Annotated in this window: 103 protein-coding genes, 8 tRNA genes and 1 pseudogene (1 of these 112 cut by a window edge); 85 read left to right on the forward strand and 27 right to left on the reverse strand. The window is 50.4% G+C overall.

The genetic code is table 11. The features are described 5' to 3' along the window. The first annotated feature begins 9 nt into the window (after window positions 1-9). The 3 genes from J2T14_RS13185 (at window position 10) to J2T14_RS13195 (ending at window position 1,767) form a co-directional block, all read left to right on the forward strand. Window positions 10-513: a DinB family protein gene (locus J2T14_RS13185; RefSeq protein WP_307471425.1), complete on the forward strand. Its 504-nt coding sequence runs from the start codon at window positions 10-12 to the stop codon at window positions 511-513. Window positions 514-635: 122 nt separating this feature from the next. After that, on the forward strand, window positions 636-998 hold the full coding sequence (locus J2T14_RS13190) for a VOC family protein (protein WP_307471959.1): 363 nt from the start codon (window positions 636-638) through the stop codon (window positions 996-998). Window positions 999-1,227: 229 nt separating this feature from the next. Then, window positions 1,228-1,767, forward strand: a complete 540-nt coding sequence (locus tag J2T14_RS13195) for a DUF6022 family protein (RefSeq protein ID WP_307471427.1) — start codon at window positions 1,228-1,230, stop codon at window positions 1,765-1,767. A gap of 106 nt (window positions 1,768-1,873) precedes the next feature. Here the strand turns inward: J2T14_RS13195 and J2T14_RS13200 are convergent, their stop codons facing one another. Continuing rightward, the gene (locus tag J2T14_RS13200; protein ID WP_307471429.1) at window positions 1,874-2,755 is read right to left on the reverse strand and encodes an alpha/beta fold hydrolase; all 882 of its coding nucleotides are present in this window, start codon (window positions 2,753-2,755) and stop codon (window positions 1,874-1,876) included. Window positions 2,756-2,995: 240 nt separating this feature from the next. Here J2T14_RS13200 and J2T14_RS13205 point away from each other — a divergent pair, with 240 nt between their 5' ends. The 10 genes from J2T14_RS13205 (at window position 2,996) to J2T14_RS13250 (ending at window position 17,427) form a co-directional block, all read left to right on the forward strand. Further along, entirely contained in the window at window positions 2,996-3,982 is a 987-nt protein-coding gene (locus tag J2T14_RS13205) for a sigma-70 family RNA polymerase sigma factor (protein WP_307471431.1), read from the forward strand. A gap of 125 nt (window positions 3,983-4,107) precedes the next feature. Then, entirely contained in the window at window positions 4,108-4,488 is a 381-nt protein-coding gene (locus J2T14_RS13210; RefSeq protein WP_307471434.1) for a VOC family protein, read from the forward strand. A 38-nt stretch (window positions 4,489-4,526) separates the two neighbouring features. After that, on the forward strand, window positions 4,527-5,306 hold the full coding sequence (locus tag J2T14_RS13215; protein WP_307471435.1) for an alpha/beta fold hydrolase: 780 nt from the start codon (window positions 4,527-4,529) through the stop codon (window positions 5,304-5,306). Window positions 5,307-5,618: 312 nt separating this feature from the next. Then, entirely contained in the window at window positions 5,619-7,358 is a 1,740-nt protein-coding gene (locus tag J2T14_RS13220) for a sensor histidine kinase (protein WP_307471437.1), read from the forward strand. 18 nt (window positions 7,359-7,376) lie between these two features. Next, window positions 7,377-8,981 (forward strand): response regulator transcription factor, encoded by a 1,605-nt coding sequence (locus J2T14_RS13225; RefSeq protein WP_307471438.1) that lies wholly within the window; start codon window positions 7,377-7,379, stop codon window positions 8,979-8,981. A 146-nt stretch (window positions 8,982-9,127) separates the two neighbouring features. After that, window positions 9,128-10,642 (forward strand): ABC transporter substrate-binding protein, encoded by a 1,515-nt coding sequence (locus tag J2T14_RS13230; protein ID WP_307471441.1) that lies wholly within the window; start codon window positions 9,128-9,130, stop codon window positions 10,640-10,642. A gap of 102 nt (window positions 10,643-10,744) precedes the next feature. Further along, a complete protein-coding gene (locus J2T14_RS13235; RefSeq protein WP_307207108.1) occupies window positions 10,745-11,662 on the forward strand; it encodes an ABC transporter permease in 918 nt (305 codons plus the stop codon). A gap of 16 nt (window positions 11,663-11,678) precedes the next feature. Next, window positions 11,679-12,566: a carbohydrate ABC transporter permease gene (locus J2T14_RS13240; protein ID WP_307206584.1), complete on the forward strand. Its 888-nt coding sequence runs from the start codon at window positions 11,679-11,681 to the stop codon at window positions 12,564-12,566. 29 nt (window positions 12,567-12,595) lie between these two features. After that, window positions 12,596-15,112, forward strand: a complete 2,517-nt coding sequence (gene bglX / locus J2T14_RS13245; RefSeq protein WP_307471443.1) for a beta-glucosidase BglX — start codon at window positions 12,596-12,598, stop codon at window positions 15,110-15,112. 41 nt (window positions 15,113-15,153) lie between these two features. Next, window positions 15,154-17,427, forward strand: a complete 2,274-nt coding sequence (locus J2T14_RS13250) for a beta-glucosidase family protein (RefSeq protein WP_307471445.1) — start codon at window positions 15,154-15,156, stop codon at window positions 17,425-17,427. A 129-nt stretch (window positions 17,428-17,556) separates the two neighbouring features. Here J2T14_RS13250 and J2T14_RS13255 read toward each other — a convergent pair whose 3' ends face one another. From J2T14_RS13255 to J2T14_RS13265, 3 genes are read right to left on the reverse strand one after another with little or no spacing between them, the layout of a single operon-like run. Further along, window positions 17,557-18,378: a DJ-1/PfpI family protein gene (locus J2T14_RS13255; RefSeq protein WP_307471447.1), complete on the reverse strand. Its 822-nt coding sequence runs from the start codon at window positions 18,376-18,378 to the stop codon at window positions 17,557-17,559. After that, on the reverse strand, window positions 18,375-19,022 hold the full coding sequence (locus tag J2T14_RS13260) for a DUF2306 domain-containing protein (RefSeq protein WP_307471961.1): 648 nt from the start codon (window positions 19,020-19,022) through the stop codon (window positions 18,375-18,377). Before J2T14_RS13260 ends, J2T14_RS13255 begins: the two co-directional genes overlap by 4 nt. 59 nt (window positions 19,023-19,081) lie before the next feature. Continuing rightward, complete coding sequence (locus J2T14_RS13265) at window positions 19,082-20,116, reverse strand: DJ-1/PfpI family protein (RefSeq protein WP_307471449.1); 1,035 nt, start codon at window positions 20,114-20,116, stop codon at window positions 19,082-19,084. Between the two features lie 173 nt (window positions 20,117-20,289). Between J2T14_RS13265 and J2T14_RS13270 the strand changes: the two genes are divergently transcribed. From J2T14_RS13270 to J2T14_RS13315, 10 genes are all read left to right on the forward strand, one after another. Further along, entirely contained in the window at window positions 20,290-20,976 is a 687-nt protein-coding gene (locus J2T14_RS13270) for a response regulator transcription factor (protein WP_307471451.1), read from the forward strand. 1 nt (window position 20,977) lies between these two features. Then, window positions 20,978-22,318: a sensor histidine kinase gene (locus tag J2T14_RS13275; RefSeq protein WP_307471453.1), complete on the forward strand. Its 1,341-nt coding sequence runs from the start codon at window positions 20,978-20,980 to the stop codon at window positions 22,316-22,318. 338 nt (window positions 22,319-22,656) lie between these two features. Further along, complete coding sequence (locus J2T14_RS13280; RefSeq protein ID WP_307471455.1) at window positions 22,657-23,619, forward strand: ABC transporter permease; 963 nt, start codon at window positions 22,657-22,659, stop codon at window positions 23,617-23,619. Further along, window positions 23,613-24,521, forward strand: coding sequence for a carbohydrate ABC transporter permease (locus tag J2T14_RS13285; RefSeq protein ID WP_307471457.1), 909 nt, complete (start codon window positions 23,613-23,615; stop codon window positions 24,519-24,521). The genes J2T14_RS13280 and J2T14_RS13285 overlap by 7 nt, the downstream gene beginning before the upstream one ends. 75 nt (window positions 24,522-24,596) lie before the next feature. After that, window positions 24,597-26,201 (forward strand): extracellular solute-binding protein, encoded by a 1,605-nt coding sequence (locus J2T14_RS13290; RefSeq protein WP_307471459.1) that lies wholly within the window; start codon window positions 24,597-24,599, stop codon window positions 26,199-26,201. A 31-nt stretch (window positions 26,202-26,232) separates the two neighbouring features. After that, entirely contained in the window at window positions 26,233-28,578 is a 2,346-nt protein-coding gene (locus J2T14_RS13295; RefSeq protein ID WP_307471462.1) for a helix-turn-helix domain-containing protein, read from the forward strand. Window positions 28,579-28,669: 91 nt separating this feature from the next. Continuing rightward, window positions 28,670-29,740, forward strand: a complete 1,071-nt coding sequence (locus J2T14_RS13300; RefSeq protein WP_307471464.1) for a glycoside hydrolase family 88/105 protein — start codon at window positions 28,670-28,672, stop codon at window positions 29,738-29,740. Continuing rightward, window positions 29,728-31,422 carry a hypothetical protein gene (locus J2T14_RS13305; RefSeq protein ID WP_307471466.1) on the forward strand — a complete coding sequence of 565 codons (1,695 nt, stop codon included), beginning with the start codon at window positions 29,728-29,730 and terminating at the stop codon, window positions 31,420-31,422. Before J2T14_RS13300 ends, J2T14_RS13305 begins: the two co-directional genes overlap by 13 nt. 214 nt (window positions 31,423-31,636) lie before the next feature. Beyond that, complete coding sequence (locus J2T14_RS13310; protein WP_307471469.1) at window positions 31,637-32,116, forward strand: RNA polymerase sigma factor; 480 nt, start codon at window positions 31,637-31,639, stop codon at window positions 32,114-32,116. Between the two features lie 137 nt (window positions 32,117-32,253). Beyond that, the gene (locus J2T14_RS13315) at window positions 32,254-32,688 is read left to right on the forward strand and encodes a hypothetical protein (protein ID WP_307471471.1); all 435 of its coding nucleotides are present in this window, start codon (window positions 32,254-32,256) and stop codon (window positions 32,686-32,688) included. 103 nt (window positions 32,689-32,791) lie between these two features. Here the strand turns inward: J2T14_RS13315 and J2T14_RS13320 are convergent, their stop codons facing one another. Then, the gene (locus tag J2T14_RS13320; protein ID WP_307206614.1) at window positions 32,792-33,991 is read right to left on the reverse strand and encodes an MFS transporter; all 1,200 of its coding nucleotides are present in this window, start codon (window positions 33,989-33,991) and stop codon (window positions 32,792-32,794) included. 151 nt (window positions 33,992-34,142) lie between these two features. After that, window positions 34,143-34,427 carry an ArsR/SmtB family transcription factor gene (locus J2T14_RS13325; protein WP_307471473.1) on the reverse strand — a complete coding sequence of 95 codons (285 nt, stop codon included), beginning with the start codon at window positions 34,425-34,427 and terminating at the stop codon, window positions 34,143-34,145. A 170-nt stretch (window positions 34,428-34,597) separates the two neighbouring features. Here J2T14_RS13325 and J2T14_RS13330 point away from each other — a divergent pair, with 170 nt between their 5' ends. Together J2T14_RS13330 and J2T14_RS13335 are read left to right on the forward strand one after the other, a co-directional pair. Further along, window positions 34,598-35,014 (forward strand): Rrf2 family transcriptional regulator, encoded by a 417-nt coding sequence (locus tag J2T14_RS13330; RefSeq protein WP_307206618.1) that lies wholly within the window; start codon window positions 34,598-34,600, stop codon window positions 35,012-35,014. 105 nt (window positions 35,015-35,119) lie between these two features. After that, window positions 35,120-35,992: an SDR family oxidoreductase gene (locus J2T14_RS13335; protein ID WP_307471476.1), complete on the forward strand. Its 873-nt coding sequence runs from the start codon at window positions 35,120-35,122 to the stop codon at window positions 35,990-35,992. A 418-nt stretch (window positions 35,993-36,410) separates the two neighbouring features. Here the strand turns inward: J2T14_RS13335 and J2T14_RS13340 are convergent, their stop codons facing one another. Continuing rightward, window positions 36,411-37,460 carry a LacI family DNA-binding transcriptional regulator gene (locus J2T14_RS13340; RefSeq protein WP_307471478.1) on the reverse strand — a complete coding sequence of 350 codons (1,050 nt, stop codon included), beginning with the start codon at window positions 37,458-37,460 and terminating at the stop codon, window positions 36,411-36,413. A 123-nt stretch (window positions 37,461-37,583) separates the two neighbouring features. Here J2T14_RS13340 and J2T14_RS13345 point away from each other — a divergent pair, with 123 nt between their 5' ends. The 3 genes from J2T14_RS13345 (at window position 37,584) to J2T14_RS13355 (ending at window position 40,633) form a co-directional block, all read left to right on the forward strand. Further along, window positions 37,584-38,945 carry an FAD-dependent oxidoreductase gene (locus J2T14_RS13345; RefSeq protein ID WP_307471481.1) on the forward strand — a complete coding sequence of 454 codons (1,362 nt, stop codon included), beginning with the start codon at window positions 37,584-37,586 and terminating at the stop codon, window positions 38,943-38,945. Between the two features lie 159 nt (window positions 38,946-39,104). After that, a complete protein-coding gene (locus J2T14_RS13350; RefSeq protein WP_307471483.1) occupies window positions 39,105-39,299 on the forward strand; it encodes a hypothetical protein in 195 nt (64 codons plus the stop codon). Between the two features lie 173 nt (window positions 39,300-39,472). Then, complete coding sequence (locus tag J2T14_RS13355; RefSeq protein ID WP_307471486.1) at window positions 39,473-40,633, forward strand: transglutaminase domain-containing protein; 1,161 nt, start codon at window positions 39,473-39,475, stop codon at window positions 40,631-40,633. A gap of 109 nt (window positions 40,634-40,742) precedes the next feature. On the opposite strand, the gene J2T14_RS13360 is transcribed toward J2T14_RS13355, so the two are convergent. Next, window positions 40,743-41,903: a conserved virulence factor C family protein gene (locus tag J2T14_RS13360; RefSeq protein WP_307471488.1), complete on the reverse strand. Its 1,161-nt coding sequence runs from the start codon at window positions 41,901-41,903 to the stop codon at window positions 40,743-40,745. Between the two features lie 164 nt (window positions 41,904-42,067). Between J2T14_RS13360 and J2T14_RS13365 the strand changes: the two genes are divergently transcribed. The 5 genes from J2T14_RS13365 to J2T14_RS13385 all read left to right on the forward strand — a co-directional run bounded on the left by J2T14_RS13365 (window position 42,068) and on the right by J2T14_RS13385 (window position 48,305). Beyond that, window positions 42,068-43,264 carry an MBL fold metallo-hydrolase gene (locus tag J2T14_RS13365; RefSeq protein WP_307471490.1) on the forward strand — a complete coding sequence of 399 codons (1,197 nt, stop codon included), beginning with the start codon at window positions 42,068-42,070 and terminating at the stop codon, window positions 43,262-43,264. Window positions 43,265-43,363: 99 nt separating this feature from the next. Further along, window positions 43,364-44,431: a Gfo/Idh/MocA family protein gene (locus J2T14_RS13370; protein WP_307206631.1), complete on the forward strand. Its 1,068-nt coding sequence runs from the start codon at window positions 43,364-43,366 to the stop codon at window positions 44,429-44,431. Between the two features lie 135 nt (window positions 44,432-44,566). Next, entirely contained in the window at window positions 44,567-46,024 is a 1,458-nt protein-coding gene (locus tag J2T14_RS13375) for an FAD-binding oxidoreductase (protein WP_307471493.1), read from the forward strand. Then, the gene (locus tag J2T14_RS13380; RefSeq protein WP_307471495.1) at window positions 46,021-46,590 is read left to right on the forward strand and encodes an MFS transporter; all 570 of its coding nucleotides are present in this window, start codon (window positions 46,021-46,023) and stop codon (window positions 46,588-46,590) included. Before J2T14_RS13375 ends, J2T14_RS13380 begins: the two co-directional genes overlap by 4 nt. Window positions 46,591-46,682: 92 nt before the next feature. Next, window positions 46,683-48,305 (forward strand): ABC-F family ATP-binding cassette domain-containing protein, encoded by a 1,623-nt coding sequence (locus tag J2T14_RS13385; RefSeq protein WP_307206637.1) that lies wholly within the window; start codon window positions 46,683-46,685, stop codon window positions 48,303-48,305. 85 nt (window positions 48,306-48,390) lie between these two features. On the opposite strand, the gene J2T14_RS13390 is transcribed toward J2T14_RS13385, so the two are convergent. The 3 genes from J2T14_RS13390 to J2T14_RS13400 are packed head-to-tail and all read right to left on the reverse strand — an operon-like array spanning window position 48,391 to window position 51,314. After that, a complete protein-coding gene (locus J2T14_RS13390) occupies window positions 48,391-49,218 on the reverse strand; it encodes an ABC transporter ATP-binding protein (RefSeq protein ID WP_307471497.1) in 828 nt (275 codons plus the stop codon). Between the two features lie 37 nt (window positions 49,219-49,255). Further along, a complete protein-coding gene (locus J2T14_RS13395) occupies window positions 49,256-50,302 on the reverse strand; it encodes a FecCD family ABC transporter permease (RefSeq protein ID WP_307471499.1) in 1,047 nt (348 codons plus the stop codon). 1 nt (window position 50,303) lies between these two features. Next, a complete protein-coding gene (locus J2T14_RS13400; RefSeq protein WP_307206643.1) occupies window positions 50,304-51,314 on the reverse strand; it encodes a FecCD family ABC transporter permease in 1,011 nt (336 codons plus the stop codon). Between the two features lie 186 nt (window positions 51,315-51,500). On the opposite strand from J2T14_RS13400, the gene J2T14_RS13405 reads away from it, so the two are divergent. Beyond that, a complete protein-coding gene (locus tag J2T14_RS13405; protein WP_307471501.1) occupies window positions 51,501-52,499 on the forward strand; it encodes an ABC transporter substrate-binding protein in 999 nt (332 codons plus the stop codon). Between the two features lie 323 nt (window positions 52,500-52,822). Here J2T14_RS13405 and J2T14_RS13410 read toward each other — a convergent pair whose 3' ends face one another. Next, the gene (locus J2T14_RS13410; protein WP_307471503.1) at window positions 52,823-53,665 is read right to left on the reverse strand and encodes a helix-turn-helix transcriptional regulator; all 843 of its coding nucleotides are present in this window, start codon (window positions 53,663-53,665) and stop codon (window positions 52,823-52,825) included. Between the two features lie 124 nt (window positions 53,666-53,789). On the opposite strand from J2T14_RS13410, the gene fabF reads away from it, so the two are divergent. Further along, a complete protein-coding gene (fabF, locus tag J2T14_RS13415) occupies window positions 53,790-55,028 on the forward strand; it encodes a beta-ketoacyl-ACP synthase II (RefSeq protein WP_307471505.1) in 1,239 nt (412 codons plus the stop codon). 199 nt (window positions 55,029-55,227) lie between these two features. Then, window positions 55,228-56,118: a cation diffusion facilitator family transporter gene (locus J2T14_RS13420; protein ID WP_373458149.1), complete on the forward strand. Its 891-nt coding sequence runs from the start codon at window positions 55,228-55,230 to the stop codon at window positions 56,116-56,118. Window positions 56,119-56,173: 55 nt separating this feature from the next. Here J2T14_RS13420 and J2T14_RS13425 read toward each other — a convergent pair whose 3' ends face one another. The 3 genes from J2T14_RS13425 to J2T14_RS13435 all read right to left on the reverse strand — a co-directional run bounded on the left by J2T14_RS13425 (window position 56,174) and on the right by J2T14_RS13435 (window position 59,680). Continuing rightward, a complete protein-coding gene (locus tag J2T14_RS13425; protein ID WP_307471506.1) occupies window positions 56,174-56,794 on the reverse strand; it encodes a YqaA family protein in 621 nt (206 codons plus the stop codon). Window positions 56,795-57,061: 267 nt separating this feature from the next. Further along, the gene (locus tag J2T14_RS13430; RefSeq protein WP_307471508.1) at window positions 57,062-58,477 is read right to left on the reverse strand and encodes an NAD-dependent malic enzyme; all 1,416 of its coding nucleotides are present in this window, start codon (window positions 58,475-58,477) and stop codon (window positions 57,062-57,064) included. An 87-nt stretch (window positions 58,478-58,564) separates the two neighbouring features. Next, on the reverse strand, window positions 58,565-59,680 hold the full coding sequence (locus tag J2T14_RS13435; protein WP_307471510.1) for an MGDG synthase family glycosyltransferase: 1,116 nt from the start codon (window positions 59,678-59,680) through the stop codon (window positions 58,565-58,567). Between the two features lie 158 nt (window positions 59,681-59,838). Here J2T14_RS13435 and kapB point away from each other — a divergent pair, with 158 nt between their 5' ends. Further along, a complete protein-coding gene (gene kapB, locus J2T14_RS13440) occupies window positions 59,839-60,240 on the forward strand; it encodes a sporulation phosphorelay system protein KapB (RefSeq protein ID WP_307471512.1) in 402 nt (133 codons plus the stop codon). A 42-nt stretch (window positions 60,241-60,282) separates the two neighbouring features. Here kapB and J2T14_RS13445 read toward each other — a convergent pair whose 3' ends face one another. Continuing rightward, window positions 60,283-61,602: a stalk domain-containing protein gene (locus tag J2T14_RS13445; RefSeq protein WP_307471514.1), complete on the reverse strand. Its 1,320-nt coding sequence runs from the start codon at window positions 61,600-61,602 to the stop codon at window positions 60,283-60,285. Between the two features lie 488 nt (window positions 61,603-62,090). On the opposite strand from J2T14_RS13445, the gene gltB reads away from it, so the two are divergent. Both gltB and J2T14_RS13455 read left to right on the forward strand, forming a co-directional pair. Next, window positions 62,091-66,701 carry a glutamate synthase large subunit gene (gene gltB, locus J2T14_RS13450; protein ID WP_307471517.1) on the forward strand — a complete coding sequence of 1,537 codons (4,611 nt, stop codon included), beginning with the start codon at window positions 62,091-62,093 and terminating at the stop codon, window positions 66,699-66,701. Window positions 66,702-66,916: 215 nt separating this feature from the next. Next, window positions 66,917-67,051, forward strand: a complete 135-nt coding sequence (locus J2T14_RS13455; protein WP_307471519.1) for a hypothetical protein — start codon at window positions 66,917-66,919, stop codon at window positions 67,049-67,051. Here J2T14_RS13455 and J2T14_RS13460 read toward each other — a convergent pair. Further along, window positions 67,040-67,408 carry a helix-turn-helix domain-containing protein gene (locus tag J2T14_RS13460; RefSeq protein WP_307471522.1) on the reverse strand — a complete coding sequence of 123 codons (369 nt, stop codon included), beginning with the start codon at window positions 67,406-67,408 and terminating at the stop codon, window positions 67,040-67,042. The genes J2T14_RS13455 and J2T14_RS13460 overlap by 12 nt on opposite strands. A 123-nt stretch (window positions 67,409-67,531) precedes the next feature. Here J2T14_RS13460 and J2T14_RS13465 point away from each other — a divergent pair, with 123 nt between their 5' ends. From J2T14_RS13465 to J2T14_RS13485, 5 genes are all read left to right on the forward strand, one after another. Beyond that, window positions 67,532-68,005, forward strand: coding sequence for a PilZ domain-containing protein (locus J2T14_RS13465; protein WP_307471524.1), 474 nt, complete (start codon window positions 67,532-67,534; stop codon window positions 68,003-68,005). Continuing rightward, window positions 68,002-68,754: a sugar phosphate nucleotidyltransferase gene (locus J2T14_RS13470; protein WP_307471527.1), complete on the forward strand. Its 753-nt coding sequence runs from the start codon at window positions 68,002-68,004 to the stop codon at window positions 68,752-68,754. Before J2T14_RS13465 ends, J2T14_RS13470 begins: the two co-directional genes overlap by 4 nt. Before the next feature lie 11 nt (window positions 68,755-68,765). After that, the gene (locus J2T14_RS13475; RefSeq protein WP_307471529.1) at window positions 68,766-69,236 is read left to right on the forward strand and encodes a hypothetical protein; all 471 of its coding nucleotides are present in this window, start codon (window positions 68,766-68,768) and stop codon (window positions 69,234-69,236) included. A gap of 490 nt (window positions 69,237-69,726) precedes the next feature. Beyond that, the gene (locus J2T14_RS13480) at window positions 69,727-70,647 is read left to right on the forward strand and encodes an ABC transporter ATP-binding protein (protein ID WP_373458150.1); all 921 of its coding nucleotides are present in this window, start codon (window positions 69,727-69,729) and stop codon (window positions 70,645-70,647) included. Continuing rightward, the gene (locus J2T14_RS13485; protein WP_307471533.1) at window positions 70,640-71,443 is read left to right on the forward strand and encodes an ABC transporter permease; all 804 of its coding nucleotides are present in this window, start codon (window positions 70,640-70,642) and stop codon (window positions 71,441-71,443) included. The genes J2T14_RS13480 and J2T14_RS13485 overlap by 8 nt, the downstream gene beginning before the upstream one ends. 121 nt (window positions 71,444-71,564) lie before the next feature. Here the strand turns inward: J2T14_RS13485 and J2T14_RS13490 are convergent, their stop codons facing one another. The 3 genes from J2T14_RS13490 to J2T14_RS13500 form a co-directional block, all read right to left on the reverse strand. Beyond that, a complete protein-coding gene (locus tag J2T14_RS13490) occupies window positions 71,565-72,014 on the reverse strand; it encodes a bactofilin family protein (protein ID WP_307471536.1) in 450 nt (149 codons plus the stop codon). Between the two features lie 5 nt (window positions 72,015-72,019). Then, on the reverse strand, window positions 72,020-73,051 hold the full coding sequence (locus J2T14_RS13495; RefSeq protein ID WP_307471538.1) for a M23 family metallopeptidase: 1,032 nt from the start codon (window positions 73,049-73,051) through the stop codon (window positions 72,020-72,022). Window positions 73,052-73,218: 167 nt separating this feature from the next. Then, a complete protein-coding gene (locus tag J2T14_RS13500; protein WP_307471540.1) occupies window positions 73,219-75,477 on the reverse strand; it encodes an O-antigen ligase family protein in 2,259 nt (752 codons plus the stop codon). A 427-nt stretch (window positions 75,478-75,904) separates the two neighbouring features. Between J2T14_RS13500 and rfbA the strand changes: the two genes are divergently transcribed. The 23 genes and pseudogenes from rfbA to J2T14_RS13615 all read left to right on the forward strand — a co-directional run bounded on the left by rfbA (window position 75,905) and on the right by J2T14_RS13615 (window position 99,718). Then, window positions 75,905-76,777 carry a glucose-1-phosphate thymidylyltransferase RfbA gene (gene rfbA / locus J2T14_RS13505; RefSeq protein WP_307471965.1) on the forward strand — a complete coding sequence of 291 codons (873 nt, stop codon included), beginning with the start codon at window positions 75,905-75,907 and terminating at the stop codon, window positions 76,775-76,777. 642 nt (window positions 76,778-77,419) lie between these two features. After that, window positions 77,420-78,019, forward strand: a complete 600-nt coding sequence (cysC, locus tag J2T14_RS13510; protein WP_307471543.1) for an adenylyl-sulfate kinase — start codon at window positions 77,420-77,422, stop codon at window positions 78,017-78,019. A gap of 29 nt (window positions 78,020-78,048) precedes the next feature. Beyond that, window positions 78,049-79,128, forward strand: a complete 1,080-nt coding sequence (gmd, locus tag J2T14_RS13515; RefSeq protein ID WP_307471545.1) for a GDP-mannose 4,6-dehydratase — start codon at window positions 78,049-78,051, stop codon at window positions 79,126-79,128. Window positions 79,129-79,150: 22 nt separating this feature from the next. Continuing rightward, window positions 79,151-80,089: a GDP-L-fucose synthase gene (gene fcl / locus J2T14_RS13520; RefSeq protein ID WP_307206682.1), complete on the forward strand. Its 939-nt coding sequence runs from the start codon at window positions 79,151-79,153 to the stop codon at window positions 80,087-80,089. Further along, entirely contained in the window at window positions 80,086-81,162 is a 1,077-nt protein-coding gene (locus J2T14_RS13525) for a mannose-1-phosphate guanylyltransferase (protein WP_307471547.1), read from the forward strand. Before fcl ends, J2T14_RS13525 begins: the two co-directional genes overlap by 4 nt. After that, window positions 81,155-81,958: a glycosyltransferase family 2 protein gene (locus J2T14_RS13530; protein WP_307471549.1), complete on the forward strand. Its 804-nt coding sequence runs from the start codon at window positions 81,155-81,157 to the stop codon at window positions 81,956-81,958. Before J2T14_RS13525 ends, J2T14_RS13530 begins: the two co-directional genes overlap by 8 nt. A 10-nt stretch (window positions 81,959-81,968) precedes the next feature. Further along, window positions 81,969-83,144, forward strand: coding sequence for a glycosyltransferase family 4 protein (locus J2T14_RS13535; protein WP_307471550.1), 1,176 nt, complete (start codon window positions 81,969-81,971; stop codon window positions 83,142-83,144). Window position 83,145: 1 nt separating this feature from the next. Continuing rightward, the gene (locus J2T14_RS13540) at window positions 83,146-83,934 is read left to right on the forward strand and encodes an ABC transporter permease (RefSeq protein WP_307471553.1); all 789 of its coding nucleotides are present in this window, start codon (window positions 83,146-83,148) and stop codon (window positions 83,932-83,934) included. Between the two features lie 18 nt (window positions 83,935-83,952). Further along, window positions 83,953-85,323, forward strand: a complete 1,371-nt coding sequence (locus J2T14_RS13545) for an ABC transporter ATP-binding protein (protein WP_307206692.1) — start codon at window positions 83,953-83,955, stop codon at window positions 85,321-85,323. A gap of 52 nt (window positions 85,324-85,375) precedes the next feature. Further along, window positions 85,376-86,851: a hypothetical protein gene (locus J2T14_RS13550; RefSeq protein ID WP_307471555.1), complete on the forward strand. Its 1,476-nt coding sequence runs from the start codon at window positions 85,376-85,378 to the stop codon at window positions 86,849-86,851. A gap of 19 nt (window positions 86,852-86,870) precedes the next feature. After that, window positions 86,871-88,007 (forward strand): glycosyltransferase family 2 protein, encoded by a 1,137-nt coding sequence (locus J2T14_RS13555; protein WP_307471557.1) that lies wholly within the window; start codon window positions 86,871-86,873, stop codon window positions 88,005-88,007. Beyond that, complete coding sequence (locus J2T14_RS13560; RefSeq protein WP_307471559.1) at window positions 88,004-89,035, forward strand: glycosyltransferase; 1,032 nt, start codon at window positions 88,004-88,006, stop codon at window positions 89,033-89,035. Before J2T14_RS13555 ends, J2T14_RS13560 begins: the two co-directional genes overlap by 4 nt. A gap of 2 nt (window positions 89,036-89,037) precedes the next feature. Next, window positions 89,038-91,260, forward strand: coding sequence for a glycosyltransferase (locus tag J2T14_RS13565; RefSeq protein WP_307471561.1), 2,223 nt, complete (start codon window positions 89,038-89,040; stop codon window positions 91,258-91,260). An 18-nt stretch (window positions 91,261-91,278) separates the two neighbouring features. Next, a pseudogene (locus J2T14_RS13570) lies at window positions 91,279-91,815 on the forward strand (sugar phosphate nucleotidyltransferase). A gap of 15 nt (window positions 91,816-91,830) precedes the next feature. Next, a complete protein-coding gene (gene rfbC, locus J2T14_RS13575) occupies window positions 91,831-92,388 on the forward strand; it encodes a dTDP-4-dehydrorhamnose 3,5-epimerase (protein WP_307471563.1) in 558 nt (185 codons plus the stop codon). Between the two features lie 9 nt (window positions 92,389-92,397). After that, on the forward strand, window positions 92,398-93,420 hold the full coding sequence (rfbB, locus tag J2T14_RS13580; RefSeq protein WP_307471564.1) for a dTDP-glucose 4,6-dehydratase: 1,023 nt from the start codon (window positions 92,398-92,400) through the stop codon (window positions 93,418-93,420). Further along, window positions 93,417-94,277: a dTDP-4-dehydrorhamnose reductase gene (gene rfbD / locus J2T14_RS13585; RefSeq protein WP_307471566.1), complete on the forward strand. Its 861-nt coding sequence runs from the start codon at window positions 93,417-93,419 to the stop codon at window positions 94,275-94,277. Before rfbB ends, rfbD begins: the two co-directional genes overlap by 4 nt. A 7-nt stretch (window positions 94,278-94,284) precedes the next feature. Beyond that, a complete protein-coding gene (locus J2T14_RS13590; RefSeq protein WP_307471568.1) occupies window positions 94,285-95,247 on the forward strand; it encodes a glycosyltransferase family 2 protein in 963 nt (320 codons plus the stop codon). 90 nt (window positions 95,248-95,337) lie between these two features. Next, window positions 95,338-96,744, forward strand: a complete 1,407-nt coding sequence (locus tag J2T14_RS13595; RefSeq protein WP_307471571.1) for an undecaprenyl-phosphate glucose phosphotransferase — start codon at window positions 95,338-95,340, stop codon at window positions 96,742-96,744. Then, window positions 96,734-97,699 carry a glycosyltransferase family 2 protein gene (locus tag J2T14_RS13600; RefSeq protein ID WP_307471573.1) on the forward strand — a complete coding sequence of 322 codons (966 nt, stop codon included), beginning with the start codon at window positions 96,734-96,736 and terminating at the stop codon, window positions 97,697-97,699. Before J2T14_RS13595 ends, J2T14_RS13600 begins: the two co-directional genes overlap by 11 nt. A gap of 123 nt (window positions 97,700-97,822) precedes the next feature. Beyond that, the gene (gene cls / locus J2T14_RS13605) at window positions 97,823-99,265 is read left to right on the forward strand and encodes a cardiolipin synthase (RefSeq protein ID WP_307471576.1); all 1,443 of its coding nucleotides are present in this window, start codon (window positions 97,823-97,825) and stop codon (window positions 99,263-99,265) included. 76 nt (window positions 99,266-99,341) lie between these two features. Then, window positions 99,342-99,530 (forward strand): hypothetical protein, encoded by a 189-nt coding sequence (locus J2T14_RS13610; RefSeq protein ID WP_307471579.1) that lies wholly within the window; start codon window positions 99,342-99,344, stop codon window positions 99,528-99,530. A gap of 2 nt (window positions 99,531-99,532) precedes the next feature. Then, a complete protein-coding gene (locus tag J2T14_RS13615) occupies window positions 99,533-99,718 on the forward strand; it encodes an H-type small acid-soluble spore protein (RefSeq protein ID WP_307206719.1) in 186 nt (61 codons plus the stop codon). Window positions 99,719-99,800: 82 nt separating this feature from the next. Here the strand turns inward: J2T14_RS13615 and J2T14_RS13620 are convergent, their stop codons facing one another. Beyond that, complete coding sequence (locus J2T14_RS13620) at window positions 99,801-100,112, reverse strand: dehydrogenase (protein WP_307471581.1); 312 nt, start codon at window positions 100,110-100,112, stop codon at window positions 99,801-99,803. A 94-nt stretch (window positions 100,113-100,206) separates the two neighbouring features. Beyond that, window positions 100,207-100,653 (reverse strand): cupredoxin domain-containing protein, encoded by a 447-nt coding sequence (locus J2T14_RS13625; protein ID WP_307471584.1) that lies wholly within the window; start codon window positions 100,651-100,653, stop codon window positions 100,207-100,209. Between the two features lie 167 nt (window positions 100,654-100,820). On the opposite strand from J2T14_RS13625, the gene J2T14_RS13630 reads away from it, so the two are divergent. From J2T14_RS13630 to J2T14_RS13655, 6 genes are all read left to right on the forward strand, one after another. Then, window positions 100,821-101,429 carry a DedA family protein gene (locus J2T14_RS13630; protein WP_307471967.1) on the forward strand — a complete coding sequence of 203 codons (609 nt, stop codon included), beginning with the start codon at window positions 100,821-100,823 and terminating at the stop codon, window positions 101,427-101,429. Window positions 101,430-101,493: 64 nt separating this feature from the next. Continuing rightward, window positions 101,494-102,060 (forward strand): thioredoxin family protein, encoded by a 567-nt coding sequence (locus J2T14_RS13635; protein ID WP_307471586.1) that lies wholly within the window; start codon window positions 101,494-101,496, stop codon window positions 102,058-102,060. A 17-nt stretch (window positions 102,061-102,077) separates the two neighbouring features. After that, window positions 102,078-102,710 carry an MBL fold metallo-hydrolase gene (locus J2T14_RS13640; RefSeq protein WP_307471588.1) on the forward strand — a complete coding sequence of 211 codons (633 nt, stop codon included), beginning with the start codon at window positions 102,078-102,080 and terminating at the stop codon, window positions 102,708-102,710. A 94-nt stretch (window positions 102,711-102,804) separates the two neighbouring features. Then, window positions 102,805-105,033: a Tex family protein gene (locus J2T14_RS13645; RefSeq protein WP_307471969.1), complete on the forward strand. Its 2,229-nt coding sequence runs from the start codon at window positions 102,805-102,807 to the stop codon at window positions 105,031-105,033. Window positions 105,034-105,121: 88 nt separating this feature from the next. Continuing rightward, on the forward strand, window positions 105,122-105,583 hold the full coding sequence (locus J2T14_RS13650) for an Rrf2 family transcriptional regulator (RefSeq protein WP_307206728.1): 462 nt from the start codon (window positions 105,122-105,124) through the stop codon (window positions 105,581-105,583). Window positions 105,584-105,758: 175 nt separating this feature from the next. Further along, on the forward strand, window positions 105,759-106,430 hold the full coding sequence (locus J2T14_RS13655) for a nitroreductase family protein (protein ID WP_307471590.1): 672 nt from the start codon (window positions 105,759-105,761) through the stop codon (window positions 106,428-106,430). Between the two features lie 86 nt (window positions 106,431-106,516). Here J2T14_RS13655 and cmpA read toward each other — a convergent pair whose 3' ends face one another. Together cmpA and J2T14_RS13665 are read right to left on the reverse strand one after the other, a co-directional pair. Further along, entirely contained in the window at window positions 106,517-106,657 is a 141-nt protein-coding gene (gene cmpA / locus J2T14_RS13660; RefSeq protein ID WP_307206733.1) for a cortex morphogenetic protein CmpA, read from the reverse strand. A 78-nt stretch (window positions 106,658-106,735) separates the two neighbouring features. Then, the gene (locus tag J2T14_RS13665; protein WP_307206735.1) at window positions 106,736-107,098 is read right to left on the reverse strand and encodes a hydrolase/acyltransferase; all 363 of its coding nucleotides are present in this window, start codon (window positions 107,096-107,098) and stop codon (window positions 106,736-106,738) included. 93 nt (window positions 107,099-107,191) lie between these two features. Between J2T14_RS13665 and J2T14_RS13670 the strand changes: the two genes are divergently transcribed. The 6 genes from J2T14_RS13670 (at window position 107,192) to J2T14_RS13695 (ending at window position 108,331) form a co-directional block, all read left to right on the forward strand. Continuing rightward, the gene (locus J2T14_RS13670) at window positions 107,192-107,671 is read left to right on the forward strand and encodes a SprT family protein (RefSeq protein ID WP_307471592.1); all 480 of its coding nucleotides are present in this window, start codon (window positions 107,192-107,194) and stop codon (window positions 107,669-107,671) included. A gap of 27 nt (window positions 107,672-107,698) precedes the next feature. Beyond that, window positions 107,699-107,774: transfer RNA gene (locus J2T14_RS13675), tRNA-Asn, on the forward strand. Between the two features lie 5 nt (window positions 107,775-107,779). After that, a tRNA-Ser gene (locus J2T14_RS13680) sits at window positions 107,780-107,870 on the forward strand. Between the two features lie 111 nt (window positions 107,871-107,981). Then, window positions 107,982-108,056: transfer RNA gene (locus J2T14_RS13685), tRNA-Glu, on the forward strand. Between the two features lie 51 nt (window positions 108,057-108,107). Then, window positions 108,108-108,183, forward strand: a tRNA-Lys gene (locus tag J2T14_RS13690). A gap of 62 nt (window positions 108,184-108,245) precedes the next feature. Continuing rightward, window positions 108,246-108,331: transfer RNA gene (locus J2T14_RS13695), tRNA-Leu, on the forward strand. A gap of 687 nt (window positions 108,332-109,018) precedes the next feature. On the opposite strand, the gene J2T14_RS13700 is transcribed toward J2T14_RS13695, so the two are convergent. Next, complete coding sequence (locus J2T14_RS13700) at window positions 109,019-109,999, reverse strand: IS1595 family transposase (RefSeq protein ID WP_307471593.1); 981 nt, start codon at window positions 109,997-109,999, stop codon at window positions 109,019-109,021. A gap of 369 nt (window positions 110,000-110,368) precedes the next feature. On the opposite strand from J2T14_RS13700, the gene J2T14_RS13705 reads away from it, so the two are divergent. From J2T14_RS13705 to J2T14_RS13715, 3 genes are all read left to right on the forward strand, one after another. Next, window positions 110,369-110,443 (forward strand) — tRNA-Glu (locus J2T14_RS13705). A 4-nt stretch (window positions 110,444-110,447) separates the two neighbouring features. Then, window positions 110,448-110,523, forward strand: a tRNA-Lys gene (locus J2T14_RS13710). A gap of 56 nt (window positions 110,524-110,579) precedes the next feature. Beyond that, window positions 110,580-110,665, forward strand: a tRNA-Leu gene (locus tag J2T14_RS13715). 85 nt (window positions 110,666-110,750) lie between these two features. Here J2T14_RS13715 and J2T14_RS13720 read toward each other — a convergent pair. Together J2T14_RS13720 and uraA are read right to left on the reverse strand one after the other, a co-directional pair. After that, window positions 110,751-111,089, reverse strand: a complete 339-nt coding sequence (locus J2T14_RS13720) for a L,D-transpeptidase (protein WP_307206741.1) — start codon at window positions 111,087-111,089, stop codon at window positions 110,751-110,753. A 142-nt stretch (window positions 111,090-111,231) separates the two neighbouring features. Next, entirely contained in the window at window positions 111,232-112,542 is a 1,311-nt protein-coding gene (gene uraA, locus J2T14_RS13725; RefSeq protein ID WP_307471595.1) for a uracil permease, read from the reverse strand. Between the two features lie 273 nt (window positions 112,543-112,815). Between uraA and J2T14_RS13730 the strand changes: the two genes are divergently transcribed. From J2T14_RS13730 to J2T14_RS13740, 3 genes are all read left to right on the forward strand, one after another. Next, window positions 112,816-113,247 carry an NfeD family protein gene (locus J2T14_RS13730; protein ID WP_307471597.1) on the forward strand — a complete coding sequence of 144 codons (432 nt, stop codon included), beginning with the start codon at window positions 112,816-112,818 and terminating at the stop codon, window positions 113,245-113,247. Window positions 113,248-113,250: 3 nt separating this feature from the next. After that, window positions 113,251-114,177 (forward strand): SPFH domain-containing protein, encoded by a 927-nt coding sequence (locus J2T14_RS13735; RefSeq protein WP_307206746.1) that lies wholly within the window; start codon window positions 113,251-113,253, stop codon window positions 114,175-114,177. A 156-nt stretch (window positions 114,178-114,333) separates the two neighbouring features. Continuing rightward, window positions 114,334-115,343, forward strand: the 5' portion of a protein-coding gene (locus tag J2T14_RS13740; protein ID WP_307471599.1) for a GAF domain-containing sensor histidine kinase. Its footprint extends 631 nt past the window's final position; the window shows 1,010 of its 1,641 coding nt (coding positions 1-1,010); its start codon is at window positions 114,334-114,336; its stop codon lies off the right edge, out of view.

Genomic DNA, 115,343 nt, shown 5'->3' on the forward strand with positions numbered 1-115,343 from the left:
ATGTTGGATATGTTTAAACACATCAAAGATTTTGCCGCAACTTGGCAGAATGAAACGGCAGCAACATTGCGGACACTGGAGATGCTGACCGACGAGTCTCTTGGCCAACAGATAACAAGCGATCATAGAACGCTTGGACGTCTTGCATGGCACCTTGTACTGACGTTGCATGAAATGCCATCTCGGACTGGACTGTCTTTCGAAGGACCGGGCGAGGATGTGCCGGTGCCATATTCGGCAGCAGACATTGCGTCAGTCTATAAGCGGACCTCACAAGCGCTCCTTGATGCTATACAGTCCAGTTGGAAGGATGAGAATCTGCTTATCATGAGCGATATGTATGGTGATCAATGGCCAAACGGCTTAATGCTGGATATTCTCGTAAAGCATGAGATTCATCATCGTGGTCAGATGACAGTCCTGATGCGTCAGGCAGGCCTTCGTGTGCCCGATCTTTACGGCCCGACAAAAGAGCAGTGGGCCGAGTACGGAGCGCCAGCTCCAGTAATATAGAGTAAAGATTATATCCCGCTTTGGCCGTTTGGCTAGAGTGGGATTTTTAAGTATTTTTTCATAGGAGTAAAATGGATGGAGGAGTTCAATTTGGTAGAGTCGGTACTTAAAAGTGTTTATTCCTGCAAGTTCCGGTTAAAAATCTTGGGGAATCTACTGAATGGTATATGGGTAATCTGGGATTCGAGGTACATTGGAAACGACCGGACAATAAAATGACGATTCTTGCGCTTCATTCAGGGCCAACCATTTTTTTATGTGAAACGGAATTGCACCAAGGAATGATGTCTGTCGTTATCGGTTTTGAAGCAGCGGATATTCGAAAGCTACTATCCGATTTGCAGAGTAAAGGGGTGCGGATTGGTGAGATCAGAGAAAACAGAGGTGTTGTCAAAGGAGAGATTCTGGCAATGGATTTTGACTTCTTTGATCCTAGTGGAAATAAGTTAGTGGCACATGGCACTTCAGAGTTCGTTGCTGAATAAACACGAAGAAACGGCCAGCAAGATTCGTGGTTGCCGTTTCCTCATATTGGGCGGGATAGCGCATTAAGCGGTAATGAAAAACTTTTCAGTAAAAGTTTAAACAATATGATAAGGTTGTTCTTTTGTTTATAAGAACCAGCGATGTTTATTTCTTTATAACCTTAGGATTTGCATGAATGTTATAAGATAGAAGGGAAAGTGAATCTCAAGCGAAAGGGTGGGTTTTGAGATGAGGTCAACAAACTTGCTGCAAACGGTATTGGATGAGAGAGGCGAAGCTCGCATCAAGAGCATCGCCCGCTACATCGAAGAGCATATTTCTTCTAACTGGGAGACAGTGCTAGTGGACCATCGGGATAAACTGCAAAAGGCTTACGAGGAAGCTGGAGACATGGCCTACGGAACGTATTTGAACTTGTTGTTTCTTCCCGTACACCGTCAGTTTAAAGAGGCCGGTCTTAATCCGGAGCCCCGATTCCCGGGAGATTTCGACATCTCACGGGAATGGGGCAATGAACAGCAGGATAACCAGCAGCGCTGGATGTGGAGTACGATTTATGGTCCGCACCAAGAGCCGATCGGTACTATTGTCACTGTTGTCTATCATGATCACACACAGTTTCAAGTGCCTCGGCAGCCGGAAATCTTGGCATTAAAGGAAGTGGGCAAGGAAGCTGTGGTTGAATCATTGTCTGCTCTCTCTCCCGAATTTGCCCGAGCGCTTGAGTTTACAGCCGAGTATGAGCTTTATATGCAAAGTCTTGAATAATCTGCACATCGTTCAAGGCGCATAGTGATTAACTTTTTAGTTCTTGTTGAATAAGTTCAATAATACAGCGGCAGTCTAGGATTTTTTTTCAAGGCCCTTGCTGCCGCTATCGTTCCTGGTACTGCGATTGTTCTCCCGTCGCACTCTGCGCGGCAATAAACGCCTCCGGAACGGAATTTTGCATTTCATCGTCCGTCTGTTTGGTCTGATTGTCCTCAACTGTTTGTACAATCCATTGTCTTATTGCTTCATTGATTTCGTCCGCCGCTTTCGTCGGAAGCTGATGCTTCTCCGCCTTAAGGAGAACGAGCTTGGATCGACGAAGGTTCTGCTGGAGTATTTTGCGATAGCGCTTGAAGCCCCGATCCTTCTCCCCGAAAAGCAGCAGAACGGGCGCATTGATATCCGAAAGCCGATCGGTGCAATTATATTTCAAGCTGTACTTGTACAGCTCGTGAATATTCCGTTTATGTCCTCGCTTCGAATCCTCCAACAAATTACGGAAGGTGCTGGAGCTGTCCGAATTCCCCCACGCAATCCCAAGCCGAAGCAGTCGAACCGCCGGTTTCCAGCTTGACAATCCGATCGCAATTCGTATTCGGTTCCTCAGTACAAAATCGCTTGCCTCCGACATCGCGCTAATCAATATACCGCCTATAAAAATCCCGGGATAAGTCAGCATCGCCTCCAATGCAATAGACCCTCCCGTTGAATACCCGGCTACAAAAGCACTGTCGATCTTCAGGTAATTCAAGAGCTGCCTCATATCCTCGACGATCAGCTTATAGGTGATGGGCACATCCGACGGACGGCTTCTCCCATGTCCCCGGATATCGAAAGTAATGACCTGATATTCGGTCGACAGCTGCGCTTGTTGATATCTGAAGTTGGCGCTTGTAAGAAGCGGAGGATGGAGAAATACGATCGGAATCCCCGCTCCCTGCGTCTCATAATAAAGCTCGGCACCGTTAATATTTGCATATGGCATAAGTATTCGCACCTCTAGTTGATAACATTAAGTGACAACCGCCATAGTTTACCTGAGTTCAGAATGATTTATGCAGAAGCCGGAAACTTTCATCCAACCTGGGACAGAACATCCTATTTCGTAGATGCTGGAGGGATTATTTTTTGACTGTACTAGAAAGTCGTTAATAGTATATATTGAAAACGGTATTGAAGAAACAGGAATGGAAGACAATGTTAGAATAGAGCAGGGGATGATGAAATGAGCATAAATGATATGGAGTTGGCAGCAATCGAGAAGTTGCGACCGGAACTTACCGCCTATTGTTACAGAATGTTAGGGTCGATTTTCGAGGCGGACGACGCCGTTCAGGACACCCTATTTCGTGCTTGGCAGAGTTGGGACCAGTTTCGACAAGAATCCTCGCGACAATCCTGGATTTACAGAATTGCCACAAACGTATGTTTGGATAAATTAAGGACCGCGAAGCGCCGCGCGCTTTCCATGAACCTTTCGGAACCCGCCTCGTCTATCATGGAACCTCGGGACACATTGCCTCGTTCCGCGTGGATCTGGCCGGCACCCGATACTATAGCGGATCCGGCTGAATTGGTCGTTCAAAAGAATACGATTCGATTAGCGTTTATTGCTATGCTGCAAACATTACCGCCCCGTCAACGCGCGGTATTCATTCTGCGCGATGTCTTTCGGTGGTCTGCTAAGGAGATTGGCGAAGCGTTGGGGATGACTTCGACTGCTGTCAACAGTGGGTTGCAACGAGCTCGAGCAATGATAAATCGCACTAATCTGCAATCGGATTCACTGCGCGATATGGATGCCTACATAGACGGCCAGCTGCTTGACCGTTACGTTGAAGCCTTTGAAGCATACGACATCGATGCGCTCATGGCGCTGTTCCATGAAAATGGAAGTTTATCGATGCCGCCTTTTGTCATGTGGGTTCGCGATCGCGCCAATCTCGCTTCATTCTATGAAGCCACGAGATCCCATTGTTACGGATCCAGGCTCCTTCCGATCAACGTCAACGGCCAAAGCCCTGCTTATGCACAATATGTCCCTACCGGGCCCGAGGGGACTTTGAAGCCTTGGGGGATACATGTACTTGAGATTAAAGACGGAAAAATCGCTCATGTCCACACCTTTATCGAGTCTACCCTGTATTCTCGGTTTGGTCTTCCATCGCATTTGGAAGCGAGGGCAACTACCGAAAGGCAATCTGGCCAGTAAAGTATATCGGTAGGTTCGAAGTAATATTTTTTTTTAGTTACACCGATGATTTTGGAACCGCTCGTTCGTCTATATATATGTATGTATAACTAAAAGGATTTCAAAACGAATAAAGGAGAATGTTCATGTTCAAAAATAACTACGCGTATAGCAACTTCGGGGTCGACGACATCGCCAAGGCTGTCGACTTCTATAGGAATAAGCTCGGGCTTAAGGTCGAGGAGGATGGTTTTGGTTTTAAGCTGACACTTTCCGGTACCGATGCGTATGTCATGCCAATGGGACAAAATTATCAACCAGCCGCTTTTCATATATTAAACTTTGATGTCGGCAATATTGAACAAGCTGTCGCTGCCTTAAAGGAAAAAGGCATTGCCCTTGAGACCTTTGCCGGAATGGAGCAAGACGAACTTGGTATTATGCGCGGCAAGGCTGCCGGTGCGGGCCCGGATATGGCCATCTTTAAGGATCCGGCCGGCAATATGTTGGCGGTTGTCGAATTGTAAAAGTCTATGCCGGCCTGAGATTGAATTTAGGAGGTAACATGAAAACAACCCAATCAAAAGACGGCACTTCCTTAGCGTACGACGTACACGGCAGCGGACCAGCACTCATATACATTACGGGAGCGAGCTGCTATCGCTCATTTAAGCCGATATTGCAAGATGCCAAAGTATTCGCCACTGAATTTACCATTTATAGCTATGATCGCCGTGGACGCGGCGATAGCGGCAACACGCTGCCTTATTCTATGGAACGTGAAATCGAAGATATCGAAGCCATGATTGATGCGGCCGGCGGCATGGCTTATTTGTATGGACATTCTTCCGGTGCCGTGTTAGCGCTTGAGGCTGCGCTGCGACTTGGCGGCAAAGTACAAAAGGTAGTTATGTATGATCCGCCATATGTGCACGATGAAAAAGAAAAGGCCGAATATAAACAGTTAAGCCAAACCATACACCGACTTCTCGATAATGGAAAAAACGCAAAAGCAATGAGTACCTTTTTGAGTGGTATCGGCATGCCAAAAGCATTTGTTTTGTTGTTGCCGTTGTTTCCTGGCTGGCGAACGATGAAAGCACTCTCTCCAACTCTTGCTTATGATATTGCTCTAACTCAGGACATGCCGCCCGTTGAACGAGCCGCTCGAGTTTCCGTCCCAACGCAAATTATCGTAGGCGAAAAAAGCCCCGCCGCAATCCATGATGTCGGCCGCCAACTAACGAAGGCGATTCCAAGCGCTAAGTTCGCACAACTTGCGGGACAAGACCATATGGTTAATGCAAAAAGGCTGCTTCCGCTGCTTTCGGGCTTTCTTAAGTAATTTTAACGAGCGACCGCAGCGGAAACTAAGAAAACTGACGCCTGTTGCTTACAGACGTCAGTTTCTGCCTGTTTTATATCGATCATACATCTGTTAACATCGCTTGAAACCGTTCCACTTTCTCACGGTGCCAGATCGTTTCGAAAGTAGATTCCGCCTTCTCATACTCTCCGCATATCCACTTTACATGAGCACAACAGCTTCCTTTGAACGAGTCGACACAATGCCATGAAAAAGTCGACATCCTGATAGTTTCCATGGAGGATTGAGGGTATAATACTTCTTTATTGATTAAATAAAGGAGCGATCCTCATGTATGGCAATCCCGCTCAGTTCTCCTGGAACTCCATTCGTCTCAAACTGGTCATAGGCTTATTACTGATAACGCTTCCGACCGTCTCTTTCCTAATCTACAACAATAACTACGCTATCGAAGTCGTTCATAACCAAGTAGCCGAGTCCAATCGTCACTTGATCTCCATGTACATGAGCCAAATCGACAACGGATTGAACGACGTCGATAAGTATTTGACTAATCTAATCGTGAACGATAAAGATCTTCAGGAATTGGAATTCCGGCATTCCGAGCAAGATCGGATTTTGGCTAAGGTTCGACTGGACAACAAGGTGAAAGTAGATATCGCAACGTTGCCCTCGGTCGATTCTTTCTTCATTTATTCGATTCCCGGACAGGACTATATCGAGGCGTTCCAAGATTCGGAAAGCTTGTCGGAGAGGGAAGAAGTGCGAGGATATATTCAGCGCTTGCTTCTCGAAATGCAACAAACGGGCGAACTGATGAATCGGCAATGGTATGTCCAAACGATCGGACAGAACCATTATTTGTTTCGTGTGCTTCAGACAAGCGAAGCGTACGTAGGCGCTTGGGTGAATGTCGAGAAGTTGTCTATTCCTCTGAACCTCTTGAACTTAGGCGAGAAGGGGTTGTCGTTGTTCACCGACGAACATCGGAAGCCAATGACGCATGCGGAAGCCGTAAGAGAGCTCGGTGTCGATTTGACCGGCGATTTAAGACATTATTACTTGTCGGGGAGAGACGATGCATTTTTAGTCGTCGGCGAGTTGTCGTCGAAGGGCAATTTCAGCCTCGTCGCCCTTATACCGGATCGGCAAATTCTAGAGAACCTGACGTATCTCCGCAAGATCGCTTTATTGACGCCTATCGGTGCTCTTGTCCTTGTGGGGCTTAGCCTGATTCTGCTTCGTAATATGGTGTTGAAGCCTCTTAATCGGATATTGGCAGCCATGAAACGGATCGGCCAAGGGAATTTGAATGCCCGTATCGAGCCGCATCCGTCGTCCGACGAATTCCAGCTGGTGAACGAAACCTTCAATCATATGATCGATCAGGTCCGTGAACTAAGGATCGCCGTGTATGAAGAGCAGCTCAGCAAGCAGAAGGCTGAGCTTCAACACCTTCAGCTGCAGATTAATCCGCATTTCTTCATGAACTCCTTGAACATCATTTATAATCTGGCCCTGGTAAAAAACTTCGAGTTGATTCAGGAGATGGCGCTTAGTCTGGTTCAGTACTTCCGGTACATGTTCCGCAGCAATTTAACATTCGTCCCGCTCCGGGACGAGCTCCAGCATATCCGGAACTATATTCGCATCCAGCAGCTGCGATTTCCTGGAAAGCTTGAATTCGGGCTGTCTGCTCCCGATTACTTGCTTGACGTCCGTATTCCGCCCCTTTTCATCCAAACCTTCGCGGAAAATTCGATCAAGCATGCCGCTTCCTCAAACCCCGCCATCGGCCTGTCCGTTCGGATCGATTTGGATGATTCCGGCCCCGAGCCTAGGTTATCGGTTAAGATCCTCGATACGGGACCGGGCTTTGCGGAAGAAATCCTAGTGCAACTTCGCGCCGGCAAACGGATTGAGGATGAACAAGGCGAACATATCGGCATTTGGAATGTAAGGCAAAGACTCGGTCTGCTGTATGGCGGTCAGGCAATCCTATCCTTGTCCAATGCCGAGCCGACGGGAGCTGCAGTCGAAATGCTGTTGCCTCTTGCACCGCAATCGTAGAAGGGAGAAGGAGCGAATATGACGCGATTACTGCTGGTCGATGACGAAGTTCATGCCTTGGAAGGGATCAAAGCCGCCGTGAACTGGGGAAGACTTGGCGTTACCGAGGTGTTAACGGCATTCGACATTCATCAAGCCAAAGAGTTCTTTACCGAGACGGTGCCCGTAGACGTTATGTTGTGCGATATCGAGATGCCCTTGGGAAGCGGCCTCGAGCTGCTCGAATGGGTGCGCGAGCGTTCCCCGGACACGGAGTCGATCTTTCTGACTTGCCATGCGGATTTTCACTATGCCAAACAGGCGATTCAGCTCGGGAGTTTCGATTATTTGCTCAAGCCTGTTCCGATTCCCGAATTGGAAAACGTCATCGCGAAAGCTATAGACAAGAAGAAGCAAGAAAGCAAGAAGTCGGAATATAGCCAGTACGGTCAATATTGGATCCAACATCAGCCGCTGCTCGTCGAGCGGTTCTGGCTTGATATTCTAAACCGGTCGATTCCGGCCAGGCCGGAATCGATTCGTCAAGCCGCGGAGGAGAGAAACATTCCGTTTGCAGAGCAAATGATTTTTGTTCCGGTATTAATCGAGGTAAAGCGATGGCACAAGAGCTTTACCGTGCGGGACGAGAAAATATTGGAATACGCTCTCCGCAATTCCGCCGAAGAGCTGCTGCTCAGGTTGGGAAGCTATGGGCAACTTCTCCCTCTGAACAAAGGATCGTTGCTCGCCATCCTTTCCTTCGAGCAGTGGACGGAGGTGGAGGCCAGCCGGCTGCGGCAAAACAGCGATGCCTTCATTCGCTCCTGCCGCCAATATTTTTACTGTGATTTAAACGTTTATGTCGGCCTTATTACACGCGCCCATGAAATGCCGTCCGTCGTCGACCGGCTGCAAGCCTTGGATCGTAACAATGTCGCGCTGGACAATCAGGTTTTGTATTTGGACGGGAAACAGGAAGCGCGGATGATCCCTTTTAGCGAACCCGAGCTTAAGGATTGGGCCGTCTTGTTGAGAGAGGGCGATAAAGAAAAGCTCGTTTCGGAAATTACCCGTTATCTGGAAGGGCCGTCGATTGCTTCCGGTTTGGACGCCAAGCGGTTGCACCATTTCCATCAGGATATTTTGCAATTGGTATACTCCTCCTTGCAATCGAAGGGAATTCAAGCCCATCAGCTATTCAGCGACGATACATCAGTCGAGATGTCCTTGCGGGCTTCCCGTTCCGTCAGGGACATGATCGTCTGGGCCAACCACATCATTGCCCGATCGATCGAATATATGCGCGCGGTCGAACGCTCCGAGACGGTAGTCGACCGCGTGGCGGCTTATGTCGTGAGCCAAATGGACAAGAGTATAACGCGGGATGAGATCGCCAAGCACGTCTATTTGAACCCCGATTATTTGGACCGGATTTTCAAGAAGGAGACGGGGCTGTCCGTTACGGAATTCGTCTACCGAGAGAGAATGACCGTGGCTCAGCGCTTGCTTAGCAATACCAATCTGCCTGTCCATGCAATCGCGATTCAGGTCGGCTTTACGAATTTTTCGCATTTTTCCCGCATGTTCAAAAAACATACGAACTGCAATCCGCTCGAATATCGTCGCGAGGAGCAGACCAAATGAGAAGGTCGACCACGTGACATACGGAAGTCGACATTGTAGTAGTTGGCGTTTTACCGGGGAATTAAGATAAATATAGATTCGTTACGGTCCATCGCTTCTCAGGAAGTCCGTTTCGAACCAACATTTCAAAGCAACGGGGGAGTAACATGAAACGGAAATTGAATTGGATCGGTGCGATTCTCGCCATGATGCTGTTACTGGCAGCGTGCAGTTCGAACAATGGCACGAACGAAGCCGCTAGTCCCGCCGGTAACGGCTCGAACGATTCAGGCGAAGCTGAAGCGCCGTATGAATTGACGGTAGCCTACTTCACCTTCGGAAGCGTGCCGCAAGACCAGAAGCTGATCGAAGAGGAACTTAGCAAGATTACGAAAGAGAAGATCAACGCGACGGTGAAATTGCTGCCGATCAGCCTCAGCGCTTGGCAGAATCAAGTCAACCTTATGCTCACTAGCAACGAGAAGCTGGATTTGATGGTGTTGATGGGAAGCACGTACGCGAACCAAGTGGCCAAAGGTCAATTGATCGCATTGGACGAGCTGCTCGCGCAGAGCGGCACGGGGATCCTCGCAGCTCTCGGACCTGATTATGCGAACGCGACGAAAATCAACGGCCAAGCTTACGGCGTACCGACGATTCGCGACTTGGCCACGAGCTACGGCTACCTCATCCGTCAAGATCTGGTGGATAAACACGCGCTGGATCTTAGCCAAGTGAAGACACTGAACGATCTGGAGCCGATTCTCCAGACGATCAAGGATAACGAACCGAACATGATTCCGTTTGTTAACGGTACCGGTGCTTCGCCGCTCACCTATTATAGCACGCGCGATTCTCTCGGCGACGATATGGGCGTTCTGCTGGACAACGGCCAAGATTTGAAAGTCGTGAATTGGTTCGAGACGGAAGAGTATGCGGCTCAACTGAAGCAGATGAGGAAATGGTACCAGGCCGGCTACATCTCGAAAGATGCGGTCACGGTGAAGGAGTCGACCTCCGACATTCTCAAGGGAGGCAAGGGCGCCGGTAACTTGGCAACCTTGAAGCCAGGATTCGATACCCAGGAAACACGCCTGACCGGCAAGGCGATCACCTCGGTCGAGTTGCTGCCGTCTGTCGCGAAGACGAGCACGGTTACGAACATCATGTGGGGCATCGCGAAAAACTCGAAAAATCCGGAGAAAGCGATGCAATTCCTAAACCTGATGTACACGGATAAGGATGTCGTCAATCTATTCGACTGGGGAATCGAAGGCAAACATTACGTGAAAGTATCGGAAAACATCATTGACTATCCGCAAGGCGTCGACGCTGCAAGCGTCGGGTATTCGGGTATGGGCTGGTTGTTCGGCAACCAATTCCTCTCCTATATCTTCAAAGGGGACGACGAGAACCTCTGGGAGAAGATGAAAGAATTCAATAACAGCGCCATCAAATCCAAAGCGCTTGGCTTCACGTTCGATTCCACTCCGGTCAAGACCGAATTCGCCGCCGTATCTAACGTGCTCACCCAATACCGGATCGCGCTGGAGTGCGGGGCCTTGGATCCGGATAAGATGCTCCCTGAATTCATTGCGAAGCTGAAGGATGCGGGGATTGACAAAATCATCGCGGAAAAGCAAAAGCAACTCGACGCTTGGGCAGCTGCCAACGGGCAATAACATCGTATTTTTGACGCGTATGCCATCCAAACAGCTGCGCAGCTGTGCGGATGGCGCGCTTTCAAGCCTACTAAATCAGTAATAGAAAGGGTAGTGAACATCATGGGCTCCACGGCAAAACGATGGAAGCGGTTCGCTCCGCTGTTCCTGCTCATGCTCCCGGGTCTTGTCTATTTGATCATCAACAACTACCTGCCCATGTTCGGCATGATCATCGCCTTTAAGGACATTAACTACACGAGCGGGATCTTGGGCAGTGATTGGATCGGATTCAAAAATTTCGAATATTTGTTCAAAACAAGCGACGCCTACATTATTACGCGCAACACCCTTCTGTATAACGGCTTATTTATCTTCATCAATACGATCGGAGCCATTGGGCTCGCGGTCCTGCTGAACGAAATCAGGAAAAAGTTTTTCCAGCGGTTCTACCAAAGCATTATCGTGCTTCCCCATTTGATCTCGATGGTTATTGTCAGCTATCTGGTGTTCGCCATTCTCGGCAGCGACACGGGATTGATCAATAAATCGATATTGCCTTTATTCGGGTTGGATGAAGTCGCATGGTACTCCAGCAAACAATATTGGCCTTACATCTTGACCATCGTGAACATCTGGAAGGGAATCGGATTCCTGAGCGTCGTCTATTTAGCCTCGATCATCAGTATCGACACGGAATATTACGAGGCGGCCACACTGGACGGAGCGACGAGGTGGCAGCAGATTCGAACCATCACGATCCCGATTATCATGCCGGTTATCACGATGATGACACTGCTTGCCATCGGCCGCATATTCTACTCCGACTTCGGCTTGTTCTATCAAGTACCCATGGACTCAGGCGTCTTATCGGAAACGACGAATGTCATCGATACTTATGTATACCGGGCATTAATGAATTTGGGCGATATCGGGATGTCGTCGGCAGCCGGCGTATATCAGTCCATTGTCGGTTTCGTTCTCGTCATTCTATCCAATTATGCGGTTCGCAAATTCAGCAAAGAAAATGCCCTATTCTAGGGCGGAGGTGACCAACATGGCGCATGAAAGCAAGTGGGTAACATGGATCTCTCATTCCGTGCTGATGGGCTTTTCGATCGCATGCATCATTCCTTTTATATTGCTGATCGTTTCCTCGATTTCAAGCGAGAGCAGCATCATCCAGAACGGTTATTCCTTCTTCCCGCAGCAATTCAGTTTAAAAGCCTATGAGTACTTATGGGCGCACTGGAGCGAGCTCGGCCGCGCATACGGCATAACAGTATTTGTTACCGTCTTCGGAACCGCCGCCAGTCTGGCAATGACCTCCATGCTCGCCTACCCGATGTCGCGAAGCGATATCCCGCTTAAAAGTTTCTGGGCATTTCTCGTTTTCTTCACGCTATTATTCAACGGGGGACTAGTCCCAACCTATCTGATCTACACGCAGGTATTCGAGATCAAGAATACGATCTGGGCTCTTATCGTTCCCGGCTTGCTGATGAACGGTTTCAATGTGCTTCTCGTTCGGACGTTTTTCATGACATCGGTGCCGCCCGCGCTAATCGAAGCGGCTCAGATCGACGGAGCGGGAGAGATCAAAGCGTTCTACAAGATCGTGCTCCCGTTGTCGGCGCCAATCATGGCCACGATCGGGTTGTTCGAAGCGATCCTATATTGGAACGATTGGTTCAATGGGATGACGTATGTAACCGATCCGAAGCTGTTCAGTATTCAGAATATTCTGAACCGCATTATCTCGGATATACAATTTCTGTCCAACAACAGCAGCTTGGCTTCCACCGCTGGCGGGGCAATGGCGGAACTGCCGAGCACGTCCGTCCGAATGGCAATCGCCGTTATCGGGGTTCTCCCCATTCTTATTGCGTATCCTTTCTTCCAAAAACATTTCATCAAGGGGATTACGATCGGCGCAGTGAAGTAACAAATTTGATAGATAGAGGAGTGTTGGCAATGATCGGCATTTGGAATGCGAGGGTGAATCGGAACGGTTCCACGTCTAAATTCATCCTTTCAATAGAAGAAAACGAAGGGTACACCCTTACCGTCAATTCGGAACCGAACCCTTCTTTCATCCTCCCGATGGAAGCAACGGTCGAAGGTAACCGTCTGGAGGCGACCGGGCGCTCCTTCTTTTCCAGCGATCCCGTAAAGGTCACGCTGGAATTCGAGGACGACCGCTTCGCCGGTACCATGACGATGCCTTTTGTCGGGGAGCTGCAGCTTAGCGGCGGGAAAGGAAGGGGCGCTTCCTTGGCGGAAGAGCTTATTCCGATTGTCGAGCCTTACCGGAAAGCGAACGTGAGCGAGCGGTCGGACGAAGATATTCGTCAGGAAGTCGAGAAGCTGATCGCCCGGATGTCCATCGCGGACAAGATCGGTCAGATGAGCCAGATCGGGGCATCCGACTTTTCCTTCGGGGCGGACGTCGATGCGGAACCTCCCGAGCGGATGGTTGCTACGGGCAAAGCGGGTTCGATTCTGGGCGCTTTTGACAGCAAGAGGGTATTCGAATTGCAGAAGATCGCAGTCGAGCAATCTCCGCTCCGCATTCCGCTGTTGTTCAACGCGGATGTAATTCATGGGTTTCAGACCATCTTTCCCGTGCCGCTTGCTTGGTCCTGCAGCTGGGACTTGGAAGCCATCAAGCAAGCGTGCGCCATCTCGGCCAAGGAAGCATCGGCATCCGGCACGACCTACAACCATGGTCCGATGGTCGACATTACGCGGGATCCGAGATGGGGCAGGGTAGTCGAAGGAGCGGGCGAGGATCCTTACCTGGGAGCGCTTATCGCCAAAGCCCAAGTGGAAGGCTTTCAGGGCGAGAGCCTGTTCGACCGGGAGACGATCATCGCTTGCTTGAAGCATTTTATCGCATACGGGGCGGCAGAAGGCGGCCGGGATTACAACACGGTCGATATTTCCGAAGGAACGCTTCGAAATGTTTATCTTCCGCCGTTCAAAGCGGGAATTGAAGCGGGAGCCGGCTCGGTCATGAACGCCTTCAACACTTATCAGGGCGTTCCGGTTGCGGGAAACGGCTACCTGCTTAAGGATCTGCTGCGAGACGAGCTTGGATTCGACGGCATGCTGATCTCCGATTACGGGGCGATCGAGGAAATCTTCATCCATGGCGCAGCCAAGAACGGAGAGGATGCGTCCAAGCAGGCCATGGACGCGACAATGGACATCGAGATGGTCACCCGCCTTTATGCGAATCATCTGCCCAAACTTATCGATCAAGGCCTCGTGAAGGAAGAACAGCTCGACGATGCGGTAAGACGCATTCTGACCTACAAATACAAGATCGGCATCATGGACGATCCGTTCCGGTACGTGCAGCCCGAGAAGGAGATGGAATACCACTTCAGTCGTGCGCATCTGGAAGCAAGCCGCGATCTCGCCCGCAAGTCGATCGTTCTTCTTAAAAATGACGGCGTCCTGCCGCTTCGCAATGACGGAAAGAAAATTGCGCTGATCGGTCCGTTCGCGGCCAGCAAGGATTTGCTGGGGCCTTGGCAGTTCTCCCGTTACGGCATCGAGACGGTTTCATTGAAGGAAGGGATTGCGGGCAAAGGTTTCGACCACCAGCGGTTATTCGTTGCCTCGGGCTGCGGGGTCGACGGCGAGCTTGTTGGCGGCTTCGACCACGCAGTCGCTTGCGCGAGCCAAGCCGATATCGTGATATTGGCGTTAGGAGAGGACAGCAATATGTCCGGGGAAGCCGCCTCGCGGACGGATATTTCCCTTCCTATCGTCCAGCAGCGTCTCGCCGAGGAAATCGTCAAGCTGGGCAAGCCGACCGTTCTTGTACTCACGAACGGCCGTCCGCTGGTGCTAGACTGGTTCGAGCAGAACGTGGACGCGATCGTGGAGACATGGTTCTTGGGTTCGCAAGCCGGGCATGCGATCGCGGACGCGTTGTTCGGCGACTATAACCCGTCCGGCAAACTGACGATGAGCTTTCCTCGACACGCCGGTCAGGTGCCGATTTATTACAATGCCTTCAATACAGGCCGTCCGGTTACGCCATCGAACATGCATACGAAGTTCATTTCGAAATATTTGGATTGTTCGAACGACCCCTTATATCCGTTCGGCTACGGGCTCAGCTACTCATCGTTCGACTATTCGGAGCTGCGTTTAGACAAAACGGGCATAACGCGAACCGATGCGTTGACCGCAAGCGTCACGGTGACGAATACCGGCGCATATGCGGGCGAGGAAACCGTCCAATTGTATATTCAAGACCTGCACGGAAGCGTGGTGCGTCCGGTAAAGGAGCTCAAAGGTTTTCGGAAAATTCGCCTGGAGCCGGGAGAAAGTCGGATGGTCTCGTTTATGGTGACCGAAGAAGACTTGAAGTTTTACGCCTCGGATCGGAGCTTCCGGGCGGAGGCTGGCGCTTTCCGGCTATTCGTCGGCTCGAATGCGAGGGATGTGCAAGAGGCGGCTTTCGAACTCGTCTGATCTTAGATTTACGATAATAACCGAAATGGAGAGGATGCAGAATGGAACGCAATCTTAAACACCTGATTTCGCAAATGACTTTGGAGGAGAAGGCCGGCATGTGCTCCGGTCTCGACTTCTGGCGGCTCAAAGGAGTCGAACGACTCGGGATTCCGTCCATCATGGTGACCGACGGCCCGCACGGGCTGCGCAAACAAAAGGAAGGCGCCGACCATGTCGGACTGTTCAACAGCGTACCGGCGACATGCTTCCCATCGGCGGTCGGCGTGGCCAGCTCTTGGGATCGCGAGCTGATCGAGAAGATGGGTCGGGCGCTCGGCGAAGAATGCCAGGCGGAGGATGTAGCCGTACTTCTTGGACCTGGCGCGAACATCAAGCGTTCTCCGCTGTGCGGAAGAAACTTCGAATATTTTTCCGAGGATCCTTATTTGTCCTCGGAAATGGCAGCCCACCATATACGCGGCGTCCAAAGCCAAGGTGTCGGCACCTCGATTAAGCATTTCGCCGCAAATAACCAAGAGCATCGCCGGATGACGTCCGATTCCGTCGTCGACGAGCGGACGCTGCGCGAGATTTACCTGGCAAGCTTCGAAGGAGCCGTCAAGAAATCGCAGCCATGGACGGTTATGTGTTCCTACAACAAAGTCAACGGGGCATTCGCTTCCGAGAACGACTATTTGTTGACGGACATCCTGAAGGACGAATGGGGACACGAAGGCTTCGTCGTATCCGACTGGGGAGCCGTCAACGAACGCGCTGCCGGCTTGGCTGCCGGCTTGGAGCTCGAAATGCCGACCAGCGGCGGAACGGGAGACCGGAAAATCGTGGAGGCCGTCCGCGCCGGAAAGCTGTCCGAAGAGAAGCTCGACCGAGCGGTAGAAAGGCTGCTTCGCATCATTTTCAAAGCGGTAGACCATAAGATACAGGATGCGGCTTATGATGCCGAGGCGCATCATCAGCTCGCGAGAGTCGTTGCCCGCGAGAGCATGGTTCTGCTGAAGAACGAAGGCAAGCTGCTTCCGCTGGCCAAGGAAGGCAGCATTGCCGTGATCGGCGCTCTGGCTGCCGCGCCGAGATACCAGGGCGGCGGAAGTTCCCATGTCAACCCGACCAGACTGGAAGACATCCGGGAAGAAATCGTCATGGCGGTGGGTAGTGCAGCAAACGTTTTCTATGCCGGCGGCTATGAGCTGGACAACGATGCAACGAACGCGGCGTTGGTCGAAGAAGCGGTGCGGGCCGCGAGCGAGGCGAACGTAGCCGTCCTATTCGCAGGATTGCCGGATCGTTACGAATCCGAAGGGTACGACCGGACCCATCTTCGCCTGCCGGCGAATCAGATCGAGTTGATCGGAGCAGTGGCTGAAGCGCAGCCGAATCTTGTAGTCGTACTGAGTAACGGCTCGCCGGTGGAAATGCCGTGGATCGGAAGCGCGAAGGCTGTACTGGAAGCCTATCTGGGCGGTCAGGCGCTTGGAGGCGCGATCGCCGACCTGTTGTTCGGCGATGCGAACCCTTGCGGCAAGCTGGCCGAAACGTTCCCGCAACGGCTCGAGGACAACCCTTCCTACTTGTACTACTTCGGGGAAGGGGATCGGGTAGAATACAGGGAAGGCGTATTCGTCGGTTATCGCTACTATGACAAGAAGAAAGTCGAACCTTTATTTCCGTTCGGCCACGGTCTGAGCTATACGAGCTTTGCGTATTCCGAGCTTACGTTCGCGAAGCAGGCCATACGTGACGACGAGACGGTCGACGTACATGTAAAGGTAAAGAATACGGGGGATCGAGCCGGCAAGGAAATCGTTCAGCTGTATGTCCGCGAAGCGGCAAGCAAAGTCATTCGTCCGGATAAGGAGCTGAAAGGCTTCGCGAAAGTGGAGCTTCAACCGGGCGAACAGAAAACGGTGACGTTCACGCTCGGCAAGCGGTCGTTTGCCTACTATGATGTCGACCGGAAAGATTGGCGCGTGGATACCGGAGCTTTCGACATCCTGATCGGGAGGTCCTCGCAGGACATTGCCCTCTCGGCTGCCATCCGAGTGGAAGCAACGGCGAATAACCGCATGAAGGTTACGCGCAACTCGACGGTCGGGGATCTGCTCGCCGATCCGGCGACGCAGCCGGTTATCACGCAAATTTTGAAGGATCAAAACCCTTTCGGCACATTGGGCGATACCGGAGATGCCGCGGAAATGATGGAGGCCATGATGAGATACTTGCCGCTGCGCGCCTTGATTGCTTTCAGCGGGGGGGCGATGTCGGAGGGACAGCTCGAGGCAATGATTTCGCGGTTAAACGGAACGAATGCCTGAAAGAAAGCTCAGAAAAGAGGAATGCCGGAGCACTTGCTCCGGCAATTTTTATTGAAATCAGTTGTTGCTTTTCCAATAATCGATTACATCATTAAACTCATTATACTTGTCTATTCCATGTTTTCGGCATTACTTTGCGGGACTAGTGGCCGGTTGTCCTTTAGCAGATGCTGTCTGACCTGCCGCAAAGTCGATCGGCTCTATGCCTTCCGCGCGCCACACCGTACCTCTTCGCTCGTACTCGAATAGCTTTTCTACGGCATTCGCGATTCGGGGCCCTAACTCTCGCTCGACCAAATGGAACGCCACGTCTAGTCCCGATGTCACGCCTCCTCCGCTCACGAGGCGAGGACCATCTTCAACGACTCTTGCATCGATCGGAATAGCTCCGAAAGCTTTTAAGGCAGCCATGCCAATAGCATTCGTAACGGCATACCTATCTTTCAACAAACCCTGCATAGCCAGCAGCAATGAACCCCCGCATACGGTAGCTACCGTGACTTCCTTATTCTTAAAAGCTTGTCTCATCAAAGCCGTTAAGCTTGTCTCCTTGGCTTGCCTTAATAGATTCGGGACCGAATCTTCCGAATTACCCGCCGGCTTACCGGCAGCCCCAGGCACCAATATAATGCCCGAACGATTGGGGTCCAATTTGGCTTCTGCTTCGAGGGAGGGCCCATTCATACCGCTCGGTACGGAACGCTTGCCTTCTGCCGACACTAATTCCACGGTAATCGCTTCTCCCGAGTACATGCCTGCGGCAGCGAATGCTTCATAGGGCGCCAATGCGTCCAGCAGATCGAAACCATCGAATAATACAATTTGAACATGTATGCTTTTGCTCTTGTCCTTGGATGCATCATTGCTTTTAGTAGTTTTCGCGTTTGCCGATGGGGCAACTAGAATTATAACGAGCGCAAACGACATGATTAATCCCAACATTCTTTTCATTTGTATATCAATTCCTCTCTGGATTTTAAGATTGTTCTGATCATGACTTCGGGAATGATCAGAAGCAGCGCGAGGGCGCCATAGACGCCAACGGTATAGCTGTCAGCGTAATCGAAACCGAATGCCTGTCCAAAAAGAAAAGCGACAAGATGAATCAACATGTTCGTAAAACAAAAGGCGTAGCTTCGGATCATCCAGTTCCGGTGCCTGACCATTCGTTTCTTTTTGATTTGGACGAGCGCCGTGATGGTGATAATCGGCCATATCATATTTATGACGTTGAACCCCATACTGGTGATCTTTCCTCCGGTGGCGTAAGGCGCCATATAACCGGAAGTAACCACGACAAGAAGGACGGACGCGATATAAACATAGCCGTTGATGCGATGAAGCTTATGGCTTTTCTCGAATATTCGGGCAGAAAAGTTGAGCAGTCCCGACGCCATGGCCAGGCATGCAAGTGCGACGTGAACGTACATCACGTTTAACCAGACCGGAAGATCAAGCGCATGCTTAAGCCCGGTTTTATGGCTTAGAAATGCCTCGGCTCCGGGATCAATGATGTAATTTTTCGCCAAGGCGTAAAGGATGAACAGAATGCTGACGCAGGATAATATTTTGTATAATCGTTTCCGATTGATCATGTGGTCCAATATCGTACCTCCGCGGTTCCATAGTTAATACCCATATCCATCATTCCGGGTTAGGAAATTCGATTGCCTGATAATTTGGATGCCGGCAAAATACCGGCCTTGGCAATGCCGGTCATGCGGTCTCCAACCACGGAAACTTCGAATTTCAGATTTAAGCGCATAGGTTTCGTGATTCGAAGCGACCATGCAAGCTTGTTGTTCTGAAGCACGGGGTTGATCCATTCGACCGTCTCGTCGTCTTGTGTTGCCGTGCCTCGGATTCTGCCTTCGCTTGTCGATATCGAGAGCTTGACCTGCAGTTTCCCGACAGGCGTAGCGATTGTCGTATCCCAATCCCCGTTGAACAGAGACGCCTGCACGATTTGGTTATCTAGAACCCCGCCATTCGTTACCACTGTGTCTGCCGCGTTGTTGGATTCGTCGCTCCTCCGTGTTATAAGACGGTCAGGCGCCACTCCTGTTTCTCGCCAAACCGTTCCCCTTCGTTCGTATTCGAATAACTGTTCCACCGCATGCGCGATACGCGGTCCAAGCTCGCGTTCCACCAGGTACAGAGCTACATCGAGTCCGGAAGTTACGCCGCCGCCGGTAACGAGGTTGTCGTCATCCACGACGCGTGCCGGGACGGGAATCGCTCCGGTTGCTCCAAGTAAATCCATGCCCAGATGGTTCGTTACCGCCGGCCGGCCTTCCAGCAATCCGCCCATGGCCAGTACCAGAGAACCGCCGCATACCGTAGCGACTATGATGTCCTTTTGACGGAGCGCATGCTCAATCATTCCTGTTAATTGCGTGTTCATGGCGCGGCCCAGAATAGCCGGGACGGAGTCAGGGCCATCTCCTTCGACGTCGCCGGATGCACCAGGCACGAGGATGATGCCCGGCGCTGCCGGGTTCAGACTGCCGCTTGCTTCGATTTTTAACCCGTTGATGCCGCTAGTCACGTGCCTCGGCCCTTCGGCGGTGACGATTTCCACGCTTAACGCGTTGTCGGCATGCATGGCAGCGGCACTAAAAACCTCGTAAGGCGCAATGGCATCCAGAAGGTCGAAGCCATCGAAAAGCACGATTTGAACCGTCAACATGAGTAAATCCTCCTTATCCCAATCAAACTCGTTCGCAATAGAATCATAGCAACCGAAAATCTCAATCAAGGTTGTGAAACAGTCACAAAACAATAAACAAACCGTCACAAAACATAGAGCTTCGATTGTTCCGGCAAAAAAAATGATAAACTGGTTGGAAAGGTGGGATATCCATGGGCGTATTCAATACGATACTCGTCGTAGACGACGACACCAGTATCGTTGAATTATTGAGGGACTTTTTGGAAAATGACGACTTTCAAGTGATAACCGCTTGCGATACCTCTGAAGCATGGGCCTTGTTTCAGCAAAGCCCCGTGCATTGCATCGTTCTGGACATCATGATGCCGGGACAAGACGGATTCGACTTATGTCGTCGGATTCGGAAGGAGAGCAACGTTCCGATCCTTTTCTTAAGCGCCCGCAGCGATGATGTGGACAAGATTCGAGGGCTGACTCTCGGCGGCGATGACTATATCGTCAAAAGCGCGTCCCCGGGAGAGATTGTGGCCAGGGTAAAAGCGGTATTGCGGCGTTCCGTTTCCCGGCAGCGAATGGATGAAAAAACGTTGGATTATGGACGCATTAAAATAAATCTGTCCGCGAGAGAAGTGGCAGTGGAAGGGGAAACCGTAGTGCTCACACCGAAGGAATACGAGCTGCTGCGATTGTTCGCGGAGCATCCCAGACAGGTTTTTTCCTATGATCAATTGCTTGAAAGGTTCTGGGAAGGGGTGGGCGACAAGCATACGATTCGGGTTCATCTCAGCCGGCTTCGGGACAAAATCGAACCCGACCCGAACCAACCGCGGTACCTGGTCAATGTATGGGGAATCGGATATCGCTTCGAGGGAGGTTAAGATGGGGACGATTCGCATTCGCGCGTTTACTTTGCTTTGTTTCTTCTTCATCCTTACGCTGCCGTGGATGTTCTACGTTGCCGCTCATTACTTGGAAACAAACACGTTTAGCTTCGCGGAAGAGCAGTCGCATAACGAATCGTTGCAAAAACATTTGACCGAGACGATTCGCCTGATCGAATCGAACACGGACAAGTGGAAGGAGCCGAATTGGCAAAAACGATTGCGCGCCAAAGCGGGGGAAGCGAAAATGGATGTCGTGCTATTATCGGCGTCGGATCAGGAAATGTATCGGTCTAATTCGGATTCGCATCGCGCTTTTGCGTCAACGGAAAAGTTTTCTATCATAGAGGACGGTCAGTTGATTGGTAAGGTTGTCATTTATTTGCCAGAGACAAATACGATCCCGCTCGTTGCGATGTTTGCCGGTCTGTTGCTGGCAATCTTTATTTTTGCTGTTGAAATGCGGAGATACCTTGTAAAACCTCTCGAGAGGATGAGCCTTGCGGCTAGACAGATCGCGGCAGGAGATTGGGATGTGCGGTTGCCCGATTCCCGAATCACAGAGATCGCCGAAGTACGCGATGGATTTGACGTTATGGTGAAGGGACTTCAAACCTCTAACCGGAAGCAAGTGGAATTGGAGGAAGAACGCCGGTTCGTGATTGCCGCCGTCGCCCATGATTTACGAACGCCGTTGTTTGCATTACGAGGTTATTTGGATGGCCTGGAACAAGGGATTGCTCAATCGCCGGAAAAAATAGCGAAGTATTTGGCGGTATGCAAGGAAAAGTCGGCACAATTGGATCGGCTGGTAGAGGATCTGTTCACCTTTACGAAGATGGAGTATTTGGAGACGAAACTGAACAATGTGACAGTTGATCTGACATCCGTGCTTCGGAAGTCGATCGAAAGTCTGAGACCGCTGGCCCTCCAAAAAAACATCTCGATCTCCAGTCAATTTACGGACGATTGCATGATTAACGGCGACACGCATTTATTGGAACGCGCCATGAATAATCTTTTGGATAACGCCGTCAGACACACGTCTGCAGGCGGAGAAATTGTTGTCCGATGTTACATAGACGGCAGTAAGGTGAAGTTTACGATACGCGATTCAGGGCCCGGTTTCTCTTCGGAGGAGCTGCAGCGCGTGTTTGAACCTTTATACCGTGGCGAAATATCCAGGAATCGATTAACCGGAGGCAGCGGATTAGGGTTGACGATATCACAAAAAATTATGAGGCGTCACGGAGGCGAGCTTGCCGCACATAACCATTCGGAGGGCGGGGCCCTGCTGACCGGCTGGATGCCTGTGAACGATAGCGTTGCAGCCGTTTAGCTGTTTATGGATACGAAGGACGGAACAGAAACGGAAAAAAGCTTCCTTTAAGGCGCGAGCAGAATGAAATTAAAACATCGGCTTCACAAGGCGAGTCATCTCCTGTGAGGCCTTTTTTCTGTTTGCCGATCCTGATCCCGCAACATTTGCCTCCAAATCACCAAAAAAGAATAGCATCACAAAAAAAGCACATAGCGCTTTGCGCATAAAGCGTATCCCGACAAAAACTGGAGGTTTCAACGTTTGAAGGCGCTATGTTAGCTTGAACGTGCAGGGTAGACCTGAAGCAAGCAGCAGGAAGTTCAGCCAGTACCCCGACGAGGAGAAAGGAGACAAACATGAATCAACATGCAACGCTTGACGCGAAGCTGCCCGAAAGCAAGCGCGAACCAAGCCGCCGCCTATTTTGGAAACAAGTTTCTCGAAATCGCTTTCTTTATATGCTGCTGGTGCCGGTCGCCGCTTATTTGCTTCTTTTTAAATACGCGCCGATGGCGGGAGAGATTATCGCGTTCAAAAATTACCGCTTGGCCGACGGCATATGGGGAAGTCCATGGGTCGGCTTCGAGCAGTTCGGGAAGCTGTTCTCGAGCAAGGATTTTTATGCCGTGCTCAGAAATACGCTGCTGCTCAATCTGTACCACCTCATCTTCGCGTTTCCCGTACCGATCCTCCTGGCGATTCTGCTGAATGAGGTGCGAATCGAATGGTATAAGCGGACGCTGCAAAATCTGCTCTATATCCCGCACTTTCTTTCCTGGATCGTGCTCGGGAGCATCGTCATCGCGCTGCTGTCGCCTTCCACGGGCTTCGTCAGTTTTTTGATGAAGGGCCTGGGGCTGGAGCCGATCTATTTTATGGCGGATAAATTCTGGTGGCCGGTAACGTTCATTGCGTCGGGCATTTGGAAGGAAGCGGGCTTCGGCACGATTCTGTATTTGGCGGCGATGGCCTCGATCGATCCCACTTTGTTCGAAGCGGCCAAGATGGACGGGGCGAATAAGCTGAGGCAAATCTGGCATGTGACGCTGCCGGGCATCCGCAGCACGATTGCGATTCTGCTGATTCTGCAGGTCGGACGGATGATGGATGTCGGCTTCGAGCAGGTGTATGCTCTCCGCAATCCCGCCGTTACAAGCGTGGCTGAGGTCATCAGCACCTACGTCTATACGAGGGGGATCGTGAATTTGCAGTATAGCTATACGACCGCGTTAGGCCTGTTTCAGTCATTAATCGCATTGATTTTAATCGTATCGGTGAATCGGATTATTAAAGCATTGGGGGAGCGGGGCTTATGGTGACAAGCGGCAAAGCGTTGAAGAAGCCGCCCCATCGCGGAGGTTTTTCTTCCAAAGCATTTCACTGGGTAAATTATTTGGTTCTCGCGTTGTGCGCTTATGCGACGCTGTTCCCTTTCGTCAACATTATCGCGGTATCCTTCAGCAGCAGCCGGGCGATTAACGCCGCGGAGGTGTTCATGTGGCCGATCGAGTTCAATATGAACGCTTATGTCAATCTGCTGAAGGACGGCCAGCTGCTGGTCGCGATGAAAAATACGGCGTTGATCACGCTTGTAGGTACTGCGCTCAATATGCTGTTTACGATTATGGCGGCTTATCCGCTGTCTAAATCAAGGCTTAGAGGCAGAAACTTCATGCTCATGGCGATTTTGTTTACGATGCTGTTCAGCGGAGGGCTCATTCCGAATTTTTTGCTGATTAACAGTCTGGGGCTTGTGAATACGTACTGGGCTTTGTGGCTGCCGGCGCTTATCAGCGCCTACAACATGTTCGTGATGAAGTCCTTCCTGGAAGGACTGCCCGACGAGCTGGAGGAATCCGCGCAGATTGACGGGGCGGGCGACGCAACGATTTTATGGAAAATCGTCCTGCCTTTGTCGAAGCCGGTCATTGCGGCGTTAACGCTGTTCTACGCGGTCGGCTGGTGGAATTCGTACATGAACGTCCTTATTTACATCAGGAATACCGATAAGCTGTCTCTCATGGTGAAGCTTCACCAAATGATCGCGTTGGTCAGTCCGGACATGCTGCGCAGCGGCGAAGGCCTGATGCAGACGGTCATTACGCCGGAGGGAATCCGCGCCGCCGCGGTCGTCATTGCGATCACGCCGATCCTGTGCGTATATCCGTTCCTGCAGAAGCATTTCATAAAAGGCGTGCTGCTGGGATCGGTGAAGGGCTAGGAAAATAATAAGCTATCGAATGCGCATCAAAAGCGCGTTTTGATATAATAAAAACGATATTGCAGGAGGTCAAGTATGAAAACAAACACAAAAGGCAAGGGACGGCTGCTGCTCATCCTCGCGATGCTGCTGGCGCTGCTGGCAACGGCCTGCTCGAACAACGCAGGGGAAGCGGGAAGCACGAACGCGCCGAGCGGAAACGACCCTTCGGGGAATGCGCAAAACGCGGATGATCCGTACGCGGATCTGCCCAAAAAAATCAGCATCTCCACGTTTGACAGAGGGCAGGTATCAAGCGACGAGGGGACGTACGAGGATAACCGCTGGGTGAAGTGGATCCGCGAGCAATCGGGCATTGACGTTTCGATCGTGCCCGTACCGCGCAATCAGGCCCAGGATACGCTGAATGTGCTCATCGCCTCGAACCAGGCTCCGGATTTGCTTTGGGAGTTTGACCGCTCGTATATTGGAAAGCTGGTGACGCAAGGGGTCATCCAGCCGATCGGGGATTATATTGAAAAATACAGCACTTCCTACAAAAGATATTTGGAAGAAAACCCGGATTTGAAAGCCCATCTAACGTTTAACGGGGAAATGTATGCGGTGGCCAGCAAGCGCCCCGTCACGTCGATCGCGAACCATGCGATGTGGATTCGCCAGGATTGGCTGGACGAGGTCGGCATGGAGAAGCCGACGACCGTCGAGGAATTAATCAAGGTGGCGCAGGCGTTCAAGGAGCATTATCCGGACAGCACGCCGATCGTAGGCGCCAACGCGCCAGACATCTACGCCGCTCTGCACGGGTCAATGAGCTTCCTCTGGTACCTGGAGGACGGGAAAATGAAATACGGCCCGACGCTGGACAGGTACAAAGATGTCATCGGTTTGGAGAAGCAGCTTTACGAGTTGGGCCTGGTCGACAAGGAATATTTCACCGACAGCAACAACCAGCGCTCCAACCAGCTGTGGACGACAGGCCAAGCAGGCATATTGTTGGGGCAATGGGGAACCGGAGCGGTCGACATTCTGATGCGGGATTTGATCTCCAACGTGCCGGACGCCAAGCCGGTGCCGCTGGAAGCGGTCGCATCGAAGCACGGAAAGTTCGGCACCTACCAGGAGGCCTCGCCTTTCATTTACGTGGCGTTTAATAAGGATATGAAAAATCCGAAGGCGGCCGTCGAGTATTTGGACTGGATCATCGATAAGGGCTGGTTCACGCTGATGAACGGGGAAGAAGGCGTCCATTACGAGAAGTTAGGCGAAATCGCGAAGCGGATCGATGCGGATAAGTTCACGAAGGAAGTGTTATACGCCAATGAATATGCCGTTCTGCGGCAGGAAAACATCAAGCCGGAGGATCTGCCTCTACAAGCGGCCGACGACGCGCTGTCGCAGCGGATTGCCGCGCTGAATGCGGAATCTTTGCAAACGGTGTTAAAAAACCCGTTCAAGCGCGATATCCCGTATCAGCCGAATTTCGAAGAAATCAACGAAATTCGCTCCACGTTCGATACGTTCATCCGCGAAACGCGGGCAACGGCCGTCACGCAGGGCGACAAATATACGGGCGATTGGGCCATCGGCGAGATCCGCAAGGAGTGGGAGCGTTTAGGAGGAGCCGAAGCGGAGGCAATCGCGCAGAAATGGTACGAGGAGAACAAAGCAAGCTTTAACTAACGGTGCCGTAAGCGGACAAGGGAGATACGCCATGGAACGGGTTCAGAACAAACGGCTGTTTAATGCCATTGCCATTCTTTCCATGGTGTTGTTTCTCCTTGTCTTTTCTTCGATTTTTTTGACCTACATGATTTTCAACGGCCAATTGGGCAAGCAGCTGACCGCCACGAACATGGAGCTGCTGAAGCAGCAGGAGCACAAGCTGGAGCTTGTCCTGCAAAATATCGATAAGCTGACCATCCAACTGCTGAATAGCGACGAGATCGTCCGGTTTTTCGAATACGAGCTGAACGAGCAGGAGAGCCGCAACAATATGTTCCGGATCTCGAATTTCATCACGAATGTCATTAACAGCAACGATTATATATTCTCGATCGATTTGTACTCGTATACGAAGCAACGGCTCGTGTCGGGCAATACGCTGACGGAGCAGGATATGCTGCAGGACTTTCAATGGATTACGCAATTCCGGCAGTTTGACGGTTACTCGAATTGGATGCCGACCCGCAAAATCCAGTTGAACCGCTCCAATTATCCGATTTACCGTAACGTCACGACGCTTGTCCGCACGTACCCGCTCATTCATTCCCCGGCGGGCAGAAAGGGCGCGGTAGCGGTTAACATCAAGGAGGACGTGCTGCACGGGCTCATCCGGAATTCGACCGAGGAGGAAGCGGGGCAGACGTTCGTCATCGACAAGGAAGGCGTCGTCGTGCTGCATGGGGACAAAAGCAAGCTCGGCAAGGATATCAGCGAATTTCCGTATATCAGCCGGATTATCGGCGACGGGGAAGCGGACGGCCAGTTTTCCGCCGATGTCGAGCAGGTAGCGTCCTCCGTCTTCTACGTGCAAGCGGATTATTCGGGCTGGACAATCGTCCGCGTCGTTCCCGAGGTTCAATTTACGCGTCCGCTTGCCGCGATCCGAAACGGTCTGCTGGTGCTGGCCGTCGTGCTGTTCGTCGTGGCAACGGCATCGGCCGCGGCCGTAGGCCGCTGGACCTTCAAGCCGGTCAACCGCTTCATCATGGCGATGACCAAGCATCTGACCGTCCCGCAGAAAAACGGGTCCGTACGCAAATATACGGATGAATTCCAATATTTCGAATCGACCGTCCAGGATATTTTGCAGGACCGGGAACAGCTGCACCGGCAGGTGAACGAAAGCAAACCGTTCATCAAGTGGCAGCTGCTGACGGATTTGCTGTCGGGGAACCGGAAAAGCATGCCGGCGCTGCAGTCGTTCATGAACCGGGTCGGCGTCCGCCTGCATACGGGTCGTTACATCGTCATGAGCGTGGAGTTCGATAACCGGAACGACATCCCGACTCCCCGTGATTTGCAGCTGTATTCATATGCGCTTTGCAACGTGGCCGAGGAGCTGATGAATGCGGAAAGCTTAGGAATCGCGGCAGAGACGGGCAACGGAAAATGCGCGGTCATTATGAGCTTTGACAGGACGGACGATGCCGATCGCCACATGATGCGCGCCGTAGCCGTCGCGGATTTGATGAAGGGTTTCGTGCAGGAATATTTCAACCGCACCATTACGGTAGGCATCGGCGACTCGGTAGATGAGCTGAAGGACCTTCAGCTGTCCTATAAGCAATCTTTGGAGGCGCTCCGTTACAAGCTGGTTATGGGCGGGAACTCCATCATAACGCCGGAGGAAATGGCGAGCGAGCCGTCTCCGAAGTTTTACCGGCTGTATGCGATGACGGATGGCATATTGGCTTCCGTCAAGCTCCAGGATGCGGAGAAAATGCGGCAGCAGGTGCGCAAATGGTTCGAATCGTTTGCGGAGCATAACGTTCCGCCCGAGATGATCGTCCAACTCGTCGTGCAGTGCTTGATGAAGGCAGCGACGGCAGCCGCCGAGATCGGCGTCGAATCGGAGCGGATGTTCCCCGAGCAGCCGATGTACGAGAGACTTAGCCAGTATGAGCAATTGGAGCAGCTAGAGCAGTTCACGGCCTTGGCCATGGAAAACTTCATCGGGCTCATTCAGCAGAAAAGGAGCGGACGCGAACGCAATGAGGTCATTGACAAGGTGCTGCTCTATCTTCAAGAGCATTACATGCGCAATGACTTATCGCTTAATCTGCTGGCAAGCGAATTCCGAATCAGCGTCTCGCACCTTAGCAAGCTGTTCAAGGAACAAAAGGAATGCAACTTTATCGATTATTTAATGGAATTAAGGATGAACAAAGCCAAGGAGCTGTTGTCGGAAACGGAAGAGAAAATCCGCGACATCGCCGAACGGGTAGGCTATACGAACGTCAACAGCTTTGTGCGGATTTTCAAAAAAATAACCGGACTGACCCCTACGGAGTATCGGGAACGAGCTTACGAGGAAAGCGCGAAAATCGACCTATGAGGAATGACTGTAATGGGTTAAATAGCTTTACCATAATACGCGGCCCCGTTCTTTTATCTCGCGGGGCTTGCTTTGGAGGCGGCATGAAATCATGTTGATTACCGGGACGGAAGTTTATCTAGACCGTCTGTACGCGTATATGACCTCTAGCCATAAGGGCAGTTGGGGGATGGGCTTCGATCATTGGGATTGGGTACCCGGCGTGGGCCTGATCGCGATGATGGACTACGGGGTCGCGATGAAGCGGAAAGACGTTATTTCGTATGTGAAGGATTGGGTAGAACGGAATAAGCGTCTGGCAGGAACGATGAAGGTTATCAATTCGACGGCACCGTTCGCGGTGTTTCCAGAGCTGTATCGCCAAACGGGCAACGAATGGTACATGGAGCAATCCCGTCAGATCGCCCAGTGGATGCAAGAAGATGCACCCCGGACGCGAGAAGGCGCCTTCGAGCATACAGTGACTGAAAAAGTAGGATTTCCCGAACAAGTATGGGCCGATACGTTGTTCATGGCGGTCTTGTTTCTGGCAAGGTATGCCGGGTTGACCGGAGACCGGAAGGCTGCGGAAGAAGCGCTGCAGCAGACGATGCTTCATCTTCGCCTGCTTCAAGATCGCGAAACGGGCTTGCTGTTCCATGGTTGGGATTGTCGGTCGGGCCATCATATGTCCGCTGTCCGCTGGGCTCGCGCCAATGCTTGGATCGCTGTTGCCGTACCGGAAATTGTGATGGAATTACGCGGGTTAACCGCAATACCGGAGCAGCTTACCGAGCGTTATATACGACTGGCTGAGGGGCTGCGCGGTTGCCAGTCCGAAGATGGGCTCTGGCATACCGTACTGGACCGGCCGGATTTCTACAAGGAAGCATCGGGCAGCGCAGGCATCGCCGGCGGATTCATTAAGGCGGTTCGAGCCGACATGCTGGATTCTTCCTATTTAGCCGCAGCATGGCAAACGGTGCAGGGCCTGGTGCCGCTGATTTCCGCTGAAGGCGAAGTGACTTCCGTCTCGGGAGGAACGCCGGTCATGCCGTCGGCCGAGGCCTACAACGGCATCGCCCTTTTTCCAACACTGTACGGACAGGGGCTGGCAATGATGCTGCTTACGGAAGCGGCCAAGCTGGATAAGGAAGGTGGGGACGGGTCGTGGAAGCTTTAGACACTCGGCGCATGCTGCTCCGTCTCATTCAATCAAGGGAGACGCACTACAATCCGCAGGTTCGTATGCTGACATCGCCCTTCAGCAGCCCAGGTTATCATACGACGATAAAAAAAGCCGATTTCATTCATTCCACCCGCAGCTCGCTGATCTATGCCCTAGGCTTGCTGGATACGGAGCTGGAGGAATATGAACAACGCGCCTTCGACATTATCCGGCAGGTTATTTCGCTGCAGGATACGGACCGGAGCCGCAGCACCTTCGGCATTTGGCCATGGTTTTACGAGGAGCCGCTTGAGAAGATGTCTCCGCCTGATTGGAACTGGGCCGACTTCTGCGGCAAGCAGCTTGTGCTGTCTGTTTTGCGTCACGGACACCGTTTTCCGGATGAACTTCTGAATGATGTGCGGCGGGCAGTCTATAACGCATGCGATGCCATCATGATCAGAAATGTCGGACCGAACTATACGAATATCGCCATCATGGGGGCGTTCGTCACCTTAATTGCTGGCGAGCTCTACAAGCGCGAGGATTATCGGACATATGGTCTGGAACGCTTGGAGAAGCTTCGTGCTTTTACGCAGGAACGGCAAGCCTTTCAAGAGTACAACAGTCCTCCTTACACGTACATCGCCATTCTGGAACTGTCCAAAATAGCGGTGGAAACGAAGGACGACCGCGCCAAAGCGATCAGCGGAGAACTGGCCGATATGGCTTGGAGGAGTGTGGCGGAGCATTACCATGCCGGGACCGGGCAGTGGTCGGGACCGCACAGCCGCTGCTACCAAACGCTGCTTAGCGATCAAAACAAAGCGTTCCTGCAGCTGGCGACGGCGGGGAAGCTGATGTTTTTCGCATGGGAGGAACTTCCTTATGAAGAGGAGTGGTACAAAAGCCGATTCGAGTGTCCGTCAAAGTATATGAGTCTTTTTCTTACGGCAGAGAATCGGGAATTAAGGCAGTGCTACGAATCCCATCAAGGCGGCGGGCAGGGAAAATGGGCAACGACCTTCATGACCCCAAGCTTTGCGCTGGGCAGCTTCAGCCGGGAAATTCTGTGGAACCAGAGACGGGCGCTGCTCGCTTACGTCGATAACGGGGGAGAGACCACCTATCTTCATTTACGCTGCCTGCATGACGGCTACGATTATTGCTCCGCCGTTTTTTACTCGGATCAGGTTGACGCCCATGTGCTGTTTGGCGTTGGTTTTCTGACGAACGGGGGTGACACTCATCCTAGTTTGGACAAGATGAACGGGAGCATCGAGGCCTCGGATTTCAGACTGCGTTTGGAAATCGGTGGTCACCTGGACCGCATCAGCGCGCATGCGGACCGGGACGGGGCGGTGATTGGGATCCACAATACGCCGGTACGGTTGCGCAGCTGGCACATGGCATTCGGCAATGCCCATTCGGATGAAGCGGTACCGTGGAAATGGGAGATTAACCGGGAAGAGGGAGTAATGGGGATCGATCTTGTTATCTATGCCGGACAAAGAAAGACGATAGATTTTCGGAATATAAGCCGTGCAGCGTTTCTATTTTCACTCCTATTCGGAACTCGGGAGGAAGAGGACTTCGTGCCGGAGATCGAAGAGGACGCAGAACATATCAGGTTAAGAGGCACGTGGCGGGAGCGGGAGATGCGGATATCCATGCCGGCTTGTCCGGTAGAGCAGTAGCTTGCGGATCGGAGGATTGTCTGTACTTCACCCTGTAATCGCTCTTATGGTAATCTGGAGCAGTACGGAGATCAAATCTCAATATTTCACCTTTAACGAGGCTGCCGTCATATCGGCAGCCTTATTACGTTAATACTATTATCCCAAACTTTTTTTTGCTGCGTGAAAAATAACGGGCTCCTTGATTGTATTACTAGTGAAAGGGGGACATCAGGTGAACGATTCATATGAGCTCAATGAATCCGTCCGCAAAGCCGTGACCAACTATTCCGACAGCCTGGTCAAGATAGCGTTCGCCTATCTCAAAAACGTTGCCGACGCGGAGGAAGTCGCGCAGGAAGTATTCCTGGCTTATCTCCAGAAATCCCCCGTTTTTGACAGCGTCGATCATGAGAAAGCCTGGTTAATCCGAACGACGATAAATAAATGCAAGAACCTGCTCAAGACGGGCTGGTTTAAAAGTCGGAACCCGATACCGGACAACCTGTCTTACCTTCCGAAGAATGAATACATGGTCCTGCAAGCTGTATTGTCATTGGATAAAAAATACCGGGTCCCGATCCATCTGCATTATTACGAAGGCTACTCATTGGAAGAAATAGCGGAATTACTTCATGCCAAACCCGCAACGGTAGGGACATGGCTTGCTCGAGGGCGTAATCAGCTTAAAGAAATAATAGGTGGTGATTTGTGAAGATGAAGAAATCGGATTATAAATCGGCCATTTCCAAATTGAAAACGAGTGAAGACTTTGAGCAACGTACGATCGAACGCTTAAACCTGGAAAGTCGCAAACAAATGGATAACGATAAACGAAGAGGAGAGTTTCGCATGAAAACAGCAAATCAAGCAGTTAAGAAAAACAAAGCGGCGATCTGGGCAACGAGCATTGCGGCTTGCGCGGTATTGACCTTAAGCATCTATGCGGTTAACCAAAACGGAAGCAGCACCGCTCCAGCTCCGACCACGAAAGGCGGCATCGTTGAAAATAACGGTCCGGGTTCAGCCCCTTCGGCAAAGCACCGGGTCAACATCGACGGAGTCATTGAAGAGGTAAGCGCGGACGGCCAAAGCTTCCGGATAGGCGAGTTGTGGGTAAAGGTAACGGAAAACACGGCTTACGGAATAACGGGCCCGACAGCTCCCGATCCTTCCGAGCAGCTCGTTAGCAAGGAATTTAAAGTCGGCAACACGGTATCCGGCTTCACCTCGGAAGACGTCACAAGCGGGGAAGTAACGGCCGACGCGATTTACAACAATTTTTAAGATAGACTTAAGATCCTAACGGACCGTTACGGGTGCATCGATAATGAACAGCATGAAGACTGCCGATATCGGCAGTCTTCATGCTTAAAGGGATAATTCGAACTTAAGCCCCCAGATCAAGCAGTTTTTCTTCCGCCGCTTTCTTCCGGACGCCTGAGCCCGATAGACGGAAGGATGCGACAGCCGTCGCTGCCGCGATCGTCACGCCCGCCGCTCCGATCCATGTGATGGATGGAAGCGAGAGCTGCTCGACGGCTACGCCGCCCAGTCCCGCGCCGGCCGCCATAGCTAATTGCAGCATCGAGGTGTTCAAGCTAAGCATGATGCCGGAGGCTTCGGGAGCAAGGCTGATTAAATTATACTGCTGCGTCGGTCCCGACGACCATGCCGCAAACGACCACAGCATAAGCAGAGGGAAGATGACGGCCGCGGACTGCTGCCCGGCAACCGAGATTAATACGAGCGCAACCGCGTGAAGCAGCATGCCGATGACCAAAGTGCGGGGAACGCCCCACTTATCGGTGCTGAAGCCTCCGAGCTTGGAGCCGATCAGACTGGCGATGCCGAATGCGAATAGTCCAGCGCTTACGCCCTGTTCGCTAAGTCCCGACACGTTAAGAAGATACGGCGATAAATAAGTGTTCGCGATCGAATAACCGCCGATCCAGAAGAAGGTGACAAGCAGAGCGACAACGATCTTCGGCTGCTTCAGAAGGGCAAGCTGCCTGCCGATCGGCACCGGCTCCTCGCCTTCCGTTCGCGGAATAGTGAATAGAATAAGAAGGATGGCGACTAGTCCCAGTAGGCCGATTCCGGCGAAAATGAATTTCCAATCGTATGCGGCTGCAGCAACCCTTCCTAGCGGCACGCCGATAATAAGAGACGTGCTGAAGCCCATAACGAGCGTCGCGATGGCGCTGCCTTGCTTTTCGGGCGGGGCAAGCTTGGCCGCTACGGTAAGCGCCGTAACGACGAACACCCCTGTGCTGAGCGCTAGAACGACTCTCGACGCCATAAGAAATCCGAAGCCCGGCAATAAGACGGCGATTCCGTTGCCTACGGCAAATACGGCTAGGGCATAAATCAGGAGCTTCCGGCGCTCCACTCTGGCGGTTACGGCCATCAGAATCGGGGTGCCGAATGCATAGGCCAACGAGAACACGGTAATCAGCTGGCCGGCCGCGGACACCGATACTCCCGCATCCGCGGCTACTTTATCCAAAATCCCCGCGATAATAAACTCGGACGTACCGACAAGAAAACTGATGACGGCAAGCATGTAAATTTTCCAAGCGTTCGACATACGGTATTGCTCCTCTCTCCACTCCAAATAATTTTTATATTTCTAAAAGTATAGAAATAAAGATTAAAAAAATGACTACTTTTTGCAGCCGTCTTCGTCCCGTTTGGAACAAATCGTACCTGCTTGAAATATAGGCTTCAGGATCGGATCGCTATATCTCAAGCAAATACGGCGCATACTTCTCCGCGATTACGCGGTTCACGCTGTAATAAATGTAGGTGCCGTCCTTGCGGGTGCTGAGCAGTCCGCAATCCGTCAATTGCTTCAAGTGATGCGAAAGCGTCGATCCGGCGACGGATTCCAGCTTGTCCCCGATGTCGGAGCAGCATAAATTCCGCTCTTCGGTGAGCAGAAGAGCGATTTTGAGCCGTGTCGGTTCTCCGAGCGCTTTGTACACCTTGACCGCTTGCCGAATTTCCGCGTTATCCTCCACCATCGTCTTCACACCTTTACCAGTTGTCGTTATTTCTATGGATGTCGAAATAAAGATAACACAGCACTTTCGGAATGTAAAGCCCGGATGAATAGGTTGATTTTTGTTACTTAATAATATAGTTGACATGATACGAAGTAGTAACTATAATGGTTACAACGGTGGTGGTAAACTTGAAGCAAATAAGCACACGATTTTCGATGGCTGTTCATACGCTTACCTTGATTGCGGTTAGCTCGGGCGAATTCACCGGGGACTTCATAGCGGGCAGCGTAAATACAAACCCTGTAGTGATTCGAAGAATTATGGGAATGCTAAAAAAAGCGGGGTTAGTGGAGGTTCGGCCTGGTGTAGGAGGCGCTTCTCTATTGAGAGCTCCTGAGGAAATTACGCTTCTTGATATTTATCGCGCCGTTAACGTAATTGAAGATAACCAGTTATTCGGTATTCACCAAGACTCGAACATACGCTGCCTAGTCGGACGGAACATCGAGACGGCGCTCCAATCCGAATTCGAAGAAGCGCAGTCCGCGATGGAACAGAGGCTGGCGAAGACGACGTTGAGCGGGCTTATTGCAAGGTTCACCTAGATAAGAGCTCCATGAACCATGAAGCTTTTATTTTTTGAAATAGTTGTAACCATTTATGTTATAACTATGATAGTAACAACAAACTATTTTTGGAGGGAAAAGAAAATGAAACTATTAGTAACAGGCGCAACAGGGAAATTGGGATCCAAAATCGTGGAAGCCTTACTTAAATCCGTCCCGGCAAGTCAACTGGCCGTCAGTGTCCGCAATCCGGAAAGAGCGGAAGGACTGAAAGCACAAGGGATAGAGGTTCGGCATGGAGATTTCGACCATCCGGAAACATTGGAAACTGCTTTTGCCGGGATCGACCGGCTATTAATCATTTCTGCGGACGGGGACAACGACACAAGAATTCGTCAGCATACCAATGCGGTAGCAGCAGCGCAGCGCGCACAAGTTAGATTCATTGCCTACACTAGCGCTGCAAATGCAAAGGAAAGCAAGCTGTTCCTTGCCGAAGTACACCGTGTCACGGAAGAAGCCATTATCCAAACCGGTATTCCTTACTCTTTCTTAAGAAACAACTGGTATCTCGAGAATGAAATCGGCAGCATTCAAGGTGCGATTGCAGGGGCGCCGTGGGTAACCTCCGCAGGAGGCGGCAAGGTAGGCTGGGCGTTGCAACAGGATTACGCGGAAGCAGCCGCAGCCGTATTGGCGGGAACCGGACATGAGAATTCGATCTACGAGCTTTCAGGCGAATTGTTGACTCAAGAAGAGTTCGCGGCCGTTCTGGGAACCGTGTTAGGCAAAGAAGTACCCGTGCTGCAGGTCGACGATGCCAAGTATGCGGAGATTATGATCGGCGCGGGTATTCCCGACTTCGTCATCCCTATTCTTGTAGGCATTCAACAAGGCATTCGCGAAGGCGCACTGGAAATCGAAAGCAATGATTTCGAGAAGCTGCTCGGTCGTTCGCTTACGCCGATCACAGTGGGTCTAACTCAAATCGTTAACGGAATTGCCGGGACCGACTAATCCCATACACAGATCAAGAGGCTGTCTCGAAAGTGTTAAACTCAAAACAGAGATTGCTCGATTAATGCTTCAAGGAATGATTTCTTTGTTTTCCTGAGGGCGAAAGGGTTCATTCATGGCGTGGAATGTGCGAAGAGGCTATACTGGATCATTGCAGTAACTTTAAGCTGTTTCGGCCATATCGAGAGCTATATTGGATATTCGCAACATAGACCTCTGTTTTGCTCTCAAAATGCCATCAAACGCTCAAAGTTTCTGCGAAAATCCAACATAGCTCCTCACCACCACTCATGCCGCCCCAAGTTTCTGCAAAAATCCAACCTAGCAGCCAGAGGTTAGATGCATACGCACAAAGGGGATGTCCTTAAGCCAGTGGCTTATGGGATATCCCCGTTTTTCTTTACGCATCGTTCTTACGTTATTTCCTTAAATCTCGAATCGTGTTGCCCGGGGCGAAATCGCCTTGCAATCGAATATGCTCGAAAGGGAGCAAAGGATTGGCAATTCTCCAGATCATCCGGTCGCCCGCGCGGTAGCCGGTTTCCCGGATCGGAAGGACAGGTCTTGCGATGTCCGGCATACCTCCTTGCACGTTAGGCTCCAAGCATATAATCGAATAATCAAGCGGGAGCCGTTTCCCGGCCGCATTGCATGCCAGATAAGTCCGCGCCAAGGCTTCCTCCGTCGCACATACAAAGGCCGTCGGTTCATACCTCGTCACAAGGTCAAGCCAGCTTTCCTTCCACTCCTCCAACCGATCATCGGAACGGAGCATATGCTCATCCGGGCGCACCTCAATCCCGAGATCGTCCATGCTGTCGCGAAAGGCCATCCATCTCAGCTTGTATCCCCGCCTGCTCTTCACATCGCCGATATACATGATTTTCTTGTGGCCGCGATTGACCAAATAATCGACCGATTGCTGCATGGCATTGAAAACATCCCAGATGATGCTGTCGATCTTCGCGCCGAACGGCGGGAAATTCAGCATAATCCGGGGAAGCTCGAGCGAGATCAGTCTCCGTTCGATAGACGCTGGAATAAGCGGGGAAATAAAGATGCCATCCGCGTACATAATCCCATGGTGCAATAACCATGTCGAGAAATGTTCGTCGCTATTCAAGCCGTCCGGCACGAAACAGAGCTCGATCTTGTGTCCTGCCTCGGCAAGGCGGCTCGTCATGCCTTCAAGCAAAGGTTGATGGATCGTTAAGGCGACGTCTTGGCCGGAGGCGAGCAACAGAATAAAACGCCGCGGTTTGGAAGGAAAGAGCGGTATGCCGTCGAGCGACATGCTTCGCTCCTGCTCCTTCGTCCGATAGCCTAGTTCATGGGCGGCTTGCCTAACGGCTTGCCGGGTTTCCTCCGACATGCCGGGCAAGCCCCGCAGTGCCTTGGATACCGTATGGACGGTCAATTGAAGCTGATTGGCGATGTGCTGCAACGTAACTTTTTTGCGGATGGGCATCGTCTATGCTCCTTCTTGTTGGGTCGATAAATGAAACTAAAGTGAAACTAAAAATAAATGAAATGGAAGCTTATAATTACTCTACATGAACGTCATGATGTTGTATATGGGGGTTGAAGCGCAATGAATACGTACCGTTTGCAAGAGGAAGCGATTCCTGTCGGCAGGGAAATGGATGTCGTAATCGTAGGTGGAGGGGCTACAGGCATAGCTGCCGCTATTGCCGCGTCGAGGAACGGGGCGCGCACGCTGCTCATCGAGCAACGCGGGTTTCTTGGCGGAATGGGAACGGTCGCCCTCGTACCGGCCTTCTGTCCGTTTACTGATCATGTGAAGCCGGTTATTCGGGGAATCGGACTGGAATTGATGGAGCGCATGAAAAGGAATTGCAATGAGGAATACCACGAATTGTACAACGATTTGCTGGATTGGGTGCCCATCGACGCCGAAGTGCTGAAACGAGTCTATGACGATGCCGTACTTGAAAGCGGGGCCGAGCTGCTCTACCATACGTTCGTCGGTCAAATCTGCATGGATCCTGCCGGCAGCCGAATTGACGGCGTCGTTATCGTGAATAAGACGGGCAGATCGTTCGTGAAGTGCTCCTATCTGATCGATGCAACGGGCGATGCCGATATCGCAGCCATGGCGGGCGTTCCGTTCCACAAAGGCGGCGAACAGGGCGAGCTGCAACCGGGAACCATGTGTTACCTATTGACGAATGTCGATCGTAATCGCTTTAAGAAATATCTCAAGGAGAGCGGAGATACCGGTCAAATTCCGATCGCCGTTCAGAAGGCGCAGGCGAGCGGCGATCTGCCGGAAGGGCGCAAAGAGGTGTCCGGTTTCGCATGGGTATCCGATTATTTGGTGGGCATTAATTTCGGCCATATTTTCAACATCGACGGGACTAAGGCAGAGGATCTTACTCGCGGCGCGATCGAGGGCCGCAGGAAGGTGAAGGAGCAGCTCCGGTTCCTGCAAAAATACGTGCCGGGCTTCGAGAAAGCGCATCTGATCTCGACCGGAGAGCAGATTGGCATACGCGAAACAAGAAGAATCGTCGGCGATTATGTGCTGACGCAGCAGGATTTCCTGGAGATGCGGACATTCCCGGATGACATCGCGAGAAATGCGTATTTTATCGATATTCATATGGCGACTAGCAAGGATAAAATGGCAATCCATCATTTGCCTCATGGCCGATCGCATGGCGTTCCTTACCGATGCTTGCTGCCGCTCGGCATTGATAATCTGTGGGTCGCGGGACGGGCGGCTTCATCGGACCGGGTCGTTCAAGGGTCGCTGCGCGTTATGCCCAATTGCTTCGCGATGGGCCAAGCGGCTGGTACGGCAGCTTACTTAGCGGGTCTTAACGGCTTGACCTCAAGGGAGGTAGTCATTGACGAGCTTCAGCGGCTGCTTATCGAGCAGGAGGCTTGGCTTGGAGAAGAGACCCATGAGAGGTTGGCCGTAAGACAATGAAGAAGCGGGTGAATGATTGAGCTTGCATTGTAGATTAAATGTTCACAAAGTGTTCACTTATGAGGCGTTTCATACTTCTCTATAATTACAAGAAATACAAGAGAGGATGATGGAAATTGCCCCCTTTCCCTTTGCATGGTAACGGGAATGGTGCTATGCATGTCGCTATATGGTTCGGCTTCCGCTTACTTTTCTAACAACCTGGACGGAGGCTCCTTTATTGGCAACTACTTTTCTACCGTATTGAACAACTTTGTTTTTGCTTTGCCGCTCCAGCTCATCATTATCGGGCCGCTTGTACGGTATGTATTTCAATCATTCGTCAAAGGAAAGATGGCGGATGCTCTAAGCTAAGCCATCTCCCCCTGGAAAAGGATACAAGCGAGCGAGGAAGTGGCTGCCAACCGGCGGCCTCTTTGCGTATATTGGGCAACAATATGTTTAGGATTCGGTTATAGTGGTGTATTCTTTATAATATAATGGGATAATCTTTAGACTTTACCCTATGCAAAACCCGGGAGGTATGCATGCGCAAAGCAGCCAGCAAACTATTGATGCTCGTCGTAATTATAGCAGCTGCATACAGTCTTGAACTGAAGCTTGATTTATTTCCGCCATCTTCGGAACCCGGCGAGCCTGCCATGGCAGCGGAGAGGGATGAATTAGGCGAGCTTGGGGCGCAGCTTGCCGATCGTTTCCAAAGCCGCGCCGAGCATTTCTCCGTTACGTTCGAAGGAGACAAGCAGGAGCTGTCGGACCGATTGCCGGATATCGTACGCGAGGCGCTTAAGCAAGACGACTACGTCGCGTATATCCTTGATTCCTATGTGTATACGATTCGAAGCTGGGGCGGACGCTCTACGATCTCGATGGAAGCGCGGTACCGGGAGTCGGTGGAGGAGACGGCGGTTGTCGATGCGGCAGTCACCAGAGCGCTGCACGATATTATAGCACCCGATATGAACGATCACGAGAAGACGAAAGCGATTCACGATTGGATCGTCACGCATGTGGAATACGATCAGTCGTTGAAACATTATACGGCCTATAACGCAATCACCTTGGGCAATGCGGTATGTCAAGGATATTCGCTGCTCGGTTATAAAATGCTCAAGGAAGCGGGCATTCCGGTCCTTATTGCCGACGGCTCGGTCGATTCGGGCGAGCATGCGTGGAATATGGTCCAGCTTGACGGCAAATGGTATCATTTGGACCTGACATGGGATGATCCTATTATATCTGGAGAAGCCGGCGACGAATCAAAGGATTATGCAATACGCTACAATTATTACTTGAAGACGGACGAGGAGCTGCGCGCGGATCATCGGTGGACGAAGACGTATCCCGCAGCGGTCAGCAGCTATCTCGAAGCCTTGCAGCAAACAGCGCAATCCGGAAGCCAGCCCGAGTCCGGCAAGGCGGATAAGCTGAAGATCGAGCTGGGGCTGCATTGGCTAGACGAGGAAAATACAGTGACTAGCGCGGAACAGCTTCGTACCGTCATTCATTCGGCTGTACGTTCGCGCAGCGGCAGCTTGCAGTTCAGGTATGTAGACGGGGATACGTTCCCGGAGGCGCTTAAGGCAGCATTCGAAGGCATCAAAACGGCGGTTGGCTATAAGGCCAGCTATGAATCGTATCGAAACGACGGCTCCAAACTCGTTAACTTGAAGCTGGAATATGAATAAAGAAGGCTGTCCCGACGAAGCGAGCTTACGTTGCTCGATGTTTCGGCGGGACAGCCTTCTTCATTGTTGGCTATTTGCTTAAAGCTGCCCAAAGAAGAGCGCCAGCCGTTTACGCTTGTTGATCCCTAATGCGGGCCGCCGTCATCTGCTGCCACACGGATCCCGCAGCCTCCTCGCCGCGTTCGATTCGCTCCAGCGCCATCTGCGCTTGAAGCTTGATCTCGAATTCGGCGTCATCCGCCGCTTCGCGCAGCGCTTCGACTGCCGTCTCGTCACCAAGCTCGTAGAGATAACGCGCGGCGCGCCAGCGGACAAGCTTGTTCTTGTCGCGCAGAGCCTCGATCATTGGCCCGATCGCTGCGGGATCGCCAAGATCGGATAAAGTGTCTCCGGCCGTTCTTCGAACGGATGACGAGGCATCCCGCAGGGCGGCGAACAGAAGCGGCATCGCTTCCGGCGATCTTAGGTCGCCCAGATAGACGACGGCCAGACGGCGGATCGACGCGTTCTCGTCTTGAAGGGCTGCCGACAGCACGCCAATCGTTTCGACCGACGGCGTGAACCGCTCGAAGGCTGCGTAACGGATCTTCCAATCGTCGGCAGCGAATTGCTCCATCACTTGCTCCGCCGTTAACGGAGCAGGTCTGACGGGCGTTGCGACGGCTTCGCCCGCAGCATCGTTCCCTTGCTCCTTCGCGTGGGCGATGAGCGACTCAAGTCTCTCCTGCGTATAGGACGCCTCAAGCTCGCGGACGATCTCGGCGGCAATCTCTTCGGGCTCGCCGTAGCGGACGCCGAATTCCTCCAGCTTTCGCTCGCGGATCATTGCCGAACCTGCCGCTTGCTGAACGGCTTCGCCGAAGGCGGGCGGGAGCGCAGAGCGCACTTCTCCGCCTGCCATTCGAACGCGTACCTGCATCGGAATGCCGCGGTACATTTGCACGAACACCTGCGCTTCGCCGAAGCTGGCGGGAGTTTCGGGGCCGCCGGCCGTGCCGCCTTCGCCTTCGCCGTCCGCGCGCAGCAATTGACCGGCTTCCGCCAGAATCCGCGCCCAATCCGCGCCCGGCAGACGATCGAGCGCAATGAAGTCGGCCGTGCGGAACACGCTTTTGACCCCTTCGATGCGAAGCAATGGCCGGAGCTGCTCCGGCGCGTCCGCGGCCTCCTTAGCCTTGTAGGTCAGCCGCTGACCGCGAGGGAGCGACTCGTCCACGTTCAGCTTCATGGAGTTCGGACTTGGCGTCGGTTCTATAGAAATGAGTTTCATTTGAATTAACCTCCTCGAAAAAAATATTCACCCATTTGAGCACTTTATCGTACTTTTAAGTGTAACTGATTTTGAACTTCGATGCGAGAATGCCATTTGCATTTCACACCGCCGGCTTGGTATCTTTAAAGGGAAAGATTAAGACAGCGAGGAGGGATGAGCGGTTGCGGTTTAAACGATTTGCCAACATAGAACAAGTAGAGCAGCATAATTCATTGAAACAGTTCAAGAGGTGGCGTCAAGAGCGCATTCGCAAGCTGAAAATGAAAGATTATTCGTTTACCGTTCCGAACGCCCAGCCTGACATCGCTTTCCTGCAGGCGAACAGAAAGCAGCCGTCTATTACATGGGTTGGCCATTCGACCTTCCTGATTCAAATCGGAGGGCTCAATATAATAACAGACCCGGTCTGGGCCGGGCAGATGGCTTTCCAGAAAAGATTGGCGCCGCCCGGCATCCAAATTGAGGACGTGCCGCCTATCGATATCGTTCTCATCTCGCATTCCCATTATGACCACTTGAACATTAATTCGTTGCGCAGGCTCGGCGGACCGAGGCAGCTGATTGTGCCTGCGGGACTTAGCCAGAAGCTGAAGCTTAAAGGCTTCTTGCGCGTCAAAGAGCTGCATTGGTGGGAATCGATCCATATTCATGGCATCAAATTCACGTTCGTTCCGTCGCAGCATTGGACCCGCCGCAATCCGTGGGATACGAACAGCTCGCATTGGGGCGGATGGGTTATCGAACCGGTTGGTTCGCGAAGCCGACGTCTTGTCGGCTATGAAGGTGGCAAGACAAAACAGCAGTCACAGACGCCGCACGTAATCGGGGCCTCCGAGGAAGCGGCAGCCGCCGAAGCTTCGCCTGTCGCTAAATCGGCATCCGCAAGGAATGAAGCAAAGGCCCGGATATCCAGAGCAGAGGAAAAGCAAAACAGCGGCCATGCACCCGGCTTCCGCGCCGAGGACGCTTTCGCGGCGGATGCGGCGGAGCGGCCGGTCGTCTCGGATTCCCCGACGATTTATTTCGCCGGAGACAGCGGCTACTTCCAAGGATTCAAGGAAATCGGCAGACGGTTCCCGATCGATGTCGCCTTAATGCCGATCGGCGCGTATGAGCCGGAATGGTTCATGGGACCGCAGCATGTGACGCCGGAACAGGCGCTGCAGGCGTTCGAGGACACCGGAGCGAAATGGTTCGTTCCGATGCACTATGGCGCTTTCAAGCTGGCTGACGATACGCCGAGCGAAGCGATATGCCGCCTGGAAGCTGCCCGGCAGGCGAAAGGCATAGACCCGTCGCGGCTCGTCGTACTTCCTCATGGCGAATCCTGGCGTCTGGCCGGCACGAAACATAAATAACAAACGAGAACAAAATAGCGCCAAATACGGGCAATGACGGTATAGGCTGCAACGTATATACTTGAAGGTATCAAAACGATCATGAAGGGGATACAACCAATGAGTCAGTCCGTAATTCGAATCGGCATAATCGGCGCGGGAGCAATCGGCTCCGTCCATGCACAAACATTCGCTAAGGTGGAAGGTGCCGAGGTTGCGGCGATTACCGACGCGTACTTGCCGCTCGCCGAGCAGCGCGCGCAGGAGCATAACATTAAGACCGTGCATGAATCGCCGCAGAAGCTGCTCGAAGACAGCTCGATCGACGCCGTTATTATCGGCGTGCCGAACAAGTTCCACGCGGAGCTTGCGATCGAAGCATTCAAGCAAGGCAAACACGTGCTGCTTGAGAAGCCGATGGCGATCAACTCCGAGGTTGCGCGCACAATCGTCCAAGCTGCCGAGCAATCCGGCAAAGTGCTGATGATGTCTCACCAAATGCGCTGGACAGGCCTTAGCCGCGCGGTGAAGGCGCGCATCGACAGCGGCGACGTCGGCCGCATCTATAATGCAAAGACGGGATGGCTGCGCAAGAAGGGCATTCCAGGCTGGGGCTCATGGTTCACGCGCAAGGATCAATCCGGCGGCGGACCGCTGATCGATATCGGCGTTCATATGATCGACCTGTCGCTCTACTTGATGGGCAATCCGAAGCCGGTATCCGTATTCGGCACGACTTACGCTGAATTCGGTCCGAAGCGCGAGGGCATCGGTACATGGGGAACGCCGAACTGGGACGGCTATTACGATGTCGAGGATCTGGCATCCGCGCTCATCAAGCTCGACAACGGCGCGACGTTGTCGCTTGACGTCAGCTGGGCCGCCCATGCCGCCGGCTTGTCCGAGGATCCGTTCATTCATTTGATGGGGACGGAAGGCGGCGTATCGGTCGTCGGCAATAGCGGCACTTATGTTACGCATAAGGATGGCGAAGTCGCGCTTAGCGACATTGCTCCGCTTGAAGGCGAAGAAGACCGCATCCTAATGGGAGGCCATTTCGTTTCGTGCATTCGCGAAGGCAAGCAGCCGATTACGTCTGGCTTGTCCGGCTATACGTCCAACCGGATTCTTGACGCGATCTACGAATCGTCGCGCACGGGCAATGAGGTGAAGCTGAACTGGGAATAGTCGCCTCTTTATCGCGAAACCGAGTTAACGTATAATTAAACAAGCCGCCTCTAAAGTAACGACATCCGTTATTTTTTCGAGGCGGCTTTATTTTTTTGCGCATTTGGGCACGGACCGAAATCGGAAGGAGCGTTCATGAAGAAAACAATCGCACTTCTATTGCTTATTGCCTTATGCGTTTTCCAATACGTCAGAACGAGCTCTCCCGATCAAGACCCCTACTTAACGACCGACTACAGCCGTCTGCATCCGGTTAAAGTAGAGCGCGTCGTGGCGGGCAAGGAGGAAGAACAACTCGTTCGTCTGGTGAAAGACGCGAAGCGGAAGGGGCTGAAGGTTTCCATTGCCGGGCAGCGCCATAGCCAAGGCGGACATACGTATTACAAGGACGGTATTGTGGTCGATATGACAAGCTATAACAAGATCATCGAGGTTGATTCGGACGCCAAGCGGATCACACTGCAAGCCGGTGCGACTTGGGAGGATGCGCAGAAGGCGATCAACCGTTACGGCCTTTCCGTCAAAACGATGCAATCGCTCAATCCGTTTACGATCGGCGGCTCGATCAGCATCAACGCGCATGGCAGAGACATCCGCAACGGCTCGCTTATAAGCAGCGTCGATTCGTTCCGGCTTCTGACCGCCGACGGACAGATTAAGAACGTAAGCCGTACGGAGAATGCGGAGCTTTTCCCGCTGGCGCTCGGAGGTTACGGGCTGTTCGGCATCATCTTGGACGTTACGCTCGATCTGACGGAGGACGAGGTTTACCGCGAGTCGACCCTGCTGATGGACTTAAGCGATTACGTCGATTATTTCCAACGCGAGGTGCTTCCGAATCCGGCGATCAAGCTGCATATTGGCCGTATTTCCGTTGCTGACGACAGCTACTTTACCGAGGCGTTGGCCAAAAACTATACAGTCGATCCATCGCTGCCTCTGGACAAATATAATAAGCTGGAAAGCAATGAAAAGTGGGTCGCGCCGGGCAAGCTGCTGTTTAATTTGAACCGATCGACGGACTGGGGCAAGAAGCTGCAGTGGAACCTGCAAACGTACGTCTTCACCAGGCAATCGGATCACATCATAAGCCGCAACAATGCCATGCGCGCCGCTTACGAATTTATGGACTATAGCCAGCCTGGAGCAAACGATCAGCTTCAGGAATATTTCGTTCCGTTGGACCGGTTCGACAGCTTCGCACGGCGGTTGGGCGAGATTGTGAAAGAAGATAAGCTGAACTTGCTTAACGTGACGATTCGTTACGTCGGCAAGGATCGGGAAGCGATGCTCTCTTATGCCAAGGACGACATGCTCGCGCTTGTCTGCCTGTTCAACACCCCGCTGTCGGAGCAGGGGCAGAGGAAGATGAAGGACAGCGTTCAGCGGATGATCGATGAGGTTATCGCGCATGACGGTTCTTATTATTTGCCTTATATCGCCTATCCGACGCTGGAGCAATTCCAAACCATATATCCGAACTACGAAAATTTTTTCGAGCAGAAACGGATGTTTGACGAGAACGAGTTGTTCATGAACTATTTTTATGCCAATTACGGGTCGGGCCGGAGGATAGAGGAGGTCGCATCTTGAACGTCAAATGGCTAATTAGATCGCAGAGCGTTGCGACTCTAGCGGCAGGCATGATCTATCCTTATTATTTGTTGTTTCTCAAAAACTTAGGCAACAGCTACTCGAAGTACGGCTTAGCGTTCGCCGTATTCACCATAAGTTCGGCGGCGGTGTCAACCTGGCTCGGGCCGAGGCTGGACAAGCATGGCACGCGCATTATGGTCATTAGCTCGCTTGGCATGATGGCCGCCATGTTCGCGTTCCCATGGACGAGCTCCTATACGCTCGTTCTGCTTCTGCAGCTTATTATGGGCACCTGCAATGCGATGCAGCGAATGAGCGAGCGGCTGCTGCTCGCCGACAGCACGGAGTTTGTCTCCCGAGGGATAACGATAGGCTCCTATCACTTCTGGACGTCGATTGCATCCGGCTTCGCCGTTATCCTGGGCGGACTGCTGATCGACTGGCTGACGATCAACGCATTATTCTATATGAGCGCGCTGCTGTACGGCGTTAGCGCTTGGGTCGTATGGAGGGCGAGCCGCGCGAGTCTCAGCCGCAAAGCCGAGGATACGATTACTTTTTAATCCAATGCCCAATTGGACGTTCGTTTAGCCGCATACTGTGCTATAATAGTTCGAGATAAAGTGATCAAGTAGTGAAGGACGGGATTGAAGAAATGATTAGTACAAGTGGCATTACGCTTCGTTACGGGAAGCGTCCGCTTTTTGAAGATGTGAGCATCAAATTCACGCCAGGCAACTGTTACGGCTTGATCGGCGCGAACGGCGCAGGCAAATCGACGTTTCTAAAAATATTGTCCGGCGAAGTCGAGCAGTCAAGCGGAGAAGTTCATATAACACCGGGCGAGAGACTCGCCGTATTGAAGCAGAACCATTACGAATACGACGGGTTCGCCGTGCTTGAGACGGTTATTATGGGCTACAAGAAGCTGTACGAGGTAATGAAAGAGAAAGACGCGCTATATGCGAAAGCTGATTTTACGGATGAAGACGGCATGCGCGCAGGCGAGCTGGAAGCCGAATTCGCGGACATGAACGGCTGGGAAGCCGAATCCGAAGCGGCAGAGATGCTGAACGGCCTTGGCATTACGCCGGATATGCACAGCAAGATGATGAGCGAGCTTGACGGCAACGAGAAGGTTCGCGTATTGCTCGCGCAAGCGTTGTTCGGCGCTCCGAACATCCTGCTTCTCGATGAGCCTACCAACCATTTGGACATCGAATCGATTCGCTGGCTGGAAGACTTCTTGGGCGACTACAAAGGTACTGTAATCGTAGTCAGCCATGACAGGCACTTCCTGAATACGGTATGTACGCATATCGCGGACATCGACTTTGGCAAAATCCAGATGTACGTCGGCAACTACGACTTCTGGTACGAGTCCAGCCAATTGGCGCTTCAATTGCAGCGCGGCGAGAACAAGAAGAAGGAAGACAAGATCAAGGAGCTGCAAGCGTTCATTCAACGTTTCAGCGCGAACAAGTCGAAGGCGAAGCAAGCTACGTCGCGTCAGAAGCTGCTTGAGAAAATCACGCTTGACGACATTCGTCCGTCGAACCGTAAATATCCGTTCATTCTGTTCAAAGGCGAGCGCGAAGCGGGCAAGCAACTGCTGCTCGTTGACGGCTTGACTAAGACGGTCGACGGCGAGAAGCTGATCGACAACCTGACGATTACGATCAACAAAGGCGACAAGGTTGCCTTCGTCGGTCCGAACGGCTTGCCGAAGACGGTCTTCTTCCAATTGCTCGTCGGCGAGCTGGAGCCGGACGCGGGCAGCTATTCGTGGGGCGTTACGACGACTCGCGCTTACTTTCCTAAGGACAACTCGGCTTACTTCGAAGGCGTAGACATGAACCTTGTGGAATGGCTTCGCCAATATTCCAAGGATCCGGATGAGACGTTCCTTCGCGGCTTCCTTGGCCGCATGCTGTTCTCCGGCGACGACGCTATGAAGAAAGCGAGCGTATTGTCCGGCGGAGAGAAAGTACGCTGCATGCTGTCGAAAATGATGCTGGAAGGCGCGAATGTGTTCATTATGGATGAGCCGACGAACCACTTGGACCTCGAGTCCATTACGGCGCTCAACAACGGTCTGACCGATACGGACTGCACCGTTTTGTTCACTTCCCATGACCATCAGTTCGTGCAGACGATTGCGAACCGCATTATAGAGATTACGCCGGGCGGGGTGATCGACCGTATGACGACTTACGACGAGTACCTCGAGAGCGCGGAGATCAAAGCGATCCGCGAGCGTATGTACTCGGTGCAATAAATAACAAAGAGCGCCGCTCCAAGAGGATAACCTCTTAGGAGCGGCGCTTTTTTTTGTTTACCATAAACTTGCAGGTCGTTCATCCTCAAAGTGCACCGATAGGAGTTTTTCTCGTTTCAGGGGACAACCGACGTCCTTTGCCATAAGGAATGCACATGGGCGTGCCGAATATCGGATCGGTTGCCACCTGGCATTTCAGGTCGAATACCTCCTGGATAAGGCGCTCGTTCATAACCGATTCCGGCTCTCCCTGTGCATGGATAAGGCCGTCTTTGACGGCAACGATGTGATGCGCATAACGGCAGGCAAGGTTGATATCGTGAAGCACCATGACGATCGTTCGTTGTTCCCGCTCATTCAATTCGAATAGAAGATCCAAAATTTCAATTTGATGCGTCATGTCGAGGTAAGTCGTCGGCTCGTCCAGCAAAATCGTTTGCGTATTCTGGGCAAGCGTCATCGCGATCCATGCCCGCTGCCGTTGACCGCCCGAGAGCGAATCGACCGACCGAGCAGAAAATTCGTCCATATGAGTCGCTTCAAGCGCCCTACTCACCTGTTTCTCATCTTCATGCGACCATTGCTGCAGCCAGCTCTGATAAGGATAACGGCCTTGCTTCACCAGCTGATGGACCGTCAGCCCTTCGGGGGCAATCGGACCTTGAGGCAGGATGGCCAACCGGCGCGCGACCTCCTTGCTCGATAGCTTGGCGATTTCGCTGCCGTCCAGCATTATAGCGCCGCCTTGAGGCTTGAGCAGCCTGGCCAGCGAACGGAGCAGCGTCGATTTGCCGCAGCCGTTGCTGCCTATGAAGACCGTAATTTTGCCTTTCGGGATCGCGAGATCGAGCTCGGCGAAAATCGGTTTTTGGCCGTAGGCTAAGGTTAGGTTTTTGGCTTGTATGGCGGTCATGAGACTCACTTCCTTTTCCTTGACTTGAAAACGTCGATTAAGCTCTATTGCGGTGTCGGTACAATAAGTAAATGAAGAATGGCGCGCCTATGGCAGCCGTGAAGACGCCCGCAGGAATATCAAGCGGTATGAATGCCGTTCGCGCGACCAGGTCCGAGAGCAGCAGCACCAGAGAGCCGATAAGACCGGAGACGGGTATGACGCCGCCATACGCAGGTCCTACGAGCTTGCGGGCAATATGGGGCGCCATAAGCCCGATAAAGTTGATGGCGCCTCCGATAGCGACTGCCGCGCCGGCGAGCGCAACGCTGATAATAAGCAATATCGTTCTTTGGACATTCACCCGGCTGCCGACGCTCGTTGCGACTTCATCGCCAAGCTCCTGCACGTTCAGATGCCTTGCATACAGCAAAGCGACGGGGAGCAGAACGATAAGCCATGGAAGGAGCGTCCTGACGTCTCTTTCCCAAGATACGCCGTATATGCTTCCCGTCATGAAGGTAAACGCCTTAACCGCTACGGCGGTCGGCGTGAACGAAGCGGTAAGAATGAGCATGTACGTAAGCGCCGTTAACGCGGTAGCCATGCCGATGCCGATCAGAACGAGCCGCATAGGCGTAATGCCTTTGCGATAAGCGAATAGATAGATCAGAAAGGCGGTCGCGAATGCGCCGGCCATCGCACTGAGCGGCATGAACCGAACGCTAACATGCGAGAAATATAAGATGAAAACGACGGTGCCCAGCGAAGCGCCTCCCGAAATACCGATCACATCCGGCGAGGTTAGCGGATTACGCACAATACCCTGCAAGAGAGCTCCGGCTACCGCTAGCGCAGATCCGACGAGTACGGCAATGATGACTCTCGGCAATCGCAACGACAATATAATCATCGAATTCGTGCTGTCGCCGATTCCGAGTATCGTCCGGGCAACTTCGAGCGGACTGATATAGAGGCTGCCTAGCCCGGTACAGACTACGATAGCCGCAAGATTGGCGATGATTAACATGCCGATGACGAAGGCCGTCCGACGATTGATTTGATAAGACATAACACGGTTGCGAATGGTGATCCATCGGTTCATATTAAGAACGCCCCCCTTGTCTCGCGATATACACAAAGAAAGGGATACCTAGGATGGCGGTCATGACGCCGACGGGAACTTCCTTCGGAAAAGCGATATAACGCGATCCGATATCGGCAGCCAGCAGCAAAATGCCGCCGTAAATCGCGCAATAAGGGATAAGCCACCTGTAATCGATGCCTACCATGTAACGGACCAGATGCGGGATTATAATTCCGATAAAAGCGATCGGCCCTGCCATCGAGACGGAACCGCCGGCGAGCAATACGATGAGGATGCCGGCTATGAGCTTAATGTATATCGTTTTTTGCCCGAGGCCGACGGCAATATCGTCTCCCAACGCAAGCACGTTCATATGTCTGGCAAGGAAGAACGCTCCGATTAGAGCAAATAGCATGAACGGAGCTGCCGCCTCATAAATGGACATGTCGCGGCCTGCAACCGAACCGACAAACCAATAAAGAACTTGGTCGAATGTTTGGCCGCCTGTCAGCAGCACGCCCAACGACAAGGAAGAGAAGAAGGCAGTCAGGGCGGAACCCGCGAGCGTAATCTTGAGCGGAGTCAGCCCGTCGTTGCCGATCGAGCCAAGAACGTATACGAGAGTGGCAGTAAACGCCGCGCCGACGAACGCGAGCGAGGCAAAGGCCGACAAGCCGCTTACGCCGAAGAACGCTGAGCTTATCACTATGAAGAAGGCCGCCCCGGCATTGATGCCGAAGATGCTCGGCGATGCGAGCGGGTTGCGCGTAATGCCTTGCATTAAGGCGCCGGCTACGGCTAAGCTTGCGCCGACCGTGGCGGCGATTAATGCACGCGGCAGTCTTGCCGTCTGAATAATGAGATGCTGCTGAGACGACGCATCATATGTTGTGAAAGATTGAATGATCGTTTGCGGGCTAATGTTGGCGACTCCGAAAGCGATGCTGCAAATGAAGCAAACCGTTAAGACGAGCATGCCGAGCAAAAGGCCTGCTACCCTCCCGGATCGTGTTTCTAGTAACGTATTCATAATTTCCTCTTTCCTACGTTGGCTGCGAATAAGGATACTAGGTCATTTTAGGGGATCGGTATGCGGCTGTCAATGAATCTGAAAATCATTATCAATAAATCGTTGACTTTAATTGTCGACCTTGCTATCATTCGTAAAGGACAACTTGAGAATCATTTTCAAATAGGAAAGGAAGATGGGTATTTTATGTTAAGATTTTGGAAAGAAAAGTTCACTTGGACTGCCGTAACGGCATTGCTTGCGCTGGCGGTCATCGTATCGGGCTGCGGCCAATCAACTAACGGGAACGCAAACGGCTCGGAGACCGAGCAGCCCGGAGATAGCCAAAGCACCGATGTTCGGAAAGTAACGCATGCCATGGGTGATGCGGAAATAACGGGCAATCCTGTTCGCATTATCGTGCTAACGAATGAAGGTACGGAAGCATTGCTTGCGCTTGGCATCAAGCCGGTGGGCGCGGTAAAGTCTTGGACAGGCGACCCTTGGTACGATCATATTAAGGCGGAGATGGAAGGCGTAACGGTTGTCGGCGATGAGAGCCAGCCTAACTTGGAGTTGATCGCAAGCTTGAAGCCGGATCTTATTATCGGCAACAAGTTGCGCCAGGAGGAAGTGTACGAGCAACTGAAAGCAATTGCTCCAACCGTATTCTCCGAGACGCTTCGCGGCGCTTGGCAGTCAAACTTCAAGCTGTATGCCGAAGCCGTTGGCAAAGTCGAGGAGGGCGATAAAGTCATCGCCGACTACGACGCTCGCACGGCAGATTTCAAAGGAAAAGCCGGCGACAAGCTGAACCAAAAAGTGTCCGTCGTCAGATTCATGGCAGGCAAAACGCGCATTTATTTGGGAGATACGTTTACGGGGCTCGCGTTCAGCAAGCTGGGCATTACTCGTCCCGACAGCCAGAAGGGCTACAAAGATACCTTCGTCGAAGAAATTACGAAGGAACGCATTACTGAAGTAGATGCGGATATGCTGTTCTATTTCACGTATGAGACAGGCGACGGAAAAGCAACCCAAATGGAAGAAGAGATGATGAAGGATCCGCTATGGCAAAGCCTTAACGTCGTGAAAAACAACAAGGCGATCCGAGTGGACGATGCGATCTGGAACACGGCCGGCGGCGTCATTGCAGCTAACCTGATGCTGGATGAGCTATACGATATTTACGAAATCGCGAAATAAGACCATAGATAGGAAGAAACAGCCGGGCTGCAATAAGCTTCCGGCTGTTTTTTTACGCTTATAAATGTCTCACTGAAAGCATTCCGTTGCACAAATTGCAATGGATAGGTCAAATTATCCTCCGACCGCCTATGTCTATTGCACTTTGTACAACAGATTGGCTCATTCAGCTTACTTATGATTGTCTTTTATCCGATTCTGTTGCACAAAGCGCAAGGAGAGCGTCTTCTAATAGAGGTGTTATCGCTCATTCTGTTGCAGAAACTGCAATGGACTCATGCTGCCTAATGGCTATAGGAGTCGGAGGCCCAGTCCAACCGACACTAGTCCATCAACTGCTTGAGCTTGCTCTCCGTCGTGGATTCGAGTGCGGGCGTGTATACGCTGCAGCGCAGGTCGGCGCTGCCGTGCACTTGAAGCGAAGTAAGATGGAACAGCATTTTGCCGGCCTTGGCATGACGGAATTGCAGCAGTACCTCGGGTGCGGAGCTGACGCGGCTTTGCTCCCACAACGCATCGAACTTCGGGTGAACCCCGCTCATCTCCTCAAGGAATCGCTCATACCAACCGTCCTCGAAATATTGCCCGTAGTATGCACGGAAGATGGCTAGATAACCGCTGACGAAATGCTCCCAATTAACAGCTAGCCGCTGGAACTCCTTGCGGGTGAACAGGAGCCTGATCATGTTGCGTTGATCGGTCGGAATCTGCTCGAAGCCCAGGAAGACATGGGAGGCGGCCTCATTCCAGCCGACGATCTGGCAATGCCTGTCCGATATGATCGTAGGGCAATAGCGAAGCTCCTTCAGCATGTATTGCAAGGGAGCGCTTAACTCCGGCTGCGACAGCTCCCCGTGCTTGAACGGGGATGCGCCCGGTCCGGCTTCCAGCGCCAGGGCGTACAAATATTTGCGCTCATCGACCGTTAGCTGCAGTGCGGCCGCAATGGCGTCTAGCACCGAACTGGATACCTTGATGTCGCGGCCTTGTTCGAGCCATGTATACCAGGTCGAGCTGACGCCTGCAAGATGGGCGACCTCTTCCCTTCGAAGTCCCGGAGTCCTGCGGCGGCTGCCGGAGGGCAACCCAACGGCTTCGGGCTGAAGTTTCGCCCGTTGCGCCTTGAGAAATTGGGACAATACTTGCAGTCTTGTCGAATGATTCATAGCTAGCAACATCCTTCGTATCATTATCGTGGTACTGATTATACTATAATAAATGACAACTTGTAATAGGATAATATCTATGACATGATAACCTCCATAATCGTTTTACGAGGAGGAGACATGGGTGGAGAGAGTTGTAATTACGGGAATGGGTGTCGTGTCGCCGCTTGGCAATGACGTAGAGAGCTACTGGAGCAAATTGACTGAAGGCGCCTCCGGCATCACGCGAATCGATCAGTTCGATACGACGAGATTCAAGTCGAGAATAGCAGGCGTTGTGAGAGATTTCGATCCCGATGCTCTATTCGGGCGCAAGGAGGCGCGCCGGATGGATCGGTTCACGCAATATGCGCTCGCGGCGGCCGATCAAGCGCTTCATAACGCCGGACTCGCGCTGGAGGACATGGACCTCGAGAGGCTGGGCGTCTATGTCGGGTCAGGCATTGGCGGCATCCAGACGCTGATCGAGCAGGATGGCGTGCTGCGCGAGCGCGGGCCGGAGCGGGTAAGTCCAACGCTCGTGCCGATGATGATATCGAATATGGCCGCCTCAACGATCAGCATCAAGTACGGGGCCCTCGGACCGACCATGTCGCCGGTAACGGCATGCTCGATAGGCAACACGGCCATAGGCGAAGCATTTCGGCTCATTAAGGGGGGATATGCCGATGTGATGTTCGCCGGAGGCGCTGAAGCGGCCATATCCGAAATATCGCTGGCCAGCTTCGGCAACGCCACCTCGCTATCGGCGAGGAACGACGAGCCGCACCTGGCGAGCAGGCCTTTCGACGCCGGCAGAGACGGGTTCGTCATGGCAGAGGGAGCGGGCATCCTCGTGCTGGAATCCCTATCTCATGCCCTAAGGAGGAACGCTGCGATCGTAGCGGAAGTGATCGGCTATGGCGCAAGCTCCGATGCCTATCATATGGTTGCGACACATCCTGAAGGCAGAGGCGCTTATCTCGCCATGAAGGCAGCCCTTCGGGATGCGGATATTCAGCCGGAGAACGTCGATGTCATTAACGCGCATGCGACGAGCACGGAAATTGGCGATAAATCGGAAACGGCCGCGATTAAGAGGCTGTTCGGCGATTACGCCAAGCAAGTGCCGATTACGGCTGGCAAATCGATGACCGGCCATATGCTGGGGGCAGCGGGCGGAGCGGAAGCGATCTCCTTGGCGATGAGTCTAGTGACAGGCATTGTTCCGCCTACGATTAATCAGGAGCAGCCCGATCCGGCATGCGACTTGGATTACGTCCCGAACGTTGCGCGTCACGCCGCTTTAGATATCGGGATGTCCAATTCATTTGGGTTCGGCGGACATAATGCGGTTATTTTGCTGAAGAGGTATAGAAGGTAGACGCTCTGGAAAATATAAGACTTTACGCTTGGCGAGGGTCAACATACTTGCTTCGATGCATAAATGCATGCACCGGGTAAACACTGTTTCTCTAGACCCAAACCGAATTGCTCGGGTATGATACCAATATGTTCATAGATGGTGCGAGTGCGGTCTAATGGCGGCGGCGATGGCTTACGAAACCGTAGGAGGGCATGTTTTGACTGGGTATGATGATATCAAGCAAGGCGAGAAGGGAGCTTGGGTCAGCATTGGCGCTTATCTGGTGCTGTCCGCGCTTAAGCTTGGTGCTGGCTACTGGTTCGCTTCGGGCGCTCTCGTAGCGGACGGGTACAACAACTTAACCGATATCGTGGCGTCGGCAGCGGTGTTGATCGGACTTCGCATCTCGCAGAAGCCGCCGGACAAGGATCATCCGTACGGCCACTTCCGGGCGGAGACGATTGCGGCGCTGATCGCTTCCTTCATTATGGCTACCGTAGGCTTACAGGTGCTAATCGGTGCGGTTAAGTCGTTGTACGCGGCGGAGCGGGAAGCACCGAATCTGATGTCGGCATGGGTGGCGTTGTTTGCGGCAGCCTGCATGGCCGCCGTGTATATGTACAATCGAAGGCTCGCGCTCCGGATAAAAAATCAGGCGCTGCTCGCGGCGGCAAAGGATAACTTGTCCGATGCGCTAGTCAGCGTCGGTGCGGCGATAGGCATTATCGGCGCGCAATTCGGTTTGCCTTGGCTTGATCCTGTTGCGGCAATCGCGGTAGGAGCCATTATATGCAAGACGGCATGGGAAATTTTTTATAGCTCGACGCATGCACTTACGGATGGGTTCGATGCGAATGAGCTGAATACGCTGAGGTCGACGATCGCGCGGACGAAGGGCGTTAAGTCGATCAAGGACATAAAGGCCCGCGTGCATGGAAGTCATGTGTTGATCGATGTGATCGTACAGGTAGATCCTGGATTATCGTTGATCGAGAGTCATCGCATTAGCGACGAGATCGAGAAGCGCATGGGCAAGAAGCACAATATTATGAGCGTTCATGTACATGTCGAGCCGCTGGAAGCAGCGAACCATAACGGCGATAAATAAAGAAGAGCTGTCCCCTGAAGTTTAAGGGGACAGCTCTTTCTGTTGAATGGCGGCATTAGCTGCTGCTGCCGATCGTTTCTTGATTGTCCGTACTTGAAGCTTTGCCGGCTGCAGCAAGCTTCTTCATGCGATGCCTGCGAACGAGCAGGAAGATAACGATGAGCGGTACGCCGCCAATGAAAATGTACAGCGAGACGTCCTTGACCATATGTTCCGCAGCGCGCCCGTAGAAATAAAACAATGCGCCGACCACGTAAAACTTAAGTCCGCGGCCAACCGCGGCATAGCCGACTAACCGCCATAAAGGAAAGTTCAAGCAGCCTGACAGAATCGTGAACACTTTGAAAGGGATCGGAGTGAACGAGCCGATTAGAATGGCGGCTTCGCCGTTTTTCTGGAACCTGTCGGTCGCCGCGTCGATCCATTCTTTTTTGAGAAATTTGTAGAGGACTGACTTCCCCATTACTTTGCCGATGTAGTAGCCGATAGGCGTACCGATCAGGCAGGCGATATAGCCAACCGTAGCGAGCCACAGCGCGGTAGCGGGATTCATGAGACTGAGCGTTACTTGCGAGAAGAAGGCAGGTATGGGAAAGATGACTGCATCGAGAAAAGCGTGGACGGCTAATCCCCAAGGACCGAAGTCGGCCAAAAAATCGACTATGTTTTGAAACATCAACAGGCTCCTTTACCATTTAGCGGACCTGCACATAAAGCTAGCTTATCGAAAAAATAGGCTAAGACTGGAAAAAGGACTTTATATGCTTAATCTGGTTTGAGTTGGTTGGCATATTCAATTTCATTATAGCACACAACGCCTGCTACAAAGTAAATTCACCGAGGCCCATTCCGAGACGGTCTTAGCAATACGGACTAAAGCGCTGCGGGTTTCAGAAAAAAATTCGGAGCTGGTCCGTAAAGGCCGCAGCCCCGCCTATCCGCATTACTCCCTTGTCTGCCTGCGCGACACGCCGCTTAACTGGGCGGCTTGGATGACGCGGCGGCGAACCTCCTCGACGACACGTCCGTTGAATACGCTGGGCACGATGTACATGCGATTTAGTTCATCGTCGCTAATAACCGATGCGATCGCTTCCGCCGCCGCAACCTTCATCGCTTCGTTAATGACCGTAGCGCGGCTGTCGAGCGCGCCTCGGAAGATGCCGGGAAAACACAATACGTTGTTGATCTGGTTCGGGTAGTCCGAGCGGCCCGTAGCGAATACGGCAACGATATCTTCTGCCAGCTCGGGGCGAATCTCCGGCTCCGGATTAGCCATGGCGAATACGATCGGCTGCGGCGCCATCGTCTCGATATGCTCGCGCGTCAGTATGCCTCCTGCCGAAACGCCGATGAAAACATCGGCTCCTAATAGCGCCTCTGCCAGTCCGCCGCTGCGGCGCTCCGAATTCGTATTCGCCGCATACCATTGCCACATCGGGTTGTCGTAGCTTCGATCCGCCGTCAGAATGCCGTCGCGGTCAACGCCTATGATATGTCTCGCTCCACCGGCAATCAGCATCTTCGTGCAGGCCGTGCCCGCGGCGCCGATGCCGCAGACGACGATGCGCGCTTCGGCCAGGCTTCGCTCCGTCAGCTTAAGCGCGTTCAGCAGGCCGGCGTAGAGCACGACCGCCGTGCCATGCTGATCGTCATGAAACACCGGAATGTCGAGCTCCTCGCGCAGGCGCCGCTCAATCTCGAAGCAGCGAGGCGCGGATATGTCCTCAAGGTTAATGCCGCCAAAGGCCGGCGCAAGATGCCTGACCGCCGCGATAATCTGCTCGGTATCCTGCGTATCCAGGCAGATGGGAAAGGCGTCGACGTCGGCGAATTGCTTGAACAGCATCGCCTTGCCTTCCATGACGGGCATTGCCGCATAAGGCCCGATATTCCCGAGGCCCAGCACGGCGCTGCCGTCGGATACGACGGCAACGGTATTGCGCTTGATCGTCAGCGTATATGCCTTGGACGGCTCTTCATATATCGCTTGGCACACCCTTGCAACCTCCGGCGTATAGACGCGCGACAAGTCGTCGCGATTCTGGATCGGGGTTTTGGGCTGGATCGTTATTTTGCCTCCTAGATGAAGCAGGAAGGTGCGGTCGGATATATGAAGCAGCTTAATGCCGGGGAGTGACTTTAAAGCATCTGTAAGCCGCTCTGCTGCGCCTTGCTCGGCAATCTTCACCGTAAGATCGCGAATACTTTTATTTTTGTCAGTATGTATGACGTCAATTGCGATAATATCGCCCTTCGCTTGCTCGATTGCCGTAGCCGCACGGCCGAATTGAGCCGCATTCGTATCGATCTCGAGTCTTAAAATAACGGTCTTGCCGTCTGCCATCTGTGATTTCATCTGCAACAGCTCCCTTCATCAGTTATACTATGCATTTAACCACATAGTATTTATGCTTAAGCAGCGCCCGCAAAAAAAAGAAAGCCGTCACTGCATGGATTGCAGAACGGCTTTCGGACAGCTCATCGGATCGTATTGCTGGTTGCGCTTCGTTAGTAGGCTGTCACGGAATTGTCCCGACGCGTAAGGCTCGTGAATAAGCTTGAACCAGCGATCTACCGTATCGTTGGAATCAAGCATTTCGCCGAAGCCGTTGCTTATAAAGTATTCGCAATTCTCTTCTTCCTGGCCTGGTATCGGTTCATAGAACAGCATCGGAATGCCTTTGCTCATGCCTTCCGTACAAGTCATCCCTCCGGGCTTCGTGACAAGCAGGTCGGAAGCGTCCATTAGCTTGTTCACCTCGCGGGTGAACCCCATAATGCGGACGTTCGGATGCTGGAACAACGGATCGGCGAGCATCTTTTCCTTCATCTTCTCGTTCGACCCGACGCAGAAGATGAGCTGTGTCGTCTCGCGCCACTTGGTCATGTACTCCAGCGCGTTATCCTCATACATGATCCCCCAGCCGCCGCCCATGACGAGCACGGTAGGCATCGCCTTCAAATCGAACTCCTTGCGAACTTCAGCCTTGTCGTATGTATGCCAAAAGTTAGGGTGAACGGGAATGCCCGTAACCAGTATTCGATCGTTGGATACGCCTTTATCGATCAACAGCTTCTTCACCTGCGGCGAAGATACAAGGTACTTGTTGACTTCCTGATTAACCCAAGAACCGTGCGCATCGTAGTCGGTAATGACCGTAAGCAGCTTCATGTCGAGCCCAAGCCGCTTGAGACGAGCGACAACCGAGTTCGGAACGGGATGCGTGCATACGATAATGTCCGGCTTAAGCTGCGATATGACTTGCGAGGTTTGGGTGTAAAACACGCGGTGAAGAGCGAGCTGCGTAAACCGATTAAGTGACTTCTTATAGCCGCTGCGGTACATAAGGCCGACCATCTTAGGCTGCTTGCTGACCGTTTTCCGATAAGCGGACACAATCAAAGGGCCAAGCACCGGGTTCAAAAATTTACCAAGCTCAATGACGCGTGTCTGAATGCCCGGGCTGAGCTGCTTTAACCCGGTTGCAAGCGCGTAAGCTGCTTGCGTGTGGCCGGAGCCGAAACCTTCAGAGAGCAGCAGCACTCTTTTCTTACGCATACATGTCACCTTCTTTTCTATTTCCATATTACGATGCAAGTGCTGTTAACACAAGTTTTATCCAGCTCGGGTTGCTAACATTATGGAAAATAAATTATCCTTAAGGGCATACGCGAGCACGGTCAAGCGGGCGAACCCATTTAATGAGGAGGAAGTTCATGATGGAAAAGATAAATCGAAATGAGCACGACTTTCATGCCGGCGATATGGTTCGCGCGGAGGTGCGCACGGGTCAATATATTGGCGAGCTGGTGGAGCTAAACGGGCCGCGTGCGCTCGTGAAGGTGCTGGCGGTATTAAAGCATCCGGAGCAGGGGGACCTGCATAGTCCTTACAATCCCGATGTGCCGATGTTTCACGAGCGCCGCGCGCTTAGCTATACGGAGAAGACGACTGTATTGCTCCGCGACCTGAAGAGCTATAGCGGTCCGGTCCCCGATTACAAGCAATCGCTGCTTGCCGCGGCGGAAGCCGAGATAGCGGATCTTGACCGTTTGCAGCGGTGGGCTGCCAAAGGCTTGGAGCAATTGATACAGTTGAAGAAGGAATATGATAAGTAAGCAATGATACCCTAGTCGTTCTAAAGTATATCGTAAAAGAGGTTACATATTTATGAAGATTGTTTTAAGCGTATCGCGATAGACAACTTGGAAGCCAAGCCCTTCGGTCAATGCCGCAAGCGGCACGTACGTCTTGCCCGCGCCGTTCTTCTTATAAATGAAAGCGGGATCGGCATTAAGTTTAAGCGTCTTTCCGTTCACCTTGATCGTCGTCGCGCCTATCTGGATATCAACCGTGCGATCCTGGAGCTTGATCGTTGCGATCTGACCCTTGGCGTTCCAGTCGAGCTTAGCGCCGAAGCCGTCGATTATATCGCGAAGCGCAACGTAGGTTCTGCCTTTCATCAGCAACGGTTCATTCGTTGTCGAGAGCTCCGTTCCCTTCACGATGATCGATAGAGGCATGCCGGCTGCCCTTGGCTTCACTGTCCGGTAGTCGCCCCAGGTTGCATTGGTGAACGCTTTAGCGATGACGGTGTAGCCTAATCGGTTCGGGTGAATATCCCCTTTGGCAATATAGGTTAGTCCAAGCTCGTTACCCATGAATCCGTCCGCTATGCCGGCAATCTTGATTTTCAATCCTTCATTGCCTAGAAGCTCGGCCGAATCGGCCAGAATCTCCTGAATCTGCTGAGCGCCTTCAAGAAGAAGCTGACGAAGTTCTTCATCCGGGAACGGGTAAATCGTCGTATTTCCGATCTTGTATGGAGAAGGAACAGGCAAATATTGATCGGCGATGACGATTTCCGCGCCAGGGTTCAGCTTATGAATCAGGCGGAGCGTCGCAAGCAGGTCCGTCTTATAATTTTCCAGCACGGTCTTAAGCTCTGCAGCCGCTTCGGTCTTGCCGTCTTGTCTAACCACTGTCAGAAAGTCGTTGCCGCCGATCGTCATAACGATGAGGTCGGCCTGCGCAAGAGATTCTCGGAGCTGCTTCGTTCCGGCGAACAGTTGGTCCGCCCTGGGATCGGGCAAGCCCTCCTGAACGTCGCTTGCCTCGACCGCATCCGATCCGTCTGCCGCCGCCTCAAGCCAGCGCTTCAATCCGTTCGTCTTCAGTCCGATGACGCCGTAATTGGCGATTTCCGTACGGTTGCCATGGAATAACGATTGTTCATACACTTGCTCGACGAAGCCGTAGGGAACGGATTTCTCCGTGAAGCCAAGCTCGTAGCCTGCGGTTACGGAGTCGCCTATGGCAACGATCCGATAGGCGTCGACCGAAGCGGACGAGCTCTCTTCCACCGCATATGCGGGTACTGCCGAGCCTGGCAGAGATGGTGAAGCCATGACGGAAAGCATGATTGCCGCAAGCAGCGCGAGCTTCGTTCCGCGCACCCGATTCCTTAATTTGCTATACAAAAATTCCACGTCCTTTTGCTAATATGATATGGAGAAGGTTGTCCGAAACGAGACAACTCCCCCTGGTGGTAAACAACTCTTATCACATTCATAAAAATATTAAATTGATTCCGTTTTGGCCTAATGTTAAAATAATATAATAATCGCGTAATGGCGGTATACGGCCCGGGATATGGTCAACATTAAACGGAAGCGCCAGGATAAGAGTCGCAAAGCCGTTTGACAAGAGTGGAAAGGAGCAAGCCGATGTGCTTCGCTGACTACCATTCTATGATAAAACAAGCCAAAAATGAAGCCAACCGCGTCTTCATCCGTGCTTTTTTTCAAAATATAAGAATTTATAAGTTTTACCTTATAACATGCTTATATTTCTCCGGAATGAAACGCGCCGTGCAGCCAGTGGACTGCGTCAGCCGTTTCACCTTGTCATTGCAAGAAAGACACGAACATGCTTACCCAAAAATCTTCTGATAGAGAGGTTGCGCACAATGAAAGAACGTATTTTGGGATTGCCGCCTAAGCAGGGACTTTATGATCCGCAATTTGAGAAAGATGCCTGCGGCATGGGCTTTGTGGCCAACATCAAGGGGAAAAAATCGCATAAAATCATTCGTCAGGCGCTAACGCTGCTCGAGAACATGGAGCATCGCGGCGGACAAGGCAGCGAGCCGAACACGGGTGACGGAGCAGGCATCCTGCTTCAAATTCCACACGCTTTCTTCTCGAATGAGATGAAGAAGCAAGAGATCGAGCTTCCAAAGGAAGGCCAATACGCGGTAGGCATGATCTTCATGCCGCAGAACGAAGCTGCCCGCGAAGCGATCGAGCGCGAGCTCGAATCGATCGTAGCCGAGGAAGGCCAGCCGCTTATCGGATGGCGTACCGTCCCTACGAACGACTCGAAACTTGGCAAATCGGCGCTTGCCGTTAAGCCGTTCGTTCGTCAAATCTTTATCGGCAAGAGCGAGGATCTGCAAGGCAAGGATGATCTTGCATTCGAGCGCAAGCTGTATGTGATCCGCAAACGCGCGGAGCTTGCCATTCGTTTTGCCGGCAAGGAAGGCGGAAACATGTTCTACTTCTCCAGCCTTTCGTCCAAAAAAATCGTATACAAAGGAATGCTTACGACGGAGCAGGTTCGTTCGTTCTATATGGAGCTTAACGATGAGTCGGTCGTTACCGCAATGGCGCTCGTTCACTCCCGTTTCAGCACGAACACGTTCCCAAGCTGGGAGCGCGCGCATCCATTCCATTACTTAATTCATAACGGCGAGATCAACACGCTTCGCGGCAACGTCAACTGGATGCATGCGCGCCAGACGCTGTTCGCTACCGAATTGTTCGGCGACGATCTGGAGAAGATCAAACCGATCATTAACCCGGACGGCTCGGATACGGCGATGTTCGATAACACGCTGGAATTCCTGCATTTGTCGGGACGCTCGCTTCCTCACGTTGCGATGATGATGGTACCGGAACCATGGTCCAACCATGAGGGCATGAGCGATGATCGCAAAGCGTTCTACGAATACCACAGCACGCTTATGGAGCCGTGGGACGGACCAGCCGCTATGGGCTTCACGGACGGCGTTCAGATCGGCGCCGTGCTTGACCGCAACGGCCTTCGTCCGGCTCGCTACTATGTTACGAAGGATGACCATATTATTCTGGGTTCCGAGGCGGGTACGGTTGAAATCCCTGCAGAGGACATTTTGTACAAAGACCGTCTGCGTCCGGGACGCATGCTGCTTATCGACACAAAGGAAGGCCGCATCGTTTCCGACGAGGAAGTGAAGGCTCAGATCGCTGCCGAGCATCCATACCGCGACTGGCTGAGCGAGCATCTCGTTGACCTGGAAGATCTGCCTGACGCACCGGAATTGCCGGAGCCGGATCACGCAACGGTGCAGACGCGACAGCAGGCGTTCGGCTATACGTTCGAAGACGTGCGCAAAGTGCTTGAGCCGATGGCCGGAAGCGGCATGGAGCCAATCGCTTCGATGGGTTACGACGCTCCGCTTGCGGTGCTGTCGGAACGTCCGCAGCGTCTGTACAACTACTTCAAGCAATTGTTCGCGCAAGTAACGAACCCGCCGATCGACGCGATCCGCGAGGAGATCATTACGGCAACGGGTACAACGATCGGACCTGAGCGCAACTTGCTTAACCCGGAGCCCGAGAGCTGCCGTCACATCAAGCTGGATACGCCGATTCTGTCCAATGAGCAGTTCGCGAAGCTCCGCCATGTGCGCCGTCCTGGTTTCAAATCGATTACGCTGCCGATCTTCTTCCCTGCGAACGAAGGCGAAGCGGGTCTCCGCGCGGCGCTTAAGCAAATGTGCGAAGCGGCTGACCGCGTTATCGACAAAGGCCATAATATGCTTATTCTATCCGACCGCGGCGTTGACAAGGAAAATGCAGCGATTCCGGCATTGCTTGCCGTATCGGCTCTGCATCACCACTTGATCCGCCAAGGCACGCGTACGAAGGTTGCATTGCTGCTTGAATCCGGCGAGCCGCGCGAAGTTCATCACTTTGCTTTGCTGCTTGGTTACGGCGTAAACGCAGTAAATCCGTACCTGGCCTTCGAAACGCTAGACGATATGATCCGCCAAGGCTTGCTGCGCGGCGTATCGCATGAGAAAGCCGTTAAGAACTTCATTAAAGCAGCGACTAAGGGCGTTGTGAAAATATTGTCCAAAATGGGTATTTCGACGATTCAATCGTACCGCGGCGCTCAGATCTTCGAAGCGCTCGGTCTGAAAGAGGACGTTATCAATGAATACTTCACATGGACGCCGTCGCGTATCGGCGGCATCGGTCTCGATGTCATTGCCGAAGAGACGCTTAAGCACCATAACCGTGCTTACGCTGTGCAAGAAGGCGCCGAGAGAGAGCTTGACTCCGGCGGCGACTACCAATGGCGCAAGGATGGAGAAGACCACTTGTTCAGCCCGCAGACGATCCACACGCTGCAAATGGCATCGCGTGCGAACGACTATAAGCTGTACAAGAAGTTCTCCGCGCTCATCCAAGGCGAAGACAAGAAGCATCTAACGCTTCGTTCGCTGCTTCAATTCAAGGGCGGCCGCCAAGCGGTTGCGCTCGATGAAGTCGAATCGGTCGAATCGATCGTGAAACGGTTCAAGACGGGCGCTATGTCGTTCGGCTCGATCAGCAAGGAAGCGCATGAAAGCCTCGCGATCGCGATGAACCGTCTCGGCGGCAAGTCGAATACGGGCGAGGGCGGCGAAGATCCGGCGCGCTTCATTCCGGACGCGAACGGCGATTCCCGCCGCAGCGCGATCAAGCAAGTCGCATCGGGACGTTTCGGCGTAACGAGCAACTACTTGGTGAACGCCGATGAGATTCAAATCAAGATGGCCCAAGGCGCCAAGCCGGGTGAAGGCGGACAATTGCCAGGCCTTAAAGTATATCCATGGGTTGCCGAGGTTCGCGGCTCCACGCCTGGCGTAGGTCTTATCTCGCCTCCTCCGCATCACGATATTTATTCGATCGAGGATTTGGCTGAGCTGATCCACGATCTGAAGAACGCTAACCCGCGCGCTCGCATTAACGTGAAGCTCGTATCCGAGGTTGGCGTAGGCACTATCGCTGCCGGCGTTGCCAAAGGTCGCGCCGACGTCATCATGGTCAGCGGCTATGACGGCGGTACGGGCGCATCGCCAATGGGTTCGATCCGCCACGCGGGTCTGCCGTGGGAGCTTGGTCTTGCGGAGACGCATCAGACGCTCATGCTCAACAACCTGCGCGACCGCGTAACGGTTGAGACGGACGGCAAAATGATGACGGGCCGCGACGTAGCGATCGCCGTATTGCTCGGCGCTGAAGAATACGGCTTCTCTACTGCTCCGCTTATCGTTCTCGGATGCGTCATGATGCGCGTATGTCAGCTCGATACTTGCCCGGTCGGCGTAGCGACGCAAAATCCCGAGCTTCGCAAGAAGTTCATGGGCGATCCTAGCCATGTCGTTAACTACTTGCGCTTCATCGCCGAAGAGCTACGCGAGATTATGGCTGAGCTTGGCTTCCGCACTATCCAAGAGATGGTTGGACGCGTCGAGCTACTGGAAACGAAGGAGCTCCTTGACCACTACAAAGCGAAGGGCATCGACCTCTCCGGCATGCTGTATCAGCCTGAGATTCCGAAGGATGCAGCCCGTTACTGCGTACAAGAGCAGAACCACGGCCTTGAGCTTTCGCTTGATATGCAGAAACTTGTGCCTGGCGCACAAGCGGCTCTGGAGAGCGGTGAGCGCGTAAGCGGAACGTTCCCGATTCTGAACACGAATCGCGTAGTCGGAACGATTCTGGGCAGCGAGGTTACTCGCCGTTACGGCGCGAAAGGCTTGCCGGAAGATACAATCTCGTACCACTTCGTAGGCACGGCCGGCCAAAGCTTCGGCGCATTCTTGCCGAAGGGCATTACGCTCTCGATCGAAGGCGACTCCAATGACTATGTCGGCAAAGGACTTTCCGGCGGCAAGGTCATCGTCGCTCCATCGCCGAAGGCTACCTTCGTAGCCGAAGAGAACGTCATTATCGGCAACACGGCGCTGTACGGCGCTACTGACGGCCAGGCGTACATCCGCGGTATCGCTGGCGAGCGCTTCGCGGTTCGTAACTCCGGCGTTAGCGTCGTCGTCGAAGGCGTTGGCGATCACGGCTGCGAGTATATGACAGGCGGTCGCGTCGTTATTCTTGGCGGAACGGGACGGAACTTCGCAGCTGGTATGTCGGGCGGCGTCGCTTACATCTACGATGCGAACGGCGACTTCTACAACCACTGCAACATTGAGATGGTGCTGCTTGAGCGTCTGGAAGAGGAAGCGGACATTGCCGAGCTTCGCGGAATGATCGAGAAGCATGTCCAGTATACGGACAGTGCTATCGGTACGCGCGTTCTGAACGATTGGGACGTTTCGCTTACTAAGTTCGTGAAGGTTATTCCGAAGGACTACAAACGCATGCTGGAGCAGATCCGCAAAGCCGAAGACACGGGCTTGCAAGGTGAAGCAGCATTGCTCGCCGCATTCGAAGCGAATAAGAAAGAACTCGCTCGCACGGGCGGCAAATAAATCGCATAGGCAAAGGGACTGCGCTAAGAAGCTGAATCAGCTTTTTGGCGGCAGTCCCTTTTTTTCATACCATACGTTATGATTTTTCGACAAAATGCACCCAAAATAGAAAAAAGCCGCAACCATTAAACGACAGTCTCTATCGGCGGACTGGTTTATAATGGATTTATTGCAGCTTATAGGTCTATTAAGAGGTATGGGAGACGATTGTGCCAGTGAGTGACCGAAAGAATCAAGCCGATGAAGATAAGGAAAAAGCACAGTCCGTTGTGCTGCTGGATGTTTCGACGATATTAGCGGAGATGGGCATTCAAGACGAGAATTGGGGCGAGGAGCACTTAGAATCTTGAACGTCTCGCTCTGATGAAGGTAATGAAATGCTTCGTCTCTTCGGGCGTTAGCAGCCTACCGTCAAGCGCGAGGCTGTACTTGCTTAGCAACTGCTCGTCCGCCAGATCGAGCCGATCGACGAAGCCGCGAACCTCTTCCGATAGAACCTGCTTGGGAATTAAAGTCCGTCCAACCAGATAATCGATTGTGACCTCATACAAGTCTGCGAATTTAGCCAACAATTCGTTGCTGACTTCCCTCCGATTTTTCTCGTAATGCGATAATGAGGCGCGAGAGATACCGAGCTTAGCTGCGGTCAATTCCTGTGTCCAGCTCCGCATAATTCTCGATTGAGCGATTCGGTCGCCGATATTCATTGATCCTTCCCCCTATGTCCGATGATCCGCCACCTACTTTCATCTTAATACGAAGATGAAAGATTTGCATGCTTTTCTATTGAAAATGACGAAAAACATTTCATAGAATAGGAGGAATGCAACATGTCGCTGCAAGTCAAAGATTATTCCAGGGCGCATATCCGCTTGCGTTTCCAAGAAGGCGTAGAAGCAGAGCTTCGACTGATGGACAAGCGTGGGCAGCTGCTGTCGCGCGGAGTGAACACGGTAATGCTAATGAATCTGAGTCATGAAGGTTTATGCTTCGCCAGCAGCGTTCAGCTTCCGGTTCAGGACAATTACATGGTCGATATTCGAATGACGATTAACCAGATTCCCATCGTGCTGCGAGGTACGATCAGGTGGAACAAGAAGCATGAGGATGGCTATTTTCACGGCGCGTCCTTCCAATCCTCCGGCTTGCTGCGATCCCTGCTCGTCAGAGTCATGAATCAGGAATTGCTCGCGCAGCAGCCTCAGCAGTTGAAAATTCATCAATCCTATCAGAGATTAGTTCATTATAGCAATTGGAAACGACTACTTGGGCAACCCGCGCTGGCAGGGGGGCGCGGCCATTGAAAATAATTTGTTTAGCTGGCGGACCGGGCAAGCGGCTATGGCCGCTGTCGGGCAGCACTAGGGCGAAGCAATATCTATCCGTGCTGATTGGGCCTGACGGCGAACTGGAGTCCATGGTGCAGCGCCTATGGCGTCAGCTTGGCGATGCCGGCCTGCAGGAACATACACGATTCGCAACGAGTATGGAGCAAATGGAACATATGAAGCGTCAGACTGGAGAGAGGACGCCGCTCATTTTGGAGCCGGAGCAACGCGGGACATTTCCCGCTATTGCGCTGGCTGCTTCGTATCTATACTCCATCGCAGGCGTCTCGCTAAACGAGACAGTCATAATCATGCCGGTTGACGCATATGTTGAAAGTGATTTTTACGATTGGATTCAGCAGCTTCCAAATCGGCTTCGCGAGAGCGGTTCGCAGCTTATGCTGATTGAAACGGCACCCAAATCTGAGATGGAGCATAGATCGCCTTCGAACAACGGGATATTCGCATTTTCTCTCGACTATATGATTTCGAAGCTGATCGCGCTTCGCCTTCCTATTCATTACGATGAGCTGTATAAGCAATATTCGAAGCTATCAAAATCCAGCTTCGAGACGGAAGTTGTCGAGCGTGAGACATCGAGTTCGGTGATCTCCTACAGCGGCGTATGGAGAAATCTAGGATCATGGACGACGATGTCGGAGGAAATCACTTTTCGTATGGGCTGTACATGGGACGAGGTCATGAATGAATCGAACTTGGTGTAGGAGTAGAACGTATGAAGGTCGTGGAAGAGCGCTTGGGACTGCCTGCAATTATAGCGGCTATCGTTGAACGTCAGGGTGAGATCGATGTGACTTGTTATGGTGATGCCATGTTCCCGCTGCTGCGCGAAGGCAATATATCAACGTTCACCAGAGTGAAGGAGAAAGAGCTTCAGCCAGGCGATGTCTGCTTATATGCAAGCGCGGAAGGCGAACTGCTCATCGAACGAATAGTCGATGTGGAGAAAACGAACCATGTATCGCGATATATTTTCCGAAGCGATACGGGTGGAATCAGGAGAACGCCAATCGGCTTCGCTAGTATTATTGGCAGGCTGTATGCCGTCCATCGCGATGGAAGAGCGGTATTTGCGCATGGCTGGCAGGCAAGGCTGTTGGAATCGGCTGCGCTGCAGCTGCCCTTGTGGCCAAAGTTGGCAAAATTCGCTGCGAATAGACGTTATCGACGAAATGAGGTTATCTGATCGTAAGAGACTGAGGAAATAGATACATATTGTAACAAAAGGTGAGAGATTGATCCGTTTATCAATATAGACAAGAGGGAGCGATCTATCCAATGAATCGAATAGATGAGCGTTTTTATTGTGTAACATGTGGAGAACTGGTCCCAAGTCCCGAGGCTAATGTCCAATTTCGAACCGGTTTTTTCAGAATCGTGCATCCGATGTGCTTCTGCACGGCATGCAGTCGGAAAGAAGAGAAGACGGCCGACACGATAAACGCGAAATTCGATCACTATGACTATAAAATGCTCCTTCGATCGGATGCCAAGGTTGCAGAGCACTCCGATCATTTGTACTAAGACCAACGATTATGAAGCCCTTCACTCTACGTAAAGCTTGTAGAGGAGGGCTTTTTTCATTTGCAAACGGCAGCGGGAACAACTTCCATTCGTTTCCTTCATCGTTTATAATGAGGAAATTGAATAACTGTGTAACAAAGGAGTGTTATAGAGTGGAGCAGCCAGTAGTCCGATTGCAAAATGTTACGAAGCGAATTGGCGGCCGTACGATCATTGACCGCTTAACGCTGGAGTTGCCGCTTGGGGAAGTATTCGGTTTTCTTGGACCTAACGGCGCGGGCAAGACGACAACCATCCGCATGATGGTTGGGTTGATCTCGATTACGGATGGAGAAATATGGATCGATGGCCATAGCATTGCGAAGGAATACGAGAAAGCGATCAAGCATGTAGGCGCAATCGTGGAAAATCCGGAAATGTATAAATATTTGTCAGGTTATCAGAATTTGATGCACTTCGCTCGGATGTTCCCGGGAGTTACGGAAGCAAGAGTGAAGGAAGTCGTTCGTTTGGTCGGGCTGGAGGGGCGTATTCACGATAAGGTGAAGACCTACTCGCTTGGCATGAGACAGCGGCTTGGCGTTGCGCAAGCGATTCTACATAAGCCGAAGCTGCTTATTCTCGACGAGCCGACGAACGGACTCGATCCGGCAGGCATCCGCGAGCTGCGCGATTATTTGCGCGAATTGTCCAAGGTCGAAGGAATTGCGGTGTTCGTGTCAAGCCACCTGCTGGCTGAGATGGAGCTGATGTGCGATCGTGTAGCCATTATCCAAAACGGCAAGCTGATTGACGTTCGGGTGCTGCAAGGAAGCAAGCCGTCATCGGAGCGCGTGCGCACGCTTATCGAGGTTGACCGGGCAGACGCGGCGATCGGGGCGCTTGCGGAGGTGGACTGCGCGGCTCAGCCTGACGGCAACGGTATGATCGCAGTCGAAGCCGATCGCGAGTTGACGGCTGTCATTAATGCGCAGCTTGTCTCGGCAGGCATTAAAGTGTTCGGTATCCGGGCGCAAATCAAATCGCTGGAGGATCAGTTCTTGGAAGTGACGGGAGGCGAGCGAATTGGGTGATTTTCTACAGCTGGTGCGCAACGAAAATATTAAAGTCTATTTCCGTCCGCGTACCTACATCATGGCAGGTTTGCTGGTAGGCGCAGTTATTCTCATATCCGTTATGTGGCTCCTTCTTTCTGGTCGGGATACAACGATGTGGACGGTTGCTTATTGGGAGTCGTTTATTTTATTTCTGCTCGTAACGATTTTTTCCGTTGTTATCGCAGCGGTAAGCGTAGCGGAGGAATTTACCTCAGGAACGATCAAGCTGCTGCTTATTCGTCCGTGGTCGAGATCGAAAATACTGCTTTCCAAATATATATCGGTGGTGTTATTCGCCGCCTTGTTGACTGTGCTGCTGTTCGGAAGCACGCTGCTTGTAAATTGGTTAAGCTTCGGCCTATTTCCATCGGAAACCGCGTTAGCCATCCAGGAGCAATTGCCGGGGCAAGAAAACATGTCATCGCTGCAGTTTTTGTTCCAGTTCTATGTGATGAAGTTTATCGCTCTGGTCGTTATGATTACGCTGGCATTCATGCTGTCAACGATATTCCGGAGCAGCGCTCTTGCCATTGGCCTTGCTTTGTTCCTGTTGCTGGCCATGGACATCATTAATTCGCTCTTCTCGCTGCTGAATTACAAATGGATCGATTACTTGCTGTTTACTCATCTGGACCTTACCAGATACATCGGCCATACGACCATCGATGGCGGGATGACGCTTGGATTCTCGTTAGGCATTCTCGGTTTATATTATGTACTGTTCATTGCGCTCACCTGGTACATATTCGATAAACGGGATGTAGCGGGCTAATTGCCTGATTCGTAGACAACACCTACCATCGACAACAAGCCGTTTCGGCAGCTGGGCTCCTTGTAGAGGAGGAAGCTTGCCGGAACGGCTTGTTTCGTCATTCGTTAAGTATTAGATGGTGTTAGCCTGCCTGTCTGGATTTTTCCTTGCCTTCTTTGCCGCCATGCTCCTTGCCCGAAACAGCGTGAGCGCTGTCTGCATCGGTTGCTCCTTTGCCCTTGGCATCCTTCGGCAATTCCATCTGGCAGTTGCCGTTAATGATGCCGCCGTCTTGGACAATCAGTATGTTCGCGTAAAGGCTGCCCTCCACTTGGCCGGAAGACGTTATAATAAGCCGGCCTTTCGTCGTAATGTCGCCTATGACTTTGCCGGCGACGGTAACGTCTTGCGCTGCAATGTTCGAGCGGGCAATGCCGCATTCACCGATAATCACATTGCCTTTGCATTCGATGTCTCCGCGATATTCGCCTTCAATGCGCAAGCTTGCGTCGCATATCATTTTGCCTTCCGTTAACGTCCCTTGACCGATCAGCGTGTCGGTTGCGATAACCCGTTTATTATCCTTGAACATAGGTTTCAATTCTCCTTTACGAGAGCGAGGTATTTCAGCGGATTAACCGGTTCGCTCTGCTGTAAAATTTCAAAATGCAAATGCGGGCCCGTGCTTCTGCCGCTCGAGCCTAATAAGCCGATTTTCTCTCCTCGAACGACGAAATCGCCTTCCTTCGCTTCAATCTGCTTCAAGTGCATATAAGAGGTCTTTAAGCCGCCCAAATGCTCGATAACGATATATTTGCCAAATACGCCGTCGATGCCTGTCTCCGTCACATTCCCTTCGGCTGCGCTGAACACAGGGTCTCCGGACTTGCCTGATATGTCGATGCCGGCATGGAAGGCGACCCTTCCGGTGAAAGGGTCCTTGCGATAACCGAAGCCCGAAGTTAATTGCTTGGAGCGGGTCGGCCATCCGGATGGATAACCATCGACCGCCTCTCTTCTCGCTTGCGCTTGCCGCAGCGTCTGTTCCATGGATATTTCCATGGTATCGACCATGCTGCTAAGCGCCTGGAGATCAAGACCCGTGTATTGCGCGAGCGAAGCAAGCTGCCGAGCATTGCCGTAAGTGGAAACGGAAGCGTAGGAGGCTGGTGAAGAATATGTAGCGCCGCTGCTTGTTGCCGCGGACAGCGCGCTAACTTCATTCTCTCCTCCGTCAGACTCGCCGCTTGATGGAGCAATACCGCTGCCGTATTTCTCGATGAATTGCTTAAGCTTGTTTTCCAGCTCTTGAAGCTCGCTCAGCTTCACTTTCAATTCTTGCGCTTGGCGCGACAGTTGGAGCAATTCCTGCTGCAATGAGACGATCGCCTCGTCCTTTCCGGAGACGGTTTGTGTGTACTGTGCAGTCTGATTAGACAATTGCTCCTCCAGACCGTCGATTTCGTCGGTCGCTTGTATCTGGAGACCCGCAATCCAGCCTGAAACCGCGAGTACGGCCACAGTCGGCAAAGCTACGACCGACCGCTTCGATACGTGAAACTGTTTAACGGTTTTGTCAGCGCCGCGCATCACCACAAAAGACCATTTGGGATTCCGCGCTCGTTTCAATAGGTTTCTCCTTCCTGCCAGAATAGATTTGGGCGTACTATTGCTATTTATTCTGGCAAGCTTCGAAACATACCATAAAATTTTTGGAGTCGGCGCTCTATCAATAAAAAAGAAAGACCGCAAAAGCACATCCATACGGGCTTCTGCGGTCTTTCTATATTGTTCAGTTATTTGCTTGCAAGCAGCATCTGCAGCGACTCTTGGGCTGGCTCAGACAGGCTGAAGGAGCGTCCTTGCTGCTGCTCAGGCGGGAGATCGGCAAGTTGAGCGGTTCTTCGCTCGACCTCCTGCGCGATTTCACTCAAACGAGCCTTGTATTGAGTTGAAGATGAGGTGTCTTGCTTGGTATCCGCTTCCTTTATACTTTCCCCATACGCGAGTATCGCTTTGTCGTAGAACTGAATATCCCAAGGGAACTTGTTCATGCCTTCTTCCAGCAATTCGATCGAGGCCGAGAGCTGGTTATTCAGTTGGTAGAACTCGAGCTGCATCGCAATAATGCTCCGGTTGTTGGGATCATGTTTCTTGGCTTGTTCTAAGGTAAGCAGCGCTTGGGTAAACACTTCATCATTCTTATTGCTGTTATACACTTGCTTAAGCCAGCTTGCTTTAGTCAGACTGAAAGTGGTTTGGTCTGGCGATCGTTTGATCGCCTTATCGACCATCGGAAGTACATCGCCGACCTTTGCGCCTTGCTGGGATGCTTGGCGCATCGTTTGGTTATATAGCTGGTTGGCACTATTATTCTGAATTGTTATAACAAGAAGAACAATAGCTGTCAGGCCGATTACCGCCGGATAAACGTATTTGCTCCACATCGGGAGCTTCCTATTTTGCAAACGTGGAATCTTAAGCGTACTGCTAAATGGCGCTATCATACAACCCAGAGACAGAAATACGATGCTGCTAATAAACAAAAAACTCATGTCAAAATCGATTGCGCTGTGCATGAGAAGCGCAAGTGAGAAGATGAAGAATACGAGATGGCTTCCTCTTCGCTCGTGATGACGGATATAGGAGCGAACGTAGAACCAGTAAGCTCCTCCTATTAGCAAGACTAACGCGGTTAGACCGACCCACCCGCTCTCGACAAGCACCTGCACGAAGTAGCTATGCGATTGCCTGCTCCAATAAGGATTGTTCTGATATTGCTCGAACAGCGATTGCCATGCGCCGCCGCCTCCGCCAAGCAACGGGTAATCTTCAGACAGTCTCAGGCCATCCTTGTAGAAGGTGAAACGTTCCTGTACGCTGTGCTGTTGGAAGTTAAGATTCTCGAAACGTTCAGCAATCTTAGCGGGCAGCAAGCTTCGTATGGCGCTGCTTCCCAAGAGAGAGCCAGCTGCTAGGACGCACAGAATGACAATGATAGCCGGAACGGCAATGAACGACCATTTATGCGACGCTAGCTTGGTCGTCTTGGCTTCAATCCAGCGATAGGCTTTGGCCTCAATGAGCAGTATAATGCCGGCTACAACCGCTGACGCCGCAATGAGCAACCCCCAGCTTTGGAGCGGCAATGAGTTGAACAATGAGATCGGATCCGCTTGCTTATCTGCCATAGGCTGAACAAGCAACGCAATAGCATCGGCTTTCGTTGTTATCGAACCAAGAACGGCCATAGCGACTAGAACGGATACACCTATATATAAGATGTATGTAACCTGACGGGTAAAGCGCAAGAATGGAAGAATGGCAAGAACCATAACCGGGATAATGACGATAGCTCCGCGCGAATAAGTAAGCATGAACGAAATCCATATCGGCACGAGCATAAGCGAATGAGCTAGTCTTGCCTGCCATCTTATGCAATGTGAGGCATAGTAGAGGCTAGCTAGGAACAAAGCGACAAGAAACCCAGCATAGGTATTCGAATATTGGAATACAGCGGTAAGTCTGTATCCGTCGTGGGCAAGCCATAGTGCGTCGGGATAGTAGGTTTGACCAAAAAGGTTAAGCAAACCGGATAACACGATTATGTATGACGTAAGCATAAGGGAATATTCGATCAGCTTGCGAGCACGAACCGAATCGGCGAAATACATTCCTGCGATAAATAATGCTGTATAAAAAACAATCACGAATATCATGAAATTTGCATAGTAGCCGGATACCGGATTAAAGGAAGATAACCAATAAATAAGGGGAGGTAACAGGGCTATGATAGCCCAAATATCGCGATAGCTATCCAGTTTCCATCGTTTGACCAAATAAACAGCGGTAAACAGCAATAAAGTTAGTCCGAAGAATAGAGCTTTATAGATGGGGTTCTCGAAGCTGTAGGAGTAGCCGTTAAATAATGCTCGATAGTATGGGGAAATAAGCAGAAATAAGGCGATTCCTGCGACAACGAACCCATTCCAAAATGAAAAATTTGTCGTGAATAACGACGTCGCGCTATTTGTTGATTTATTTCTTGCACTCATTCTAATCAGTACTCCTCGTCCATATGTGTGATGTTGTAAAAAATCGACATCTATCCTCCAAGTATTTTAACAAATAGGATACTAGATTACTATAGAAGATGAGCCGCTTGTATGAGATTTACATAATTGAGTGATTAGTGTTGTGTCGAAATAAAGGAAGCGCCGAGTTAATTCTACAAAAAATTCAAGATTGGCAGGAAAATTAGGTATAATTGAAGAAGAAAGTTTGATAAGATACATGAAAGAGTGATAAAATGCTTAATCCTAGAACACTTGTCTCAGAGATGAAAGGCTACTTTTATATCGTATCAAATTCGTAGATTAATTTTTACTGAGAAGACATAACGAAGAACCGATACTTATGAGTATTCTTATAAGAATTGATTATAAGAGTTGTTGATATATGAGAGGAGATATGAATAAAAGCATGAAAGGCATAATACTAGCTGGTGGTTCAGGTGCACGATTATATCCTGTGACGAAAGCTATTTCTAAGCAAATTGTACCAGTATATGACAAACCTATGATTTATTATCCACTTTCTGTTCTTATGTTATCTGGGATTCAGGAAATTCTAATTATTTCAACACCAAGAGACATTATGATATTTAAAGAGTTGTTTGGAAACGGTTCGCAACTTGGTATCAGCATATCATATGCAATTCAAGAATCTCCTAATGGATTGGCTGAAGCATTTATTATTGGTGAGTCATTCATAGGTAACGATTCGGTTTCGTTAATACTAGGCGATAATATCTTTTATGGACAAAGCTTCGGAAAGGTGTTAACCGAAGCAGCGCAGTTAGAGCAGGGAGCTATTATATTTGGATATTTCGTTAAAAATCCACAGGCATACGGTGTGTTGGAATATAACGAAAGTGGAAAAGTTCTTTCAATTGAAGAGAAACCAAAGGAGCCCAAATCTCATTATGCTGTGCCAGGGCTTTATTTTTATGACAATAATGTAGTTGGAATCGCCAAGAGCATTGAGCCATCAGCACGTGGTGAATTAGAAATAACAGAAGTGAATAATCAATATTTGCAGCAGGGTCAATTAAATGTAAAGCTGTTGGGCAGAGGAATGGCATGGATGGATACAGGTACACATGACACGTTGCTTGAAGCTAGTAATTTTGTCGAAGCAGTTCAAAAACGTCAAGGATTGTACATTGCTTGTATTGAAGAAATAGCTTTTAAAAAGAAGTTTATAACAAAAGAACAGTTATTACATTTAGCTTCTCCGCTATTGAAAACGGAGTACGGTAATTATCTTGTTCAGATTGCAGAAGGATACTATTAATTCTTTCAAGAGGCTGTAATTGGCGAACAAGGAAACGGATCACGCTTTCTTGCTTTTACATACACATCCAGTTTTTTGTCTTCCAAATTGAAATCCGCTTGATCTGCGTACTATGGTTCTGGAATATGAACCAATTGTTCAAGCAAATCGTTACTGATGTTGGTGGAAAAATATAAAACACGTCACACTCTACTGGTCTTATGATTTCTAGTATTGACAGGTGCTTTAATTGTTAACAGCGAGGAAGCAGAAACATCTTTTAATCATAAGCCATTTTCTCCTATCAACTGTGATATGATAAGAGTGTTTTTTCTTAGAAGTAGAGGACAGATGAACCTCAAGCCTCCGGATTAGCCACATTGAAGGTATGAGTAAATCGATAGGATGGAGCAAATAGCAATATTGAATGCAGGAGCTCGCTCCAAGTTTAGCTAGATTCTAGATATATATATTGATATGGAGTTTATTATCTATCTGATATATTAATTTCTTTTGTTCATATATAAGCTTCTATCTAATAACTGAAGATATCTAGGAATGAGCTTAACAAGTGCCGTTGTAAATCTAATGTTATAACTGATACCCTGCGGTTATCATATAAATTAGTGGTGTTATCAATGTTAAATATATGAAGGAGAGAACATGGAAAACGTAAAAAATGTTGTACATCAAGGTTACCATGTTACTAAAGAAATGAGACAACAAAGCAATAAGCATGGTAGTTTTGTAATTTGGTTGACGGGACTTTCAGGTTCAGGTAAATCGACGATCGCAAACGCTCTAGATCATTTTTTTTATAACAACAACTATCATGCCTTCGTTCTGGATGGCGACAACGTACGACTTGGGCTAAACAAGAATCTTGGGTTTAGTCCGGACGACCGAAAAGAAAACATTCGCCGCGTAGGTGAGGTTTCGAAGCTGTTTGTTGAAGCGGGGTCCATCGTGATGGCAGCATTTATCTCTCCCTACATTCAAGACCGTCAAGAGGTACGAAGCTTATTCCAACAAGGTGAGTTTATTGAAGTGTACATCAAATGCTCTCTTGAGCAATGTGAGCAACGGGATCCCAAGGGGCTCTACAAAAAGGCTAGAAAGGGTGAATTACCGGACTTTACAGGCCTTACCTCACCTTATGAGATATCAACCTCTCCTGAAATCATCATTGAAACGGATCAGTTAACCGTCGAGGAAAGTGTAGATAAGATCATTAATTATATCAAGGCTAATCAGTTAATATAGATTACAGAAACATGGAGGACAGTATAAAGATGAAAAGAGCACTAATCACGGGGATCACAGGACAAGATGGATCCTATTTAGCGGAGTTGTTGGTAGAAAAGGGATATGAAGTTCATGGAGTCATCAGAAGAAGTTCTTCCTTTAATACGAATAGAATCGAGCATTTATACATTGATGAACTAATCGAAGATATGCACAAGCATAGAAAAGTATATCTTCATTATGGCGATATGACAGATTCGACCAATATTATATCACTCATACAAAAAGTTCAACCGGATGAGATTTATAACTTAGCTGCTCAGTCGCATGTTAAGGTTTCATTCGAAACTCCGGAATATACGGCCAACGCCGACGCTATCGGCACGCTGCGTATTCTTGAAGCGGTAAGAATACTTGGTTTGACAGAGAAAACACGGATTTATCAAGCTTCAACATCTGAACTGTACGGATTGGTTCAAGAAGTGCCGCAAAGAGAGACGACACCTTTCTATCCTCGTAGCCCGTATGGCGTAGCGAAACTATACGGCTTTTGGATCGTGAAAAACTATCGCGAATCGTATAACATGTATGCCGTTAATGGAATCTTATTCAACCACGAGTCGCCGAGACGGGGCGAAACGTTCGTTACCCGCAAAATCACGCTGGCGGCGGCAAGAATTGCACAAGGCAAACAAAAGAAACTGTATCTTGGTAACCTGAACGCATTGCGCGATTGGGGACATGCTCGGGATTATGTCGAGTGTATGTGGCTGATGCTTCAACACAACGAACCGGAGGATTTTGTCATCGGCACGGGTGAAATGCATAGCGTACGTGAGTTCTGTACTCTTGCATTCAAAGAAGCGGGCATCCAGTTGGAGTGGAGCGGTGAAGGGGTTAATGAAAAAGGAATAGACGTTTCGAATGGAAATGTCCTTGTAGAAGTCGATCCGAAATATTTCCGCCCGGCGGAAGTCGAACAATTGCTTGGCGACCCAACCAAAGCGAGGACCGTACTAGGGTGGAACCCGACGAAAACAAGTTTTGAGGCATTGATCGAAGAGATGGTTCGCGAGGACATGAAGCACGTTGAGAAAGAGGAATACATCCGGAAATCTTACGACTAATAGGCGAAAATGAGGGAAACCCATGAATAAAAATAGCAAAATATATATTGCCGGACATCGGGGAATGGTCGGTTCGGCCATCATCCGCAAGTTGCAAGTAGAAGGTTATGATAACATTATTTATCGCTCGTCGTCCGAATTAGATTTGACGAGACAAGCGGATGTAGAACAGTTTTTTAAGGAAGAGAAGCCTGAGTACGTCTTCCTTGCTGCGGCGAAGGTTGGAGGCATTCACGCCAACAATACGTATCCGGCGGAATTTGCGTATGCAAATTTGATGATCGAGTCGAACGTCATCCATGCATCGTACCAGAACGATGTCAAGAAACTGTTGTTCCTCGGCAGCTCATGCATTTATCCGAAGATGGCGGAACAGCCGATCAAGGAAGAGTATTTGCTAGGCGGCTACCTGGAACAGACCAATGAAGCATACGCGATTGCTAAAATCGCGGGATTGAAAATGTGTGAATATTACAATCGCCAGTACGGCACCAACTTTATTAGCATGATGCCGACTAATCTGTACGGCCCGAACGACAACTATGATTTGCAGAACTCTCACGTGCTCCCTGCGTTGATTCGCAAGTTCCACGAGGCTAAGGCTAGTGGTGCGGAAGAAGTTGTTATCTGGGGCAGTGGAACGCCAAGACGGGAGTTTCTTCACGTAGATGATTTGGCAGACGCCAGTCTGTTCTTGATGAAACACTACAATGGCAACGAAACGGTTAACGTCGGCACGGGCAAAGATATTCCGATTATCGAGTTGGCGGAGCTTGTCGCTGAGATCGTCGGTTTTGAGGGGCAATTGAGGAATGATCCGACCAAACCGGACGGCACTCCTAGAAAGCTGCTAGACGTGTCCAAACTTCAATCGATCGGGTGGGAATCTAAAATTAAGCTGAGGGATGGCATTCGGTCCACGTATCAAAGTTTCTTGCAGTCTCATATAGGAGCGGTATGATGGATAGGTTTGCACTGATTATGGCTGGAGGCGGGGGCACCCGCTTTTGGCCTTTATCTCGGCAAAACAAGCCGAAGCAATTATTGAATATAAGCGGCAACGACATCATGATTAATGATACGATTTTACGGTACGAGAATATTATTTCCACTGAAAATACGATGATCATCACGAATCGGTCGCAGGCTGTTCTATTGGAAGAAATTCTACTCCACAATGTGCCGCGTAGCAATGTTCTTAAGGAGCCGGTGGCTAAAAATACGGCGGCTTGCATCCTATATGCAGCATTGCATCTGAAGAAAAAACACGGTGATTGCGTGATGGCCGTTCTCCCATCGGACCATTACATAACAGATACGGACGCTTTTCGAGATGTCCTGGAGAAATCTTGCAAACTGGCCGAGCAAACAGGGAAACTAGTGACGATTGGGATTAAGCCTTCCTTCCCGTCTACCGGTTACGGGTATATTAAATTCAATAAAGGCAAAGCAGACGAACATGAAGCTTACGAAGTGAATGAATTCGTCGAAAAGCCGAATTTCGAAAAAGCGAAGCAGTACTTACAGTCAGGTGAGTACTTATGGAACAGCGGAATGTTTATATGGAAGACGAGTACGATTATCGACAGTTTCCAACGGTATTTGCCCCGTATTTACAACGTCATGATGCAATTCTATGATAGCATTGGTACCTATCGGGAAGAAGAGGCTGTAGCGGAAGTGTATCCGAACTTGCAGAACATTTCGATCGATTACGGTATTCTGGAACGCAGTACCGACGTAGTCGTCATTCCCGGCGACTTCGGATGGAATGACGTAGGCAGCTGGGATGCGCTAGGCGGTATCTTTTTACCAGATGACGATGGGAACATTGTGAAGGCCAAGCACCTCAGCGTTAGTACGAAGAATAGCATTATTTTCGGCGGCGAAAGGTTAATCGCTACTATTGGCATCGATAATTTAATCGTAGCGGAAACTAGCGACGCGTTGCTTGTATGCCCGAAAGATAGGGCACAAGATGTGAAAGCTATCGTTGAAATGCTGAAGGAAAAAGGCATGAGCGAATATGTTTAACCGCAAATTGAGTCATGCCCTTTCCATAATGCGGAAAAAAGGAATTCGCAGTTTGCTATACAAAGTTTATAAAAAAGGAATGGTTGAATTTTATGTGCGGACTCAAAACCTTAGGGTGAACGACTCACATAATGATACCTCGGTGACGATTCGAATCGTCCCGCCTTCCGAGATAATACCGAGAGTGAACCTACATTCAAGAATTAGTATCCTTATTTTGTTTGATGGGGAAGAAGAACGGCTGGCAGCCTATATGACCACGTTGCGAGATCAACTGAATGGGGACTATGATTATACAATAGTTTCAAGCCTCGATCGGAATGGTGGTTGGGCGAGAACGGTTAATAATGCGGCGAAGGAGGCAGAAGGAGAGTATCTCCTCCTGTTGAATGCCGTAGACGTTGTTCCAAAGTACGGATGGGTAGCAGCGCTTCTTAACTGCTTCCAATCATCAGAGGTAGGAGCTGCAGGTCTTTGGTCTGCATCCGGCGAAGTCGGGAATGATGCTTCTAGATGGACTGAGGCTGTGAAGCCCTGTTTGATGATTGAAAAAGAGTCCTTTCTTGCATGTGACGGATTCTCGGAAGCGTACCGAGGCAATATCGCTCTACCGGACTTTTGTATGCGACTTTCCGCGGTTGGGAAAAGCATTCAATTTATTGCCGATCCCACGATTCCACCGATGGCTACATATCGTCATTCATCGGCAGATGAGGTACTGGACTTCGCCTTATACGTAAATCGTTGGGGGAAGCGTCAAGCTACGAATCTCCAGGTGGAAGCATTCCGACAATAGGAGCAGTCAGATGAATGTGCTTTTCGTTAATTATTTCGATTTCTCTAGTAACAGCGCTATTCACATTTTTAATTTTGCCAATCACTTGGCGGACCTTGGGGTTGATTGCGGCGTATGCGTTCCCGACAACAAACAATCGGTGGAACTAATCGGCAAGCCAAGATTCAAGGTGTACGACTTTGTTGATTTTCGCGCACGGACCATCCATTTTCGAGATGGTCGGCCAGCCGATTTGGTGCATGCCTGGACGCCTCGTGAAATTGTGCGAACAACTGCTACGCAAATGACAGAATACTACGGCTGTAAGTATATCGTTCATCTCGAGGATAACGAAGAGGCAATAGTCGCCTCCAACCTGGGGGTAGATTATAACAAGTTGCTGTTGTTGCCTGAAAAGGTGCTCGACCGCATGATCGACCAACTACTATCGCATCCAACTCGATACAAGCGGTTTGTGCAGCGGGCGGATGGCGTGACGGCTATAATTGATAAGCTATTGGCTTTCAAATCAGAGAATCAATCCTCGAAAGTAATATGGCCTGGGTTCGAAAGTGATTTATTCGAGCCGTTGCCTATCAATATAGCATTAAAACGAAGTCTCGGTATAGCGGAGACGGATTTTGTAATCGTTTATACAGGAAACGTCCATCATTCGAATTGGCAAGAGGTTCGCAGCTTGTATTTGGCAGTTGCAGCATTGAATCGCGATGGTTTCTCCGTCAAGCTAATTCGAACTGGCCGCAACTTTGTGGATTTTGAAGACGAAGCGCTTCATTCGTATAGACATTGCTTTGTAGAGCTCGGATTTGTGGACCGGGGAATGCTCCCTAGACTAACATCTTTGGCTGATGTGTTTGTTCAACCCGGTTCACCTGATATATTTAACGATTATCGTTTTCCTTCCAAGCTTCCTGAGTTTTTTGCAATGGGAAAACCCGTCATTCTTCCCCATACGAACATCGGCAGATACATGAAGGATCGCGATAATTGCCTGCTGTTATATAAAGGCGACGCAATTGAAATCTATGAAAAGCTGATTTATCTGATCGCAAACAATGAAGTGCGCGATGCGATCGGTCGAAGCGGCAGGGCCTTTGCTTTAGCTAACTTCAGTTGGGAGAAAAGTGCCAAGGCGCTGCACGACTTTTATTTGCAAGTGCTAGGTGACCAAAGTTCGGAGGATTAAAATGCAGCTACTCAAAGACTTTTGGAGAAACCGCGGTCTGATTTGGGGCTTTGCGAAAAACGATTTTCGTATCCGCTTTTCCGGCTCACTTTTCGGCATTACGTGGGCTTTCGTTCAGCCGGTTATGACGATCCTTACACTGTGGTTCGTGTTTCAGATAGGTTTTCGTACACCGGCCGTTCATGACGTACCCTTTATCCTTTGGTTTGCGGCGGGGATGATTCCTTGGTTTTTCTTCTCTGATGGCTGGTCAAGCGCTGGGAACGCGTTTTCTGACTATAGCTACTTGATCAAGAAGGTTGTTTTTAAAGTTAGCATGCTGCCTTTGATCAAGATCATTTCTTCCGTGTTTATACACGTCGTATTTATCGCATTCCTTTTTTTAATCTATGGGGCATACGGCTATTATCCGGAGTTAATATGGATTCAACTGCTGTATTATTCGTTCTGCATGGGTATATTGGTGCTGACGCTGGCATTCATTACCTCCACGATTGCGCCCTTTTTCAAAGACATCAACAATATTGTTGCCATCGTGTTGCAATTTGGTATGTGGCTCACTCCGATTATGTGGCCCTATACGATGGTGGCTGACAAATACCAGAAATTTTTCAAACTCAATCCGATGTACTATATCGTCGAAGGTTACCGCGACACATTGATTAATCACGTCTGGTTTTGGAATCGCTTCAATCAAACAACGTATTTTTGGTTGCTTTGCTTCGTTTTACTCGTTATAGGAGCACTTTTGTATAAAAAATTAAAGCCGCATTTTGCCGATGTGCTTTAACCACGAGGGGATAGGAAAATGTCCGAGACTGCGATTCGAGTCGAAAACATATCCAAGCAGTACAAGCTGTATCAAAAACCAATCGACCGAGTGAAAGAATCGCTTAATCCGTTTAAGCGGAGGTATCACAAGGAGTTTCACGCGCTGCAGAACATTTCGTTCGAGATCAAGAAGGGCGAATGCGTTGCAATCGTCGGTAAAAACGGCTCGGGTAAATCGACACTGCTCAAAATCATTACTGGCGTGCTAACGCCGTCCGGCGGGAAAGTAAGCGTACAAGGCAAAGTATCCGCCCTTCTCGAGCTGGGCGCCGGATTTAATCCGGATTTTACGGGTTTGCAGAACATCTACTTAAACGGCACTATGATGGGATATACCAAAGATGAGATGCTCAGCAAATTGCCGGCGATTATCGAATTTGCTGATATCGGCGATTTCATACACCAACCGGTGAAGACGTATTCAAGCGGAATGTTTGTACGGCTTGCATTTGCCGTCGCTATTAACGTGGATCCGGACATTCTCATAATCGACGAAGCTCTCGCGGTTGGCGACGATTTGTTTCAGCGTAAGTGCTACGCAAAAATCGCAGAGTTCCGCAAAAGCGGAAAAACGATCGTTTTCGTCACTCACTCCAGCGCAACGGTGGTAGAGCTTTGCAGTCGTGCCATCCTAATCGACAATGGCGAGCAGTTACTCGTTGACAAGAGTCAGAACGTCATCAATTTGTACCAAAAATTGCTGTTTTCCGGAAGCGAGAACCGTATTAACATCCGGGAGCAGATCAAAGCGTACCAACAGTCGCTCTTGGTACCAAACGACTGGAACGGACTCGTCTCGGCTACTTGGGAGCATGAGGTAAAGACGACAGCTTCGGAGAATCTAATTGTCATCCAACAGGATCATTTCGACGAAGCGCTGGTACCGAAGAACCCCGTATCTTATGAACATGCCGGCGCTCGGTTGTTCGATTATGAATTGGTGAATTCGGATGGAAAAAAAGTGAATATCATTCAATTCGGCGAAAAATATACTTGGCGATACAAAGCGGAGTTTTTCAAGAATTGCCTGAATATTCGTTTTGGAATGATGATTAAGACAAGCAAAGGATTAGACTTATGCGGGGCGGCTACCCATCTTTATGGCAAAGGACTTTCGAACATAAAAAAAGGGGAAGTTTTTCAGGTAGAGTACAGTTTCGTTCCTCGGTTCGTTGCAGGAGTCTATTTTATGAATTGTGGAATTCTCGGGCTTAAAGAGCAGGGTGAAGAGGTATTCTTTCATCGCTTTGTCGAGGCGTGGGCATTTAAAATCCAGGACCAGACGGATTCGCTTCTCAGCGGCATGGTCGACATGGACTTGAAATCCACCGTGAATCGTTTGTCGTAAGGCGCTTAATCTGATTACATGTCCCCACTGCCTAAAAGCACGAGGAAGAAAGATGGTGCGGTTAATGAGTAAAAAGCGAGTCTTCCTGCATATCGGTTCACACAAAACGGGTTCAACCTCATTGCAAAATTCGCTGTATGCCAACAAAAGCACATTGAAAGCGAAGGGTATTTATTACGGGGGTTATCACGAAGTTTGGCGTATGCACCACAACCTTGCATTCGGGTTGTTTAAGGAAGCACTGGAGGAGGAATTCATCAGTTTCCCGTCTTCCCATTATTATTTTAGTCAAATAGCAGAAAAGCCGGTTGTGGTGGTCGATCGGATCAAGCAGGAATTCCAAGAAGGATCATACAAACAAATGATTTTGTCGTCGGAAGGTTTGTTTGCTCCGGGGCACTTTTTCGCTTTTCATTCCGGAGTGGCGCTGACCGACAAGCAGCAGGTCAAAGTGAATGAATATGTGATTACGAAGCTGCGGGAACTGCTGTCGGATTTCGACGTGACGGTGATCTGCTATCTTAGGCGCCAAGATTTGATTCTGGAGTCTTTCTATAATCAATACTGCAAAGGCCCTGACCCGAATATTACAGCACCTTTACCGACGTTCACAGAATATTGCAAAGCCAGACCGGTACCGTTCGATTATTTCAGAGAAATTTCGGTATGGGCGAAGCATTTCGGTAAAGAAAATCTGAATGTAAAACCTTACGAACGAACTCAATTGCCGGAAGGTGTTGTAGGCGATTTCTATATTAACATATTGAAATTTTCGGAAAGCGAATATGAGAGATTGGAAAGTATTGATGCGGGTGAAGATAATTCTCGTATTAATCGTGACGTATTGGAATACAAACGGTTGCTTAATGTGCACGGCCTAGACGTCGAATTTCTCAGAGTTTCAAATGCGATCGGGGACGCTCAACGTAATCAATCTTTTCTGACGCCGCAAGAGCGGGGACAGATTTTGAAGGACTGTGCCGATAGTAACAGCAGGCTTGCGGCTGAATATTTATCTCGGAGCGATGGCCGGTTGTTCTACGATACTGAAGTCAAGAAAGAAGAACCGTATTTCGGATTAACGTTTGAGAAGTCTATTGAGATCAGCGAGAAACTTACGAATCTGTTTCTTTTGGAACGTAAAATGCAACAGAGCTACATTAAGCATTTACTTGAGGAAAACATAAATATTAAATATGACAACGCAACGTTATTGCAAGAAGTAGAACGGCTAAAGAAAGAGCTAACTGAGTTAACAGCAAAGCAGGATGTTCTAGCTACGGAATTTGCTGATCTAGGTGAAGAACACGTTGCACTAAAAGCAGAACATTCTGCTCTAACAACTGAATACGAGCTGATTACTGCAGAAAAAAATAACCTTGTCGATCAAGTGGATCTTTTAACGACGGCGCAAGAAGCAATATTGTATGAGAAAGAAGTGTTAAAGGGTGAACTTCGAGATATTTACGAGTCGAAGTCTTGGAAAGTGACGAAACCGCTTCGCGCTATGCGGGACAGGCTCAAATAAATCGTAACGGGAGACGAACATGCCGGAAATGAACAATTTTTGCGGGAAATACGAACGTTACCCCGACTTAACCGGTTCGCGGAAATTCGAAGGCGGGTTAAGAATACAGGGGAAATTAAAGACCAGTACGCTGGAGATGCCGTTGGTGACGGTCATTACGGTCGTTTACAACGCCGGCTCCAACATTCAACGAGCGATGAACTCAGTCTTTCAGCAAACCTATGCCAACATCGAATACATTATCGTAGATGGTGGGAGCACCGATAACACGATGGAGTATGTCAGGCAGTCGATCGACCGCCTGGATTATGTCGTTTCTGAACCGGACAAAGGTATTTACAGCGCGATGAACAAGGGGATCGAGCTTGCTAGGGGCGATTATATCGCGCTACTCAATTCGGATGACTGGTATACTCCCGAAGGGATCGAGCGCTCGGTCAAAAAGTTGCTAGCGGAAAGCACTGACTATTCCGGCGGTGATGCACTCTTGGTCGACGCCTCAGGTCAAACCGTCTTTCAATTCGGCGTGCATCACTTCGACATGCGCGCATATTTCTCGCTCAATCCGTGTTCGCATATCGCTATGGTTCTGCATCGCCGCGTGTACGAAACGATTGGACCATACGACGTTCAGTACCGCATCGCCAGCGATTTGAAATATCAGCTCTCGATCGTCCGAGCTGGGTTTAAGGCTTCATCAGTCAATCACGTCGTCTGTTATATGGAGCTCGAAGGTATTTCGAGCCGTGAACAGAATTTGTCCATCGATGAAGTCAAACGCATCTTGGCCGAGTTTCATCCGGAATTGTCTCGGGAAGAAATCGAGGCTATCCCGCAATTGAAGTATCGAAACCAACTGACGTATTACACGCTTGATATGCTGCTCAGAGTGCTGAGTAGCGCATATTACACAGAAGAACAGAAAGCATTTATTCAAGATCGGGTACAGGATTGCTTCAAAGCAACGATGTACGCATTGCTACACGCCGACGAGCCGAAGCCTACGGCCCAGGCGGTGCAGTACTACGACAACATGAAAATACGAGCGCTGTTCAAACATAAGGCAGCCAAGCGACTCCGTGGCACCCCGTTCTTCAAGCCGATTAGTTCGATGTATCGGATGCTGAAGAAATTTAGACAAAGGAGAAAATCATGACCTTCCCGACCGTGTATATCGTAACGCCATCAAGAAATGCGGAAGAGACGATCAACGACACGATCTCCAGCGTATTAACGCAGCAAGGCGACTTCCACATTAGATACCATATTCAAGACTGTCTTTCGACCGACGGCACGATTGAGATCATACAAGCATGGGACAAGTTTCTCGACGAGGGGCGTTTTCCGCTATCTTGCCGCGGTGTAACGTTTACGTATGCTAGCGAGGACGACACCGGCCTGTATGATGGCATCCGCAAGGGGTTCGAACAATTTGGTGTAGTCGATGAAGAATCCTTCATGACGTGGATTAACGCCGACGATATTTTATGCAAAGGGACCTTGGCTACGATTACTAAGATCCAACGAACGTTGCCAGACATAAATTGGGTTACCGGTAAGCCTTGTCAATTGTCTGACGATTCTTTAGTTTATTTGGATTCATTCTTTCAGTATCCAACCGAGTTTATCAAGCATGGCTTCGGAGAATCGAGGTTTCTGGGGTTCTTTATCCAGCAAGAAGGTACTTTTTGGAAAAAGAAGGTTTGGGAAGCGGCTGGGGGGATTAGCACCAAATTGAAGCTTGCCGGCGACTTCGAATTATGGGTAAAGTTCGCTCAGCAAGAAGTGTTATGGCTTTTTAACGGTCCATTGGGGATATTCCGCGTCAGGACAGGACAGCTATCAGAAAACTTGGATAAGTATTTTAACGAAATGGACGCCGTCATTCCGCTTTCGCAGAAGGAACAAAACTGGCAGGAGGTACTCCGGCAAGCATATAGCAATCCGAACCAAGTGCGTTTCAGCTCTGCGGGGATCGCATACGATTACGGCGGCAAGAAGTATGTCAAGAACGTAATCGAGTTTCCGATTCGCAACTATATTTCCGTGAGCGAGAACGAGGTGGAGGCGAAGCCCGTACTCATAATGCCTTCTTCTCGCACATTCATGCGTAAGTTTCGAAAAGCGGTCAAATTCCTCACGCCATATGGTCTACTCAAGTTGTACCAGAATCGGAGGCGTTGACATTGAAGATTGCAGTGGTCGTGTTTCTGTTTGGAGGGGCCAGCGGAGGGATAAAAGCGGCGAATACGATCGCATCCCAATTATCCGATTGCGGCCATGACGTAACGTTGTTGACTTGCGAAGAAGTCAAGGGGACGTTCTTCGAAGTTCATCGCGACGTTCCTCTGCATACGATCGGGAAAGTGTTCTCGAAAGCCGAATATGAGAAGTATCCGGAAGCCGCGGTAGATAGCAATCCTTATATGTTTCAAATGCTAGAAGATCGCTTTCAACCGATAAAGCAACAGCATTTGTTTATGGAGGACCTCTTGTACCGGGATTTGCGCTTGCTGCGACCGGATTGCGTTGTAAGTGTTCTCTTTCAAACGCATGCGTTTGCCGTTCCAGCTGCTGCAAGAGCCGGGATACCGATAATCGCATCCGAGCATAATTCGCCGAAGTCGTACCAAGAACTGTGGTGGATGTCGCGCGATGAGCTGGACTACCTTTACGAGATGCTGGGCTTTACGGATAAGATTCACATCTTGTCGCCCTCGTACTCTAGCGGTTATCCAGCTAAACTGCACCATAAGATGGTTCCAATAGGGAACGGAATCGATCCTGCCGCACCTCAGAAAGGCCCGAGAAAAAATCGTATCATCGCCGTCGGAGAATTGTCGGAATGGAAAAATTACGGCGTACTCATCGATGCGTTTATGCTCATTTCGGAGACTTTTCCCGATTGGAAGTTACAGTTGTACGGAGAGGGTCCCGAAAAGGAAGCGCTAATGAAAAAGGTTTCCAAAAATGCGCATGTGGTAAAGCGGGTATTATTCATGAGCATCGCGCCTCAACGAGAAGTGCTCGAGTCACTCCGATCCGCTAAAATTTTCTGCCATCCTTCATTGGCCGAAAGTTTCGGGCTCGCGGTTGCCGAAGGATTGGCAGCTGGTCTGCCAGCTATTGGGTTGGAGGAAACCGATGGCGTGAATCAGCTCATCCATGACGGAATCAACGGTTATTTGGTGCCGACTGACGGAGCTGCGACTGGGATTGCTGAAGCGCTGAGCAAGATGATGAAGGATTCTGAGCACCTAGAGTCGATGGGGCGAGAAGCGGCTGCCAGCGTCAAGCACCTCTCAAGCGGTGCGATCGCGGAGCAATGGGACCAACTGGTTAACAGGGTATGCGCGGCTGCTCCAACCCGCAAACGGGATATCGTTATGAACGACGTTCACTATTTGCCTTTGGTCACTGTCGTATCCATTGTGCGCGCTGATCTGTCAGCGGTTATCGCGTCTCTTCAGAGCGTATGGAATCAAACGTACGATCGGATCGAGCACGTCGCGATCGATTGCAGCATGGACAATAAGGAAACGATGGAATTTATCAAGTCGAATTTGCACCTTATGGACGAAAGAATCATGTCCGCGAGTTCGGGTAAAGACGCGATTATCTCTGCTATTCAAAGGACAAAAGGAGAAATCGTCGTCGTCTTGGACGGTTCGGAGCGATTGGATCGTTTTGCCGTAGAAAGGGCCGTTCTCGCCTTGTCCAGCCCTCAAGCCGATGTTGTAGTTGGGACAGCACTGGTCGCAACAGAAGCCCAACCCGGGTACGAGGGGCAAGTCGCGGATTTATCCTTGATTTGGACTGGTAAAAATTTGGTCGGCGGCAGCGTATTCGCGCGTCGTGCGGCATTTGAATCGCAACAGATCAAGACATGTGAGGGTAGCGATCGTCTAAAGTGGTTCCTTTCCCTGTATGACCGTTCCAACGAAATCATTTATGAAAACTCGTTATTTGTACATGCGGAACGAAACCATAATGCTGGATTGGACGAGACGAAGTTCGACATTATACAATCGTATGCTTATATGAAGTTCGATAAAGTTAAAAAAGACGATATCGACTTCCTTTTGAAATACTTCCAGTATGATGACGAGGCCAAGGGGACGAATGGAGAAGGTCGAGTGCATCAACTCATCGGAGAACACATACATCGACAAGACTTTGTTCATTCCATCGTGAAAGCCATGTACTTGCACAGAAGTGAAAATATTCTCATACAGAAACATACGGAAATGTCATTGATCAGCCGTATAGAGGCGACCTTCCCCAAACGACGTATGTATCGCGTTAAAGAAGTGATGAAATATAAACTGCAAGGAACCGTCTGGTTCAAGCCCGTGAAATCGGTGTATGCGATGGCGAAGAAAATAAAGCGAACCCTTATCAAACAATGAAGTTGAGAAAGTTGGCAGATGAAAGGAATTATTCTTGCCGGGGGTACTGGATCGCGTTTATACTCACTGACCAAAGTTACAAACAAGCACCTGCTCCCCGTGGGCAAATATCCGATGATTTATCATTCCATTGCCAAGCTGAAGGAAGCAGGAGTTGAGGATATACTCATAGTTACAGGTAAAGAACATTTGGGAGATGTCGTTAATTTGCTAGGGAGCGGGAGAGAGTTCGGGATTTCATTTACATACAAAGTTCGATGATCGAATCGCAGCTATTGAAGAGTAGCCGAGTCACCGCAAAAGCAATTATGCGGTAACCGGCATCTACATGTACGACAGTAGTGTATTCGGATTTATTCGCGATTTGAAGCCCTCGCTGCGCGGTGAACTTGAGATTACGATGTTAATAATGCTTATATTGCGACCGGTAATCTAACCTATGAAATAATGCGGGGCTGGTGGACGGATGCCGGAACTCACGCTTCATACACCCGAGCAAAAGATTTGGCGAAAGATAACGTATATGTGGAGCAGAACGGTAAGTTTAAAATGTAAACGGCGGTGTTTGATGTGCGAATTGCTAATACATTCTTATCTGGGGTTAAGCTGATTACCCCAAGTGTTTTTGAAGATAGTAGGGGTTTCTTTATGGAGAGCTACAACTTCATGAAGCTTTCACAGCATGGAATCGAGTCTGTCTTTATACAAGACAATCATTCCTTATCGGTAGAACCGTTTGTTATTAGAGGGATGCATTATCAACTAGAGCCGTTCGCTCAATCGAAGCTTATAAGAGTAACATCGGGTGAAATATATGATGTTGTCGTTGATATTAGGCAGGACTCCCCTACGTTCGGTAAGTGGGAGGCTTTTGTTTTATCAGCGGAGAATAAACGCCAATTATTTATTCCTTTGGGCTTCGCTCACGGTTTTTGCACACTTGCCCCAAATACGGAAGTACAATACAAAGTGGATGCCCCATATTCACCACAGCATGACCGAGGCATTGCCTGGAATGATCCGGCGTTAGCAATTGACTGGCCGACATCCAATCCGATTCTATCGGAAAAGGATAGTAAGCATCCTGTACTTGCTGAAGCAGAAATCAACTTTGTATACGAAGGATGAGCATAAATCGTGAAGTTACTTGTTACGGGCGGAGCCGGATTTATTGGGAGTAATTTTATTTTATATATGATGCGGGAGCATCCTAACTACGAGATTATAAATGTCGATGCGCTTACGTATGCCGGTAATCTCGAAAATTTGCGTAAGGTTGAAGCGCATCCGAACTACCGTTTCGTGAAAGCGGATATAGCGGAGCGTGGAGAACTGGAGTCTATATTCCAAAGCGGCATTGATGCGGTAATTAACTTTGCAGCCGAATCGCATGTAGATCGAAGTATTTTACAGCCGGATATTTTCGTGAAAACGAATATACTCGGTACACAAGTGTTGCTTGATTTGGCGAAGCAATACAATGTCGTCAAGTATGTCCAAGTGTCTACCGATGAGGTATACGGAACGCTTGGCGAGACAGGTCTGTTCACCGAGGAAACGCCGCTTGCTCCGAATAGCCCGTATTCGGCAAGTAAGGCTGGTGCGGATCTGCTTGTACGCGCTTATCATGAGACGTTCGGCATGAACGTCAACATTACGCGTTGCTCGAACAATTATGGCCCGTATCAATTTCCGGAGAAGCTGATTCCGTTAATGATTCAGAATGCACTGAACGACAAGCTCCTGCCGGTATACGGTGACGGCTTAAATGTTCGTGATTGGCTATATGTGGAGGATCATTGCAGCGCTATTGACCTGGTGCTCCATCAAGGACGAAGCGGTGAAGTCTACAATGTCGGTGGACGCAATGAGCGCAACAATATGCAAGTTGTACGCACGATATTGGAAGCACTCGGCAAGCCGGAATCGCTGATCACCTATGTGAAGGATCGTCTCGGACATGATCGACGATATGCGATCGATGCGGATAAGATACGCCGCGAGCTTGGCTGGGAGCCTAAGTTCGACTATGAGAGCGGCATTAAATCAACGATTGATTGGTACCTATCCAATAAAGTGTGGATGGAGCAGGTCGTAACGGGGGCTTATCAGCAATATTATGCGACTCAGTACCTAGAACGTTTAGAGGGGCAATCATGACGGCCAAAGCTTCTATACTTAAGATACTTGTAACTGGAGCGAGCGGACAGCTTGGACGAGAATTGATGGAATGGGTAACAGACACGATGGTCATAGTTGGTGTTGCTCGTGATCAACTCGATATTACCTCTGCTAGGCAGTGCCGAGACGTTATAGAATTCCATAGGCCAGATGTAGTTATTCATTGCGCTGCGTATACAGCAGTTGATAAGGCTGAGACTGAGCCTGATGAAGCTTATCGCGTCAATGAGCAAGGAACTCGCAATATAGCTGAAGCGGCTGCAGCATTTGAAGCTAAGTTTTGTTATATTAGCACGGATTACGTATTCGATGGGACAAGCAGTTCGCCATACTTAGAACAAGATCAGACGAACCCTCTAACGGTATACGGCAAGTCCAAGCTCGCAGGTGAGCGTGCGGTTCAGTCGATAGTGGAGCGATATTTCATTGTCCGTACTTCTTGGGTTTATGGTCAATATGGCAATAACTTCGTGAAAACGATGCTGAAGCTGGCTGGGGAGCAAGATCTTCTGACGGTAGTCTCGGATCAGATCGGTTCGCCTACCTATACGTATGACCTGACAGCATTTCTAATCCAATTGATTCAAACTGAACATTATGGCATCTACCATGCGTCTAATACGGGAAGCTGTTCTTGGTACCAATTCGCTGAGGCAATATTTGAGGAAAGCGAACATAAGGTGAAGGTAGAACCATGCACAACGGCGGAGTTTCCTCGGCCTGCGCCTCGCCCTGCCAACTCCGTAATGGCACATGGCGCCATAATGGCGAATGGATTACAAGATCTGCGTCCGTGGCGGGAAGCTTTAAGACATTATCTAGAGAACGGCGAGTGATGAAGCAATGGCGTCCGTAAGCGTTTGTATTGTTACCTACAATAGTGCTAAACATATTGCATCTTGTTTGGAGGCGCTAAGCGGGCAAGTCTATCCGATCGACCGTATCGTCATTGTAGATAACGCATCAACCGATGATTCATGCGTGATCATCAAAGCTTATCAAGCTCAATCGAATATCCCCATTCAGCTTATAGAGAATAGCTTTAATAACGGCTTTGCAGGCGGTCAAAATCAAGCGTTAAATGCGTATGAAGCCGACTATGCGGTAGTGCTTAATCCTGATGTATCGCTTCATCCGTCGTATATTGCCGACATTGTTGCCGTTATGGAGCAGGAGCCGCTTGTGGGAAGCGCCACGGGGCAATTATTGTTCGCTGACGATCAAAGTATTGTCGATAGTACGGGTCTTGCGATGAGCGGTACAAGGCATGCAACTGACCGAGGGATGGGGGAGTCTGCTGATCGCTGGCTGCTGTCAGGCGACGTCTTCGGCGTATCCGGTGCAGCCGCTGTCTATTTGCGGCGAATGATCAATGACATCTCCCTAGAAGGACAGTTCTTCGACGAAACCTTCTTCGCCTACAAAGAGGATGTCGATGTGGCATGGCGCGCCAGACGATTAGGCTGGCGCTCTTATTATGTTCATACAGCCAAGGCGCTTCATGGACGAGGTTGGAAGAAGAATGCTAGAAGCTCAATCCCGTTGTTCGTGAGGCAGCATTCTTATATGAATCGCTTCTACACGTTAATCAAGAATGAGCCGATCGGCTGGCACTGGTTTGCACTCTTGCCACAGATCGCAGTAATAGAGGCAGCCAAGCTCGCTTATATCATTATCCGAGAGCCTGCTATGCTTGGATGTTTACCGAAACTGCTCCGTACTTTGCCGGAAATGTGGAAGAAAAGACAACAAATCAATCAGATGATCAGACGGCCACAGAGCAAGAAGACAAAACTTGAATTATGAATTTTAAAAAATAGGTTGGTAACTCTCTTCCATTTTGATACAATGCAGATAGAGTCGAATTTTAGTAGAATGCGGGTGAAACTTAAGCGAATGATCCGACAAAATCAACGATTTTTGACACAGCTGTATATGCTGGCAGACCTCTTTGTTACATTGATCGTTTTTTTGACAGCCTATTGGCTTAAGTTCGAGAGTGAGTTGCTTCCGCATGCAAACTCCGTTCCATTCAAGACCTATACGCTTTGGGGAACAATCTACTCGTTCGCTACCGTCTTGATTGGAGTATATTTGCAGTTTTATACGCCTAAGAGACGCAAGTCATTCTCCTATGAGTTCCTGAAAGTGTTGCAAGTACAGGGAATTAGTTTCCTTGGCTTACTGAGCTTATTGTTTTTCGTCAAGGAAGTGCACGTATCACGCGAGTTTCTAATCATTTTTATCTCGATGAATATAGTAGTGGTCTCTTTCTATCGATTCTTACTTAAGAGAGCGTTGACCTCGTTTCGCCGCCAAGGCTTTAATAAGCGGTTTATTGTTATTTTAGGAGCAGGCTCTGTGGGCCGCAAATTCTATGATAATCTGCAAAACAACCCTGAGTTTGGTTATGAAGTCATTGGTTTTCTCGATGATTTTCAATCGGAGCACGAGCATGAGCATCGTTACATGAAGCCTATTATTGGCAGACTTGACGAACTTGAGCAGACACTTAATCGGGAACCCATAGACGACGTCATCGTTGCTCTACCATTAGCTGCTTACGATAAATACGCGGATATTATAAAGGTGTGCGAGAAGTCGGGCGTGAAGACGCTTATTATCCCGGATTTCTTCGATGTGCTGCCGGCACGTCCGTTCTTCGACAACTTCGCGGGCATTCCGCTTATTAATGTAAGGGATGTTCCTCTAGATGAGTTAAGCAACCGAGTGTTGAAGCGTTGGTTCGATATCCTGTTCTCGCTCGTTGCTATTATTGTAACCTCACCGCTTATGTTATTTGCGATTATTGGTATTAAGCTGACGTCCCCTGGTCCTGTGTTGTTTAAGCAAGAGAGAATGGGACTCGACCGAAAGACGTTTGGCATGTATAAGTTCCGCTCAATGAACGTATCTGCGCGGACGTCTTCGGACACGGAGTGGACCGTGAAGAACGATCCGCGCCGTACGAAGTTCGGCAGCTTCCTGCGTAGAACAAGTCTGGATGAGCTGCCTCAGTTTTTCAATGTTTTACTCGGGGATATGAGCGTAGTCGGTCCTCGTCCGGAGCGCCCTTATTTCGTTAATCAATTCAAGGAAGAAATTCCGAAATATATGATAAAGCATCAGATTCGTCCTGGCATAACGGGTTGGGCGCAGACAAACGGTCTGCGTGGCGACACATCGATTCAAGAGCGCATCGTTCACGATATTTTCTATATCGAAAACTGGACGTTCCTATTCGACATCAAGATTATTTACAAAACGGTGCTGAAGGGCTTGATTAACAAAAATGCATACTGACCAACAATCGGCGTACCGTATATCCGTTATTATACCCACCTTGAATGCAGGACCTGCCTTACATAATTTATTGGATAAGCTGCAGAATCAAACTTACAGGCCTCATGAGATTATCGTGATTGATTCCGAATCGATTGACGGCACGCCGCAATCGGCTAAGCAAGCGGGGGCTCGCGTCATCACGGTGCGCAGAAGCGAATTCGACCATGGCGGTACGCGCAATATGGCTGTTGAAGCGGCAGAGGGCAATATTTTGCTATTCATGACGCAGGATGCGGAGCCGCTGAATGAGCATATGATCGAAGAGCTGACCAAGCCGCTACGAGCTGGTAATGAGGTTGTTTACGCTTATGCCAGGCAATGCGCAAGACCTGAAGCGGATATTCTTGAGCAGCTGGCGAGGCGGCATAATTATCCGGAGAAGTCGCAAGTAAAGTCATTCGAGCATGTTGGTCAGATGGGAATCAAGACTTTCTTCTGTTCAAATGTCTGCGCAGCGATACGCAAGGAAACGTTTGAGGCAATGGGAAGGTTTCAAGCGCCGGTTATTTTCAATGAAGATTTGTTTATGTCTGCTCGATGTATTCTTTCCGGTTTCAAGGTTGCATATTGCGCGGAAGCACTTGTCTATCATTCCCATCACTATTCGCTCATGCAGCAGTTGCGCCGTTATTTCGATAACGGGGTATCGATGAGCTGCAATTCTTGGATAATGCCTTACAGTGCCGTTGGCAAGGCCGGTTCAAGTCTAGTCAAGCAGCAATTAAAAGCATTGATTGAATCGCGTCGATGGCTTCACATTCCCCACCTCATGTTGGAGGCGGGAGCGAAGCTGGTTGGCTATAAGCTCGGAATACATTTTCGGAAATTGCCAACCTTTATGAGAAGAAGGCTAAGCATGCATAAGCATATTCTCGAACGTTACATTGAGCAAAACAGAGCTATGACAGATTGAGCTTTGCGGTCCTTTCGACCGCAGGGCTCTTTTTTCTAATTAGCCGTATACTCCCAATCGCTCACGCCAAAACTACATACACCTGTTGACTGGCTTAAACGAAAGCAAAAATGAGGTGTTTAGATGGCCGCTTGGCTCGGCTGGCTTGTTGCGGCGCTTCTGTTGTATATCGCATTATTGGCCGTCATTATGCTAATGGAGCATCGCAAGCCTGCGCAGATGACGGCGTGGCTGCTCATTGCTTTACTTATCCCTTACCTTGGATTTTTCGCTTATTTTATGCTTGGTCGCGATTTCAGAATACGCAGGATGACAAAACGATTCGAGAAACGCATAAGGTATGATTCGGCTGCTTCTTCTTATTTTTCGCATAACCAGATACATCGCATGGAGGATGTGGGCAACGATCAACTAGCCGAGCAGAAGAACTTATTCGGATTGTTGTCCAGGCTGACCCCATTCGCAATTACAACAGGAAATCAATCGGAGGTTCTAACGAACGGCGAGGCGGCATTTGAAGCGATTCTGAATGCATTGGACAAGGCTAGGCACCATATTCATTTGGATTATTATACGATTCGAGATGACGGGATCGGCAGGCGATTCCTCCGGACGCTCATTCGTAAAGCACGCGAAGGCGTAGAGGTAAGACTCGTGTACGATGGGATCGGAAGTTTGCATCTTAGCGAGAATTACTTGACGGAACTGCATGCATCAGGCGTTCAGACGAGCTGTTTTTTGCCGCCGCGTTTTGCCTTTTATGAACGTCGCCTTAATTATCGCAATCATCGCAAAATCGTAGTCGTGGACGGAGTTGTCGGCTTCCTAGGCGGAATTAACATCGGCGATGAGTATTTAGGAAAAGATAAGCGGCTCGGGTTTTGGCGGGACACGCATCTTAAGCTGCAAGGGAATGCCGTTCACGATTTGCAGCGGCTATTTCTGAATGACTGGACGTTCGCTTCTAAGGAACGGCTTGAAGAACAAAAGTATATGCCGAAGCATGCTTCCTCAGGCAAGGAAAGCGTGCTGATCGTTCCTAGCGAGCCGGGGCGTAACGATCAAAAAATATTGGACGTAACGTTTGCCGCAATAAATGCCGCTAAGTCCCGGATTTGCATTTCTACGCCGTATTTCATACCTGATCCTAGCCTTGTCATGGCACTAAGAACGGCAGCACAAAGCGGTGTAGACGTTAAGATTATCATTCCGGGTATTGCCGATACGAAGCTTATTCTGTTAGCAACTTTATCGTATGTTCAAGACATGCTGGATGGCGGCGTGAAAATCTATCGTTATCGGAAAGGCTTCATACATGCCAAAGTGATGATTATCGATCGAATGCTCGTCTCTATAGGGACGGCGAATATGGATATGCGCAGCCTGTACAGTAATTTTGAGCTCAATGCCATGCTGTTCGATACGGATGCAATTGACAGACTGTTTACCGATTTCCAGGAAGATCTGAACAATAGCCATCAAGTGCATGCCCAGCAATTTACTAAGCGGCCTTGGAAGCAGAAGGCGGCTGAATCGTTGATCCATATGCTCTCGCCTCTCCTGTAAAACGATGAATGGAACGCGGCGCTTTCGGGTATATTTTGCGAGTAACACTTTATATCCTTCCTAGGAGGCGAGCCGAATGAGCGAAACGAACAATGATGCGCAGCAAGCGGCAGCCGAGCCGCAGAACGAAGGCAGAGACGATTATTTTATGGATATCGACCGCATGGTGAATGAAGGACTTGGCGGCGGCAACGTAACGATTCAAGGCGGTCTCATTGACGAGACGACGACGGATACGATGGAGCCTGAGCAGAGAGGGGATTAACCTTGAATACGACACGAGCGAAGCAAATTTACGAATCCGACGAGACGATCTCCGTCATGTTGGACGGCGATTCGGTCTGGATCGAGCACGTTGACGAAGCTAACGGAATGGCAACCGTACAAGTTAGCAGCATACCCGTTACTACGAAGACGGTATCATGCGACCGACTGCAGGAGCAGAGTCATTAAGATTGCAAGAAATGGATAAAAAGCCGATCCAAGTATGCTTAGGGCATGCTTGATCGGCTTTTTGCGATGGGAACGACTTGCTTCATCCTCCATAAGACTCCCGGAATGCGGTACAAAGCTTATCGCGGTCGACTTCCCACAATGCGGCGATGTCGGCGCTTACGTTCTCGTCCCACCAGTCGGCTTGAACCTTTCGATTGCTCTGATGTTCGACGATCCAGATCAGATTAAGCAGTACTTTTTTTGTATATATGAGCTCTGCTTCATCCATCTTTTCCTTGGAGACCCACAGCTTCATCCGTTTGACGGTACGATAGAGCTCGTTGCTGCAGGCTCTGCGAATTTTGCGCGCCGTCGGCAAGCCGGTGTTGTGTTTTTGCACGTTAGGCTTCATATAGGACCGACTCCTCTCTATATCCCATACATATGCGGAACAAGAAGAGAAGGTCACTGCCTACCATCTGCCAAACTTGTGATCAATCATTAGGTTATTGCACCGTTATGTAACCAACCATTGGACCGTCATGACGCATGTCCTTATGGGTCAAGCATACGATAGGGTATGTCCCCGGTTTGTCGGCCGTGAACGATACGACCGTCGTTTTGCCTTTTGTCACTGTGCCCCGAACGCCTAAACCTTCAATAACGAAAGGGTGACTGCTGCCATGGATGCCGGTGATGTGCAGCTCGGTTAACTCGCCCCTGTTCACGGTGATGGAGCCGGGATCCCAACGGTAGATTTCGATTTCTTTGCCGTCATCGGTTGTGGACTTAATTTCTGTGGTGACGAGCTGGAACACGCGTGCTGGCGCCTGCTGCCCGCTAACGGGGCGGGACCCATTCCAGTTCAAGAAGACGATGACTACGATTACGAGAGCTGCAAATGCGATCAATAGCTGAATCTGTTTTTTTCGAACGATAAATACTTTGGACATGAAACGATCACCTCATCTATTCGTATCAGTATAGGCTAGTCTATGCGATGGCTTGTCAGCCCATGACAAAAGTGGATGCTGGCAATGCCTTATGATAGAATAGCCTAAGTGCTTATGTAAGTGGACAAAGGATGATTATTAAGCGGGAAGGCGGATTGAGAACAGGAATGGAATGGATCAAGGATATTTTGCATGAGGTATTGTTGTGGGTCGAAAGCTTAGGATATTTCGGCATATTAATCGGACTATTAATTGAGGTTATTCCAAGCGAAATTGTTCTAGGCTTCGGTGGGTATTTAGTATGGAAGGGCGATATCTCTTTCTGGGGAGCTGTTATATTCGGAACGATAGGCGCAGTAGGGCAAAACTGGATTCTGTATGCAATCGGAAGATACGGCGGACGTCCAATTGTCGAGAAGTACGGAAAGTACATTAAGATTAAGGCCAAGCACGTCGACACGGCCGAGAGCTGGTTTAACAAATATGGAGCGGGCATCGTCTTCACTGCCAGGTTCGTCCCGGTTATGCGTCAAGTTATTTCAATACCGGCAGGGATGGCGAGAATGAACTTCTGGCTGTTCTCGCTGCTTACGGCACTCGCTTCGTTGCCATGGTCGATTTTATTCGTTTATTTGGGCAAAACGCTCGGCGACCGCTGGGAAGATGTCGGCGAGGAGGCTGCGCCATACGTACAGCCGGCGATCCTGATTGCGATAGCGCTGCTGATCGTTTATGTGCTTATCAAGTTTGTGCGTTCCCGCGGCAAATCGGTATAATAGCAAAGTATAGGTTTTTAAAGCGATGGTGGACTGAATAAACGGAACGAAAAGAGGGATTTTGATGAACAAGAGCGTTGCAGAGAAACTGGGCAAAGGGATTAGTCCACAGCAATTTATTGATGGCATGACCAAAAATAAAGAAGCTTTTATCGGTTGGCATGACAAGTTCGAATGGACGGATGAATCGGATCGCGAGCTGTTCGAGTCGATGAACAACCGCGACGATCTGCGCGTTCTTATCTTGATGGCGGATTGGTGCGGCGATGTCGTTCGCAACATTCCGGTCGTGTTCCAGGTGTTGTCCATCAGCGGCATTCCGACAGAAGTACTCATTATGGAAGAGCATCTGGATACGATGGATCAGTTCCTGACGATGGGCGGACGTTCCGTGCCGGTCGTTATTTTCGCCGATACGGGCGGGGCTGTGCTCGGTACATGGGGACCTCGGCCGAAGTATGTCCAGGAGCCGATGGTTGCATTCAAACAGGAAAATCCGGATCGTGAAGCGGCTGATTACCAAGAGAAGCTTGCCGCAACTCGTCAAGAAATCGGCCGTCGCTACGGCGAGGGAACGGGTTATCAATCCCTCATCGTGAAAGAATTGCGCGCGCTGCTGGAATCGTTCTAAGGGGTATGGGTGCGAATATGAAGATAGAATCGTTTTCTTTAGGACCGTTGCAAACGAACTGCTATTTAATCACGACATCGGAGCCGGGAGCGGATGAGCACGGCATCATTATTGATCCGGGCATGAATCCGAAGAAGCTGCTGGATCGTATCCAGGGTGTACATATCGAGGCGATCCTGCTGACGCATGCCCACTTCGATCATATGGGCGGCGTAGACGAGGTGCGCAAAGCGGCGAACTGCCCTGTTTATATCCATGATCTGGAGGCGGATTGGCTTACCGATCCACGCAAAAACGGTTCCATGCGATGGCAGGACGTAACGCCGCCGCTTTCGACCGATCCCGCTGAATACGCGTTGGCTGAAGGCCAGACTCTCCATATGATCGGGCATACGTTCCAGGTCATGCATACGCCGGGACATTCGCCGGGCAGCGTCAGCTTCCTATGCGGTGAGCATTTGTTCTCCGGCGACGTGCTGTTCAAGCTGGGCGTCGGACGTACCGATCTTCCCGGCGGACGCGAGCGGGACTTGTACGATACGATCAAGAACAAGCTGTACAAGCTAAGCCCCGATACGATCGTATACCCCGGACACGGCGGTCGTACGAAGATCGGCTTCGAAATGGCAAATAACCCGCATACGGGGTAACACATTGGCTGCGCTGTCTTCGGACGGCGCAGCATTTTAAGCTTATAGAGGATGGTGTATAGGATTGGCGGATACAACGGTACAAAAGGCGGACATGGGCTCGGAGGAATCAATCGGAAAGTCGAAGTTAACGGCGGAGCAGAAAGCAGCCGAGAGCGAGCGCATTATTAAAGGAATTGCAGCGCAGCTTACGATTCCTTTAACGAAGGTAAAGTCGGCGGTCGGCTTGCTGGACGAAGGAAATACAATTCCCTTCATCGCGAGGTATCGTAAAGAAATGACCGGTGAGCTGGACGAAAACGATCTGCGTTCCATTGAAGAGAAGCTGCAATATATGCGTAATCTCGAGGAGCGCAAGCGCGAGGTTATCCGTTTAATCGATGAGCAAGGGAAGCTGACGGACGTGCTCCGTGCGGATATCGAAAAATCGGTCAAGCTGCAGGAAGTGGAGGATTTGTATCGTCCGTACCGGCAGAAGCGCAAGACGCGCGCGAGCGTGGCGAAGGAACGCGGTCTTGAGCCGCTTGCTTTATGGATCTGGTCACAGCCTCGTCAGGGTGATCCTTTAGCCGAAGCTATCAATTACATAAACGCGGATAAGGGCGTAGCGACCGCCCAGGACGCATTGCAGGGCGCGATGGACATATTGGCCGAAAATATCGCCGACGATGCTGCAATACGCGCCTGGGTCCGTAAATACACCTTTGATCAAGGAATTATCCGAACGGAAGCGAAGGATGCTTCCGCCGAGTCGGTATATGAGATGTATTACAGCTACCAAGAGCCGATTCGCAAGCTTCCTCCGCATCGCGTGCTAGCCATCAACCGCGGCGAGCGCGAAGAGGTGTTGCGTGTCGCCTTCGATCTTGCCGCCGAGCGCATTCATGACTACATTCAGCGCAGACTGCTTCGTAATGGAACGGCAGCAGCCGTACGTGACGTTTTTGTCGCTATAATCGAGGATACCTATAAGCGGCTTCTTTCCCCGTCTATCGAGCGCGAGGTGCGCGGCGAGCTGACGGAGAAGGCGGAAGAGCATGCGATTTCCATCTTCAGCGAAAATCTTCGCAACCTGCTGCTGCAGCCTCCTGTCCGCGGAAACATTGTATTAGGCGTAGATCCAGCCTTCCGTACGGGCTGCAAGCTTGCCGTCATCGACGACACGGGCAAGCTGCTTGAGGTCGCGGTCTCTTATCCGACGCCTCCGAACAATAAGGTTGCCGAGGCGGAACGGCTCATCAATGGATTAATCGACAAATACAAAGTCGAGCTGATCGTAATCGGCAACGGTACGGCCTCCCGTGAGACGGAGCAATTTATTGCCAATTTAATCGGCAACCGCAAAGCAACAGCAGGATCGGCCGGCCGAGAAATCAAATATATTATCGTCAATGAAGCCGGCGCAAGCGTCTACTCCGCATCGAAGCTCGCGGCGGAAGAGTTTCCCAAGCTCGACGTGGCGGAGCGAAGCGCCGTATCTATTGCAAGAAGGCTGCAGGACCCGCTTGCGGAGCTTGTTAAGATTGAACCGAAAGCGATTGGCGTTGGTCAGTATCAGCATGACGTAAGCCAGAAGCGGCTTGATGAGAGTCTAGGCGGCGTCGTGGAATCGGCGGTTAACCATGTCGGCGTCGATGTGAACACCGCATCAGCGTCTCTGCTGTCTTATGTTGCCGGCATCAATGCAACGATTGCCCGCAATATTGTGAAGTACCGCGAGGAGAACGGTCGTTTCGCCAAGCGTACGCAGCTTCAGAAGGTTCCGCGCCTTGGCGCGAAATCGTACGAGCAGTGCATCGGCTTTCTCCGTATACCGGAAGCGGGCAATCCGCTTGACCGAACGGCTATTCACCCTGAATCGTATGATGTCGTAGATAAGCTGTTCGGAGCGCTCGGCCTTGAACTGAAGCAGATCGGCTCTGAAGCGCTTCAATCGAAGCTGGAGTCCATTGACCTGCCGAGCTTGGCCAACGCGTTAGATGTGGGCGTTCCAACGCTCAGAGACATCGTGGACAGCCTGCTTCGCCCGGGACGCGACCCGCGCGAGGAGCTGCCGCCGCCGATTTTTCACACCGATGTGCTTAACATGGAAGACCTTACAGCCGGGATGGAGCTTCAAGGTACGGTGCGTAACGTTATCGACTTCGGCGCGTTTATCGATATTGGTATCAAAAACGACGGTCTCGTCCATATTTCTCAGATGAGCGATAAGTTCGTGAAGCATCCGATGGATGTCGTATCGGTAGGCGACAATGTTACGGTCTGGGTACTAAGCGTTGATTTGAAAAAAGGACGCGTTAGCTTAACGATGCGGAAGCCTTAATACGGGTTAGATCCATAATGTGGGCTTGCCGTTCAATGGCAGGCCTACTATAATTTATATAGCAACAAATAAGAAGGAGATGGGGGGAATGAAGGAGATGAATGCGGATAAAGAACGTTGTGCGAGCGTGGCGCCACACAAGTGGTTCGGTTTATCGCTTCAGGCGCTCGTCATTTTAGCTCGGAAACCGGATATTTGTCCAAGCGCGGAAATCGCGAGCCGCTTGCACGCAGATGCAACGCTGCTGCGCCGTGTTCTTGTTAAGCTGGCACGCGAGCAATTGATCGAGACCAGAGAAGGAAGAGACGGGGGCTACCGCCTGAAACGTTCGCCAGAGTCGATTACTCTTGCTGACGTATATTCCGCGCTCAAAGTAGCCGAGCCGTTATGCAGCAATATGTTAGATACGGCATGCTCCCATGAATTTGGTTCGGAGATGAAGGCAGCCTTTACGGAAATCGCGAACGAAGTAGAGCGTAAAACACTCGAGGCCCTGCAGCCATATACGATTGCAGACTTAGCGGATCGGACGTTATCCACATCTAAATAAAACAAGAAAATTTTATTTCTAAAGTAAGGTAATTGACAAACGAATGACGCCGACATATACTGTTATTATAAAAGTTACAGTTCACACATCGTTAACTATGCGAAATTTTACACAGTTAATTACTGATGTTAACTGAGTGGATTTTAACACAGATCAGAATATGGAGGAGACCATTATGACAACACAAATTGATTCCCAAGTACAGGTATCAACGAAAGATGCTTCAGAGCCATCGTTTGCTAGCGTATTGCAGAGCCGCCGTTCCGTTCGTAAATACGACAGCAGTTTCGTTGTTACGGAGCAGGAAATTCGCGAATTGCTGGAAACGGCAACGAAGGCACCATCCTCATCCAACATGCAGCCTTGGCGTTTCTTGGTCGTTACCGATGCTGAATTGAAGCAAAAGCTAGTACCTATTGCTTTCAACCAACAGCAAGTTGCAGAAGCGTCGGCTATTGTTATCGTGCTCGGAGATTTGGAAATGTATAAGCTGTCCGAACAAATTTACGGCCAAGCAGTGGAAGCCGGCTATATGACGAAAGAAGTAGCCGATAACTTCGCTGCGAACTCGACAAAGATGTACCCGTCCCTGCCTGCTGACCGTTTGAAATCGCTCGTTGCCTTCGACACTGGACTTGTATCGATGCAGCTTATGCTAGCAGTCCGTGCAAAAGGTTTAGATACGGTACCAATGGGAGGCTTCAACCACGATCAACTAAAAGAATTTTTCGGCATCTCCGACCGTTATTTGCCTACATTAATGCTTCCAATCGGCAAAGCAGCGGCTGAAGGTCATCCGTCTACACGTCTCCCACTTGACGAAATTACATTTTTCAACAAGATGTAATTAAACCATCAGCTATATAAACAAACCGGCTTCCTCTTGGCAGAGGGAGCCGGTTTTTTATGTCCGAACTGATGGCAGACTAAACCTTATAAGCTAGTGCTGGTATCCTGTTCCTTCGGACCTTGTTTACTGCGATAGAAGTACCAGCAATCGTTAAGCAGCTTGATTTGTCTGCGATCCTTCTTCTGAAATGCGCGCATCAGTTGATTGCATAGCCACTGCGGCATGCGCATCGTCCTCCTCCCGAGCCCAACATGTTGTAATACTACAATATGGGGCAGGGCGGATGTCCGTGCAGGTCCATTCTAATTGCCGAGCTCTTCCTCGTATTCCTCGTACCATTGCTCAAGCTGAGCTTGAAGCGCCCGGATTTCGGTCAGCAGCGAGATGAGCGGATAAGACTTCTCTTGAACCGCGGAGAAATCGGCCTCCAGCTCATTGATGTAGGCGAGTCCGCTTACGATAGAGATTGAATTGTCATGGAGTTCGACCGCGTCGCATTCAGCAACGGCGTAAGGCAGGCTAGGTACGCGATCGGCCGTTAGCTTGTCGATTTCTTTATGAAGGCGCAAGTTGAGCGCGCTGAGCTGGTAAGCATGGGATTCGGGCATTTCAACGAATAGAATGGTTTCATTTTGCTTCATTAGGACATAACGCATTGTTGCCATAAAATGTTCTGAACTCCCCTCGATTATAACATTCCTACTTGACAGTGTAGCGTATCGTACCTTTAAAATTCAAGTAGTAGGGGGAGAATAACGATGAATGACGAAACGCTGCAGCAATGGGTTGAACAAATTTCGATGACATTCTTTGGACGGGCTTTCACGCACCGCGCGACGTTCAACAGCCGATTAAAGGCGACGGGAGGCCGTTACTTTACGCGTACGCATAATATCGAGATCAGCCCTCACCAACTGACTGTTTATGGACGAGAAGAAACGGAAAAAATCATTAAGCATGAGCTTTGCCATTATCATCTGCACATTCTCAAACGAGGTTATAAGCATCGGGATGCGGACTTTAAGCAATTGCTCGCACATGTAGGCGGATCACGTTACTGTCAATCGCTGCCGGAGCGCTCGGAACGTCAGACAAGGCCTTATCGCTATAAGCTTGTGTGCTCCAAATGCGGGATCGAATATTTGCGAAAGAAGAAGCTTGACCCGGCCAAATACGCATGCGGCAAATGCCGCGGAAAATTAATAATGATAACGCTTGACATTGAAAATGAAGCGTGATAAATTATTACTTGTCACTTTTACTTTTCCCTGATAGCTCAGTTGGTAGAGCACTCGACTGTTAATCGAGTTGTCACAGGTTCGAGTCCTGTTCGGGGAGCCAGATTTGGAGAGATACCCAAGTGGCTCAAGGGGACCCTCTGCTAAGGGGTTAGACTGCGTAAGTGGTGCGAGGGTTCGAATCCCTCTCTCTCCGCCACGATTTTTTCTCAAGTGATTGCAACGGGAAGACCGTTCAGCCGGTCTTTTTTATTTGCCCCGTTATCACGATAATACTCGTCATGATCCGATCGATTATTGGCAGTAGCAAGGCCCGTTGGTCAAGGGGTTAAGACACCTCCCTTTCACGGAGGTAACAGGGGTTCGAATCCCCTACGGGTCACCATTAGGATTTACGCTTGTGAAGCAGCTCTCTGGAGTTGATTAACGTTCATGAGAGCCATTAGCTCAGTTGGTAGAGCACCTGACTTTTAATCAGGGTGTCGAAGGTTCGAGTCCTTCATGGCTCACCATTTGCTTCAACCCTCGAAGCGAATGCGAATGAAGGAAGCGACATTGCAACAATTTCAAATGTGCGGTAGTGGTGGAATGGCAGACACGCTATCTTGAGGGGGTAGTGGGCGTATGCCCGTGGAGGTTCGAGTCCTCTCTACCGCACCATAACTTATTCAATCCAATCCTTGCTTCTAGAGCAAGGATTTTTGTTTTTATGTTAAAGACTCTTTACTTACTCTTCGAAACATGTACCTTGAATCGTATGTCTTTAAATGGCTGTCCTACCTTTAGAGTCCTTTGGTCCACTATCCCCTTGGCTCAGGAATAATAAACATGCAGCTATGCTAATCAGTGTCCGTAATCTCCAAATCACAACGAAACACTAGAGCAGCACTCTAACTTAACGATGATTCAAAGGGTTCAAATATTACCTGTGATTCACGATGTAGCTCCAAAGATCGAACTAGAGGTTTCTTTTCAGAATCTGCAATCCCAGTGGCCACTTTCTAAAAGCCATAGTCCCCGCAATTGTACAAATCAAAACACGCAACTGAACAACAAAACCACGCAAATTTCGAGCCGCATGAATACGAGACTCAGCCCGCAAACCCGCGAGTCAAAGACTGCAAGCCCGCAAACTATTTATCCAAAGTCAGCAAAGATGAGATCGCATTTTCACAAGCACAGACTGCAATCACAATAAATCTGATGCCGAAAACCCGCAAGCTCTGTACTGAAATCACGCAAAAAAGAGTCCGCAAATTCATGTGTCATGACCCGCAATCACGCAAGTAAAGGACCGCATATCCGCAGGCTGGTCGTCAATCGAGCAAAGCGGAAAACAAAGCTGGTTCAAATTGTTATCCTTGACCTAACCGAATCTGCTGGTTTCCAATTTGAATAACGAGTTGACCAGTCAATGCGTGATCTCTCGACAGGTATTTTCTTAATGGCTGCCAACTCATGATCTGACCAATTGGGAACTGGTGAACGAGGTGGCTCCTGCGCAAGACAAAGAGTAAGCAGGTGAACGAGAGAGGAACGGTTGGCATTGGAAACAACGTTTTTTCTGTAGCAATATTCATCCAGGTAAGCCTGAGAATATTTAAGAGATAATCCGTGAAAATTCCGATTAAGCCAATGAAAAGCTGATTGCGCTAACTGTGGCAATACATCTTGAGATTGCGGTAGATTAACGCAATGGCGGTTAATGGTAAGCTGGAGTAGATCTGGGCTGACATGTTCCTTTATGAAACCAGTTTCGACTGAAGGATCAAGTTTTTGGCGAGGATTTTGGTTTTCCTTCACGAGCTTTATTTTGAAATAGGGAGCTTGATTCGGCCGTGTGCTGCTTGCAGCAATTAAGGCCTGCTCTTTGTCTAGAGAGTCCATTGTCGGGAGCGGTTGCTTCATATAAACTTCCAGCTTGGCCTCAACGAATCCGGTGAGGAGGTGGCTCCGGTCATATTCCGAAATCATCATGCGAATTTTGTTGAGCATCGTCCATGCTGTCTTGTAAGTGACTTGAATCATATCGGCCAGTTGAACAGCGTTGATACTTTCTTCGGTGGATGAGACGACAAAGAGAACTTGCAGCCATTTGCGCAGCGACGTACGGCTTTTGTTGAGCATCGTGCCAGTTGTTAAGGTGGTTTGATGCTTACAATCTCTACATTCGTACAATGGCAGATTCCGTGTTGATATTGTATAGGCAAATGAGTGATCGCAGCGTGGACATCGAAAGCCTGCTGGCCACTTAAGCTTATAAATAAAATCGTAACAGTCCTGATCCGTCGCAACCATCCGATCAAATTCAATTAAGCTGCCAAGCATGCTATCGATCCTCCTTTATCACACTGTTAGGAACATATGTTCTTATTTATGTGGTACCAAAATACATGAAATCAATCAATAAAAATATGTAGAGCTTTGATGTTCGTTCCTGAGCTAGTGGGAGAGTGGAGCAAAGGAAAAAAAGTAAGTGCAGGATGCGGGATGTGCATAGCAGGTAGAGATGTCCTCACAAGGAGAAGTAAGGTGAAGAGGTACGATAAATGGGGTGAAGTTAGATAAAGTGGGTTGAAAAGATTGAAGAGAAAGGTAGTAAATTTGCTTTTTAAAAAAAGTCTTGTATGTTGGTGGTTTGAATGCTATAATCATTTTTGTTGTCTCAAGGGAATAAGAATTCCTTGTAAAAATAATGGCCCGTTGGTCAAGGGGTTAAGACACCTCCCTTTCACGGAGGTAACAGGGGTTCGAATCCCCTACGGGTCACCATTAAGAGCCATTAGCTCAGTTGGTAGAGCACCTGACTTTTAATCAGGGTGTCGAAGGTTCGAGTCCTTCATGGCTCACCATTTGCTTCTTCCCTCGAAGCGAGTGTAGTGAGAAGACGACCATAGTTACAAAACGTGCGGTAGTGGTGGAATGGCAGACACGCTATCTTGAGGGGGTAGTGGGCGTACGCCCGTGGAGGTTCGAGTCCTCTCTACCGCACCATAACTTATCCAAAGTCAATCCTTGCTTATGCGGCAAGGATTTTTTTGTTGTATTCAGCGTGTCTGCATCACGGGATTTTCGGCTGTCAGGGTCGAATCGTGACGCGCGTCCGAACGGGAACAAGCTTGGACAAAGCGACGACATCGTCGTTGTACATCCGGATACAGCCTTGAGATACGAGATGACCGATCGAGGAAGGGTTGTTCGTACCGTGTATGCCATAGTGCGGCTTGGAGAGGCCCATCCAGAATGACCCGAACGGTCCGCCTGGATTCGCTTGCTTATTAATGATAGTGAACTCGCCGGTCGGCGTCTGCGTTACCATCGTACCGATTCCGACAGGAAAGGAACGAGTGACGATATCGCCATCCAGCAAATGAAGCATTCGGTCCGATAGATCAACGATAATTCGATATGCGGGCATAGGTTCTTCCCTCCTTCTCTCCATCTTATGAAGATGTCAGAGGGGAGGCTTAGACGCCCGAAGGCGATACAAGCCTATTTTGCGCGGCATATGCGATGAATGTAGGAAGGGACGAAGCATCGCCGCTTCGTCCCTTCCTACATTAGTGCTTCGTAGCTTCCGTATCGTTGGAAAGCCTCAATACTTCGAATAGCTTGAATAGCAGGCTGAGCACGATCGCTACGACAGTTGCAAGCGCCATGCCCGATAGGGAGAAGTCGCCGATCGTCAGCTTCACGCCGCTAAGCCCAGTGACGAGCACGACCGTCGTCAGGAACATGTTCGTAGGTCTGCCATAGTCGACCTTCGATTCGACGAGCATGCGCAATCCGGATGCTGCGATTACGCCGAAGAGCAGCAAGGAGATGCCTCCCATGACGGGAACCGGGATGCCGGAGATAAGCGCCGAGAATTTGCCGGAGAACGAAAGGATGATCGCAAGCAATGCCGCGCCGCCAATAACGAATGTCGAGTATACCTTCGTAATCGCGAGTACTCCTATGTTCTCTCCATAAGTCGTATTTGGCGTCGATCCGACGAAGCCGGAAACGATTGTCGAGATGCCGTTGCCGAGCAAGGAACGGTGTAGGCCGGGCTCCTTGGACAAGTCCTTCTCGACGATATTGCTCGTGACGACCAAATGCCCGATATGCTCGGCAATAACGACCAATGAGGCAGGAATGATCGTCAGTATTGCCGCCCATTCGAAGACCGGCATCGTAAACGTTGGAGATTGAATCCAACCGCTGTCACCGACTAATGTGAAATTAGTGAGCCCCATTGCAAAGGCGATGACATAGCCGACCACGATACCGATCAAGATCGGGATAATGCGCAGGAATCCGCGGAACAGCACGGAGCCGAGAACGGTGACAGCCAGCGTAACCGTGGATAGCAAGACGATGCTGCCGTCTTGCGACCAGCTTGCCGCTTCCTCTGGGGTTAGTCCGTCCGGCATGATCCATCCAGCCATCTTGGCCGCTACCGGAATCAGCTCCAATCCGATAACCGCTACGATTGCGCCCATCGCCGCTGGCGGAAAAACAACGTTAATCCAGCCTGTCCCGGCTGCTTGAACGAGAAGAGCAACGAGCGTGAACACGATGCCGGCAGCGATGAAGCCGCCAAGCGCTGCCGCGTAGTTGCCGCCGCCAGCGGCATGATCGCCGATTACGGCACCGGCAGGGGCGATGAATGCGAAGCTTGAGCCGAGATAAGCAGGGATTTTACCTTTGCAAATCCATAAGTATAACAAGGTGCCGATCCCGTTCATCAATAGGCAAATCGCAGGATCGACGCCAAGCAGATTCGGTACGAGCACGGTCGAGCCGAACATAGCGAACAAATGCTGCAGGCTAAGCATGATGCTTGAGCCGATAGGCGGTCTTTCATTAACTCCAATTACGTTTCTCATGATAGAAATTCCTCTCGATTATAGTGCGAGCGGAGCTCGCTATTGGAGCATCCCATAGGTTATATAATATTGTCTATAAAATGGCCCTTGATGATTCTACATAGTTAGTATGGGTTTGGCAAGCGTTTTCTCATGAATTTCGACAATTTTCTCACGGTGAAGCCGAACGTTTTAAGAGGAAACGGCTAATGAAATGCAAATTTATTAACTTTTTTAACGAAGTCTTAGGAGGGAAGGAGGAGAATAAACTGAATAAGAAAGGCAGGTGAGGAGATGGAATGGTGGGGGATATGGCTCATCATCGCCGGTGTTTTGCTTGTTATTGAAATGCTGACGCTTACGTTCTACCTGCTCTGGGTCGCGCTGGGCGCAGCCGCCGCCGCGATCGTGGATTTATTTTTTAGGGCGCCGATATGGGTGGAGTTGCTGGTCGGTTGTGTGGTCGTGTTAATTCTGACGATATTTACAAAACCGTTAACGCGGAGATTCAGGCAATCACGGGGATATCAGGACGCCGTGGACGAGCTGGTCGGCAAGCAGGGTATCGTTCTGGAGTCCATCGCCGAGGGTGCGCCGGGCATCGTGAAGGTCGGAAATGAAACATGGAGCGCGGTAGCTAACCGGTCTATTGAGAAGGGCAAAACGGTTATCGTGCTGAGCCGAGGCAGCGCTGTACTTCATGTAGAAGAACGGGAAGGGGAATGAGCAATGGGCATTGCGTTAGCATTTATCGTAATAGTCATCGTCATTGTCTTTGCAGCGATGTCGGTCAAGATCGTTCCGCAGCAAAATGTCGGGGTCGTCGAGCGGCTCGGCAAGTTCAGCCGGCTGCTTACGCCTGGCATTAATATTTTGATACCTTTCATCGATCATGTGAGAACTTACCATGATTTGCGCATTCAGCAAGCGAACGTACCGCCGCAAACCGTTATCACGAAGGATAATGTGCAGGTGAAGATCGACACCATTATATTCTATCAGGTGACCGGGCCCGAACAGGCTACATACGGCATCTCGGACTATGTATACGGCGTGCGCAATATTAGTACGGCAACGATGAGGCAAATTATCGGCAAAATGGAGCTGGACGAAACGTTGTCGGGACGGGAGAAAATATCGACCGACATTCGGATCGCGCTGGACGAGGCGACGGAGAAATGGGGCGTGCGCATCGAAAGGGTGGAAGTCATCGATATTCAGCCTCCGCTCGACATTCAAGAGGCGATGGATAAGCAGATGAAAGCGGAGCGCAGCAAACGCGCGCTGGTCCTCGATGCGGAAGCGGCGAAGCAGGATATGATTTTGCGTGCCGAAGGCGATAAGCAGAGCAAGATCTTGAAGGCGGAAGGCGATAAGGAAGCGCGCATCCGGCATGCGGAAGGACAACGGCAAGCACAGGAGCTGGAAGCGCTCGGCGAGGCCAAGGCGATTCAGACGATTGCAGAAGCGGAACGGAGTCGAATCGAGCTTATTCGCTCCGCGGGCCTGGACGATAAGGTGCTTACCTACCGGTCGCTCGAGGCGCTGTCCGATATCGCAAACGGTGCGGCTAATAAGGTGTTTATACCGACCCGTGCGGTAGAGACGCTCGGCAGTATCGGCGCTATAAGCGAGATGCTTAAGTCCAATCAATAAAATAAATAACGTTCCATTACACATTATAGCCGGCCGGAACCAAGTGGCATACACTTGGCCCGGCCGGCTATTCTGTTGGAATAATCAGGCGGTGGGCGGTATACTGAAGCTTATATAGAAGTTACCGAGCGGCGAAAACAATGAGGAGCGTTGCCGATGCCTAGAGAAATAAGAGCGAATGAGCTGTCTGCGCTTAAGGAAATCGCGGAGATGCTTAATACGACGAACGATATGGATCAAATGCTGAGCGAGGTGCTCGTTAAGCTGTTGCAGGTCACGGGGTTCACGACCGGATGGATCTTTATGCTGGACGAGTCGATGGATAGCGAATGCGTCGCTGCCCACGGACTGCCGCCTGCGCTGGAGGCTGACGACCGATCGGCAATGTGCGGCGAGGATTGCTGGTGCATTGAGCGGTATAGACGCAATAAACTGCATCATGCGGTCAATACGATTGAATGCAAGCGCATCACGTACGCGATAGCGGAAGGCCTCGAGGAAGAGACGCACGGCATTTCGCATCATGCGACGGTGCCGCTTAAGGCGGGCAGGGACAAGTTCGGACTGCTGAACGTTGCGGAGGCGGGGAAGGAATGTTTTACAGAGGACGAGCTTGCGCTTCTGCAGGCTGTTGCTTATCAGATCGGGACCGCCGTTAAGCGAATTCGGCTTTATCAAGCGCAGGAGCAGAACGCGCTTCACTATTCGAAGCTCAGCAATGTGATTCAGCGGATCCATGCGATCGGCGTTATCAGCGAACTTCCGATCAAGGCGGTTAAGGAGATCGGAAATATGTTCAACTGGCCGCATGCTTCCTTGTTTATCTACGAGAATGGCGAGTTGTCGCTTCGAGCGCACTACACGGAAGGCGAGGTCCATGAGGAATGGAAATCGCTCAGCATCGACGACAACGGTCCGATCAGCACGTCGTTCCGCGACAATAAGCTTGTAATCGTATCGAATGCGGAGCATGTGTCCTGTCCCTCCCTGGAGCGGGTCGGCATCCCGCTCTACTCGTCCGCTGCGGCGATTCCGCTGCGCGTGCGAAGCCGATCGATTGGCGTGCTGTTCATCAGCAGTCCGATCAAGGGGCATTTTGACGAGTATCATGAAGACTTTATGTATTCGCTCGGCGATCACTATACGCTCTGCGTAGAGAATCTGCG

The organism is Paenibacillus harenae (assembly GCF_030812415.1).
GTDB lineage: Bacteria > Bacillota > Bacilli > Paenibacillales > Paenibacillaceae > Pristimantibacillus > Pristimantibacillus harenae_A.

Coding starts and splice junctions, on each gene's coding strand:
- J2T14_RS13185 (WP_307471425.1), top strand. CDS start 10: ATGTTTAAACACATCAAAGATTTTGCCGCAACTTGGCAGAATGAAACG.
- J2T14_RS13195 (WP_307471427.1), top strand. CDS start 1,228: ATGAGGTCAACAAACTTGCTGCAAACGGTATTGGATGAGAGAGGCGAA.
- J2T14_RS13200 (WP_307471429.1), bottom strand. CDS start 2,755: ATGCCATATGCAAATATTAACGGTGCCGAGCTTTATTATGAGACGCAG.
- J2T14_RS13205 (WP_307471431.1), top strand. CDS start 2,996: ATGAGCATAAATGATATGGAGTTGGCAGCAATCGAGAAGTTGCGACCG.
- J2T14_RS13210 (WP_307471434.1), top strand. CDS start 4,108: ATGTTCAAAAATAACTACGCGTATAGCAACTTCGGGGTCGACGACATC.
- J2T14_RS13215 (WP_307471435.1), top strand. CDS start 4,527: ATGAAAACAACCCAATCAAAAGACGGCACTTCCTTAGCGTACGACGTA.
- J2T14_RS13220 (WP_307471437.1), top strand. CDS start 5,619: ATGTATGGCAATCCCGCTCAGTTCTCCTGGAACTCCATTCGTCTCAAA.
- J2T14_RS13225 (WP_307471438.1), top strand. CDS start 7,377: ATGACGCGATTACTGCTGGTCGATGACGAAGTTCATGCCTTGGAAGGG.
- J2T14_RS13230 (WP_307471441.1), top strand. CDS start 9,128: ATGAAACGGAAATTGAATTGGATCGGTGCGATTCTCGCCATGATGCTG.
- J2T14_RS13235 (WP_307207108.1), top strand. CDS start 10,745: ATGGGCTCCACGGCAAAACGATGGAAGCGGTTCGCTCCGCTGTTCCTG.
- J2T14_RS13240 (WP_307206584.1), top strand. CDS start 11,679: ATGGCGCATGAAAGCAAGTGGGTAACATGGATCTCTCATTCCGTGCTG.
- bglX (WP_307471443.1), top strand. CDS start 12,596: ATGATCGGCATTTGGAATGCGAGGGTGAATCGGAACGGTTCCACGTCT.
- J2T14_RS13250 (WP_307471445.1), top strand. CDS start 15,154: ATGGAACGCAATCTTAAACACCTGATTTCGCAAATGACTTTGGAGGAG.
- J2T14_RS13255 (WP_307471447.1), bottom strand. CDS start 18,378: ATGAAAAGAATGTTGGGATTAATCATGTCGTTTGCGCTCGTTATAATT.
- J2T14_RS13260 (WP_307471961.1), bottom strand. CDS start 19,022: ATGATCAATCGGAAACGATTATACAAAATATTATCCTGCGTCAGCATT.
- J2T14_RS13265 (WP_307471449.1), bottom strand. CDS start 20,116: ATGTTGACGGTTCAAATCGTGCTTTTCGATGGCTTCGACCTTCTGGAT.
- J2T14_RS13270 (WP_307471451.1), top strand. CDS start 20,290: ATGGGCGTATTCAATACGATACTCGTCGTAGACGACGACACCAGTATC.
- J2T14_RS13275 (WP_307471453.1), top strand. CDS start 20,978: ATGGGGACGATTCGCATTCGCGCGTTTACTTTGCTTTGTTTCTTCTTC.
- J2T14_RS13280 (WP_307471455.1), top strand. CDS start 22,657: ATGAATCAACATGCAACGCTTGACGCGAAGCTGCCCGAAAGCAAGCGC.
- J2T14_RS13285 (WP_307471457.1), top strand. CDS start 23,613: ATGGTGACAAGCGGCAAAGCGTTGAAGAAGCCGCCCCATCGCGGAGGT.
- J2T14_RS13290 (WP_307471459.1), top strand. CDS start 24,597: ATGAAAACAAACACAAAAGGCAAGGGACGGCTGCTGCTCATCCTCGCG.
- J2T14_RS13295 (WP_307471462.1), top strand. CDS start 26,233: ATGGAACGGGTTCAGAACAAACGGCTGTTTAATGCCATTGCCATTCTT.
- J2T14_RS13300 (WP_307471464.1), top strand. CDS start 28,670: ATGTTGATTACCGGGACGGAAGTTTATCTAGACCGTCTGTACGCGTAT.
- J2T14_RS13315 (WP_307471471.1), top strand. CDS start 32,254: ATGAAAACAGCAAATCAAGCAGTTAAGAAAAACAAAGCGGCGATCTGG.
- J2T14_RS13320 (WP_307206614.1), bottom strand. CDS start 33,991: ATGTCGAACGCTTGGAAAATTTACATGCTTGCCGTCATCAGTTTTCTT.
- J2T14_RS13325 (WP_307471473.1), bottom strand. CDS start 34,427: ATGGTGGAGGATAACGCGGAAATTCGGCAAGCGGTCAAGGTGTACAAA.
- J2T14_RS13335 (WP_307471476.1), top strand. CDS start 35,120: ATGAAACTATTAGTAACAGGCGCAACAGGGAAATTGGGATCCAAAATC.
- J2T14_RS13340 (WP_307471478.1), bottom strand. CDS start 37,460: ATGCCCATCCGCAAAAAAGTTACGTTGCAGCACATCGCCAATCAGCTT.
- J2T14_RS13345 (WP_307471481.1), top strand. CDS start 37,584: ATGAATACGTACCGTTTGCAAGAGGAAGCGATTCCTGTCGGCAGGGAA.
- J2T14_RS13350 (WP_307471483.1), top strand. CDS start 39,105: ATGTCGCTATATGGTTCGGCTTCCGCTTACTTTTCTAACAACCTGGAC.
- J2T14_RS13355 (WP_307471486.1), top strand. CDS start 39,473: ATGCGCAAAGCAGCCAGCAAACTATTGATGCTCGTCGTAATTATAGCA.
- J2T14_RS13360 (WP_307471488.1), bottom strand. CDS start 41,903: ATGAAACTCATTTCTATAGAACCGACGCCAAGTCCGAACTCCATGAAG.
- J2T14_RS13370 (WP_307206631.1), top strand. CDS start 43,364: ATGAGTCAGTCCGTAATTCGAATCGGCATAATCGGCGCGGGAGCAATC.
- J2T14_RS13375 (WP_307471493.1), top strand. CDS start 44,567: ATGAAGAAAACAATCGCACTTCTATTGCTTATTGCCTTATGCGTTTTC.
- J2T14_RS13385 (WP_307206637.1), top strand. CDS start 46,683: ATGATTAGTACAAGTGGCATTACGCTTCGTTACGGGAAGCGTCCGCTT.
- J2T14_RS13390 (WP_307471497.1), bottom strand. CDS start 49,218: ATGACCGCCATACAAGCCAAAAACCTAACCTTAGCCTACGGCCAAAAA.
- J2T14_RS13395 (WP_307471499.1), bottom strand. CDS start 50,302: ATGAACCGATGGATCACCATTCGCAACCGTGTTATGTCTTATCAAATC.
- J2T14_RS13400 (WP_307206643.1), bottom strand. CDS start 51,314: ATGAATACGTTACTAGAAACACGATCCGGGAGGGTAGCAGGCCTTTTG.
- J2T14_RS13405 (WP_307471501.1), top strand. CDS start 51,501: ATGTTAAGATTTTGGAAAGAAAAGTTCACTTGGACTGCCGTAACGGCA.
- J2T14_RS13410 (WP_307471503.1), bottom strand. CDS start 53,665: ATGAATCATTCGACAAGACTGCAAGTATTGTCCCAATTTCTCAAGGCG.
- J2T14_RS13425 (WP_307471506.1), bottom strand. CDS start 56,794: ATGTTTCAAAACATAGTCGATTTTTTGGCCGACTTCGGTCCTTGGGGA.
- J2T14_RS13430 (WP_307471508.1), bottom strand. CDS start 58,477: ATGAAATCACAGATGGCAGACGGCAAGACCGTTATTTTAAGACTCGAG.
- J2T14_RS13435 (WP_307471510.1), bottom strand. CDS start 59,680: ATGCGTAAGAAAAGAGTGCTGCTGCTCTCTGAAGGTTTCGGCTCCGGC.
- kapB (WP_307471512.1), top strand. CDS start 59,839: ATGATGGAAAAGATAAATCGAAATGAGCACGACTTTCATGCCGGCGAT.
- gltB (WP_307471517.1), top strand. CDS start 62,091: ATGAAAGAACGTATTTTGGGATTGCCGCCTAAGCAGGGACTTTATGAT.
- J2T14_RS13460 (WP_307471522.1), bottom strand. CDS start 67,408: ATGAATATCGGCGACCGAATCGCTCAATCGAGAATTATGCGGAGCTGG.
- J2T14_RS13465 (WP_307471524.1), top strand. CDS start 67,532: ATGTCGCTGCAAGTCAAAGATTATTCCAGGGCGCATATCCGCTTGCGT.
- J2T14_RS13475 (WP_307471529.1), top strand. CDS start 68,766: ATGAAGGTCGTGGAAGAGCGCTTGGGACTGCCTGCAATTATAGCGGCT.
- J2T14_RS13490 (WP_307471536.1), bottom strand. CDS start 72,014: ATGTTCAAGGATAATAAACGGGTTATCGCAACCGACACGCTGATCGGT.
- J2T14_RS13500 (WP_307471540.1), bottom strand. CDS start 75,477: ATGAGTGCAAGAAATAAATCAACAAATAGCGCGACGTCGTTATTCACG.
- rfbA (WP_307471965.1), top strand. CDS start 75,905: ATGAAAGGCATAATACTAGCTGGTGGTTCAGGTGCACGATTATATCCT.
- cysC (WP_307471543.1), top strand. CDS start 77,420: ATGGAAAACGTAAAAAATGTTGTACATCAAGGTTACCATGTTACTAAA.
- gmd (WP_307471545.1), top strand. CDS start 78,049: ATGAAAAGAGCACTAATCACGGGGATCACAGGACAAGATGGATCCTAT.
- fcl (WP_307206682.1), top strand. CDS start 79,151: ATGAATAAAAATAGCAAAATATATATTGCCGGACATCGGGGAATGGTC.
- J2T14_RS13525 (WP_307471547.1), top strand. CDS start 80,086: ATGATGGATAGGTTTGCACTGATTATGGCTGGAGGCGGGGGCACCCGC.
- J2T14_RS13530 (WP_307471549.1), top strand. CDS start 81,155: ATGTTTAACCGCAAATTGAGTCATGCCCTTTCCATAATGCGGAAAAAA.
- J2T14_RS13535 (WP_307471550.1), top strand. CDS start 81,969: ATGAATGTGCTTTTCGTTAATTATTTCGATTTCTCTAGTAACAGCGCT.
- J2T14_RS13540 (WP_307471553.1), top strand. CDS start 83,146: ATGCAGCTACTCAAAGACTTTTGGAGAAACCGCGGTCTGATTTGGGGC.
- J2T14_RS13545 (WP_307206692.1), top strand. CDS start 83,953: ATGTCCGAGACTGCGATTCGAGTCGAAAACATATCCAAGCAGTACAAG.
- J2T14_RS13550 (WP_307471555.1), top strand. CDS start 85,376: ATGGTGCGGTTAATGAGTAAAAAGCGAGTCTTCCTGCATATCGGTTCA.
- J2T14_RS13555 (WP_307471557.1), top strand. CDS start 86,871: ATGCCGGAAATGAACAATTTTTGCGGGAAATACGAACGTTACCCCGAC.
- J2T14_RS13560 (WP_307471559.1), top strand. CDS start 88,004: ATGACCTTCCCGACCGTGTATATCGTAACGCCATCAAGAAATGCGGAA.
- rfbD (WP_307471566.1), top strand. CDS start 93,417: ATGACGGCCAAAGCTTCTATACTTAAGATACTTGTAACTGGAGCGAGC.
- J2T14_RS13590 (WP_307471568.1), top strand. CDS start 94,285: ATGGCGTCCGTAAGCGTTTGTATTGTTACCTACAATAGTGCTAAACAT.
- J2T14_RS13595 (WP_307471571.1), top strand. CDS start 95,338: ATGATCCGACAAAATCAACGATTTTTGACACAGCTGTATATGCTGGCA.
- J2T14_RS13600 (WP_307471573.1), top strand. CDS start 96,734: ATGCATACTGACCAACAATCGGCGTACCGTATATCCGTTATTATACCC.
- cls (WP_307471576.1), top strand. CDS start 97,823: ATGGCCGCTTGGCTCGGCTGGCTTGTTGCGGCGCTTCTGTTGTATATC.
- J2T14_RS13610 (WP_307471579.1), top strand. CDS start 99,342: ATGAGCGAAACGAACAATGATGCGCAGCAAGCGGCAGCCGAGCCGCAG.
- J2T14_RS13620 (WP_307471581.1), bottom strand. CDS start 100,112: ATGAAGCCTAACGTGCAAAAACACAACACCGGCTTGCCGACGGCGCGC.
- J2T14_RS13625 (WP_307471584.1), bottom strand. CDS start 100,653: ATGTCCAAAGTATTTATCGTTCGAAAAAAACAGATTCAGCTATTGATC.
- J2T14_RS13630 (WP_307471967.1), top strand. CDS start 100,821: ATGGAATGGATCAAGGATATTTTGCATGAGGTATTGTTGTGGGTCGAA.
- J2T14_RS13635 (WP_307471586.1), top strand. CDS start 101,494: ATGAACAAGAGCGTTGCAGAGAAACTGGGCAAAGGGATTAGTCCACAG.
- J2T14_RS13640 (WP_307471588.1), top strand. CDS start 102,078: ATGAAGATAGAATCGTTTTCTTTAGGACCGTTGCAAACGAACTGCTAT.
- J2T14_RS13645 (WP_307471969.1), top strand. CDS start 102,805: ATGGGCTCGGAGGAATCAATCGGAAAGTCGAAGTTAACGGCGGAGCAG.
- J2T14_RS13650 (WP_307206728.1), top strand. CDS start 105,122: ATGAAGGAGATGAATGCGGATAAAGAACGTTGTGCGAGCGTGGCGCCA.
- J2T14_RS13655 (WP_307471590.1), top strand. CDS start 105,759: ATGACAACACAAATTGATTCCCAAGTACAGGTATCAACGAAAGATGCT.
- cmpA (WP_307206733.1), bottom strand. CDS start 106,657: ATGCCGCAGTGGCTATGCAATCAACTGATGCGCGCATTTCAGAAGAAG.
- J2T14_RS13665 (WP_307206735.1), bottom strand. CDS start 107,098: ATGGCAACAATGCGTTATGTCCTAATGAAGCAAAATGAAACCATTCTA.
- J2T14_RS13670 (WP_307471592.1), top strand. CDS start 107,192: ATGAATGACGAAACGCTGCAGCAATGGGTTGAACAAATTTCGATGACA.
- J2T14_RS13700 (WP_307471593.1), bottom strand. CDS start 109,999: ATGCTTGGCAGCTTAATTGAATTTGATCGGATGGTTGCGACGGATCAG.
- J2T14_RS13720 (WP_307206741.1), bottom strand. CDS start 111,089: ATGCCCGCATATCGAATTATCGTTGATCTATCGGACCGAATGCTTCAT.
- uraA (WP_307471595.1), bottom strand. CDS start 112,542: ATGAGAAACGTAATTGGAGTTAATGAAAGACCGCCTATCGGCTCAAGC.
- J2T14_RS13730 (WP_307471597.1), top strand. CDS start 112,816: ATGGAATGGTGGGGGATATGGCTCATCATCGCCGGTGTTTTGCTTGTT.
- J2T14_RS13735 (WP_307206746.1), top strand. CDS start 113,251: ATGGGCATTGCGTTAGCATTTATCGTAATAGTCATCGTCATTGTCTTT.